Source organism: Phyllobacterium sp. K27 (assembly GCF_054796155.1).
The window spans coordinates 1,714,824-1,830,166 of record NZ_CM139240.1 but is presented as its reverse complement, the minus strand read 5'-3'; the positions used below and the strand labels follow the sequence as shown (position 1 = coordinate 1,830,166).

The window sequence follows — 115,343 nt, the reverse complement described above, 5'->3', positions numbered from 1 at the left end:
GCACACCGGGCTCAGTGGTTGATACGGTCATTTCAACGCCAGATTTAGCTCCTCTGGCCCAAGCAACGGCACATAGAGGACGCCGCTGGCTGGCAAGGCAGAAATTGTTGTCATAGATGACCTGCTTGCCGTTTTCTTCCCGCCGTACTGGTCTAAATTCACGAAAATCATGCGTGGTGCCGGCCACAGGCAAAACGCGTCCATCAGGCAGAAGATCGGCATCGGTAGGCAGATAGGCCTGCGCATCTATCCGCACCTGATGATCGAGCGCGTCAGTTGCACCACCGTCATCAAGATTGAAATAGCTGTGATGAGCAAGATTGCAGATGGTCGGCTTATCCGTGACTGCATCCATGCGGATAGCCAAGGTACCCTTCGACTCCAGCATATAGGTGCAGGTAATATTGAGATTACCCGGGAACCCCATCTCTCCATCGGAAAGCTGGATCGTCAGCGTCACATAATCCGGCCCAACGGCCACAACCTGCCAGAGCCGTTTACCAGCACCCAATGTGCCACCATGGAGATTGTGCAGGTCGCGGAAATTCTTCTGCAACTCATAGCTCTTGCCATCAATTGTCAGTTCGCCATTACGGATACGATTGGCGGAACGTCCAATTGTCGCCCCAAGATAGGGCGAATAGGCAGGATAATCCGCGAACTTGTTGTAGCCGAGCACAAGTGGATTCTCATGCCCTTTCAGACGCAGATCCTGAATAACGGCACCCCAGGTCAAGACTTTTGCAGTAAGACCACCACCGGCTATCGTAATGCAATGAACCGGTTCTCCTGATTCTGCATGCCCGAAAACTTCTGTATCCATTTGATTTTAAAACCTTTTACAAGAATCTCTCTTCAAGCCACCTGATGCATCGAGCTGCATCAGGTAAATAGGGTTAGCCAATTATTCTAAAGTCCAAGCCCGCCGATACAGACATATTTGGTATCGAGATAATCTTCGATGCCCTGATGTCCGCCTTCCTTGCCGAGACCTGATTCTTTAACGCCGCCAAAGGGAGCTTCGACCGTCGTGATTAATCCCTCATTGACACCGACCATGCCATATTTCAGACCTTCGGAAACACGAAACACACGCCCGAGATCCTGTGTGTAAAAATAGCTGGCAAGTCCGAACTGGGTGTTGTTGGCAAGGTCGATTGCTTCCTGCTCCGTCTCGAACTTGTAGACGGGCGCAACGGGACCAAAGATTTCCTCGGTGGTAAAAAGCATCTCGGGCTTTGCGTCGCTGATAACCGTCGGCTCAAAGAAACGGCCACCTAGCGAATGCCGTTTACCACCGGTGATGATCTTTCCACCCTTTTGTTTCGCGTCTGCGATGAATTCCTCAACCTTTTCAACAGCCTTTTCATCGATGAGCGGGCCCTGTTCAGTGCCTGCTTCAAGCCCATTGCCGATCTTGAGTTTTGCCGTCTTTGCTGCAAATTTTTCAACGAAACTGTCGTAGATTCCAGCCTGAACAAGAAAACGATTTGTACAAACGCAGGTTTGGCCGGAGTTGCGGAATTTTGCCATAATCGCGCCATCGACGGCGCGGTCGACATCCGCATCATCAAATACGATGAATGGCGCATTTCCGCCGAGTTCCATTGATACTTTCTTGACAGTATCAGCTGCCTGCTTGATCAAAATCTTGCCGATTTCGGTGGAGCCGGTGAAGGTAATTTTGCGCACGATTGGGTTGCTGGTGATTTCGCCGCCAATCTCGCTGGCTGAACCAGTCAGGATATTGACAACGCCTTTCGGAATCCCTGCCTGTTCGCATAAAAGTCCCCATGCAAGACCGGAATAAGGTGTCTGCGTGGCAGGTTTTACAACGGCTGTACAACCCGAAGCCAAGGCGGGGCCAATCTTGCGTGCCAGCATTGACGACGGGAAATTCCACGGGGTGATAGCGCCGATAACGCCGACCGGCTCTTTGGTGATCATGATCCGGCGATCAGCCCAAGGCGACGGAACAGTATCGCCGTAAGTGCGCCGCGCCTCTTCGGCATACCAAAGGATATAAGCGGCAGACATGCCCACCTCGCCTTTGGATTCGGCCAGTGATTTACCCTGCTCAAGTGTCAGTAGTTCAGCAAGCGCATCCTGGTTTTCGAGGATGAGATCATGCAACTTGCGCATCAGCTTGGATCGCTCCAGCGCCGACGTCCTGCGCCATGTTTTGAATGCTTCTGCCGCAGCATCAATGGCACGCTTCGTTTCAGCCTTACCGGAATTGGGCACCGTGCCAATGACGAGGCCCGTCGCGGGATTGATGACATCAATCGTCTTGCCGGAATCTGCCGCGACCCACTCGCCATTGATGAGATTCGCCTGCTTCATGAACTGGCTGGATTTTTGCAACATCATAGTCTCCCTGTATTCGAAAGGGTTGTGCCGTTTTGGTACATTCCGTGAAGGATAATGGGGCCCCTGAGTAAGGCCCGCAATCTTACCCTGCTCCTTTTCGGTCGAAGCTGCAACGGTACAGCTAGCCAAATATATAGGTAACAACTGAAACCCAGAATGCCAGTGTCACCGCAGATAGAGCTGTTGCCATAACCATTGAGTTTGACGCCAATGCCTGCCCTGTTCCAAAGCGTGTGGCAATGAGATAGGAATTCACGCCAGCGGGCAAAGCTGCTGCCACGACGGCAATTTTTGCGGTAAACGGTGCTATGCCCAGCAACCACACGGCTGCCAGAACGACTGTAGGCATCAACATCAGCTTGATGACAGACATGACAAGCGCTGCGGCAATATTGCCAGATACGCCAAATTTCTTCAGGCCCATTCCCATCGCGAAGAGTGCAACAGGCCCGGCAACGCTTGCCAAAGTTTGTATAAGCGCGTCTGCCGTCTGTGGCATTGGCAGACCAACAAGCCGCCAAATCCACCCGGCCAGAATGCCAAGCACAAACGGATTTCGCAGCAAGCTTTTAAAGAATGATGACACAACCGCAATCAGATGCCCCTCGCCGCTGAAAACGCCGTCCCGTCGCATTGCGATCTCATGCAGGCTGATTGACGCCGCCATCATGATCGGCATGTGAATGGCCACAATGAGAGAGAGAATGGCAAAGCCGTTTTGCCCGAATACGCCGAGCACAAGGGGCATTCCAAGAAAGACGAGATTGGAGAACGACCCCGAAACCCCGGCAACGACACCAGCGAGATTGTCTCTGCCAAACATATATTTGATAGCCATATCCGACGCAGCCCAAGCAACAATCACGCCGCTGAAATAGGCAATCCATAACGTCCAGGGTGCTGCACCATGGAAATCCGCAGTCACCATGGTTCTGAACAACAAGAGCGGCGCCGCAATCATGAACACGAAATCGGAGAGACCGTCGCCTACCCGCTCGTCAAGCAATTTGAAATGCGCCGCCGCATAGGCGATAGCGATGACACCGAAAACAACAATGATTGTTTGGATAAGACTCATGATCTTTCGCAATAAGCCTGGAAGTTTCAAGGAGCAAGTCCAGAACATGATCACTTTATTTTTGTAAGCAGAATCCCCATCTGCCTGCTAAGGAGAATGAATGATATATCGATCAAGTCTTTGGCCTTACACGACGTTGGTGCTGATATTTGGCATCGCCCTCTCAACTTTGCCCGCTCAGGCCACAGATGCCGCTTGGGCAAGAGTTCAGCGCGGAGGTTATACACTTCTGATCCAGGGCGGCGATGCTTCGGGCGCGCTTAGCCCATCGTCTGACACTTCCGCAGATTGTGCCGCACGCACATTGTCCGTCCGGGGACACCAACTGGCGCAAAAGCTGGGCGCCCGATTTGCTGCGCGGCGCGTGCGAATCGACAAGGTTTTGACAAGTTCCATTTGCAACGCACGTGAGACAGCCCGGCTTTCCTTTGGTTCATCTCCTATAGAAGTATTCGCTCCACTTGATCCAGCAGCCAGCGACAGTGCTGCACGGGAAACGCAGCTCGAACAAATTCGAACCACGATCCTTTCGTTCAAAGGCTCCGGAAATCTGGTATTGCTGACGGATCGTAACAATATAATTGCGCTAACAGGCGTTACACCGCGGCCAACCGAGGCTGTTGTTGCGGCTCCAGCGCAGGATGGAAAAACCATTCACGTTGCCGGAAGAATCATATTCGACTAATGAGCACATATTCTTGGGTCTTTCCCTCGCTTGCGAAAAAAGCTAGATACCGGCTCATCAGATTGCAGTGTCTTAGACGAGACACCGGAAACAAAAGGAAAATCAATTGTCCGACACATTCGACAAAGTCGCCGATATCATTGCTGAAACCAGCGAAATCGACCGCGACAGTATCACGCCAGAAAGCCATACAATCGACGATCTTGGCATCGATAGTCTGGACTTTCTCGATATCGTTTTCGCTATCGATAAAGCATTCGGCATCAAGATTCCGCTCGAGCAATGGACACAGGAAGTCAATGACGGCAAGGTTCCGACCGAAGAATACTTCGTATTGAAGAACCTCTGCGCCAAAATCGACGAACTCGTCGCTGCTAAAAAGGCCTGATCCGCGACCGTCGCGAGACCAAAACATTTTCATTAACCGGATGCACCGTAAAACGGTGTTGCGAGACAATGCAGAACAACACCGTCGTTATAACAGGCATCGGACTCATTTCCTCCTTGGGCGAAGGGATCGATGCACATTGGCAGGCCTTCAACGATGGAGCGAAGCCACGCGTTGATGGTGAAAAGTTTAAACCGTACACTGTGCACCCGCTTGGTGAGGTTGATTGGAACAACCAGATTCCAAAACGTGGCGATCAGCGGCAGATGGAAACCTGGCAGCGTATCGGCACCTATACCGCCGGCCTTGCGTTACAGGACGCAGGCATCAAGGATGATGAAGCCCTCTGTTCAACGATGGATATGGTCGTTGCAGCAGGTGGCGGTGAACGCGACGTAACTGTCGACACGCAAATTCTAGCCGAAGCGCGTATCCGCAATGACCTTGGAACGATGCTGAACGAAAAACTGTCGACGGAATTGCGTCCAACGCTTTTCCTGGCACAGCTTTCCAATCTGCTCGCAGGCAATATCTCGATTGTGCATAAGGTCACCGGGTCGTCGCGCACATTCATGGGCGAAGAAGGCGCTGGGATTTCTGCAATCGACACAGCGGTTTCACGCATTCGTTCCGGCCAGAGCACCCACGCTCTCGTGGGTGGCTCATATAATGCCGAACATCCCGATATGTTGCTCGGTTTCGAGCTGAACCAGATGTTGAAAACCGATGGATGGTCACCGGTCTGGCAACGAGATGGTTCCGAAGGCGGTGGCATCATCACAGGTTCCGGCGGTGCATTTCTCGTTCTCGAAAGCGCAGATCATGCCAAGAAACGCGGTGTTCGCGCTTATGCCGCTATTGACGGCATCTATAGCTCACAGATCCGCCGCAGCCGCGAAAATCTTGGCGAAACGATTTCCAAGCTTCTCGGCGCCGCAAGCGCAGACAAAGTGGCTGATCTGATCATTTCGGGTGCAACAGGGGCGAAGGCAGCTACTTCCGCAGAAAAAGCAGCGCTGGAAGCCTTCCCCAGCTCTACGGTTCGTGGACTTTCCAGTAAGACGGGACATTTGCGCGAGGCGCAGTTTCCTCTCGCCGTTGCGATCGCAGCATTGAGTGTTTTCAACGCAGCAGCCTTTCCGCCGCTTGATAGTGAAAACGAAGCAACTGGTCCGGCCAATATTTCCAGCGCACTCGCGACTTCCATCGGCGCGACGCGCAGTGAAGGCGTTGCCCGCCTGAGCAAGGTTTAAAGGATATTCCAATGTCCAAATATACTGATCATCTAGGTCGCCCCCTGGTTGCAATTACTGGTCTTGGTGTGGTCTCCTCGCTTGGACAAGGCAAGGAAGAAAACTGGACAGCTCTGACCTCGGGCACTTCCGGCATTCACACTATAACGCGTTTTGCGCTCGACAATCTGCGCACGCAAATAGCCGGGACTGTGGATTTTCTTGAAGAGAGCAGTCAGGGAGCGTCAGCACTTTCGCAGAAACTGGCTTCCCTTGCCGCTGAAGAGGCCATAGCACAAGCCGGTTTTCCAATCGATGATTTCGGCGGACCGCTGTTTCTCGCAGCGCCGCCCGTGGAACTCGAATGGCGCAACCGCTTCGCGCTTGATGCACTGGTAAAGTCCGAAGGCGAACCCGGCTATGATCTATTGCTGGCAGCTTGCCGAAAGGCACCGCAAAGCGCGATGTTCAACACGGCGGAATTTGGCTTTATAGCAGAATGCATCGCCGACAAATTCGGAACGCGCGGACTGCCCATCACGCTGTCGACCGCATGTGCATCAGGTGCAACTGCAATCCAACTTGGTGTCGAGGCTATCCGGCGCGGCGAAAGCGACCGCGTGCTGTCAATCGGAACTGACGGCTCCGTCTCCGCAGAAGCGCTTATCCGCTTCTCGCTGCTATCGGCGCTTTCAACCCATAATGAACCTGCCCACAAGGCCGCCAAGCCCTTCTCAAAGGACCGTGACGGTTTTGTCATGGCCGAAGGTTCCGGCGCGCTTGTTATGGAATCGCTGGAATCTGCTGTTGCCCGCGGAGCCAATATTCTCGGAATCATGCGTGGTTGCGGCGAAAAGGCAGATGATTTCCATCGCACACGCTCAAAGCCCGATGGCTCTCCAGCGATTGGCGCTGTGCGCGCAGCCTTGGACGATGCGGGGATCAAGGAAGACGCCATCGACTACGTCAATGCCCATGGCACTTCGACTCCGGAAAACGACAAGATGGAGTATCTGGCTCTCTCGACTGTTTTCGGTGACCGCATATCCTCATTACCTGTTTCCTCCAACAAATCGATGATCGGCCATACTTTGACGGCGGCAGGTGCGATTGAGGCGGTTTTCTCTGTACTGACCATACAGACTGGCACAATTCCGCCGACCATCAATTATGACAATCCGGACCCGGCAATCGTGCTGGATGTCGTGCCCAATGTGAAGCGCGAGGCAAAGGTCTCGGCGGTGCTTTCAAGCTCCTTCGGATTTGGCGGACAAAATACGTGTCTTGTCATGACGGCAGAACCGAACTAATCCGAAGCCTGAATGAGAGCAGTTCCAGAATACGGAGCCGGTTTTTCCGTCCGGAATTGCGCAACCCACAAATGAGCGGTCACCTGCCTTATTGCGGCGGCACCACTCCAGGAAACGGCAATGCGTGCATTACAGCTGATCGAAGATCGCAAACTCGAAATCGTCGAGGTTGCTCCCCCACCTCCACCGGGCCCCGGCGAGGTAACAGTCAACATCAAAGCGGTTGCACTCAACCATATTGATGTTTGGGGTTGGCGTGGCATGGCCTTTGCCAAGCGTAAAATGCCTTTGACAATTGGTGCGGAAGCATCCGGCGTGGTCGATGCTATAGGCCCGGGCGTCAGCAACCTGCTTCCAGGACAACTGGTTTCGATTTACGGCGCACAAACCTGCGGTCTATGCCGCCCATGCCGCGAAGGTCGCGACAATCTTTGCGAACATGTCTCCGGCGTGCACGGCTTCCATCTTGATGGCTTTGCTCAGGAGAAGGTGAACCTCAAGGCGCGCCTTTTGGTTCCTGCCCCTCCCGGCGTTGACGAAATCGGTGCAGCGGTTGCTCCTGTCACATTTGGAACTGTCGAGCACATGCTGTTCGACAATGCCAAACTCGAACCCGGCGAAACCATTCTGGTGCATGCTGGCGGTTCAGGCATCGGTTCGGCTGCCATCCAGCTTGCCAAGAAGATGGGCTGCACGGTCATTACTACCGTGGGTTCTGACAACAAGATTGAAAAAGCCAAGGCACTTGGTGCCGATCATGTCATCAATTACCGCGAAGACCGCTTTGAAGGCGTCGTGCGTAAACTGACTAAAAAGAAGGGCGTCGACGTTGTTTTCGAGCATGTGGGAGCTGATACCTGGGCTGGTTCCATGCTGTCGCTACGTCGCGGCGGGCGTCTTGTTACCTGCGGCTCAACATCAGGCGTTTCGACAAGCATGAACCTGATGATGCTTTTTCAGCAACAGTTGAAACTGCTTGGTTCTTTCGGGTGCCGCATGGAAAACATGGCCGATGCCATGCAGAAGATGGCACGCGGTCTGGTTCATCCTGTCATTGATACTGAAGTCGGCTTCGACGATATTGATACGGCGCTGAAGCGAATGGAAGGCCGGGACGTTTTTGGCAAGATCATCCTGCGCGTCAACTGATTCCGTATGAAACTTGATAGAAAGCTAGCTCTGTATCGCTGGAGCCAGAAGTTGAAATCGGTCAACTACTGGCTGTCGGCGAATATTATCTTCGGCATACTTTGGCTTTTGCGTCAGTTGCCCGCCAAGGCAGCGATGGATTTCATTGATGCATCCGCCCGCAAAATCGGCCCGTTAATGGGCCGCCATCGGGTCGCAATGACCAATCTGCGCAAAGCCTATCCGGAGAAGTCGGAAGAAGAGTTGCAGCTGATCGCACGCGACATGTGGGGAAACATGGCGCGGTTGACCGCAGAATATGTCTTCCTTGATGCGATCTTCGATTACGATCCGCATAGCGACAAGCCGGGATTGATAGAAGTGCAAGGCCGCGAAATCTTTGAGCGCATTCGCGATGAAAAAGACCGGCCTCATATTTTCTTCACAGGTCATACGGGTAATTTTGAATTGCTCCCGATCTGCGCTGCAACATTCGAACTGAACGTGACCGCTCTGTTTCGCCCGCCCAATAATCCTTATGTTGCGAGGAAAATTCTGGGTGCCCGCCGCACGAATATGGGTCATCTGGTTCCGTCAAAAGCGGGCGCGGCGTGGTCACTTGCCAGTGTTTTGAATGCTGATGGCAATGTCGGCATGTTGGTCGACCAGAAATTCCATCGCGGCATCCCAACGACTTTCTTTGATCGTCCCTGCAAAACCAATCCGCTATTGGCAAAACTTGCGCGTCAATATGAGTGTGATGTTTATCCCGCACGTTGCATCCGTCTGCCTGGTGGGCGCTTCCGTTTGGAGTTGGAAGAGAAGATGGAACTGCCGCGTGATGAGAAAGGTACCATTGACCTTGCCGCTACAGCGCAGGCGCTGAACGACAAGGTAGAAAGCTGGGTTCGTGAATATCCCGGCCAGTGGATGTGGTTCCACAAACGCTGGAACAAATAGCGTTCAATAGTAATTCATCACCGCGTGTTTTGCCTCCGCAAAGAACAGCCAGCGTTCGACAAAAATCCCAAGGATATGGCTGGCGCCAGCAATGCCCAATATAATTTGTGCCAGCAAGCCGGTTCCCAGTGCCATAGCCGATAGTAAGGCCACAATCGGCAACACCACTCCGCTCAACAACGAAATGACCCGCAGCTTAGCTGCGTGTTTGCGAGCAATGCGAAAGCCCATCTCACGTGTTAAGTAATTGTCGAGTGAGTGCGGCCTTTCAAACAGGCGTACTTTACCAATAAAGCCAAGCCCGGTTGCACTTTCCGGTGTCGAAAGCGGTACAAGCGTTGCGCTGCGATTGCGCCAAATCATTTTGGCAACGAGTGCCATGAGCAGTAACAATACCGCCAACAATTCGATGACAAGCACATTAGAGAAGGCACTTGCCAGGAGAAAGCCACCTGCCAGTGAGAACAATATAAAACAGATCGGTGTCAGCCTTGTATGCCAAGCATCCACAGATTTGAGTGATCCATAAATCATCGACGTGCAATAGACCGTCAATACCGAACCGAACACATTGATCAAACCCAAAATCATGTCGTGCCTGTTAGTAAAAATTGCCAGACCAGCGCTGAATGTCAGGGGGACGAATGTGGCGATTGCCATGACGCCTTCACGCGACAACCAGCTGGAGCGCCATTGGCTCAAGGCCCGCCAAGCGCGTTGCGGATTACCCAAGTGAAAAAGCGACGCGATCAAGCCCGTTCCAATGAGAGCGAGCGAGGCCAGATACGCAAGTTTGGTCGACACTAATACGGGATCGAAAAAACCAAGTCCGAGCACGACAGCAAGGCCATAACCTAGCCCCGACAAAGCGGTGAAAATAATCATCGAAAACGCCGGATGCATCAGATTCTATCCAAGGTTTTGTCGAGCCATGCAAAGAAGCCACGTGCGCCCTCGGTATTTTCTGCAAGCGGGATGATCGGTGCAGCGTTGCTTAGGGAAGTGCGAGGACGCGGTGGCAAATACTTGTTGGTCGGTCGCGTATCCTGTTCCGGCATCAGATCAAAACCGCCCCGCTCAGCGACCATGAGCGAAACCTCTGAAAGAGGATCACCGAGATCACCGAAGTGCCGCGCATTGACGGGACAGGTTCTTACACAGGAAGGGATACGATCTTCTTGCTTCAAAGTCTTATTATACACCCGGTCAACGCAGAGCGTGCATTTTTTCATCACACCCGCCGCCAGATCCATTTCCCGGGCACCATAAGCGCATGACCAGGCGCAAAGACCGCAGCCGATGCACTTATCCTCATCGACCAGTACTATGCCGTCTTCTGCCCGTTTGTATGATGCTCCGGTTGGGCACACCGTCACGCAAGGTGCATCTTCGCAGTGCAGGCAGGACTTCGGAAAGTGCACAATACGGGCTTCGCCTGCCTCGCCAATGATCTCACCGCCTTCCGGAACAACTTCAAAACTATGGATTCGATTGAGAAATGTGCCAGATACATCAGCGCCGTAAGCATGCTGGTCAGATAAGGCACTACCGTAGCCACCTGTGTTCCATTCTTTGCAACTGATAACGCATGCATGACAGCCAACACAAACATCGAGATCGATGACCAAACCAAGCTTTTTTGGGGTACGGTTTTGCGGCAGACTAGTCATTTCGCCCACTCCTGCCCATAGCGCACTTCACCCTGCGGCTGCTTTTGGCTGCCAGGACGTTTTATGGCTTTGAAATGCGGCTCACTGACCCCTTCGCCAATTTCGGCTTTTTCTATTCGCACCCTCAGATCATACCAAGCCGCCTGTCCGGTAATTGGATCAGAGTTAGACCAACGCATGCCATCGGATTTTGGGGGCAATAATTCATGAATAAGATGATTCAACAAGAACCCCTTGGTGGCTTCGGGCGAATTTGGCTCAAGCGACCATGCGCCGCCACGTTTGCCAATCGCGTTCCATGTCCACATTGTTTTGTCGTTAACCGCGCCGGTGCGGGCAATTTCACATTTTATCCGGCCATGGTGGGAGATGATCCAAGCCCAATCTCCATCACTCAACCCGACCTCATCACAGATGGCACCCGGCACATAGAGCGGATTCTTGGTGTGTATCTGGCGCAGCCAGGCGTTTTGCGACCCCCATGAATGGTACATCGCCATGGGACGCTGGGTAATGGCATGGTAGGGAAACTCGCTCGTATTCACACCCTGCTCTTCAAAAGGACGATACCAGTCTGGCAAGGGGTCGAAACAGTCCAGCAAGCGCTGCCTGTATTGCGGCGGTGCAAACGGTTTTCGGACACCTTCAGCGGAAAGCCGGAACTTCTGCAAGGTCTCCACATAAAGCTGAATTGTCACCGGCTGCGGTGCATCGAAGAAACCCATATCGATTGCAAATTGCTGATAGGCCGCATTGTGATGTTTGAAATACAGGGCTTCCTGCGGGATATGTTTGGTCCAGAAAGCTCCATTGTCAATGTAGTTCTGAACCTGATCTTTGTTTGGCGCCCCCCTACCCTCGCTGTCGGCCTGTTCGCCGCGCCAACCTGACAATGGACCAATACCTGGCTTGCGCTGGTGATTGACGATGTAATCGGCATAATCTTTGTAGAGCGCCTCACCCTGCTCATCCACAAAACCCGGCAGCTTCAATCGAGCACCAAGATCTATCAATACGGACTGAAAACCGCGCACGTCGCGGTCAGGCTGGATAACAGGCCAACGAATTGCATCGCATACTGCTCCGGGCTCAGAAATCGGCCTGTCCAGAAGTGAGATACAATCATGCCGTTCGAGATAGGTCGTGTCTGGCAAAACGAGATCGGCATAAGCAACCATTTCCGATGAATAGGCATCGGAGTAAATGATTTTTGGGATCTTATATTCACCAGTTGTCTCGTCGCGCTCCTCCAGCATCTTAATCGTGCCACGCGTATTCATTGACGAATTCCATGCCATGTTCGCCATATACAGAAACAGCACATCAATGGGATAAGGATCGCCCGCATGCGCATTGGCGATTACCATGTGCATCATGCCATGGGCCGAAAGTGGTGCTTCCCACGAGAACGCCTTATCAATCCGCTGCGGCCTGCCTTCAGCATCAACAAGCAAATCCTCGGGTCCCAATGGATAGCCGAGATGGGGGCCAGCCAGAGGTTTGCCGGGCGTCACATGTTCAGCACGGCCATGAGGCCGAGGGTGTGCCGTAGCAGGTTTTGGATAGGGCGGCTTATATCTATAGCCGCCTGGACAATCGATTGAACCAATGATCGTCTGCAACACATGTAATGCACGGGCCGACTGAAACCCGTTGGAGTGGGCAGAAATGCCCCGCATAGCGTGAAAGCTGACCGGTCGGCCGATCATGACCTCGTGCTGCTCGCCCTTCATGTCTACCCAAGGCTGTTCGACGATAATTTCTTCCTCAAAAGCGACACGGGCAATTTCGGCTGCAAGTCCGCTGATCGTTACGGCCGAAACTCCGGTTTCGGCGGCAATCGCTTCTGGAGCGTATTTCGGATCAAGATATTTCTCTGCCATTAGTCGCAAAACGCTGCGTACTTTGATCCCGTCCTCTGTTGTGAATTCGGCGTTAAGATCGGCAATGTGACCCGGCTCATCAAAACGAACAACAGCGCCGGTTTTTCGATCTCTTACCAGCGCTTTTCCAAGATCATCGCGCAAAAACAGCCCATGGTCCTCATGACCCGGATTGTCGATTACCAGCCAAGGGGCATTTGTATATCGGCCGAGGTAATCAAGATCGATCCTGCCTGTTCGGAAAAGTTCGTGAATAATGCTGAGGACAAGCAGGCCGTCTGTACCCGGCCTGATGCCAATCCAATTATCGGCAATGGACGAATATCCAGTCCGAACTGGATTGACCGATACAAAGCGCGCACCTCGCTTCTTTAGTTTGGAAATGCCAATTTTGATAGGGTTGGAGTCGTGATCTTCAGCAACGCCGAAAAGGATGAACAGTTTTGTCTTGTCCCAATCGGGCGCACCGAACTCCCAAAATGCGCCTCCAATCGTGTAAATGCCGGGGGCTGCCATGTTGACTGAACAGAACCCGCCATGGGCCGCATAATTGGACGTTCCGAAATTTTGCGCCCAAAAACTCGTCAGCGCCTGGCTTTGATCCCGTCCCGTAAAGAAAGCGAGCTTCCGCGGCGCCGTATCGCGAATGGGTTGCAGCCAATCAACCGCCAGCGAAAGCGCTTCTTCCCAACTGATTTCCTTGAATTCGCCCGACCCACGCGGGCCGGTGCGCAACAAGGGCGCCCGCAATCGCGCAGGCGAATAGTGCTGCATGATTCCGGCTGAACCCTTGGCGCAGAGCACGCCTTTGTTAATCGGGTGATCACGATTGCCCTCTATGTAGCGGACTTTTCCATCCTTCAGATGGACATCAATGCCGCAGCGGCAAGCGCACATATAGCAAGTGGTCTTGGCAATCTCGTCACCAACCGGCTCCGACAAGGCAAGGCGTGGTTCGGAATTCATGTCTTGGTGCCCCGGTCATTGTCAGCTTCTCTTGCTGTTTTATAAGAACAATTCCAATCTACCAAACACTCAAACGACATCTCACCCGGAAAGCGGCATTTTGCCATCATTGCGAAACTTGCCTCTTGCCAAATCGGGATGCCGCCTGATTTGATAGGTGAATGGACGAAAAGCTTTCCCGCGCGATTGATGAACGACGTGACGACCTGATCGCACTCACGCAAGAGTTGATACGCTTTCCGACGATTAATCCACCCGGCGAAGCCTACGCGCCCTGCGCAGAGTACATTGCGCAACGATTGCAGAAGAGCGGTTTTGAAACGCAATTGATTCGCGCTGAAGGAACCCCTGGCGATACGGACCGATACCCCCGGACAAATGTCGTTGCACGCTTCGATGGTCGCACGCGTGGCCAGACTGTGCATTTCAATTCGCATATTGATGTCGTAGACACTGGGGAAGGCTGGACCGTCGATCCATTCGAAGGCGTCATCAAGGACGGCAAAGTCTATGGCCGTGGCGCATGCGATATGAAGGGAGGGCTTGCCGCATCCATCATCGCCGCTGAAGCTTTTCTTGAAGTCTACCCTGATTTTTCTGGTGCCATAGAGATTTCAGGCACTGTGGATGAAGAATCGGGTGGTTTTGGCGGCGTCGCCTATCTTGCCAGCAAGGGCTTTTTTTCCAAACCTCGCGTTGATCACGTGATCATTCCCGAACCGCTCAACAAGGATCGTATCTGCCTTGGCCATCGTGGTGTCTGGTGGGCAGAGATCGAAACCAAGGGCGAGATCGCGCATGGCTCGATGCCATTTCTTGGTGATTGCGCAGTCAGGCATATGGGCGCGGTTTTGGATGCATTTGAAAAAGAGCTTTTCCCCGCCCTCGACCGGAAAGAAACCCGGATGCCGGTCGTGCCCGAGGGTGCGCGGCGATCGACGATGAATATCAACTCGGTTCATGGCGGACAGACGGATGATTTTTCGGGGCTGCCCTCGCCCAATGTTCCAGATTCATGCCGACTAACGATAGATCGGCGCTTCCTGCTCGAAGAAGATATTGCCGAGGTCAAACGCGAGGTCACATCGATCCTCGACCGCCTGAAATGGGAGCGGCCAAAGTTTCACTATAAAATACGCGATATCATGGAAGTCCAGCCGCTCATGACGGAGCGTGATGCGCCTGTTGTGACCGCGGTCGCACAGGGAATTCGCTCTGTTTTCGGCAAAGAACCGGAATATGTCATATCGCCCGGTACATACGATCAGAAGCACATTGCGCGCATTGGACTTTTGCACGATTGCATTGCCTATGGTCCGGGTATTCTCGATCTCGCTCATCGGCCGGATGAGTATGTTGGGATTGACGATATGACCGAGTCAACCAAAGTAATGGCTCTTGGCCTAAAAGTGCTTTTGTCCGGTTCAATTTAACGGGAGACGCCGAATGAATATCTGGAAAACATTTTTGTTCGGCACGGCAATCGCCCTCGCCCCTGCGACTGCTTCATTTGCGGCGAAGACAGATCTCATACTTGGGATTGTATTGGAGCCGCCGCATCTCGACCCGACAGCCGGAGCAGCGGCGGCAATTGATGAAATTGTCTATGCCAATATATTCGAGGGCCTGACCCGCATCGGTTCGAAGGGCGATGTTCTCCCTGCTCTGGCCGAAAGCTGGACCAGTTCAGAAGACGGCAAGATATACACTTTCAAGCTGCATAAGGGCGTCAAATTCCATGACGGCACGTCGTTTGATGCAGAGGATGTAAAATTTTCACTCGACAGAGCGCGAAGCGACACGTCAACCAATGCCCAAAAGGGTCTCTTTGCTGCGATAGATACCGTCGAAAGCGTTGATCCGTTGACTGTCAAAGTGACTTTGAAACAACCGAGCGGTGATTTCCTCTACAATATGGCCTGGGGCGATGCGGTTATTGTTGCACCGGAAAGTGCCGATGCCAATAAGGATAAGCCCACAGGCACCGGCCCATTTAAACTGGAAAACTGGGCAAAAGGATCGCAGATCGTCATTGCCAAGAATCCGGATTATTGGGGAAAGCCTGCAACGCTCGAAAAAGCAACGTTCCGTATTATTCCTGATCCGGCCGCAGCCACAGCGGCTCTTTTGGCAGGTGACGTACAGGCATTTCCGGTTTTTCCCAGCTATGAAACCATTGCTCAGTTTCAGGCAGATCCACGCTTCAAGGTCGTGATCGGCTCGACCGAAGGCGAAACCGTCATGGGCATGAACAACAAGAAGCCGCCCTTCGATAATGTCAAAGTGCGTCAGGCAATTGCGCATGCCATTGACCGCAAGACGGTTATTGATGGAACCATGTTTGGATTTGGAACACCGATTGGTTCATTCTTTCCACCCCATCATCCGGCTTACTTAGATTTGACGGAAGAAACGGCCTATGATCCCGAACTTGCCAAGAAGCTTTTGACTGAAGCTGGTCATCCTGATGGCTTCAAGACAACACTCAAATTGCCACCACCCACCTATGCGCGGCGTGGCGGCGAAATCATCGCCGCTCAACTGCGTGAGATTGGGATAGAAGCCGAGATTATCCCCGTCGAATGGGCACAATGGCTCGACCAGGTGTTCAAGAATAAAGATTATGACATGACGATCGTTTCGCACACAGAGCCAAACGATTTGAACATTTTTGCGCGTGATGACTACTATTTCAATTATGACAGCACCCCGTTCAAAGACTTGATCAAGCAGATTGAAACGACTTCCGATGGACCGAAACGCAGCGAGCTTTATCAGCAGGCGCAGAAACTTCTTGCTACAGATGAGCCTGCTGCATTTCTGTTCCAGTTGCCCAAAACCGGTATATGGGACGCAAAGATCAAAGGCCTTTGGGAGAACGGACCGATACAGGCCAATGATCTCACCGCAGTGAAATGGGCCGACTAAAATGATACGCGTCTTGAGCATGGGAATCACATGCTGAGCTACGCGTCAAAGCGCGTTCTCATTGGCATCATTACGTTGCTCGCGGCATCAATCGTTGTATTCGCCGTCCTTGAAGTTGTTCCGGGCGATCCCGCTCGCCTGATGCTTGGTATGAATGCTACCGAAGATGCTGTTCGAGCCTTGCAAGAGCAGATGGGTTTCAATCAACCGCTAATCTCACGATATTTCAGTTGGATTGGCGGTCTGCTGACCGGAGATTTCGGCAAGTCCTATACCTACTCGGTTCCTGTGCTTGATCTTATCAAAGAGCGAGTTGCGGTGTCCTTGCCTCTTGCGCTGATTTCACTCTTTCTCTCCACCATGATTGCTATTCCGGTCGGACTATTTTCAGCTTCAAGGCGGGGAAGCCTAGCCGATACTGCTACAATGGGCGCAGCACAAATCGGTGTGGCAATTCCAAATTTTTGGTTCGCGCTTCTCCTTGTCTACATATTCGCTGTTGTATTGCGGCTTTTGCCGGCAGGTGGATTTGCGGGTTGGGAAAATGGTTTATGGCCAAGCATCAAATCGCTGATCCTGCCGTCCGTCGCCCTGGCCCTGCCCCAAGCAGCAATACTTGCACGGGTATGTCGCTCTGCTTTGCTGGACGTGCTCGGCGAAGATTACATTCGCACTGCCCGCGCCAAAGGATTATCGCGCCGTAAAGTGCTTTATCATCACGCTTTGCGTAACGCACTGATACCGGTTTTAACTATTATTGGCATGCAATTCTCCTTCCTTCTGGCCGGAACGATTATCGTCGAGAACGTATTCTATCTGCCGGGGCTTGGACGTCTGGTATTTCAAGCAATCACCCAACGCGACCTGATCGTCGTAGAGGGCGTCGTCATAATACTCGTGGCCACCGTTATCGCAGTGAATGTCCTCGTTGATCTTTCCTATGCCATTGTCGACCCGCGTTTGTGGAGCCGCTCGTGAGCCGCCAGACAGAATTCAAAAGCCTATTCGCCAACAGGTCATTTCTGATCGGCGCAATCATTACGATTGTCGTGGCATTGATGGCTGGCCTGTCCTTCATATGGACACCTTACAGCGTCTCCGCACTTGATATAGTAGCGAAATTGAAACCACCATCAATGGCGCACTGGCTGGGCACCGATCATTTTGGCCGCGATATCCTGTCGATGATCATGGTGGGCAGCCGCGCTTCGATTTTTGTCGCATTTGTTTCTGTTGCCATTGGCGCTGGTATCGGTATCCCGCTGGGACTTTGGGCAGCAGCCCGTGGAGGTATCGTCGATGAGATGCTTATGCGCTTCAATGATCTCATTTTCGCCTTCCCTGCACTCCTGTCAGCCGTCATGATTACCGCTATTTTTGGTCCTGGAGCAATTAACGCAATCATTGCCATCGGCATCTTTAACATTCCGGTATTCGCGCGCGTCGCACGAGGCGCCGCTCTAGCGCTTTGGGTTCGGGAGTTTGTCCTTGCTGCTCGTGCTATCGGCAAAAGCGAAGGCCGCATCACTGTCGATCATATTATGCCGAACTTGGCCAATGTCCTGATCATACAAGGCACGATCCAGTTTTCGCTCGGCATTCTTGCCGAAGCGGGACTTTCCTATGTCGGGCTTGGCGCTCAACCGCCGATGCCAAGTTGGGGTCGCATGTTATTCGAGGCACAGACGATGATCGGCTTGGCGCCTCATATGGCGCTGTTTCCGGGACTCGCCATCATGCTCACAGTGCTCGGGCTCAATTTGCTTGGTGATGGCCTCAGAGACCTTCTTGATCCAAAATTGCGCTATCTGCGTTAGAAAAGCAGTCCCACAACGAAGAGAATCAGAACTACTATCGCAAAGATCGCCGTTGTGACTCGGAACACATGCAGCGCATCCTCGATATTCTCCAGCCCCGCATTGCGCCGTCCTGCACCATTCAACATCGGTTCGTTTGCGATAATACCGCCATAAATGCGCGGGCCCGCCAGCGCCACATCAATTGCCCCGGCCATTGCCGCTTCAGGCCAGCCAGCATTTGGCGATCTATGCAAACGGGCATCCCGCATCATAACATCAAAAGACTGTTTGGCAGCGCGGTAACCGTACACGGCCCAAGCTGCACAGGCGATCAATAAGCCTGTTAAGCGTGCCGGTATCCAATTAGCAACATCGTCAAGCTTTGCAGCAAAACGGCCAAAATCGCGATGGCGATCATTCAAGTGCCCGATCATGGAGTCTGCCGTGTTCAGCATTTTATATGCGAACAGGCCCGGAAGACCCAACAAAGCGTACCAGAACGCCGGTGCAATGATTCCATCGGAGGTGTTTTCCGCAAGGCTTTCTATGGCGGCACGGCCGATTGCAGGCTCATCGAGAATGTCGGGGTCACGACCAACGATCATTGAGACAGCGCGCCGCGCGCCTGTAAGCCCTTCTTCGCGCAGCGCTATCGCAACACGCTCAACATGATCGCCGAGACTCTTCTGAGCCAGGAAAACTGCCACTATAATGGCTTCGATAAGCCCGCCAAACGGCGGGATGGTTCGTAGAGCAAGATGGACAAAGAAACCGATAGCTGCCGACAGCAACAGCAGGGCAAGTACAGCCAGAAAACCGTCGCGGCGCCGCTGCTGGTCGGAGTTGTCGGGCCGATTGAAGCGTTTATCTGCATATGAGATGGCGCTTCCAAACATGACAACCGGATGCGGTATTTTTTTCCACAGCCATTCAGGATCGCCAAAATAGCGATCTGCCAGAAGAGCAAGAAACAGGATCAAGAGGTTGATTTCCATTACGGATTCTATCCTGTTGAATCAGAAAATGAGTTTTGGACCGCACCTAGCGCCAGGACAAGACGCTTATGCAACCGGCTCGCGGCAGATTCGTCCAACGGTAGTCCAAATCGCAACCACCGCGATGCATAGGCAAATTTCCGCGTCAGCACATGGCGATCGCACAATGCGGCATGAAGCCGATGCGCATGATCGAATTTCACCAGAGAAAACAGCATTGTTCCACCAATCTCGGTTAGTTGAACCTCTGCTAGAACATCTGCGAGCAATTTGCGGCGAATTTTCAATCTTGAAGTGTACTCCCCCAAGAGCTTTGCATCAGAAAACGCATGCGTTGCGATGGCAAGCGCTGGTCCAGACACGGCCCATGGTCCAAGTCTCAACTTTAATCGCTCCGCGCCAGCGTGGGTGGTCAAAGCAAAGCCGAGGCGCAAACCGCCAAGACCGAAGAATTTGCCAAATGATTTGAGAACCACCAACCCATTCATACCTGCCTGTGAGGCAACACTACACTCTGGATGCGGGTCAGCGAAGGCTTCATCAACAATAAGATGCCCGCCTCTGCTATCCATTTCTTTGGCAAGTTCAATCAGGGTTTTTGCTGGTATGATTCGCCCGTCGGGATTGTTCGGATTGACGATCACTGCAACTTTTGCCGAGCGAGGAACCTCGTCAATCCCGACACAATATGAAACACGCCACCCGGCCTCTTTGAACGCTCGTTCGTGCTCCTGATATGTAGGGCCAAGAATTGCCACCTCACCGATTGGCGTCAACTCCGGCAATATCTGAATCAGAGCCTGAGTACCGGGTGCAGCAACCACGCTTGCCTCACCAGTGGCGCCATAATAGCGCCGCGCTGTGTCAATCGCTGTGGTCAGCAGCATCTGATCCGGCAATCGATTCCAGATTTGCGGTGCGATTTCAGGCAAAGGAAACATTTCCGGATTGATGCCAGTCGAAAGATCGATCCAATCTGACGACGTACCGCCAAACCGCGCTACAGCGCCATCAAGAGCGCCACCATGTTCAATCTGCATCATCCAACCAAATCAATCACATGCATATAGGAGCCACTGACAGATCCCACGCGTAAACCAGCATCTGCCAAATCATTGCCCAAAGCATCATTGACGCGAAACAAGCGATCAGCATTTCCTTCACGCACGATGCTCGCGTAGTGAAACTCGTGTCCTGTCAAAGATGTGTGGAAAGGCGCGCCCTTGAGGGGTGTCAGTCGACGATAGCCAAGATGCATTTTTCGCTTGGCAAAGCTCGTTTCGACGGGCAGAAGCCCGAGCATCCTGTGGGAAACCCCTACAGCATCGTCGATGCTCTCGCCCAGCACCATATAGCCTCCGCACTCACCATAGATTGAAACGTTTTTTGCCGCTGCCTGCTTCATTCCCTCAGTGAAACGAGCGGCTGCTGCCAGCTTTTCTGCATAAAGCTCAGGATAACCACCAGGCAAATAGATCGCATCACAATTTGCAACAGGGACTTCATCGGCAAGCGGTGAGAAGAAGCTGATCTCGGCGCCGCGTCTGCGCCAGCCATCCAGCAGATGCACATAGGAAAACGCAAAAGCATTGTCCCGTGCCACTGCTATTCTCTGCCCCAATGGGGGAACACGCTTGATATTGGCCATCGCCTCCAATGAGCCATATCGCCCCGCAATGTCGAGAATACCTCGAACATCAACCCTTTCAGTGATCACTAAACCAGCATTTTCAACGAAACTGTCGAGATCGCGATGCTCGCCCGCCTGGATGAGGCCCAGATGCCTTTCCGGAAGTTGCAATTGTTCGCTTTTTGGGAGTGATCCCAGTATCGGAATTCCGACCGGCTGCAATGCCGAGCGCAGCATCATTTCATGACGCGCGCTGCCTACTCGATTAAGAATAAGCCCGGCAATCATGACATTTCGCCGGAAATCACGAAACCCGCAGACAAGTGCGGCAATTGAGTGCGATTGGCGGGCACAATCGACAACCAGAATGATCGGCAAAGACAAATGACTGGCCAGATCAGCAGCAGAGCCCCTGCCGTCCGCAGCGCCGTCAAATAGTCCCATCATGCCTTCAACGATCAATGTCTTGCCGCCTTCTGTATGCCGGGAGGCTAACGCACTGATGAGATCTGGCCGCATAGCCCAAGGGTCAAGATTGACACAAGGAGCGCCACCAGCAACCGCATGGTATGCAGGATCAATATAGTCCGGCCCTGCTTTTGCAGGAGCAATAGCAACACCTAAATTGCGCAATGCGCGCAGAAGGCCAAGCGTAACCGTTGTCTTACCGCTACCCGATGATGGCGCGGCGATCAGCACCCCTGTCATCCGGCGTCCTTTTCCTGCCGCGTACCGAGCGGATCATTTGTCAGAACGCGACCTTCGAGTGCGCCCAGCCAATCCAAAGCGCCGCGCAGTCGAACGACCTGCCCGACGACCACTATGGCTGGTGGCTTGAGATTGGCCGCCTCCACATCAGATTCTGCTTTCTCCAGTGTTGTTTCCAGAACCTGCTGATGAGCGGTACTGGCGTTGCAGACGAAGGCGACAGGTTCGTCAGATGGGCGCCCCGCCTCCATCAAGCGGGAAGCTATAAGACCAATATGTTTCATCGCCATGTACATGACGATAACAGCAGAGCCTTGCGCAATGCTTTTCCAGTCCATCGAATCCGGAACAAGTCCAGTCGCATCGTGTCCTGTCAAAAAGGTTACGCTCTGATTGGTCTCGCGATGGGTAACCGGGATACCGGCATAGGCCAACCCGCCAATACCAGCCGTGATGCCGGGAACAATCCGAAATGGCACATCATGTTCGACAAGAGTTAGTGCTTCTTCGCCGCCCCTGCCGAATACAAATGGATCACCGCCCTTGAGACGCAGTACCCGATTGCCCGCACGTGCAAGTTCAACAAGCCGAAGAGAGATATCACGTTGCTGCGGTGAAGGTTTGCCACCACGCTTGCCGGCATATTCCAAAACAGCGGACGGGTGAGCGAATGAGAGGCACTCTTCGTTGACGAGCGCGTCATAGACAATGATATCAGCCTGTTCCAGCGCATTGACGGCATGCAACGTCAAAAGTCCTGGGTCTCCAGGTCCGGCTCCAACAAGCCAGACATGGCCAACCTCAAATTTCGGCATCTCTTTTCGCTTTGCGCGCATCGCTAAACCTCGCTCATCTGCGCATAGCACAATTTTTCCATCTGCAAGATGCACCTGTCGGAAAAATCATGCAACGATTGCGCAAGCTGGTCTATAAGGTTGAAATGAACAACGAGCCTGAGACAACTTTGCGCAAACCACAAGCAACCAGCGGACCGCCTTTGCGCCGAGGCTGGACAACCGGCGCATGCGCAACTGCGGCAACGAAAGCAGCATTGCTCGCTCTGATCACAGGCGAATTTCCTGATCCGGTGGCTATCATCTTGCCGAAAGGCGAAGTGCCGCACTTCCTGCTCGCCATAGAATCGATTGGTGAAGGTTATGCGATGGCTGGCATTGTTAAAGATGCCGGAGACGACCCTGATGTAACACATGGAGCAACTATAATCTCTACGGTCTTCCCGGCGCCGCCGGGAAGCGGCATACAGTTTGCCGCTGGCGAAGGGGTTGGCACCGTTACGCTACCCGGTCTCCCCATTCCTCCCGGGCAAGCCGCTATAAATCCGGTTCCCCGCGAGATGATGACAAAGATATGCGAAGAAATATGCGCAGAATATGATTTGCCAACCGACTTGCTGATCGTAATCTCGGTTCCAGAGGGCGAAGAACTGGCCAAGCAGACATGGAATCCTCGCCTCGGCATTGTCGGCGGCATTTCCATTTTGGGGACAACGGGAATTGTGCACCCGTTTTCTTGTGCTGCGTGGATACATTCCATCCATCGAGGCATTGATGTTTCTCGCGCCGCAGGGCTAAAACACGTCCTTGCGGCAACGGGCTCTACGTCCGAGGATGCTGCGCAGGCCATATACGATTTACCGGAGATTGCTCTGCTTGATATGGGCGATTTCGCTGGTGGGCTACTGAAGTATCTCCGGGTTCACCCAATTGATAAGCTCACCATCGCTGGCGGGTTTGCGAAATTGACCAAGCTTGCGCAAGGTGCTCTGGATCTTCATTCGGGTCGCAGTCAAGTCAATATGACCTTTCTGGCGGATGAAGCAGAAAAACTCGGGCTCGATCCTGCCGATAAAAACCGGATTCTCAATGCTAACACGGCCATGGAAGTGCTTGAAATATCTCAAACACTTGGGGTCGACATCGCACGCGCAGTTGCCATGAAAGCGAAAAAGACCGCGATAGATACTCTGAAGGGCGCTCCCGTGGAAGTAGAGGTGATCGTGACCGATCGCAAAGGGGCGGTACTCGCCCGTGTCTGAAACAACAGTCCTCATTCTGGGAGGAACGGCAGAGGCAGTTAAACTCGCTTCGCGTTTGCAAGCTCCTCATCTTCGCGTCATTTCATCGCTGGCTGGCCGGACCCTTGCTCCTGCAAAAATCGAGGGGGAAGTCCGCGTTGGTGGCTTTGGCGGGCCACAGGGGTTGGCCGATTATCTCAAGTCTGAAAACGTGAAACTGTTGATTGATGCAACCCACCCTTTTGCCACGCAAATATCGGATAACGCTATTCTCGCGGTCTCTGCCGGAAGCCCGACCGCTTTTGTAAGACTTGAGCGCCCTGCATGGTCTAAAAAACCTGGCGATAAATGGACTTCCGTCGATACGCTGGCGCAGGCGGCAGAGGCCATTCCATCAAAAGCACGGGTACTGCTGGCTCTTGGCAAACAACATATCGCAGCATTCTCCAAGCGGAACAACGTACACTTCGTGGTTCGCATGATCGATCCGCCGGAAACACCGCCTGATCTTGTTGACTTTGAGCTAGAGTTGTCCAAACCCAGGACCGTTGAAGACGAGAGCAGCTTCCTGATTGCCAAGCGAATCAGTCACATCGTCTGCCGCAATTCGGGCGGAAAGGCTTCCTACGCCAAGATCACGGCAGCGCGTGATCTGGGTATTCCTGTCATTATGATTGAGCGGCCACGACGCCCTGATGTCCATACATTGCCCGATGTTGAAAGCGTCGTCGGTTTTGTAGGAGAAACGTTGAAGTCACTTTGAACCAGAGCGCAAGGTGTGACTGTGGTTCTTATGATAAAGCGCTGAATCTCTAAAACCGTCCGCCGATAACCCCCGTCCAACGAAGATCATCGCGGAACGCATCAATCCAGAATCAGCAACCTTTTGTGCGATATCCGCAATCGTTCCATGAAGAAACTGTTCGTCCGGCCACCCCACACGATAGGCGATAATAACTGGACAATCAGCGCCATAAAGCGGCGAAAGCTCCTCCTCAATACGTTTCAAATTACGGATCGACAAATGGATGACCATGGTGGCACCGGATTTGCCTAAGGTCGCAAGCTCCTCGCCTTCCGGCATGGCAGACGATTTCATTGAAGTACGCGTTAGAATGATGGTCTGACACACTTCCGGAACCGTAAGTTCCTTTTTAAGCGCAGCAGCGGCGGCAGCAAAGGCAGGCACGCCGGGCGTTACATCATACTCAATGCCAAGCGCATCCAGGCGTCGCATTTGTTCAGCAACCGCTCCATAAATCGACGGGTCGCCTGAATGCACGCGCGCCACGTCCTTGCCCTGTGCATGGGCCAGCTCAAACTCTGCAATAATTTCATCGAGATTAAGCGAAGACGTATCCACCACGCGCGCGTCTTTTGGCACCTCCTCAACCATTTCCGGCGGAACGAGCGAGCCAGCGTAAAGGCAAACCGGGCAGGATTGAATCAGCTTCAATCCCCGCACTGTGATAAGGTCAGGGGCACCGGGGCCCGCACCGATAAAATGAACAATCATGGTAATTCGCTATGGCTTTTGGTTGTAGACTGCAAGCGCTGCAGTGGCGTGAGCTGATTTTGTCTTGCCAACAATGAGTTGTGCTTTGGCCCCAGCACCGGCAAGAGCAGCAGATTCCGCGACACCATGACAACCGACAAGCGCGAAAACCTGCGCTGACGGATTGAGCAAGCGCGGTGTCTCCACCTCTAACCTGGCAGCATCAAACGCGTACAAAGGAACTCCAAGGCGAGTCGCCACATCGACAATCGCCGGCTCATTTATACGCTGATCGATAGTGAACACGCCAACCAGTTGCGAAATGTCTTTGAGGACCGCGCTTATCACCTGCTCTGCTAAAGCAAGCAACTCCGCTGGATCACAACCACGCTCGCAGCCAAGGCCAAGGGCATAGGATTCCATCAATGAGGCTTATGCAACTCTTCCGGAGTCACGCCCAACGTTTCCGCTGTCTTGCGGATAAGATTGGCTTCCTTGGGATCAAGCTCATTATCCGCATTTGCGATTGTCAAAAGATGGCGCAGCAGTTGCACCTTACGTTCAAAAGGAACATCGGCAAAGGCAAGCGCCGCTTGGCTGCTTGTCGTCTCATAGCCAAAATCTTTGAGATATTCAGCAACTTCTCCGAACTCATCAGGGGAAATACCAAAATCGGTCGATGCTATACGCATGATCGCAGCATACTCGGCCTTTTCAGTTTTTCCATCCGCCAACGCGATATGCAAAAGCAGCAGAAGCTCGGCTGTGAGCACTGGATCATCCGCCACCTTCTGCACCGCGCTTTTCGTACCCAGGAACGCCGTAATCCGGTCAAATATGCTTTCGCTCATTATACCCCCAAATGATTTGACGTAATTGATTGCAGCGCAACCCAGCTATTTCAAGTGCGTAAACAACACAGCGGCGGCTTAATCGCATCAAGCCGCATAAAACCGCGCGCAAAACTGCTCGCCAAAAAGGAAAATCCAACTATTGTCCGCGGCGTTCCAACGAGTCTCCCGCCATGTCCGCATTTTTCGATAATGTTCATCTGATTTTGATCGCTGCTGCCTTCGCAGCTGGCTTCATCGACTCGATTGCGGGAGGCGGTGGATTGGTAACCGTACCCGCTCTCTTGCTGGCGGGTATGTCACCGTTGGAATCTCTTGGTACCAACAAGTTACAATCACTCTTTGGCTCTGCCTCTGCAACCATTGCCTATGCACAAAAAGGCCATGTTAATTTGAAGAAGCAGTTGCCATCAGCCTTGATGGCGGTTTTCGGTGCAGTTGGAGGTGCCCTGCTAGCAGGTTTTTTACCCGGGAACCTACTGCGCGCCTTTTTACCATTATTGCTGATAGCCATCGCGTTGTATTTTGCGGTGAAACCCAACATGGGCGACGTAGATCGTGCGCAACGTCTGACACCCTTTTTCTTTGGCATCTGTATCGTGCCTTTAATCGGCTTCTATGATGGGCTCTTTGGCCCGGGTGCCGGTTCGTTCTTTATGCTTTCTTTCGTTTCCCTTGCGGGTTTTGGCCTCTTGAAAGCAACGGCTCACACAAAACTGCTGAACTTCTCCTCAAATCTTGGCGGGTTCATTACATTTGCCTTGCTCGGCGCAGTAAACTGGAAGATCGGTCTGCTGATGGGTGTGGCCCAGTTCATTGGTGCACGTGTTGGCGCTGGCATGGCAATGAAAAACGGCGCGAAGATTATCAAGCCGCTTCTCATCATCGTGTGTTTAGCATTGGCAACGAAACTGCTGATGGAGGCCGACAACCCAGTCCGTGTCTGGTTTTCCGAACTTTCCTAAAGCCAACAAGGCCCGAGTTAGCTTCTCGTTGTCAGAACTCAATACCCTTCTGCGCTTTTATGCCCGCACGGAAAGGATGTTTGATCATTTCCATTTCCGTCACAAGGTCGGCGAACTCGATAAGTTCGTCTTTAGCGTTCCGGCCTGTAATGATAACGTGTTTCATGTGTGGCTTCTGCTTCAGAACCTCGATGATTTCATCAATGGGCAGATAATCGTATCGAAGCGCGATATTCAATTCATCGCAAAGCACCAATTCAGTTTCATCATCCAAAATCATTACTTTGGCCTGCTCCCATGCATCGCGCGCCATCGCAATGTCACGTGCACGATCCTGCGTTTCCCAGGTAAACCCCTCACCCATGGCAGAGATCGTTACTTGTTCCGGAAATTTTTCGAGGACCCAACGCTCGCCCGTGTCCCACGAGCCTTTGACGAATTGGATGACGCCGATTTTCATGCCGTGCCCCAAAGCACGGAAAACAACACCGAAGCCGGCAGTGGACTTGCCTTTGCCCTTGCCGGTATTGACGATGACCAAGCCCTTCTCATCCGTCTTTGTGGCTTGTATTTTATCGCGGACAGCCTTTTTCTTGCGCATCTTGTCAGCGTGGCGTTCGTTGATTTCCGCCTCGGTCAGATTCTGCAATTTTTGTGATTTTTCAGCCATTTGGCGTGTCCTCCCGAATCATAATTTCAAGCAGCAAGCTTGCTCAGTTCAAATCGCGCCGAATTGGAACGCGGCGACCAAAAACCGCGATCTACAGCTGCTTCCAGCTTCTCGGCAATATCGCGCAAGGCATGGGGGTTTTTCTCAGCCAGAAAAGCCCTCACATCATCGTCCACCAGAAATGCCTGATAGACTGCTTCAAAATGATGATCTCCCACGGCGCCTGTCGTAGCGGCAAAAGCAAATAGATAATCAACCGTGGCGGCCATTTCAAAGGCGCCCTTATAGCCATGGCGCATAACCCCTGCAATCCACTTGGGGTTGGTCACCCGCCCGCGCACAGTTCGCGCAATCTCTTCTTCCAGAGTACGGATGATTGGTTTTTCAGGACGCGAATGGTCATTGTGATAGATCGTCGGGCGCTCACCCGACACAAGCTCCACCGCCGCGGACATCCCGCCTTCAAACTGGTAATAATCATCTGAATCAAGCAGGTCGTGTTCACGATTATCCTGATTTTGAACAACAGCATTTACTGTCCGTAACCGCTCTTCAAGAAGTCCACGCTCGGCCTTGCCTTCTTCGCCTGCACCATAGGCGTATCCGCCCCAGACGAGCCACGCTTCCGCCAAATCATCCCGCTTTGCCCAAGCGTTCTCGTCCATCAGCGCTTGTAGCCCGGCACCATAGGCACCTGGCTTTGAGCCAAAAATACGAAATCCCGCGCGTTGTTTGGCAAGCTTGTCGTCGGCACCTTCCGCGATCAACCGCGCCTGTTCACCGCGCATCCGCGTTGCAATGGGATTATCCTGCTCGTCCTCATTCAAAGCACCAACTGCACGAACTGCTGTATCGAACAATGCGATCTGATCTGGAAAGGCATCGCGGAAGAACCCGGAAATACGCAAGGTCACATCGATGCGCGGGCGGCCAAGCGAAGCAATCGGGATGATTTCATAGCCAGTTACCCGGCGGGATGCCATGTCCCAAACTGGTTTCGTTCCAATCAGCGCCAGCGCTTGCGCAATGTCATCGCCGCCGGTTCGCATATTCGAGGTGCCCCAAGCAGTGAGGCCAAACGAAGTTGGCCACTCGCCATGATCCTGCGTGTAACGCCGGATCATGAGCTCGGCAGATTTTTGCCCCAGTTCCCACGCGGCAGGCGTCGGTACGGCGCGCGTATCCACAGAGAAGAAATTGCGGCCTGTTGGTAAAACGTCTGGTCGACCACGTGTTGGTGCACCAGATGGGCCAGGAGCGACAAAGCGCCCATCAAGTGCGGTCAGAAGCGCATTCATCTCAGCATCGCCACATGCCGAAACAGCTGGATGTAGATTGTCGCAAATGCCTTCGAGCACTGTTGCGGTCGCAATCCAGTTTTTGGGGCAATCAGTTTGACCAGCAACAAGCTTCGCAGCCAAAATCTCAATGCGCTCGACTGTATCGCCAGTAATGCGCCAAAGAGCATCAGAAACGGTTTTAAGACTGTCTGGCCGCAGACCATTCCATGGTTCCGCCATATCACAATCAAGCGGATCAAAGCCGTCGAGCTTGAGATCAATTGCAATGGCACGTTGCAGGCTCTGATCAGCTCCGGTTCCCGCGCCGCGGGGTACGCGAGCCAGAGCCACAACCAAATCAGTTAACAAGGTGCCTTCCGGCGATTGCCCGAAAATGTGCAATCCATCACGAATCTGCATTTCCTTCAGATCGCAAAGGTAGGCATCAAGCTTCTGTAGAGCAAGGTCATCAGGATCATGATCATGAATACCAGCATCGGTGTCGAGGCCAATGTCACGCACGAGATCGAGAATTTGTCCCTTTAAACGCATGAGACGACGTGGATCAACGCCAGAGGCTTCGTAATATTCATCAACAAGCGCCTCGAGATCTTTCAGCGGCCCATAGCTTTCAGCACGTGTGAGTGGCGGTGTCAGATGATCAATAATAACTGCCGACGAACGACGCTTTGCCTGCGTACCCTCACCCGGGTCATTGACGATAAAAGGATATATGTGGGGGACAGGGCCTAGAACCGCCTCCGGGTAACATTCTTCGGACAGCGCAAGGGATTTACCGGGAAGCCACTCCAGATTTCCGTGCTTGCCGACATGAACAATGGCATGGGCACCATAAACATTCCGAAGATAGGCATAGAAGGCTATATAACCGTGCGGCGGCACAAGATCAGGCGAATGGTAGGTCTCTTTCGGATCAATGTTATAACCACGAGCTGGCTGAATGCCCACAAGAGTTTCACCGAACCGCGTCAATGGCAACGCAAAGACGCTATCGTCTGTGACGAAATAAGGGTCGGCTTCTGGTTTCCCCCAACGCTCGACTACACCAGCCTGAATCGATTGAGGAAGAGTCTCGAAGAAGTCACTGTATTGATTGAGCGAAACTGTTTCGCGCACTTCGCGTCCGTCATTCGCCGCATTGGTTGGCCCCGCCATCAAATGATTAATCAGAGCATCGCCATCGGCTGGAATATTGGCGACCGGATAGCCCTGTTCGCGCATTTTATGAAGTATGTGCCATGTGGCGGCTGGCGTGTCCAAACCAACGCCATTGCCAAGACGACCATCGCGATTAGGATAATTCGCCATGATCAAAGCTGTCAAACGCTTGGCAGGTTTTGTGATGCGAAGCCGCGCCCAGTTCGCAGCCAGTGCCGCAACGAACACAACGCGATCGGCCAAGGGCTCATGCGTAACAATATTTGCCTGAACCGCTTCATCAAAATGACGAGCGGACTTGAATGACACCGCGCGGGACAATACTCGGCCATCGATCTCGGGCAGCGCGACATTCATCGCCAGATCGCGCGCTGAAAGACCCTGATCGGAATTACGCCACTGATCAACACTTGAACCTGAGAAGATCACCTGCAAGACAATCGCGCCATCATGTTCAAGCACTGTCGCCTTGCGGGATGCGCCCGGCACTGAAACCGCAAATCCGGTAGCATTGAGCACCACAGCAGGCGCAGCCTCATTAAAAATACCTGTTAACGTCGCCACTGAAACCGGGTCTTTCAAACTGGAAACAAAAACGGGCAAAGGATTAAGACCCTTTGCCTTTAGGGCATCAATCAAAGCCTCGACAGGTTGCATTTGTCCGCTTTGTACAAGCGCCCGATAGAAACAAATGGCAACAATCGGCGCATCTGGCTTCCAACACGTTCGCAATTCAGTGAGTGATGGAGCAGTGCTGCCCGGCCACCATAGGCCGGATTTCAAAAGTGGAGCCGCCTCTTGCGGCTTGTCGCCGCCATTGATCATTGCCGCGCAATAATCGAGGAAGCGTTGTGCATTCTGCGCTCCGCCTTCCAGCAGGTAATGCCAGAGAGCATCGCGGTCCTGACGCGCGACTGTGCAAAACCGGTCCAGCCCCGGGTCCGGCTTGTCATCACCGGGAAGAACCGCCAACTGTACCTTATGATTTACCGCGCAAGCGTGGAGTGCTTCCAGCCCATAGGGCCAATAGCTCTCTCCGCCGATAATTCTGACGATAATTAGCTTGGCGTGTTGCGCTGTCCGCTCGATATAGGCATCGACAGACATAGGATGGGCGAGTGCCATCATATTCGCCAAGCGCAATGACAAGCCGCTTCCAGTTTGCCGTTGAGCCACGCCAAGACTTGCAAGTTCTGTATCGGCAGCAGAAAGAAACAACACATCCCCAGGCATCTGGCCTAGATCAATTGCCTCGGTGCCTTCAGCGATCGTACCTTTTTGGGCAAGCAGGAGATGCATTCAATTTCCGATCAGGCAGCAGCGGCATTAACAGCTGATGCAATGGCTACGGAATCAATGTCGTGCAGACCAATAACAACAAGCTTTGTCTGGCGCTCTTCGCCCGGATGCCAGCTGCGATCGAAATAATGCTCAATGCGTGAGCCGACCGCTTGAACGACCAGACGCATCGGCTTTCCGGGTACATCTACGAAGCCCTTAAGCCGCAGCACATTATGATCAACAATGACATGCTTCAACTTCTCAACAAATGATTTGGGTTCAGCAATCGGGCCCAGACCAACGACAAAACTCTCAAACTCGTCATGATCGTGATCTTCGCCTGCCTCATGGTCCATCTCATGATGCGACTTACGATTGGCAATATCCTCCTCGGTGCCAATGCCAAGACCGAGCAAAAGTTCGTTGCTAAGCTTGCCAAAGCTCGCTGAAACCATATTAAGCGAACGAGATGAGCGGCTTTGCACATCGCTCTTAACACCAGCAAGCTGTGCATCGTCGATAAGATCGGTTTTATTCAAAACAATGAGATCCGCGGCGCGAATCTGATCCTCGAACAGTTCTTCCAGTGGGCTTTCATGGTCAAGCGATTCATCCTGCTCACGCTGAGCATCTACCTTGTCATGATCATCGGCAAAACGGCCCTCCGACACGGCAGCCGCATCAATAACGGTGACAACACCATCAACGGTCACCTGTGTCTTGATCTCCGGCCAGTTGAAAGCAGCAACGAGTGGCTGTGGAAGAGCAAGGCCGGACGTCTCAATGACAATATGATCAAAGCGCTCAGGCCGATCCAGAAGCTTGGTCATGGTAGGGATGAAATCATCCGCCACGGTGCAACAGATGCAACCATTATTGAGCTCGATCATATCTTCATCACGGCACGCTTCGATACCGCAGCCTTTGAGCAAATTCCCGTCAACGCCAAGATCACCAAACTCATTGATGATGAGCGCAATACGCTTGCCATTGGCATTCTCGAGTAAATTACGGATCATCGTGGTCTTGCCCGAACCGAGGAAGCCTGTGATCACCGTTGCTGGAATCTTGTGACCCTGCATATTATTATCCCTTCATTTTGAGCGGCAATCCTGCCGCCACGAAATAAACATTCGACGCGATATTTGCCACGGCTTGATGCAACCGGCCTGCGTGATCGCGAAACTCACGCGCCATGCGGTTTTCCGGCACTATTCCGAGCCCGACCTCGTTGGAAACCAGTATTATGGCTCCCGGGAGTTGGCTTAACGTGTTTGCAAGGCGCTTCACTTCTGTGTCGATGTCGCGGTCAGCCATCATCAGATTGGTCAACCACAATGTAAGACAATCAACCAGAATTGCCTTATCGCCACCGGCTAGGCTTTCCAGCTTATCGGTAAGATCAATCGGCTCTTCAACCGTGGTCCACCGGGACCCGCGCCGCGCTTTATGATGTCCGATCCGTTCAGACATTTCATCATCCCAAGCTCTGCCAGTTGCCAGATAAATGGCATCCAACCCGGATGCCTCGACCAAGCCTTCAGCAAACGAAGATTTGCCGGAACGCGCGCCTCCGAGAATAAAGGTGACTTGGCGTTCCAGCATATGCATCAGGCGGGCTCAAGCTCCGACGAAGCATAGTTCTGGATTGCCCAGCCGAGTGCAGTCCCAAGCACGACCCAGAAAAAGAGATTGGTCGCAAGTGTTGAGACGGCAAATTCAGAAGCGAGCGTCGGAGGCACAGCCGATGTCAGATCCTCTGCTTCAGGTGCGCCATAAATATGGGGAGCGACGATCAATAGAACACCAAGAGTTTTCGCCCATATCTGCTCACGAAGGACAATCAGATAGACACCGCCTGCCGTCAGAACCACGGTTATCAGCCACCAAGCCTGTCGTGTAGCCAAATCGGCTGCAGGCATGGCGGGCAATTCAGGTGCAAGGCTGAATGCCGGTGCGAAATTGAAGATGAAGAATCCTGCGAGACCCCAATAAATTCCGTTCTGTAACGTAATACGGCGGCCAAGGAAAAGTGCGGCTGCACCGGTGATCAGCGCAAAACCTGCTCCGGCCACCAGATTGATCAACAGCGTGTTACCGAAGCGCCCGAACGGCAGCTCAGGTCCGGCCTCTTCCCCATGGTCGTGCGGAGCGACCGCGGCAGGCGCGGCGTCAGTTGTAGCCGCCGGGGCATCATGGGAGTGACCTTCACCACTCGCACTTTCATATTCTTCCGCGTGTAAAATGAGCGGTACATTTTTTACATACATGGCCGGCGTCAAAACAATTCCGGCAAAAAGTCCGGCTAAGATCGTAGCCAGCAGATATTTGACCAACATGGAATTTACTCCCAATTCCAAAAGCGAGGCACCGGGCACCTGAAAAGGTCCCGGACCAAACAAACCATCATTGTTTCAATGCTTAAGAGTCGACGGCTGAATCAGTGTTTCAGCTATCAAAGACTTAATGGCAAGGAAATCCATATGAATGGCGGGAGTCGTGCGCTGTATCATGCAGCGTTTCAGAATGTGAAAGACCGACGCCATAAATAATGAACACACCAAGCAGCAAAGATACAACCGCTGTGGTCAGACGCGATGCGAGCGGGAGAGAAATTGTATTCGAAGTACGAACAGCCGCCATAACAACCTCCGTGCAGGGCCAGAAGGGACAATCCCCCTCGGTTTTGGGCACTATTACCCTATGACTGGCAGGTCTCCTGGCTCGCGGGTCGCAAGATAAATGCCGCCTTCCCGGTTTCCCAGTGACTGCTGTCCGCTTTCGCATTCAGCATGGCATCTAACCTAACCGCTCTACAGTCGCGGGGTCGGCTGCGGTGGGATCGCCCTAATGGGTACGACCGTCGCATTCCCTTTTGATCCCTTGGCCTTTGGCCAATGCGGGAACCAATCATCTTTCGAACGTTATTCACCAAGCTGTCTAAAAGTCAAACGAATCTGCGACACCTTCACCGCTGCTAACGTCATCAGGCGGGTTTAAGAGCAAACAGTGCTTCAATATCCAGAACGGACTCCAATTGTGCAGCAATAGAGTCGAGTGCAGAATCCACCCCAGCATGATAATCTAGAGTGCCAGCGGATATCCCCATAGACTTTAAGAATGCCGCCCGAAATGCATCTGCACTGAAAAGACCATGCATATAGGTGCCGAACACTTTGCCATCCGCGGATATTGCGCCGTCCGCCACGCCATCAATATTCACGGCTGGACGGATGCAATCGGGGCCAGTCGTTCGACCGAGATGAATTTCATAGCCTTTCAAGGGCAAATCAAACTGCAATGAATGGGCCTGGACATTGCGTACGGTCTTTTCCGGCTCCATAACGGTATCGATATCGAGATAACCAAGTCCTTTGATTTCGGTGGTACTTCCTTCAATCCCTTGAGGGTCCGATACCGTTTTACCAAGCATCTGGAAGCCGCCGCAAATGCCAATAATATGACCACCTCTGCGCCTGTGCAGGTCGAGATCCTGGTCCCAACCATTTTCACGGAACTGCTGAAGGTCGCCAATCGTCGATTTGGAACCCGGAATAATGACCAAACCGGCATCTGCGGGTAGCCGCTCACCACTTCGAACCATGACCACCTCAACCTGTGGTTCGGCTATAAGTGGATCAAGATCGTCAAAGTTAGCAATGCGATCAAGCACGGGAACGGCAATCTTTAATGCGCGCTCACCGCCTTTGACGAGGCGTTCCAGTACGACCGAATCTTCGGCTGGCAGACGGGAAGCATCTTTCAACCATGGAACAACCCCGAAGGACGGCCAGCCCGTAAATTGCGTAATGGATTTCAAACCATCATCGAAAAGCGAAATGTCGCCTCGAAACTTGTTGATAAGATAACCGGCGATCATATTGCGATCTTCCGGTGAAAGAATTGCATGCGTTCCCACAATCGATGCGATCACCCCGCCCCGATCAATATCGCCCACAAGCACAACCGGCACGTTGGCTTTGATGGCAAAGCCCATATTGGCGATGTCTCCGGGCCTCAGATTGATTTCCGCGGGTGATCCGGCCCCTTCAATGATCACAATGTCAGCGCCGGCGCGAACAATATCCCATGATTCCATCACCGCATCCAGCAATCTGGCCTTGTACTGCTGATAATCCCTGCCCTTTGCCTGCCCCCAGATTCTACCCTGAACAATGATCTGACTGCCAGTTTCTGACTGAGGTTTCAGTAACACCGGGTTCATGTGAACAGAAGACGGCACGCCACAAGCCAGCGCTTGCAACCACTGTGCCCGCCCGATCTCGCCACCATCATCACTCACTGCGGCATTGTTTGACATATTTTGTGGCTTGAATGGCACAACCTTCAAGCCGCGATTGCGCGCAAGTCGGCACAATCCCGCTACGAGAACGGATTTGCCAACGTCTGAGCCTGTTCCTTGCAACATGATTGCGTGTGTCATGGGCTTTGAGTAGCGGATATGTCTTTCTCTTCCTAGCCCCATGCAAGCCGTTGCACGCTTGCGTGCATTCGATAGAGTGACATGCATGAATACTCGGGAGGAACTATAATGGACGCAGTCGTTGATACGGCGCCCAGCCAATTTGAACTCAATGAAGATCAGCTGGCAATTCAGGACATGGCACGCACTTTTGCGGCTGATCAGGTAGCGCCCAGAGCACTGGCTTGGGACCGCGACAAACACTTTCCGGCTGATGTGATCCGCGAGACGGGTCCTCTTGGCATGGGCGGTATTTATGTGCGCGAAGAGTTCGGCGGATCGGGTTTGAAGCGGCTTGATGCCGTATTGATATTTGAAGCCCTTGCGGCGGCATGCCCGGCATTTTCTGCTTTCATATCAATCCACAATATGTCGACATGGATGATTGATCTATTTGGAACAGATGCTCAACGGCGGGAATTTGTACCGAAGATGACGTCTATGGAGTGGTTAGGCAGTTATTGCCTGACGGAACCGAATTCGGGCTCTGACGCTGCAGCGCTGAAGACAACCGCTGTTCTGGATGGTGATCATTACGTTTTGAACGGTGCGAAGCAGTTCATATCCGGCGCCGGTGACAGCGATATCTACGTTACCATGGTGCGCACTGGTGAGGCCGGGCCGAAAGGCATTTCCGCGTTGATCATAGCCAAGGATGCTCCCGGCCTGTCATTTGGCGCAAATGAATTCAAGATGGGCTGGAATGCACAATCCACCCGCACAGTTATGTTTGATAATTGCCGGGTGCCCGTAGCAAACCGGCTTGGCGCGGAAGGTGATGGATTCAAAATTGCCATGGGAGGGCTCGATGGCGGGCGTCTGAATATCGCAGCATGCTCTCTGGGCGGCGCTCAATCCGCACTGGACAAAGCCATTGCCTACGCGTCAGAACGCAAAGCGTTCGGCAAGGCCATTAACCAGTTTCAGGCATTGCAATTCAAGCTTGCAGATATGGAGACAGACCTTTCCGCAGCACGCATGCTGCTCTACACCGCAGCATCAAAGCTTGATGCAAAGGCGCATGACGCATCCAAATGGTCCGCAATGGCCAAGCGCTTCGTAACCGACAAAGGCTTTGATATCGCCAATGACGCTCTTCAAATCCATGGCGGTTATGGTTATCTGCACGATTATGGCGTGGAAAAAATCGTTCGCGACCTACGTGTCCACCAGATATTGGAAGGTACGAACGAGATTATGCGGGTGATCATCGCGCGGCATATGATTAAACATTAAAGCAGAATATTCAGGGAGGAGTGCTGCGATGACGACAATCGCCTTTATAGGTCTGGGCCATATGGGTAATCCGATGGCCGCCAACCTGGTCAAAGCAGGGCACACTGTTCTGGGCTTTGACCTCTTGCCAGAGAATTTATCCATTGCGACAGCCAATGGTGTAACGGTCGTATCAAGCGCCGGGTCCGCCGTCGCAGAAGCAGATGTCGTCATCACCATGCTGCCGGCGGGGAAACATGTTCTCTCGGTCTACGAATCTGTGGCAAAAGAAGCAAAAAGTAATGCGCTTTTTATTGATTCATCGACAATTGACGTCGATTCTGCACGCAAGGCGCATGAAATCGCCCATAGGAACGGACTGCTTTCCGTTGATGCGCCCGTTTCCGGCGGAATAGGCGGGGCTGCAGCAGGCACTTTGACTTTCATGGTTGGCGGGAGTGCCGATGCCTTTTCTAAAGCCGAGCCAGTGCTGAAACACATGGGCGCAAGAATTGTCCATTGTGGCGACGCCGGTAATGGTCAGGCAGCAAAAATCTGCAACAACATGATCCTTGGTATTTCAATGATTGGCGTTAGCGAGGCTTTTACGCTGGCGGAGAAGCTGGGGCTCTCCCACCAGTCGCTTTTCGACGTCGCATCAACCTCCTCCGGTCAATGCTGGTCGCTAACGACATATTGTCCGGTTCCTGGACCCGTTGCCACCTCCCCCGCGAATAATGACTATCAGCCAGGATTCGCGGCTGCTTTGATGCTAAAGGATTTGAAGCTCGCTCAGGACGCTGCGAAGAGCGTTGGCGCTGCAACGCCACTCGGCTCACATGCTGAAGCCATCTATGCACAGTTCAGTGCCGCCGGAAATGAAGGCTCAGACTTCTCAGCCATCATCAATCAACTGCGCACAACCGAGCGCAAAGACTAATGCCAAATAAAAACATATGCGAAAATCCGCAAATTTAGGTTTGGTTAAGCTCTCGATAACCTCGCGGTAACGATGTCCGGTTAAAACTTTACGGGTGAGTAGTTCAAGACCCTGCTCACCGCTCCGGATCGGGTACTGCGTACCGGAGTTGTATCTCCTGCCGAATTTATCACTCGGCAGATACCATATATTTTGGCAAAAAACCGCGCTGCGTCATAATTGGCAGGGCGGTTTTTTTGTTGTCGTGAGAGTCTATCTCGTAATAACAAAAAGCCGCCACCCTGTGAGGCAACGGCTTCGTGTAGGCAACTTAAACTGGCAATTAGCCTGCAGAGCGTGTCCAGATGAACGACATGGCCGACGCAACGCCGCTCTTGGCATTGGTGCGCGGCGTATCGCGCTTTTCAGTTGCATTCCATGCTATGTGAACGCCGTTATTTCGATTGAAAATGTAAAGCATTTCTGCACCTCGAAGAGAAACTGTTGTTGCACTCCAAATGCGCTTATTGCTTAAAGTTTGATCACGGTAATTCGTCATGCCTTGTCGCATTTGCGTTAGTAGCTCTGGCGAAAACGCATAGCAGCCATGAAAATTAGCGGCATCTAGGCTTCTCTGCGACGTTCTCAACAGAAAAACCTTTGAAATGGGCATGACGCTAACAGGAAAGACGAGAGCTGCCCACAGTGCCTGCATTGAGCGCAACATGTCGTTGCTGCTAAAAATCGTAATGGGATGATATCGACACGTGTCGACATCAACTTTCGAAAGAAAATCACTGAAAGCGTTGATCTTTCATCTATTGGTTTGTTACGATGCTTTCATGAGCATTGTTATTCTGACACCTCATTCATTTTCGCCGCGTCGTTTTATCGATAAGCCTTGTCGCGATACACCGCATTTATTCCATCAAAGCATTGCATTCTATCGGAATAAAGAATGCCAAATGGCACATAAGCGAATGACTGTAATGGCAGTACAGGTAAATTCGCATTCGGGTGAACTGTCAAAAAAGAGTGGGAGACTACGAACATGAAGAAGCTACTTGCTTCAACTATCTTGGCAGCTGGACTATTCGGTTATGCCGGATCGGCTTCAGCAGCAGAGGAATGCGGTACAGTTACGATCGCAAACATGAACTGGCAGTCAGCCGAAGCATTGGCCAACCTCGACAAGATAATCTTGACTGAAGGCTATGGCTGCAATGCCGAACTCGTTGCAGGCGATACTGTACCGACCTTCACGTCCATGATTGAAAAAGGTCAGCCTGATATCGCACCGGAAGGCTGGCTGAATGCCGTTCGCGAGCCTCTTGAAAAGGCTGTGAAAGAGAACAAGCTGGTCTATGCGGCGCCAGCGATCACAGAAGGCGGCACCGAAAGCTGGTGGGTTCCTAAATATTTCGCGGATGCACATCCAGAGATCAAAACCATCGCCGATGCGATGAAGCATCCGGAATTGTTTCCTTCGCCCGAAGATCCCAAAAAGGGCGCTGTCTATAATTGCCCATCAGGCTGGGCATGTCAGATCACAACCACGAACTTTTACAAGGCTTATGAGGGCGACAAGAACGGCTTTACTCTTGTCGACACAGGCTCTGCAGCCGGTCTCGACGGCTCTATAGCCAAAGCTTACGAACGCAAGGAACCTTGGTTGGGCTATTATTGGGGTCCGACAGCCATTCTTGGCAAGTATCCGATGGTAAAGCTGGATAATGGCGTTCCGTGGGATGAAAAGGAATGGAATCGTTGCAATTCAATCGCTGATTGTCCGGATCCAAAGCCGAATGGCTGGCCGATTGCAGATATCTATACAATCGTTACCAAGGAATTCGCTGACCGTGCAGGGCCTGCATTTGAATACCTGAAGAAGCGCCAGATTTCGACCGAAGAGACCAACAAGCTTCTCGCATGGATGGTCGATAATCAGGCTACTGGCGAAGACGGCGCCAAATATTATCTGAAGAATAATGAGGCTACTTGGTCGAAGTGGGTTTCCCCTGAAGCCGCAGAGAAAATCAAGGCAGCTGTCCAATAGTCAAATTGCAGCGGAGCTTGCTCCGCTGCATGCAATCTCGAACAGGTCGAGCGCCCTAGCGCTCGGCCAGCAAGGTCGTACGAAAAAGCACAGCTTTTTCTGACTTTAGAAGGGGTACCAACGTATGGATTGGTTCTACTCATTCCCAAATATGAATGATGAGACTCTGCGTAATCTGAAGAAAACGATGGATGAAGGCTTTAAAGCTTTTACGCGAGAATATGGCGATATTATTGAGTCATTCTTTCAGCCCCTGCAGTATTTTCTGATACAGGCGGAACGTTTCATGACAGGGACGCCTTGGCCTATCATAGTCCTGCTGATTGCGGGTATAGCTTGGGTTGCCAGCCGCAACTGGAAGATTGTGGGCGGGACAATCCTTACGCTGCTTCTCATCGGTTACTTCGATATGTGGAATGATGCGATGAAGACGATCGCGATGATTTTCGTTGGGACAGTGGTATCTATCGTGGTTGGGATTCCCATCGGCATCGTCATGGCCAGATCCGATGGCTTCCAGCGAATTGTCAATCCAATACTTGACGTGATGCAGACAATGCCGAGTTTCGTGTACCTGATTCCGGTGGTTATGCTTCTCGGTATCGGCAAGGTTCCTGGACTTATCGCTGTGGTCATCTATGCTATCCCACCGATGATCCGCCTTACCAATCTGGGTATCCGGCTTGTGGATAAGGACGTGCTGGAAGCTGCGGATGCGTTCGGCTCATCAAGCTGGCAGCGCCTCAAAAACGTACAGATTCCCCTCGCCCTTCCAACCATCATGGCTGGCATCAACCAGACGATCATGATGGCGCTTGCCATGGTGGTTATCGCCTCCATGATCGGCGTGCAGGGGCTTGGTCAGCCTGTGTTGCGTTCTGTCAATGGACAGTTCTTCTCCCTTGGTCTCTTTAACGGCCTTGCCATTGTCGGCATTGCCATCATCTTCGACCGCGTTAGTCAGGCCTATGGCAAACGTCTTCAAAAGCATCAGGAGGTCGTCCATGGCTGATCAAAACGTTCAGGGCGCGGGCATAAAGATCAAGAATCTGTATAAGATTTTTGGCCCGCGCGGATCTGCATATGTCGAGGCCGTAAAGAACGGTATGACCAAGACAGAACTCAACGAAAAGCACCAGCACGTGCTTGGTCTTTGCGATATCAATATCGATATGCCTGCTGGTGGAATTCAGGTCGTTATGGGCCTGTCCGGATCTGGCAAATCCACCCTCATCCGGCATATCAACCGCTTGATTGATCCAACGGCTGGCGAAGTCATCATTGACGGCACCGATGTTTGCCAGATGAACGAGAGTGATTTACGTCAATTTCGCCGACACAAGACAGCAATGGTTTTCCAGAAGTTTGCATTGCTGCCTCATCGCACCGTGCTGGACAATACTGTCTATGGTTTGGAAATCCAAGGGCTCTCTCGTGAGAAGCAGGAAGAACAGGCGCGCCGCTGGATTGAACGTGTTGGTCTTAAAGGCTTTGAGGACAACTACCCGAATCAACTTTCGGGCGGCATGCAACAGCGTGTCGGGCTTGCACGTGCATTAACAAACGATGCGCCAATCCTGCTTATGGACGAAGCATTCTCAGCGCTTGATCCATTGATCCGCATGGACATGCAGACAGTGCTGCTTGATCTTCAAAAGGAAATCAAGAAGACCGTCGTTTTCATTACGCATGATCTTGATGAAGCGCTTCGCCTCGGGGACCATATTGCCATCTTAAGAGATGGTGAGGTTGTCCAGCAAGGAACCGGGCAGGACATCGTTCTGCAACCGGCAGACGAATATATTTCCAGCTTCGTCAAGGAAGTGAACCGCGGACGTGTCATCATGGTAGACACTATAGCGACAGAATCCGGGGCACCGGCAGATGCAGGCAATGTGACAGTCGCCAGCGGGACTACGCTCGAAGAAGCCGCCAAGACAATGACCGACGCTAATCAACAATATGCTACAGTCATTGACGAGAATGGCAAATCACTGGGCGTGCTGAGCATGAATAATCTCATTCAAGCCATGGTTACCCCAATCAGTCATTTGACTGCTGCAGCCGCTGAATAGGCTGTAAGGCAAATCAGAGTGATCCCGTGAGATCGGGGCGCTCCTTATAAGCACGACATGTCGTTTACTTTGCCCAAGGAGTCGCTAACGCCACGCATCCTTTTGTCACCTCTGGCGATAGTGACCCTACCCACCCTTCAAGGGTGTCACAGAGGGCATGCATTATGAGCGAACCTGCGATTGAAATCGAAAACACTGGTTCATCGCGAGATCATGGCAGACGTGGGGGCCGATCCCGTCCACGTAGCGTTGAAAGTGGTGCGTTCGACCAGCCACCAACTCGCCAGCTCAAAATTCCGCTGACGCCCACAAAAATTGTTTCCGATGACGAGTTGGAATCGATACACAACGCTTCGCTGAGAGTCTTGCAAGAGATCGGTGTCGACGTTCTGCATGATGGTGCCCGGGAAATCATGAGGCAGGCCGGCGCTGACGTGCGGCCCGGCACGGCACGCGTGCATTTCGACAAAGACATGATTCTTGAATATGTAGGACATGCGCCATCTGAATTCACACTGCATGCACGCAATCCCGCGCACAATGTACGTTTTGGCGGCAATAATCTTATTTTTGCGCAGATGGGTTCAGCACCAAATTGTTCTGACACAGACAATGGTAGACGCGCAGGTAATCAAGGGGATTTTCGTAATTTCCTGAAACTGGCACAAATGCATAACATCATCAATGCGACGGGCGGTTACCCGGTCGAACCCATTGATATTCATCCTTCGGTGCGACATCTGGAATGCATTCGCGACCTTGCAACTCTCACGGATAAACCATTTCATATTTATTCGCTTGGTAAGGAACGCAATGAAGACGGAATAGAGATTGCTCGGATCGCTCGTGGCATCAGCCGTGAGCAATTACAGCAAGAAGCCTCCTGCTATACGATCATCAATACCAATTCGCCGCTCAAACTGGATATTCCGATGATGGAAGGCATTATCCAGATGTCCGGCAATGGCCAGATTGTCATCGTGACGCCATTCACACTTGCCGGGGCAATGGCCCCAGTTACCATTGCGGGCGCATTGGTGCAGCAGAATGCCGAAGCATTGGCAGGAATTTCGTTCACCCAAATGGTCAAAAAGGGTGCCCCGGTCGGCTACGGAGGGTTTACCTCAAACGTTGATATGAAATCAGGTGCACCGGCCTTCGGCACACCTGAATATATGAAAGCGCAGATGGTCGGTGGGCAATTGGCCCGCCGCTACGGCATCCCTTATCGCACCTCCAATGTTTGCGCAGCCAATACTGTCGATGCGCAGGCAGCCTACGAATCAGTCTTTTCCCTCTGGGGTGCTATTCAGGGCGGTGCCAATTTCATGCTGCATTCGGCGGGATGGCTTGAGGGTGGGCTGTGCTGTTCCTACGAAAAAATGATGCTCGACTTTGATCTCTTGCAGATGGTGGCCGAATTCCTGACCCCGCTCGATCTGTCCGATGATGCGCTCGGTGTAGACGCTATGCGCGATGTCGGCCCAGGTGGACATTTCTTTGGCACAGCACACACGCAATCACGTTATAAAACAGCCTTCTATGCGCCAATCATTTCGGATTGGCGCAACTATGAAAGTTGGCAGGAAGCTGGCTCTCCCACTGCTATCGAGCGCGCAAACCGCGTGTGGAAAGAACGGCTGGCAACTTACATCAAACCCGCGATCGACCCCGCCATTGAAGAACAAATTGATGCCTTCGTCGCCAAAAGAAAGTCTGAAGGCGGCGCGCCAACTGACTTCTGAAACGGGCTGAATCATCTTCTTAATTCCTTGAATCATATTGGTACCCAAGAGGCTTAATTGCATGAAATCGCACGTTAAAGCAGTTGTCATCGGTGGCGGCGTTGTTGGATGTTCCGTTCTTTACCATCTTGCTCGTGCTGGCTGGACAGACGTTTTGTTGATCGAGCGCTCCGAGTTGACATCAGGTTCTTCGTGGCATGCAGCGGGCGGATTTCACACATTGAACGGCGATCCAAATGTCGCCAAGCTACAGGCTTATACGGTCAGCCTTTACAAGGAAATCGAAGAGCTTTCCGGCCAATCATGCGGGTTGCATCTGACTGGTGGTGTCATGATGGCCGACAGCCCGGAGCGCATGGACTTCCTGCGTCTCGCCCATGCACGGGGCCGCTATCTTGGCATGGATACCGAACTGATCACGCCATCCGAAGCCAAAGCCATGTTCCCGTTAATGGACGAAAGTAACTTTGTCGGCGCCATGTGGGATCCGGTTGAGGGGCACCTGGACCCATCGGGAACAACACATGCCTACGCCAAGGCCGCACGTAAACTCGGAGCAGAAATATCGCTCCGCAATCGCGTCGTTGAACTAACGCAGGAAGTCGATGGCACATGGAATGTCATCACCGAGCAAGGAACGGTGAAAGCCGAACATGTCGTCAATTGTGGCGGTCTATGGGCCCGTGAAGTCGGGCGTATGGTCGGACTTGAATTGCCTGTCCTCGCCATGGAACACATGTATCTCCTGACTGAAGATGTTCCAGAGGTCACGGAATTCAACCAAAGTACTGGCCGCGAACTCATTGGCGTCATGGATTTCAAAGGTGAAATCTATACGCGACAAGAACGCAATGGCATTCTGCTTGGCACCTATGAAAAGGCAGCCAAGCCTTGGTCGCCGGTAAACACGCCTTGGGATTTCGGGCACGAACTTCTTGCTCCCGATATTGATCGTATCGCCCCCTCTCTGGAAGTCGGATTCAAACATTTTCCGGGCATTGAAAAGGCGGGCATCAAACAGATTATCAATGGGCCATTTACATTTGCACCGGATGGCAATCCTCTGGTCGGTCCCGTACCCGGCCTGACCAATTACTGGACGGCTTGTGCTGTCATGGCCGGGTTCAGTCAGGGCGGCGGGGTTGGTCTCGCTCTATCCAACTGGATGGTGCATGGCGAACCCGGGTTCGATGTTTGGGGTATGGATGTCGCACGCTTTGGTGAATGGGCGACCTTGCGCTATACCAATGCCAAGGTTCGCGAAAATTATTCACGCCGTTTTTCAATCCGATTCCCCAATGAAGAGCTTCCAGCCGCCCGGCCTCAACAAACAACGCCGCTTTACGAGACGATGCTTTCGCAAAATGCTGTCATGGGCGATTCCTGGGGGCTCGAAACGCCTCTCTGGTTCGCGCCCAAAGGCACGGAGGCAAAGGATATTGTTTCATACCATCGCTCCAATGATTTTGAACATATTGGCAATGAGGTGCGGGCAACGCGTGAGCGTGTAGGTGTTACCGAAATTGCCAATTTCGCGAAATATGAGGTGACGGGAACCGGCGCGGAAGCTTTCCTTTCCCGGTTGATGACCAACACAATGCCGAAAAAGGGCCGCCTCATCCTGACACCCATGCTTAATCATGAAGGCAAGCTTATCGGTGATTTTACGATTGCCAAGGCAGATGAGGAGCGCTTCGTCATATGGGGATCCTCGGCGGCTCAGCGCTATCATATGCGCTGGTTTGAGAAGCAACAGCCAAAAGACGGTTCAGTTCACATCCATCGCTTTGACCAGACATTGGTCGGCCTGTCTATTGCCGGACCAAAAGCGCGCGATGTTCTGACCAAACTTGTTGATGAAGATGTCACCAACGCTGTATTTCGCTTTATGGATTATCGGGAAATGGCTGTTGGGGGGGCGCCGTGCAAGGTAAACCGTATCTCCTATACCGGCGATCTCGGCTATGAAATATGGATGGAGCCAGCCTATCAGCGCCTCGTCTATAAGGCGATCAAAGAAGCCGGTGCCGAGTATGATATTGTCGATTTTGGTATGCGCGCCTTGCTCTCCATGCGACTTGAGAAGAACTTTCCGACATGGTATCGCGAACTGCGACCAATCTACGGCCCCTATGAAGGTTCGATGGACCGTTTCATAAAGCTCTCGAAGAATGATTTCATTGGCCGGGAAATGGCAATGCAAGAGAAAGCAGACTTTGACGCTGGTAACAGCACGAAGTTGCGCCGCGTCTCGCTTATCATCGATGTACCATCAAGTGACGATGCAGCCGATGTAATGGGAGATGAACCAATTTGGGCCAAAGTCTCCAAGGATTATGATGTAGTTCAGGCCAACCATGGCGTTGGCGCTCCACGGTTTAACCACAAAGGCGAAGTCGTTGCTAATGCTGGCGATATTGGCGCCGTGCAAGGTGAATGGCGTGTTGTTGGATGGGTTACATCCGGTGGCTACGCTCACTACGTAGGGCTTTCCATGGCACAGGGATATGTGCCTGCAGAACTTGCTGTAAACGAGAGCCAAGGTCTGTTCGAAGTGGAGATTCTTGGACGCCGAAGAGCAGCCCGGATCAATATCGAACCGCCCTTCGACCCGTCAGGTGAAAAGATGCGTGGGTAATGCCAGCGATGATATAAAGGGCAGACCTTTGCGCCTGCCTGTCCAACCAACCACGATCAAGGCACCCGCTGCCTCATCATAGCGTTGGGCTAAATCCCAAGATTTGCAATCAATGGCCGCAACGTCTGCGCGACCAGTTGCAACAGCGTTAACCGAGTTTCGGTGGCCGCCCGTCTCATGCTGGCTGAGAAACAGATCAAATGTCTCGCCCAAAGCCTCAAGGTCGCGTTTCAGCGAAAGATATCCGGACATTGAATCGTGGCTGTTAAATGCGAGGCGTTTCTGCCTGATTACATCCAAAGGTAAATGGGGCTTTCCATCGGCGGGAGCCGGAATGCCAATGCCTTCACCGCGCCTCATAATAATTGGGCTCGAATAAAACGCTTGTTCGCCTCCTTGCACGCCTGAATAATCATCCTGTCCCACGACCCGGACATGCTGTTGCAGTCCGAGTTCCATCGGACCCCAACAGGCCTGCGCCAGTAAAAGAGCGGGATGGCGCCAAAGCGTGGGGAGATCAAGCTCATCGGGCGGCAAGGTCGCCGGATCCGGGGCGATAATGCGTCCTGTCGCATCCCTTATACCTCCCGGGATCGGTGGCAGGTCGGCATTGCGTCTTGTCAGGCGATCCGGTGCATTAAAGCCTTCTGCGCGAAGAGTATCACGCAGGAGGGACCATTGCGCATCCACTTGCGTGCGTCGTTCCGGCCAATCATACATCGGCAAAGCCGCCACCAGGGTCATATGCTATACTTAGTCTTTCGGTGGCTCTGCGGGAATAGGTAAAGTTGAACCGCCCTGCATGCTGATACCATGACGCCGTGGACGGAAAGCCCGTGCTGTCGCAGGCTCACGTCTTAGCACGGGATGGACAACCTCTTGCTTCTTGCGAAATGCGTAGGCGCGCAGAATTTCAAAATAGTTGCGAAATACGTAACCGCCATTCATCCGCTGCCATTCTTCTCGTTGTTCATCATAGATTTGCGGCAGATCATACCAAGGTGCGGTGGGCCGCTTATGATGAACAAAGTGCAGGTTGTTATTGAGAAACAGCAGCGCCAGCGGGGTTCTTTCGACGATAATTGTTCGTCCATCTGGACGCTCTGACCATTGATGTTCGCAATAGGTGCGGATGGCGACAATTGACAATCCCCAATAGGCCGCCGTCAGAGTATAAATCCAGATCGGGATATCGAACACAATCCAGACCACAGCGAGCATGGGAGCGAGACCAAGAACGTGTAAAATCCATGCATTACGCGTCTTGCGTTCACCGCCAGCGACGAGCTTGAACTCGCTTATGAGGAATCCAACAACCATCAATGCGGGACCAAAAATGACTCGCCCGATGAGCGTATTGTTCCAATTCAGCAAGACCTTCAAAGGCTTCGGCAGTTTCTCCCAATCGCCGAGCGCACGGAAGTGGCTTTCCGGATCATCGTAAGGATCGGTCAAGCGCTCATCAGCGTGGTGTTTGAGGTGCAAGTGCTTATAGCGCCTGAATGGATAAAACATGCCAAGCGGAAGGGAAACGAGCAACTCGTTCATTGTTCCGTTGCGTGTTGGGTGCCCGTGCAATGCTTCATGTTGTAAGGATGAGTGCAACGCGACAGCTACGGCCATTAGCAAAAGCGCCAGAACCGGCATGACAGTATAAAGATAAAATCCGGCAAAAATCCAAAGCCCGTAACACAATGCCAATAAGGCAATCGTTGGCCATTCAATGGTACGGTGCTGCCTCTGATTTGCAGCCAGTGATGATGTAGTTGGGGTATGTCGTTCTGATTCCATGTTTTTCATGGTCTCACTGTCAGGAATTGACAGCAACGATATAATTGTGCCTGAGTGTTGATTTTGCGCACCAAATAATGCATTTGTTGTACATTATAAACAAACAGCGATGATCACATGGATAAGCGAGATCTTTCGCGTCTGTTTCAGACACGAATAAAAAGCCTTCTGAATCGTAGCGGCGACAATCAGTCGGCATTTGCTCAATCGGTTGGCATAGATAGGTCTGCGCTGTCGCAACTTTTATCAGGGCAATCGACACGATTACCCAGGGTTGAAACCCTGCTTAATATTGCAGAGCGGCATTCGGTTTCGCTGGATTGGTTGTTGGGTCTTAGCCAAGACGAAGGGATCACCGGTGAACTCCGTCCGAGCATGGAGATTGAAGAAGGGCCGGATAATTTTGAGCGCACTCTGCTGGTTCGCTGGCATGCTGAGGCTACAGGTAGCAAAATACGCTATGTGCCCGCACGCATTCCGGATTTGCTGCGTACTCCTGCGGTCATTGCCTACGAAACATCCATGGTCCACCGCGACCCAGCTACACAGATGAGCGAAACGGCCTTTCGCCTGGACTATAACCGTCAACCGGGTACAGACATGGAAGTCTGCATGCCCTTCCAGACATTAAATGACTTTGCATCGGGTTACGGCATCTGGGGCGAACTGACGAAAGAAGTTCGTGCAGAGCAACTTGAACATATGTCTGCTTTGCTGGAGGAACTCTATCCGTCCTTCCGGCTCTATCTGTTTGACGGGCGCGAAAGGTATTCTGTGCCTTATACGGTCTTTGGGCCTTATAGGGTCGCACTGTTCGTCGGAGGTATGTACTTGGTACTCAACACAACAGAAGCTGTGTTAACAATGCAGCGGCATTTTGACGATCTGATACGTTTCGCCAGGATCAATGCCCATGAAGTTGCCAACTATGTTTCGTCCTTAACGATCAGATAACGACAGCGCCAAGCCTTGTCGCATATGGGAATTGACCACATATAAAGATTTCTTTATATCGGCATACCATCGAACCAAAGGACAATCCCTATGACCAATACGAACCCACTTGCCGAACTGATTGCTGAAAAGGGCGTACTGTTGGCCGATGGCGCTACAGGTACAAATCTGTTTGCGGCCGGCCTTGAGGCAGGGGAAGCTCCGGAGCTTTGGAACGAGGCACAACCTGAGAAAATCATCGCGTTGCATCAAGGCTTTGTGAATGCGGGTGCAGATATCATCTTGACGAATTCGTTCGGTGGCACTCGGCACCGCCTTAAATTGCATCATGCTCAAGATCGCGTTTTTGAACTCAACAAAGCAGCAGCAGAATTGGCCCGCCACGTTGCCGACAAGGCCGAACGGAAAGTTATTGTTGCAGGTTCAGTAGGCCCCACAGGTGAATTGCTGGTTCCGCTCGGCACCCTTACTGAACAAGATGCAATTGCCGCATTTACAGAACAATTGGAAGGCTTGAAAGCTGGTGGCGTCGACGTTGCCTGGATCGAGACGATGTCCGCGCCCGGTGAAATCCGCGCAGCAGCTGAGGCAGCCGTCAAAGTTGGCCTTCCCTATGTTTATACAGGCTCTTTTGATACAGCTGGCAAGACCATGATGGGGCTGCCGCCGAAGGAAATTCATAACGTAGTGGACGGTTTGGCAGAGCGTCCAGTTGCCGTTGGCGCGAATTGCGGCGTCGGTGCCTCGGATATATTGGCATCTTTGCTTGATATGAGTGAGGCTGATCCATCAGCCACCATTGTCATCAAGGGAAATTGTGGCATTCCGGAGTTTCGCGGTGCTGAGATTTACTATTCTGGCACGCCTGAACTCATGTCCGACTATGCCCATCTGGCAATAAACGGAGGCGCGAAGATTATTGGAGGGTGCTGCGGCACATCGTTCGAACATCTTGCTGCGATGCGTAAAGCACTCGATAGCCATAGGCATGGGCCGCGGCCAACAGTGGAAGAAATTGTCGAAGTCATAGGGCCGATGCGCAACAAGCTCGCCGCCCATGCGGACAATACGCCGAAACGCGAGCGGCGTGGACGGCGCGGTTAATCGCTACGCGAAGGCAGACATGTGAAAGCGCTGCTGATCTGATACATAAGCATGCTCTTGCCCGACAGGGCATGCCAACCTCGCTTTACATCCATTGCTCATACATTCGTATCCATTGTTCGAAAGGCAACCTCGACAACGATCTACCGCGAAACCAGCCCCCTCAAAAGCATCGACGGGACACGCTGACAGGCAAGGCTTGCCTAGACAGGTTTCGCAAGGATGAACGGCTGGAGCTTGTTGCGAAAGCTCAACTTCGTAATCGAATAGCAATGCACCCCTAAATGCGTGCCAAAGCCCATATCGGGAATGGATTAGGAGCCCAAGGGGAGAAGCAGACAGGCCTTCAGCGTGCTTGGCCCACTGCTGGAACGGTTGATAAGGCTGATCGGAAGGGAAAACTGCAACAGCTCCGACTTGCTTGGCGATATTATTCAGCACTTCTTTGGACCAAGTATCCAGCGGATCAGTTACGTTCGGTCTGGACCGTAGCCATTGACTAAAATGCGGCCACATGGTCGAACCAAAATGCCCGACCATTATTACGCTTTTGAAATTGTCATTGCCAACAAGATCCGGCGCGGAAATGCTCGTGTCAAACATAAAGCTACCGCGCGGAACGAGACCATAAGGCCTCAATCCTGCAGCAACACGATCCAACATTGAGTTAGCACTCATGGTCGGACACTTACCCCTTCACCCGGTGGTCCACACATCCTTATGGATCAGATCGGCCACTTTAGCCCGGCCGTCTTCGGGCTTCTTTCAGGTGAATGCGTCGGGCATTGATGCCTTCTTCTTGGCAATAAACTCTTTCAGCGATTCATCGATTGCCGGATCAAGATGAGGTGCCTCATATGTTTCCAGCCAACGGCGGGCAAGCTCATTGGCGCGCTGATCAGCACGCTTCTCGCCTTCTGCAAGCCATTGCTCATAGGAATTGTTGTCGGCAATGTTCGAACGATAGAAAGCGGTCTGGAAGTTGGCCTGTGTATGATCACAGCCTAAATAATGACTGCCAGGTCCCACCTGCCGGATAGCATCCATGGCTTGGCCATTCTCTGAAAGATCAACCCCCTCCGCGATCTTCTGAGCCATGCCGAGCTGATCAATATCCATCATGAATTTCTCGTAAGAGGATACTAATCCACCTTCGAGCCACCCAGCGGAATGCAGCACAAAATTTGTACCAGCCAGAAGCGTTGAGTTCAGCGTGTTTGCACTTTCGTAGGCCGCTTGGGCGTCGGAAACCTTTGACGCGCAAAGCGAACCACCCGTACGGAATGGCAATCCAAGTCGGCGTGCGAGTTGTGCAGCGCCATATGACACCAGCGATGGTTCTGGCGTCCCGAAAGTTGGAGCACCTGATTGCATGGATATTGATGACGCAAAGGTGCCAAAAATAACCGGCGCACCAGGGCGGATCAGCTGTGTGAACGATGCGCCAGCCAAAACCTCCGCCAGAACCTGAGTCAATGTACCAGCCACAGTAACCGGGCTCATCGCGCCAGCAAGAATGAATGGTGTGACGATGCAGGCCTGATTGTTGCGTGCATAGACTTTCAATGCGCCCAACATGGTCTCATCAAAAACCATCGGTGAATTGGCGTTGATAAGACTGGTTAGCACTGTATTCTGGTCAAGATAGTCTTCGCCGAACACAAGTTTGCACATGGAAATTGTATCTTCAGCCCGCTCAGGTGCAGTGACAGATCCCATAAATGGTTTGTCTGAATATTTGATATGAGCATAGATCATATCAAGATGACGCTTGTTTACAGGCACGTCCACTGGCTCACAGACCGTACCGCCCGAATGATGGATCGAGGGGGCCATATAAGCGAGTTTCACGAAGTTCTGGAAGTCCGCGATCGTCGCATAACGGCGATTGCCATCAAGATCACGGACGAAGGGCGGGCCATATACTGGTGCGAAAACCGTCGCTTTTCCGCCAATCTGGACCGACCGCTCCGGGTTGCGCGCATTTTGCGTATAAACTGAAGGCGCTGTTTTTAAAAGTGAGCGCGGCAGCCCTTTCGGAAAATGGACCCGCTCTCCTTTTACATCAGCACCAGCCTCTTTCCATAGAGCCAAAGCCTCTGCATCATCGCGAAACTCAATACCGATCTCTTCGAGCACCGTGTCAGCATTGGCTTCAATGATTGCCAAGCCTTCCTCGTCCAAGACCTCATAGGTATTTATCTTGCGGGTAATATAAGTCAGCGATTTGCCAGGTCCACCGCCAGACCGCGCCGCACGCCGTGCAGCAGCTCCAGCCCCGGCGCCACGACCGCGGCGACCACCACTGCCTGCTTCCGCCTCGGCGGAAACATCAACTGACGTATCCTCACTCATTTTCTTATCTCCTCGGCGCTTCGCGAGCGCAGGCTTTTTCTTCAACAGACCAAATCCTAACGGCACAACTCGCAAGAGCGTTCCCGTGTGCGGCACCCGGTGGCGCATCGGAGACAACCAACAGTCGTTTTCGTCATTTACGAGGTCGCATTTAAGCAATGTGTTTTCAGCAACTTGCCCGATATGATAGAGAAACGCCAGAACCCTTATTGACATCTGCATGAGGCGCGAAAGGAAGCATAGAAATGGCCGACGATGAAATCATTCTTTCGGAGCTTTCAGACGAAGAACTCGTCGAGCAAATGCACGATGATCTGTATGACGGCCTCAAGGAAGAGATCGAGGAAGGCACCAATATTCTGCTGGAACGCGGCTGGGTACCTTACAGGGTTCTGACCGAGGCGCTGGTGGAAGGAATGCGCATCGTTGGCGAAGATTTCCGCGATGGTATTCTTTTTGTTCCGGAAGTGCTGCTGTCAGCCAATGCAATGAAAGCGGGAATGTTCATCCTGCGCCCTCTCCTTGCTGCAACCGGCGCTCCCAAGCAGGGCAAGTTGGTAATCGGCACTGTTAAGGGTGACATTCATGACATCGGTAAGAATCTCGTTGGCATGATGATGGAAGGTGCAGGATTTGATGTAATCGATCTGGGCATCAATAATCCGGTTGAGAATTACCTGGCAGCCATTGAAGAGCACAAACCTGATATCCTTGGCATGTCGGCACTTTTGACCACGACAATGCCCTATATGAAGGTCGTTATCGACACGATGAAGGAAAAAGGTATTCGGGACGATTATGTGGTACTCGTTGGCGGCGCTCCGCTTAATGAAGAGTTCGGCAAGGCTGTCGGCGCGGATGCTTATTGCCGTGATGCGGCTGTGGCTGTTGAAACTGCAAAGTCGTTCATGAAGCGCAAACACAACCAAATATCTGGCGCCTGAACGGGAAAACGGCCGCATAAGGATGCAGCCGCTCGTTATTAAGCAATTGGGAGAGAGCGCCACATTGGCGCTTCAATTATTGAGCAGAATTTGCAACTCGGTGGCCTGCGCTTTGGGTTGCATTCACAGTATTTGCGGCATCGGCACCCACACCACGAATGGTATTTGCGCACCCCGCCAATGTTATAACAGCAAGAATAGCTGCAATCGGAGCAAGGTGTGATAGTTTCATGGAAATGTCTCCCGTTCTGATAAATTAAATTCAACGTTCCCATAACGCGATGGAGCAACATCGGTTCCATGAATGTTAGTCGAAACCACAAGATTCAACCTGAGCCTGTAAGGGTCATCGCTTGCGGCATGATTGCACGCGAAATTCTGGCTGTTTGCGAACAGTTTGGCTTGGACCATTTGCAGCTGACATGCCTGCCAGCGGAGTTTCATCACTACCCAGACAAGATTGCGCCGTCTGTTGATCAAGCCATTCAAAAAGCCAAAGCTGAAGGCATAACAAACATCTTCATTGGTTATGCTGACTGCGGAACTGGCGGGGCGCTGGACCGTGTGTGTGAAAAGCACGGTGTAGAACGAATTGCAGGTCCTCACTGCTTTTCGTTCTATGCCGGTAACGATCTCTTTGCTGCACAATGGGATGATGACATGACATCATTTTTCATGACAGATTTTCTTGCCCGCCATTTTGAAGCCTTCATGGTCAAACCTTTGGGATTGGACCGCCATCCGGAATTGCGCGATATTTATTTCGGCAATTACAAAAAGATGATCTATATGGCACAGACAGACAATCCGGAACTGAGTAAGAAGGCTGAAAAAGCTGCAGCGTTTTTAGGTTTGGCTTATGAGCGTCGGCTGACCGGCTATGGCGACCTTGTGCCTGCGCTGAGAGCAGCGGCTAATCACTGAACGGCTTCTCTTTGCCATAATGTGGCCAATTCAAATCGTCTCTATCTTGTAATCCCAACAGGAAATTTCACATGCGATTTCCCATTCTGACGGCCTTCTTGATCTGCGTCGCAAGTTCTGCTTTTGCCGACGGGACAATCAACAAAATCATCACCGTTCCAGACAAGGCTCGTCTCGAATCTTATGAAACAACCAAAGCGCAGGCACTCGACGAAGCAAGAAAAGGCGGAGAGCCAACGGATATAGCCAAACTCAATGATATTTTCGCTGCATCGCCCCTCAGATTCAGCGAAGATTTCGACATGACCGGCAATTGGCAGTGCCGCACAACAAAGCTCGGAAAGACGACGCCGCTCGTGATCTACAGCTGGTTTAAATGCCGTGTCACCGATGACGGTTCTGGTTGGACACTGGAAAAGACGAGTGGTTCGCAGCGCACGAAAGGTCGCTTCTTCACGGATAGTGATACACGCCTGATCTATTTGGGAAGTGGCTATATTGCTGGCGAAAAGCCGAAAAAATATGGTTCTGGTGCTGATACTGACGAGGTAGGTTACGCATACCGAATGTCCAAGGACTCCTTTCGAATTGAGTTCCCAGCGCCGGCGCGCGAATCGCTTTTGGATGTTCTGGAATTGAAACGTTAAGGTCCTTTCGTCATTGCAATGTCACTAAGCTCACGCCATATGCGTCGAAAGCACAAGCAAGACGAGAACATGACCGCTACTCAAGCAAACCATAAACCAGACCCTGAAGACACGATCGAAGGTCTTCAAGAGGACAACTATCCGCGGTCCCTCTCGCAGGTCTTCAAGGATTTATCTCTTTCCGTTACCACTCCTGTTTCATTCACCGAACTTGAGGATGCATTTACGGATCGCAGTTTCGCTGCGCTCTTAACATTCTTTGCAATCTTGAACCTGCTGCCACTCCCCCCGGGGACCGGGATGGTGACCGGCATTCCACTTGTGCTTGTGTCGATTCAGATGGTTATGGGGCGAGATTCAGTCTGGCTGCCGTCCTTTTTGCGCTCAAAGTCAATTTCGCCCGAACGTTTCAGGCAGGTTTCCGATAAAATCGTCCCCAAGCTGCAATGGCTGGAACGCTTCATAAAACCACGCAACTGGCCGTTTGGTCGGAAACAAGGCGATCGCTTGCTCGGTGCCTTTACTACCATTCTTGGCATGTCAGTCGTGTTGCCGATGCCGCTTTCAAATTGGCTCCCGGCTCTTGCAACTGCCATTATTGGCATTGCTTTGTGTGAGCGCGACGGTCGTTTATTATTTGCAGGTCTTACAATAGGTGTTGTCTCTATCGGTATCGTTGCCGGTTTCGCCTTTGTTGCCGCCAGCGTTATTACCTATGCTGCCAGTTTTTGGCCCATTTGAAGGGTCTGTCGCAAAAGCACTACGACGCCACGTCGCATTTGAGTGCCCGAGCGTCGTCAGATAGCTAGCTCAACCTATTATTTTCCGGCAAAACGGTCCTCGTCGGAGGACCTATCGCATGGCTGATCTCATTGTCGTTTATTGGCGGGATATTCCTGCCCAGGTAACCGTCAAAAAGGGGCGTCAGGCAGCAAAGCGTGAGCTTCCCATTCGTTTTACTGAAGCCATTGATATGTGCGCCATGCGTATAGGTGCAAAAGATTCTGACGCCTATCTGGCAGAATGGCGTCGCGGCACACCAGTGCCTGTTAGTGATGATCTTGAAACTGAGGCTGATGTAGCCCTCGCCCGCATTGATAATGAGTATGACCGGAAACGCCTTGTGGCGCTTGTAAAGGCAGGTGGACATGACAATTCATGAGTTGAGAGCGAAGCCAATGACGAAAATCGCAGCATCAATCGAAGTCGCAGCGCGCCAGGCTATAGAATCCCAAGATCTTCCAGGTCTTTTCCCAGCTGGAACGCGTGTCTATATCACCGATATGGGCAGCGATAGCGTTGATACGCTCACAGCGGCTGCAAAGCGCATCCATGACCTCGGATATAAGCCCGTTCCGCATTTCGCCTCGCGCCGCCTATCAACAAAGGCTGCTTTGGAAACCCGTATTCAACGGGCCACGCAGGAAGCAGGCGTTACGGATGTCCTGGTCATCGGTGGCGGCCTTGAACGACAGGCAGGTGAATTCTCTTCGACAATGCAGGTGCTTGAAACCGGTTTCTTCGATAAATATGGCATTACAGAAATGGGTGTTGCCGGTCATCCGGAAGGAAGCCCTGAGTTTTCCGAAGCTGTTGCTTTAGAGGCGCTGCGCCTGAAGAAGAATTTTGGCGAACGCACTGGGGCTCGCATCCGGGTGGTCACCCAGTTCGGTTTTGATGCTGATCGCTTTATCCGTTATTCGGAATCGCTGCGGGAGCATGGTGTAGATTTGCCAGTGCATTTGGGTGTTGCAGGCCCTGCAAAAATCACGACACTGATCAAATATGCTGCGATGTGCGGCGTTGGTAATTCAATCAGCTTCTTGAAGAAGAATGCGCTTTCGCTAACTGCACTCGCAACAAGCCATTCTCCCGAAGGTGTTGTTGGGCCGATCGAGCAGCACGCGATCGCTAATCCGGCATCGGCGATCAAGCAGATACATATCTTCCCGTTTGGTGGCCTGAAGAAGTCCTCCGAATGGCTGGTTGATCGTGGTTCATGGAACTTGAGCAGCACCCCATACCTAGCAGTCAACTCAGCCGCCAATTAAGGATTTCTGCATGACCCGTACGATCGTTGCCTCGGCGACCAGAGAAATCATCATCGGTTTCGACCAGCCCTTCTGCGTGATCGGTGAACGGATCAACCCCACCGGGCGCAAGAAACTTGCCGCTGAAATGGTAGCCGGGAATTTCGACACTGTTATCAAGGATGCACTGGAACAGGTGGCCGCTGGCGCAACCATGTTGGACGTGAATGCCGGAGTAACCGCGGTCGATCCAAACGCCACAGAGCCTGATCTTCTGGTCAAGACACTTGAGATCGTGCAGGGGCTGGTTGATGTGCCACTTTCCATCGACAGTTCGGTTACTGCAGCTATCGAAGCTGCACTGCGCGTTGCCAAGGGTCGTCCGCTGGTGAATTCAGTAACCGGTGAAGAGGAAAAGCTTGAAGCAATTCTTCCGCTTATCAAAAAGTACAATGTTCCGGTCGTCGCCATTTCGAATGATGAGACTGGCATTTCCATGGATCCGGACGTGCGGTTTGCAGTTGCCAAGAAGATCGTTCAACGTGCCGCCGATTTCGGCATTCCGGCTCACGACATCGTTGTTGATCCGCTGGTCATGCCGATCGGAGCACTTGGCGATGCAGGACGTCAGGTATTCGCCCTGCTTCGCCGCCTGCGTGAGGAATTAAAGGTCAACACGACTTGCGGTCTGTCAAATATTTCATTCGGCCTGCCGCATCGCCACGGAATCAACGCCGGTTTCATTCCAATGGTTATTGGCGCTGGCATGACGTCGGCCATTATGAATCCATGCCGTCCGCAAGAAATGGAAGCGGTCCACGCTGCCAATGTTCTCAATGGCACCGATGCAAATTGCACCTATTGGATCAAAAAATACCGAGACCACCAGCCAGCGGCACCCGGCGCAACAGCTTCGGTATCTGTCCCTGCCGATTCAGCCGGTGGCGGTCGCCGCCGTGGTGGACGAGATGCGCGACGCGGCGTCGCAAGTTAGGCATTTGCATCAGACGCTGGGTTCGGCATAGATCGGTAGAGGCGACACTTCGTCTCTACCCCTATAAGTTTTGGAGTACCGATCTTGAACGCACCCGTTAAAACACCTGAAAGCTCGGCCAAGGAAGCGCTTGTGCTTTTCATGCCTTCAGGAAAGCGTGGTCGTTTTGCAATCGGCACTCCGATTCTTGATGCCGCCCGCAGTCTCGGCGTTTATGTGGAAAGCGTTTGCGGCGGTCGCGGCATCTGCGGCCGCTGCCAGGTTGAGGTGCAGGAAGGTCACTTTGCCAAACATGGCATTACCTCCTCCAACGATCATATTTCGGAGTTTGGGACCAAAGAACAAAGATACGCGGAAAAGCGTGATCTGAAACAAGGTCGCCGACTTTCATGTTCTGCCACGATCCTTGGCGACCTAGTCGTTGATGTTCCACAAGACGTACAGGTCAATGCGCAGGTTGTGCGCAAAGACGTCGATACGCGTGTTATCGAGCGCAATCCCGCTATCCGCATGTGCTATGTCGAGGTTGAACAGCCTGACATGCATAAACCGCTCGGTGATCTGGATCGGTTAAAAATAGCTCTCGAAAAAGAATGGGGCTTTCACGATATTGATGTCGACACCTATCTTCTAGGCGATGTGCAGAAGATACTGCGTAAAGGGAAATGGGGCGTTACAGCCGCCATACACCACGATGAGGAGACATCACGTCCGACCATGATTGGCCTTTGGCCCGGGCTCAAGAATGAAGCTTATGGCATCGCATGCGATATCGGCTCGACGACGATAGCCATGCATCTTTCGTCGCTTTTGTCGGTCCGCACAATAGCGTCCGCCGGGACATCCAACCCGCAAATTCGCTTCGGCGAGGACCTGATGAGCCGGGTCTCTTATGTCATGATGAATCCCGATGGGCGTGAAGGCATGACAACGGCGGTTCGGACAGCAATTAACGAATTGATCGACAGAGTATGCGCTGAAGGTGACGTTGCGCGCGAAGATATTCTCGACGCTGTTTTCGTTGGCAATCCTATCATGCATCATCTTTTCCTGGGCATTGATCCGACCGAACTTGGTGGAGCACCTTTTGCGCTTGCCGTTTCAGGCGCAGTGCACCTCAAATCATCTGATATTGGGCTCCCGATGAATCCCGGCACGCGCGTTTATATGCTGCCATGCATCGCCGGGCATGTTGGAGCCGACGCTGCAGCGGCAACGCTGGCGGAAGGCCCTCATCGTCAGGATGAGATGATGTTGCTCGTGGATGTGGGGACCAATGCCGAAATCGTTCTGGGCAATCGTCATCGTACGGTGGCTGCCTCCTCACCCACAGGTCCGGCATTTGAAGGCGCAGAAATTTCAGGTGGCCAGCGAGCGGCACCCGGCGCCATTGAACGCGTTCGCATAGACCCCATAACTTTAGAACCACGTTTCCGCGTGATTGGCACAGAGCAGTGGTCGGACGAACCGGGGTTTGATGAGGCTGTGAAGGCCAGTGGTATTACCGGTATTTGCGGCTCTGCTATCATTGAAGTCGTCGCGGAAATGTATCTTTCCGGAATAATCTCTGAAGATGGCGTGATTGACGGTAGCCTTGTTACCAAGTCGCCACGTGTTAAGGCGACTGGCCGGACATTTTCCTATCTTCTGCGTGAAGGCGCGCCGACGATCACCATCACCCAGACAGATGTCAGGGCCATTCAGCTGGCAAAAGCGGCGCTTTACGCTGGAGTTAAGTTGCTTATGGACAAGCTGGGCATCGATCACGTTGATCAGATCAGGTTTGCCGGCGCCTTCGGTTCTTTTATCGATCCAAAATACGCTATGGTTCTCGGCCTTATCCCCGATTGCGAATTGGATAAGGTTCAGGCGGTCGGCAACGCTGCAGGTACTGGTGCACGGATGGCCTTACTCAACCGCAATTATCGCCGCGAAATTGAAGACACCGTTACCCGCATCGAGAAAATTGAAACTGCTCTCGAACCAAAATTTCAAGAACATTTCGTCTATGCAATGGCGATGCCTAATAAGGTAGACCCATTTCCGAAACTGTCTAAGACTATTACCTTGCCCCCACGCAAAAACGTCAGCGAGGATGGCGTTGCGGGCGACGCCACACCGCGCCGTCGTTCACGCGAGGATCGCGCTGCCCGTCGTTCACGCGATTAGAGCAAATTTTGCTACTTTAACAATTTCCGCTATCAAACAACCAAGATGATTGATTCTGGAAATTGCCCCCATGATAGCCTGTTTTGATATCGGTGGATCAGCTATCAAGGGCGCGATAGCTTATTCGCCTGAGGATGTTCGACCGCTACCCAAGGTTCCAACTCCACTGCACGATTTCAATCTGTTTGCTTCGACAATAGAACGAATTGCAGCGGATGGTGGTGCCGACCCCTCCCAACTGATTGCTATATCAATTGCGGGTGTTGTCGATTCGGATACTGGCGTAATCACCTGCGCCAACATTCCGTGCATACATGGTCGTTGCTTGGTTGCCGACCTTAGCGAGAAACTGCAACGGCCTGTTCTCGTGGCTAACGACGCCGACTGTTTCGCTCTATCTGAAGCTGTCGTCGGCGCTGGCTGCGGCCATCGCATCGTCTTTGGTGTCATTTTGGGAACGGGTGTCGGCGGTGGATTGGTCATAAATGGCAAAATTCATGAGGGAGCTGGTGGTTTTGCCGGGGAATGGGGTCATGGTCCTGTTTCGGCTACACTTGCAGGAAATCCACCTGTTTCTGTCCCTCGCTATGCGTGCGGTTGTGGTCAGGTCGGTTGTGTTGATACAGTGGGAGCAGCTCGCGGCATGGAGCGGCTCCATGCACATATTCACGGTACATCACTGGCAAGTACAGAGATTATCGCGGCCTGGAATGCTGGAGATGAGCCAGCAGCGCGAACGATTGATGTTTACATAGATGTCGTCAGCGGGCCATTGGCAATGACTATCAATATAGTCGGAGCTTCAATTGTGCCCGTCGGCGGAGGACTTGCTAATTCTCACGCCCTGATCAGCCGACTGGACCAAGCAGTACGTGCGCGTATCTTGAGGCGCAGTGACAAGCCGCTGGTGATACCGGCAGAACTTAAGATTGAACCTGGCTTGATCGGCGCTGGAGTTCTGGGATTAATGGAACTTCCTACATGACTGTTTTGCTTGAAGTTTGCGTGGACGCCCCTGAAGGATTGGCAGCTGCAATTGAAGGTGGCGCTGATCGTGTAGAGCTTTGTTCAGCACTTGATCTTGGTGGCTTGACGCCAACACCGGGTCTGATCGGACAAGCCACCGCCTCACCAATACCTGTCTATGCGATGATCCGGCCTCGGTCGGGCAATTTTGTATTCAATGAAGCTGACATTGATGCGATGCTTCGCGAAATCGACACTGCTCGGGCGAACGGCCTTGCTGGCGTGGTTTTTGGTGCAAATCTGACCAGCGGGGAGTTGGATCACAGGACGCTTGAACGGTTGATCCAGCAATGCAGTGGACTGGGCGTTACATTGCATCGTGCATTCGATCTCGTACCTGACCTTGCAGACGCTATCGACATGGCCGTCGAACTTGGATTCGAGAGGATACTCACCTCCGGACGCGCGCTTACCTCGCCCGATGGCCTTAATGATTTGCAACAGACGTTTGAACTTGCCAATGGGCGGATAAGTATCATGCCCGGATCAGGTGTTAATATCGGCAATGTCGGGATGCTGCTTGATCGCATTCCGTTCTCGGAGATTCATTCCTCCTGCTCGGTTTCCTCGCCAGTTATCAATGAATCAGCAAGGCGGCTTGGATTTGAAAACGCCTCGCAAAAACAGACTTGCCCGGATCTTGTCAAGGCATTGAAAGACTACTGCCTTAACAGGTAAGCTTGCCCGTACGCTCGTAACCTTCGAAGTAGACGCGAAGATGCTGAGCAACAGCTTTGATATGGGCGCCAGCATTCTTGGCAACGAGCATACCGAGCTTTGACTCCCCAAGCTCCGGCAATCCGTGCTCCGGTCCGAGTTGGACCATATTATCGTCCAGTAAGAACTTGGAGAACGGTGCGACCGCAAGATCGGCAACAATGGCTGCGCGCTGCCCCATCGTATGGGCACTCATATAGGCGACGCGGTAGTCACGCCCCATACTCTCCAATGCCTCAATGGCATTGGCACGCCAGATACAGCCCTCCTCCCACATCGACAATGGTAGCGGATTGCGCTCATGAGCATTACCGCATTTGGCACCAGCCCAGATAATCTTTTCGGTCATCAAGACTTCGATTTCATCAAGCTTCGCCAATGTTTCATTGACATTCACCAGAGTCACGTCGAGACGCTGCTCGTCGAGACGTTTCCGCAAACTATTGCTCTGGTCGATTACCACATCAACTGTCACATCCGGGTGCGACTCGGCAAACCGCTTGAGAACAAATGGAAGCACCCTTTCACCCACATCATCAGGTGCCCCAAGCCGTACAACGCCGGAAACTGTAGGAGCGATGAATTTGGCAACTGTCTCTCGGTTAAGTGAGAGCATACGCTTGGCATAACCCAATAATATCTCGCCGCTGGGCGTTAGTTTCACTGAACGCGCATCGCGCTCCAAAAGCACATGACCGAGAACCTCTTCCAACTTCTTGATCTGCATAGAAACTGCAGATGGCGTTCGAAAGACTGCATTAGCCGCGCTGGAAAAACTGCCAGTTTCGGCAATCATTGCAAATGTGCGCAATACGTCCAGATCCAGGATTGGGATTGGGTGATGCATCGGTGCTGACATGTCGCTACCTCTCAGATCAATTTTTCTTAATTACACCATTAGCTAATTTCGTTTGATTGAACATCAAATAACAGCAATAGTCAAGACATCGAAAGGGAAGCATGAAAGCACCTTTCTTTTTCATAAGGAGAAAGAACATGAGTATTTGCGACGACAGCTATGGCAAAAGAGAGATCGGTTTCTCGGAGCGTATTACGGCTTCCTTCAGCGAGCGAGCACATGGTTTGGCTCGAGCGGTTTTGAACCTACGGGATTCAATTGTTCGCAACCGCAGGTTTCACGCTACGGAAAGTGCACTCGATTCACTACCTGAAGGTATTCGGGAAGATATTGGCTGGCCCGACCTTTATGAGCGCCAAGTGCAGGAATGCAATGAAATGAAACGCCGGTCAAATTAAATGCCTAGTCGACCTGAAAAAGGGAGCAGATAACAAACTATCTGCTCCCTTAAATATTAGTGACATCTGCGCTTTTGCGACACAGGGAGAACCGCTTCCATTTAGAATAATTCTATGGTTGTATCTTAAAAAAGCTCTAGAGACCACGCCCGCCGTCTGAACAAGCTGCTTCAGCTGCGACATGGCCTTAAAGCCAGATACGGGAACATAGGTCAACATGGATCAAGTCGGTCTTACCAAGCGCTCTTTCGTATTTTTTCTTGTCCCGAGTTTCTCGATGATCGCATTTGCGACTGCTATTGAGCCCTTGCGTATTGCCAATCGTATGTTGGGTTATGAAGCGTACCGTTGGCGTCTTGCATCGGTGGATGCAAAGCCAGTAATAGCATCCAATGGTGTTGAATGCGCCGCCAATTCCTCGCTTGAGGACGAGAGGCGTTATTTGACTGGCGAAGATCGCCCATCAATGGTGTTCGTTTGTTCCGGCGTCCATGTTGAAAAATTCCAGAACAAGTCTGTCTTTGCCTGGCTTCGAGAAGAATTCAACCGCGGTGTAGCGGTCGGCGGACTTTGTACAGGTGCGCATATACTGGCTGCTGCCGGCCTGCTCTCAGGCAAGCGCTGCGCCATTCACTGGGAGAATCTGCCCGGCTTTGCAGAAGCCTTTCCTAAAGCTGATGTCTATGCCGATCTCTTTGAGGTCGACGGTAACATCTACACCTGTGCCGGGGGTACTGCCGCACTCGATATGATGCTCAAACTTATCGGCGATGATTTTGGCGATAACATCGTTAACCGCGTTTGCGAGCAGGCACTAACTGATCGTGTCCGCAGCCCGCATGACCGCCAACGTCTACCCCTGCGTGCACGTCTTGGTGTACAAAATTCAAAAGTACTTACCATTATCGAGTTGATGGAAGCTCGACTTTCCGAGCCCCTTTCATTGATTGAAATTGCCGACCATGTCGGTCTGTCACGCCGCCAGATCGAGCGGCTGTTTCGTCAGGAAATGGGACGATCGCCTGCCCGCTACTATCTTGAGATTCGGCTTGATCGTGCGCGGCATCTGCTGATCCAATCGTCGCTGCCTATCGTTGAGGTCGCTGTAGCTTGCGGATTTGTTTCTGCCTCGCATTTCTCGAAATGCTATCGCGAACTATACGGGCGCTCGCCGCAACAGGAGCGCGCGGATCGCAAGCAGCTTATGGCAGCATGAGCCCTCGGCTCAGCGGGCTTCCCAATCCTGCATGCGTCTCTGCCATATTCTCTCTCCGGACTGGCAGTCGTAGTCCTGTTTGTTTTGCGTAAGCCAAACGGGTGGCGTACCTGATGTATGATAATTCACTTCATGTGCGTCGGATGCATTCCCCGCCAGTTCAAGAACAAGCTTGCGCCTAACTGCTTCAGGGAATTGATCCCATGAATTGACTGGAATCATGAAAGCTCCCGGCCCGCCAATGACACAATTGGTGTAATAAACGTCCAGATCTTGCACCGCCCAGTCAGAGTAGAAGTCGCCACGCGTCATAAGTGGGAGTCCATTTATCGTTACGCCCTTTGCAGTGGCCTGATCCCTGGCGTCACGTACTGGACGTCCGTTGTTGTTTGCACCATCTCCTGAAACATCAATGACACGGCGCAAGCCTTTAAATCCGTTGCCATCAAAAAGGGCGACACCAAAGTCGATGGCGCCTGAAATGGACGTTCTGCTCAGCGTCGTTGGAATAGGTCCCGCCAGCAAGGATGTAAATTTTTCCGCTGTTTCTGCACTGTCCACGACCATCCAGGGTACAATGACCCGCTGCGCCGTCGAACCAGCCCATTCGACGTATGTTATGGCAACCTTACCGTGAACACCCTCTTCAATGGCTCGGATCACGTCATTTTGCCGAAGAGCCGCAACATAACCATCTCTCTGAATCTTTTGCTCAAAGCCCTGCATGGAGCGCGATGCGTCAACAGCAAGGACAAGCTCTACATCCACATCAATTTCGTTGGATTGTGAGCGCGCCAAGGAACTGGCCGAGAGCGCCGCCAGTATCAGAAAACCGCCGAGAGTTTTCTTTTGCGATGACATATGGAAAGTGTACCGCAAAATAGAATAACGCAAAGCGGGTTTGCATCTGTTCACGCGCAGTTGAATGAACACAAAAGAAAATGGCGCCCAATGGGCGCCATTTTAGATCTCTCAGCGAGGCATTAGGCTTTCAACCGTTCATTCTCTGTATCGAACGGTGATTCCGGTATCACTGTGGCCTTGTGAGTCTTGCCAAGAATCTTGATCTCAAGTTCTGTACCCAAAGCTGAATATTCCGGCTTAACCATACCAAGGGCGAGGCTCTTGCCCAAGCGCCAACCGTAAGTACCGTGAGTCGCACGTCCAACAAGCTCGCCTTTGGAATAAATTGGCTCACTGCCCTTTGCATCTACATCAGATACACCAGGAACATGCACTTCAAGTGTAACGAAGTTCCATTTCAAGCCGTCTTCACGTGCCTTCACGACAGCATCACGACCAATGAAATCACCCTTGTTTGGATGAACAAACCGATCAAGGCCACTTTCAAAAGCATTGTATTCAATGGATAATTCGCGTGGAATGAGACGATAGGACTTTTCTACGGCCATTGCAGTCATTGCGCGGATGCCAAACGGCTTGATGCCGAACTCTGCACCAGCTTCAAGCAGCATTTCGTAGATAGCACTTTGTTGTTCAATCGGGTGATGCAACTCCCAACCGAGTTCCCCAACGAAATTAACGCGCAAGGCATGGGCCGTAGCAGTGCCGACACTTATTTCTTTACCCGACAGCCAAGGGAATGCCTCATTGGAAAGATCGGCACGTGTCAGCTTTTGCAGAACCTTGCGGCTGTTTGGTCCAGCGAGAACTAAAACCCCATAGGCGGATGTGAGAGGACGCAGTGATACAGAGCCGTCGGCCGGCAACAGCTTGTAGAGATAATCATGATCGTGATTCTCATAAGCGCCAGCAGAGACCAAATAGAATTTGCCGGGTATCCACTCATAGACAGTGAACTCGGAGCGGACACCGCCCTGTTTTGTTAGAAGATGGCAAAGTGCAATGCGCCCCTGTTTCTTGGGAATGCGATTGGCCAGAATTGAATCAAGCCATTGGCGTGCATTTGGGCCAGACACCTCAATCTTGGCGAACGCTGACATATCAAGCAGGCCAACATTGTTGGTCACATTTTTAATCTCGTGGCCGACATGTTCGAAATAATTGGAACGGCGGAATGACCACAATTCCTTTACTTTGCCATCTACGGGCTTGGGATGATTATGATTCATCAGGACATCGGGCTTGTCCAGCTTTGCGACATCAAGCTCGTAGTCTTTTGGTGCAAACCAGTTGGCGCGTTCCCAGCCATAGACGGTACCGAACACTGCCCCCAACTCCTTCTGGCGTTCATAAGTGGGCGAGCGCTTCAAGGGGCGCGCTGCACCGCGTTCTTCATCTGGATAATGAACCGAAAAGACTTCTGCATAGGCCTCTTCGTTCTTTTCTTTAAGGTAGCCCTCAGTCGCATAAGGACCAAAGCGTCTTGGATCGACACCCATCATGTCGATCGACGGTTCACCTTCGACAATCCACTCTGCCAATTGCCAACCAGCACCACCAGCCGCAGTCACGCCGAAAGAATGGCCCTCATTGAGCCAGAAATTCTTCAGGCGTGGTGCAGGTCCAATAATGGGCGAGCCATCCGGCGTATAAGCAATAGCGCCATTATAGACCTTCTTGATACCCACTTCGCCAAAAGCAGGGACGCGTGCAATCGCTGTTTCGATGTAGGGTTCGAGTCTGTCCAGATCTTCCTGAAATAATTCGTACTCGCTACCATCGGAGGGCCCATCAACATAACATACCGGAGCGCCGCGCTCATATGGCCCCAGCAGCAGACCGCCATTTTCTTCGCGCATGTACCAGGAGCTGTCACTTTCACGTAGAACGCCCATCTCCGGCAAACCTTGTGCCTTGCGCTCAACAATAGCGGGATGGGGTTCTGTGACAATGTATTGGTGTTCAACCGGAATTACTGGCACGTCGAGCCCAACCATTTTACCGGTCTTGCGCGCAAAATTGCCGGTCGCAGAAACAACATGATCCGCGGTGATGTCGCCCTTATCTGTCTTCACCAGCCATTTATCCGACGGCAACTGCTCAATGCCGAGCACAGTCGTATAACGGTAGATCGTTGCGCCACGGTCGCGTGCACCTTTGGCAAGTGCTTGCGTCAGATCCGCTGGCTGAATGTATCCATCTTCCGGGTGCTGAATCGCGCCGAGAATTCCGTCCATTTCCGCAAGAGGCCAAATCTCCTTGATCTGCTCAGGAGTAAGCAGTTTCACCGGCACACCGATCGTCTCAGCAACACCGGCATAATACATATACTCGTCCCAACGATCCTTGGTGCGGGCAAGGCGAATATTGCTACAATTGGTAAAACCGACATTCATGCCGGTTTCTTTCTCTAATTCCTGATAAAATTTCACTGAGTATTTGTGAATCTGGCCAACCGAATAGCTCATATTGAACAATGGCAACAAGCCAGCAGCATGCCAAGTGGAACCAGAAGTCAGCTCTTTCCGTTCGATCAGAACAACGTCGCTCCAACCCTTTTTGGCCAGGTGATAAAGTGTTGAGACACCCACCACACCACCGCCGATAACGACAACACGCGCCTCAGTTTTCATTGTATACTATCCTTTGGTATCGATCGATGGCTCGAACGGCATCTGGTATATTTCGGCACTATGCCGTTCTGTTGCCTGATTGCTAAGGCCTGTTTGCGACATGCCCAAAACATGCCGCGACGCACGGTAAAACGCCAGCGGCTAATCTTAAAGACATGAGCATCACACGCTCAATTTAACGTAATATGGAGAACTGGCAGCTAATCATAACCCGATGAGTGAACGAGCTGAAGCGTAAGTACATGGCAGATCTAACAATTGGCAGTGAGAAACGATCTTCATGGCTTCTTTCGCCACTAAGCTTGTTGGTGGTAGTTCTAATTGTTCTTTGTGTCCTTTTGAGCTTACCGCTCATTATTCCAATCGGCCCCATGTATTGGGACACTTATATATATCTCGATGCGGCACAACGGCTAAAGCTCGGTCAAATTCCCGCCGTCGATTTTCAAACCCCCGTCGGTGCCTTGGAGTATTATCAATTTTATTGGTTACAGACGCTCTTTCCCGGCGGTCAGCCGACATTGCTGGCACAGTGGTCCGTTCTCATATCTGCCGCACCTCTGATGGCGGCTGTCACCACCATTATAAATAAGGACAATCGCAAGACAGCGATGGTAATTCTTATCCCATTCCTGATCTTTGCGCTCTGCCCCATGAACACTCAAACCTTCCATTCATACCCGGGCGTGAGTGGATTTGGCATTTACAACCGCCACACGTCGCTCCTGCTTTATATCCTGACAAGCGCTCTGATATTTTTGCCAAGAGGCCGCGCCTTAGCCATTATTGCAGCACTGACAATGCTCGCGCTTTTCTTCACCAAGATTACCGGATTTCTTGCGGGCGGGTTGATTGGCCTTTTCGCCGTGCTCGCAGGTCGATTCCTGTTGCGCCATCTGCTTATGGCACTCGCAGTTTTCATGATTGCATTGGCTGGACTTGAACTAAACGACGGTATGGTATCGGCCTATATCGCCAATATTATTGCACTCGTCAGTTTGAATGAAGGACTGTTGATTTCGCGTTTTCTAACAGTCTTCTCGATCAAACTTGATGTCATACTGGCTGCAACCAGCCTCATCCTCTGTTTGTTTTGGCTCGAACGCCGTGACTATTCCATGAGCACCGCATTTCAGGGACGCACATTCTTTCTTGATCGGGATTGGCTATGGGTCGGCGTCATCATGGTTGCCGGAACATTTCTTGAGACCCAAAACACCGGCAGCCAAGAGTTCATTTTCCTTTGGCCGATCTTGCTGACAATACTTTATAAGGCAACAGCACTAACCGAGAGACATCGCCTGATCGTCTACTGCCTTGTCGCTCTGACAGCAATTCCCACGACGACAAAGGTTCTCCACGGCACTTTGCGTTTTATCGCTGTTGCCCCCAATTATATCCCTGCCCCGGTATCTGAGTTAAGGACCATGGGGCTGGTTTCGACGCGTACGGATATAATGGAACGAGCTCTTCTGCTGGAAAACCATTATACGCAGAACGTTACGTCGTATCAGCAGCTGGCTGATGCAGGGCAATTGCCTAGCTGGCGGTTCTATGCCGAACTTGATTATCAGATGTACTGGCTATTATCGGTCGACCATGCGGTCAAAGCCATCAAGCAATTTGAAACGACATACAATATCCGACTCAATAGCTTGATGAATCTTGATTTCACCGATCCATTTCCCTGGATATTGAATCGGGATGCCACGCGATATATTCAAATTGGCGCAGATCCGTTCCGCACAGTGGGAACGCTTACGCCCTTGGTGGAAGCTTCTGTTCGCGCCACTGATGGTGTGCTACGACCAGCTTGTCCGACAACTACAGCGCGGCGTTACCTACAAGACATCTATGGAAAAGCGCTGGACGATCGAACAATCATCAAACTCAATGATTGTTGGGATCTTTTACTTCGGCCAGGCATCAAAACATTGAGTCAATGAAAAGCCGAACTGAGCCGGCTTTTCTCGTATGAACGTTCTATTTTACCTGGGCTTTCACGAAGTCCCTCACGATGCGCACAATACCACGTGAAAGAACCTCGTCGAGCGCCTTGACGAACTCATCCACGTGCTCACGGCCACAGATCAGCGGAGGCTCCAGTCGGACAACGTTGCGGTTGTACTCCGTGAAGGCAACCAGCACGCCGTGGTCTCGCAAGAGATGACTTCCAATAAAGCCGGGAAGCGAACCTTTAAGCTTGTCGTCAAGCACCGCCAATACCGGGCGCAACATGACGGGAACGGTTTTAGAAAAGTCATGGAACTCCAGCCCGACCATAAGGCCCTTGCCGCGGACGTCCTTGATCATAGCCGGATATTTGGCTTTCAGCCGCTCCAGCTTGCCCAGAAGATAGTCACCCATTGCAGCTGAGTTTTCGATCAGATGCTCATCATAGAGAATATTTATCGCTTCAATCGACGTTACACATGCTTCGCCGATACCTCCGAAAGTGGCCATCGCATGAATCATAGCGGTCTTCGGCGTGCCATAGGCTTTCATATAGACTTCGCGCCGGGCGATCATTGCCCCGACTGCCGCTTTGCCCCCACCGAGCGACTTGGCCAATGCAGTAACATCCGGAACGACGCCTGCATGTTCAAAAGCATAGAATTTGCCGGATCGGCCAAACCCGCATTGAACTTCGTCGGCAATCCAAAGCACGCCATATTGATCGCAAAGCGCCCGTAGTTTTTGCCAATATTCAGTCGGAGCCTGAATGATACCGCCACCACCCTGAATCGTTTCCAGAACAATGGCACCAATCTCGGAATCCGATTTAAATGCATTCTCGACGGCATTGATGTCGCCGAACGGCACGCGGATCGCGTTATCAACCAACTTGAATTCGCCCCGGTAAAGCGAACCGTCAGTAATTGACAGGACTCCCTTGGTCTTGCCGTGGAATGAGTTCTCGGCATAGACGATTTTAGGCTTCTTTGGGCCCGCAGCCCGCTCGGCAACTTTGATTGCCGCTTCCATCGCTTCGGAACCTGACGAGCCAAGAAAAACCATATCCAGATCACCTGGCGAACATGCTGCCAGATTATGAGCGAGGGCACTGGCATATTGCGACATGAAAGCGATCGCAATTTCCTGCCGTTTCTCATCTTGAAATTTCTTGCGTACTTCTACGATCCTCGGATGGTTATGGCCGAATGCAAGCGATCCAAATCCTCCAAAGAAGTCGAGGATCGCCCGACCGCTTTGGTCGTAATAGTACATGCCTTCCGCACGCTCGATTTTAATCTTGTGAAAACCTAACAGCTTCATGAAGTGCAGCTGTCCCGGGTTGAGATGCTTTGTAAAGATTTCTGTCATGCGCGGCAAAGTCATCGCCTTGGCATCATCGACCGATAACAGGTTTGGCCTGGTCACCGCCGTACTGGTGCTTGTCATTTCTTGTGCCTTGCTCATCGCCATCCCCGTTAATGCGCCGCCATTGGCGCAGCTTTGCCTTCTTTCACAAGCCTATATTCTTTATAGGCCGCAATCAGCATGTCCTCGTCGCGATGCTTTGGAATCCAGCCCAATTGCCTTTCGGCCTTCGAAACATCGAGCACACACATCTCATCAGCGATCAGATATTGCTCGGGATCCATGATGGGCATATTGATCATGTCAAAGAAATCAAGTGTGCGTTTCACCGCCCAAGCCGGCGTTGGTACAAGCAACGATTTGGAACCAGCGAACTTTACAAGATCACCCAGTAGCTTACGCACTGGCGGAGGATTGAGGGAGCCGAGATTGTAAGCCTCGTTCGGAACACCTGCTTTCCAACCGGCATAGGCTGCATCTGCACAATCAAACACGGAAATGAACTGATAAGGGTTCTTTCCAGAACCGATCATGGGGACCGGCAAATTGTAATCAACCAGCTTAAAAAGCTTTTCAAGAATACCAAGTCGACCGGGGCCAATAATCAGGCGGGGTCGAAACAGTGAGATATTCATTCCCCGCGTGCGCCACTCGGCCGCCAGTTCCTCCGTCTTCCATTTCGACAAACCATATTCGCCAAGTGGTGCAGCCGGATGTTCCTCGGTTTGCGGCCAGACATATGTATGACCGTAGATCATATCCGTGGTGTAATGCACCAGCTTACTGGCACCAGCACTGTCCAGTGCCTGAATGATATTTTCTGTGCCGTAATAGTTCACGGGAAAGAAGAAATCATGACGCTTGGCTCTGACCTGTAACGGCGACAGCATTTTCGCTGACAGGTTGTACACCATGTCATCGGCTTTAATGCCGACCTTCGCGATTGCACTTGTGTCCGTAACATCACATTGCACGAACTGGACATCGCCATAGTGTGGCAAGCTACTCTTGACGATATCGGCAACAATGACTTCCTCGCCTTCTGCAGCAAGCTTCGGTGCCAGGTGCCGCCCAACAAATCCGTCTCCACCAAAAATTATGTGTCTCATAGGGTCGGGTCCACTTACGATGGTGTGTTTAAGGTTGAAGGTTTTTCGATTTGCGGGACTGAAGTATCTCCATGCCCACCTTGTGCGATAAGGATCGTTCCAACCATGATGAATGCGATCCCTGCGATCTTGTATGTCCCAAGCTCCTCCTTGAACAACACCCATGCGATGACCGCTACAATTACATAGGCAAGGCTCAGAAATGGATAAGCGAAGGAAAGATCAACCTTGGAAAGCACAAAGAGGTGAGACGCCATAGAAATGACGAACATGAAAAGCCCGGCAAATACCCAAGGATTGAACACAATCTGAAACACACGTTGTATAATCGTGTCGGCACTGAAGCTTATTGGCCCCAAGCTGAGCATTCCATATTTTAGCAAGACCTGCGCAGCTGCGTTTGTCACCACCGTAAACAAAATAAACGGGATATATTTAATCATTGAATTGCCCCTTATTCTCTGATGAATAACAACCCGGTCTTGAGAACACACCAAGCACTTTGTTAAAGTTTGATGCTTTCATCACATTGCTTCGGCCAATGCAGTCCGCCGCCAGAAATTCGAATTGATTTCTGGATCACGTTCCTGTTCAAGCGCCTTCCAGCGCGCAAAGCCCGCTTTGAAAACCGCGGGACTCATGCGCTGATCCTTATAAGGATTAACCCTTCCCCCATTCGAAACCGTCATTCGGTCCAACTCAGCCAGCAAGGCAAGCGTGCGGGATCCACGATTGGGAAAATCTACTGTGAGAGTATAGCCCGCTTGCGGAAAAGACAGGATACCGGGAGATTTGATGTCGCTGAATCTTTTCAATACGGTGAGAAAAGAACTCTGTCCGGCATCACGCGTCGCTTTCAACATCATTGGGATTATTGATTGTGCTGCTTCGTCTGGAAGAACACTTTGATGTTGAAACAAACCAGCCCTGCCATAAAGCCTGTTCCAATGTAACACCTGATCGAGCGGATAAAAGAAGCTTTGATTGCTGTTCAGATGCGGCTTCTGCTGACGCCCCTTGAGATTATAGTAAGCGGCATTGAACAGCTTAAGACTGGGATAATTCAAGACTGACACAGGAAGGTCAAACGGTACACTCAGCCGACCGGCTTTTGCATTCGTCGTGAAATTGCCATTGTCAGCATGATTACCGCTTATGAGAACGCCTCTTCCGGCATTTGCACCAGAGCTGAGTTGATCAACCCAAGCAACGGCATATTCGTTGTCCGTATCAGCTTGTATGGCAAGTCCGAAATACTCATCCAGATTTTTGAAGGGTCGTATACGTTCTACGACATCCAGGGACCCCACCTTCATAAGCCGGACGGTCGCACTAAGGATAATTCCGGTCAGGCCCAAACCACCGATCGTTGCCTCAAACAGCCGCGAGTTCACTTTGGTTGAGCATTCGATCGTCGAGCCATCTGATCTGAGAAGTTCAAAGCGCTCGACGTGACAACCAAATGTTCCGCGTCGATGATGGTTTTTGCCGTGTACGTCGTTCGCAATCGCTCCGCCTAGAGTAACAAAGCGTGTACCTGGCGTAACCGGCAGAAAATAGCCGTGCTCTGCTCCGATGACTATAATGGTAGAAAGCATCATTCCAGCTTGCGCGGTCAGAAGGCCACTCTTGGCGTCAAACTCAATAAGCTGGTCGCCTGCGCGCATATCGACCAGCATTCCTTCATCATTGTGACAAGAATCGCCGTAGGACTTCCCATTGCCAAACGCAAGAAAACCGCCCGGCCCGTAACATTGTCTGGCAAAAAGCTTCCGTGCTTCCTCAATTGGAATGGCCTCACGTTGACGCCTGTCGATCAATCCGAAGCTGTTATAAATTCTGGTCACGAGCGCATGCCGCCATAAAGAAGAAGAGCGGCTCCAATAGCTATAACGATCTGACTTCGCCAATCCGATATAATGAAAACAACCGGATCATCATGCATTTCACCTCGATGGGCCAATATCCAGATACGGATGTTGAGGTAGAGCACGATGGGACACAGCGGCCAGATCATCCACGGATAGGCGTAAAGGCGCACGACTGCGTCGCTATCTACATATAGTGCCAGAACGAGAGCAGCGGCAAACGCCGAAGCGACGCCGCATTGTGCGATAAGATCACGATCGGCGCGGCGATATCCCCTACCCGCAATGCGGTTGTTTTCTTCAACCACCGAGTTTTGTAATTCCACGTATCTCTTGACCAGCGCCAGCGATAAAAAGAAGAACGACGAAAACGCCAATAGCCAGAATGAGCCTTCGGTTTGATTTGCTGCTGCACCAGCAAGGATACGCAAGGTATAGAGCCCTGCGAGGGTAAAAACATCAATCAGCAACATTCGCTTTATCGAGATAGAATATGCGGTGGTCGCGACCAGGTAACCGACAAGAACGGCACCAAATGTCCAGTGCAATTGCGATGCGAACGAGCCTGCTATCAATATAAGTGACGCAGCAACAATGAGGCCAAAACGAATCGAAAACGCCCCACTGGCGAAGACGCGATTTTTCTTGCGAACATGCTGGCGATCAAGCGGAAGGTCAAACAAATCATTGACGATGTAAATTGCTGAGGCTGCAGCAGAAAATGCAAAGAACGCAAAGATGGAATTTACAATTACCTGCCCTTCCATCAACACATGGTCCAACGCGGCGGGGACAAAAATCAACGTGTTCTTCAGCCATTGATGCGCTCGAAGCATCTTCAGGAATGTTTTGAAGTCTGTTTTGGGTGCTTCAAACAGCCGTGCAGAATGCGTTTGCTGCCATTTGCGTGCGGCTCGATCCGGCGCCACCACAATGACCTCACTCGCTGCATCGAAAACGGGCAGATCAGCACGACTGTTTCCAGCATAAGCAAACTTCACATTACCATAGGTCTCTAATAGAAATGCTGTTTTGTGTGCCGTCAGATTGTGAATGGCATCTGTCGCATATACCGCGTCGAATATCCCGAGGTGATCAGCGATATCATCAGCAAAACTACGAGCTGACCCGGTGGCGAGAACCAATCTGCGGCCTTGGTCGCGCTGTTGTCTCAGATAAGCAATAAACTCAGGCCGATAGGGTAGCGTTGCGGGATCGACAGTAACGCGCAGTGATATCTGATGTTTGAGATTTGCTTTTCCCTTAAGTAGCCAAACGGGAAAAAGAAAAAAGTAAAGTATATTCTTCTTAAGTAATTGAAATACACTTTCCCAAAGAAGATCGGTCGCTATCAGCGTGCCATCGAGGTCTACCACCAAGTCCAAAACATTGTTACTGGAACGAGAATCTACCACCATAATTTCCTAAAGTCCTGTCCCAGACGGGCCAGTCACATTATGCATTGATGCAGTGCTTACTGGAAAAGATGAAAGGAAGAATGAACTTATTTGGTAACGACTACCTCTATTTAGAAAGTAATAATGACAGTAAATCAACCATTATAGACCGGTTGAGGAACTCAGCCGGTCTATAGAATGGCTATTAAAATTACAGTATCTACTTGATTGTGGCCTTACCGTCTTTGATCTCGACGGTTTCGCCACCGGTCAATGCTTCACGGTCACCATTGGAAAATGTGACGAAGCAGCCGTTGCTGCAAAATTCGACAGTCTCTCCCGCCCCCACTTGGAGTTCGGTTTTGCTGGAACCCTCGGTAACAACAATCGTCTGAGCAGATGAATCACCATTTGTGACACTGGCGGCAAAAGCCGCCCCCGCCGAGATGGCACTCATAAGAATAGCAATAACAAACTTGTTCATATCCGCTCCGGTGTCGCCACCGCCCCTGTTATCAAGAGCCAAATTCTGCCCTTTTCACAAACAGTTATAGCGGCAACAAACTGAACGGCAACTGAACACTCCGTTATTTTGCCTTTGTTCAACTAAAGTCTAAATAGACTAGGCGTCCGTCTTCTTCATCTCTGCTTTGATACGACCAACCATAAGATCAATGAATGCATCCGTTTTCTCTACGTTAATATTCAGATCGCGAACGGGAAACGGTATCTCAATTCCCTCTTCAGCAAAACGAGCAACAATAGCAAACCGAATATCATTCTGAACTGAGCCAGTATTGGACAGATCTGCGAGATGGATACGCATTTCGAAATCCATGGACGAATCCGAAAATGCTTTGAATGCTATGAAGGGTTCGGGATTCTTTAGAACCAAAGGATGCGCGCGTGCAATTTCCATCAGCAGGTCATGAACACGTCTGGGATCGGATTTGTAGGCAACCCCAATCAGAATGTCCACCCGGCCCAATTTATTGCGGTGCGTCCAATTTCCCACATTTCCGTTTATGAATGACGAATTCGGAATGATGATTGACTGGCGTTGAAATGTCTCGACCTCTGTCGCGCGAACACTGATCTTCTTGACAATTCCGGCGACTCCAGCCGTTTCGATCCAATCCCCTACCTTGAAGGGACGCTCCGCCAGAAGAATAAGACCGGAAACGAAATTGGACACGATTGCCTGCATGCCAAAACCGATACCCAGCGAAAGGCCGCCCGCGACCAAAGCGAGGCTTGAAAGATTAATCCCCGCAGCTGAAATACCGATGACACCGGCTATACCAAGTCCAAGATAACCAACTGCGGTACGGATCGAATTGCGTACGCCCGAGTCAAGTTTACCGCGTGCCATGACCTTTGTATCAAGCCACCCCTGAAACCAGCGCGTAAAGACATAGAACAATGCAAACAGCAAAACGCCCATGGCAATCGCCACAAGCGAGATATTGACGGAGCCGATCTGAAAGCCAGTGGCGATATTGATGAACCATGCTGTCATTTCGCTCCACTGGAAGCCCCATAACAGCAATATAACCGGTATGCCCAACAGAAGAACGAACACATAGATAACGATACTGGCAGCAAGGCCGAGCTGGTCCAACGTCGTTTCATCCATACCAAAACGAGTTTGAATCGCTCTACCGAACACTGTGCTTGATAAAGCGTTCTCATCTGAAACGGCACGAGCGGTCAGAAAGCCCAGATACATTGTAACAACGACTGCGCCATTGATTACGACTTGCTGCGAAACGAAACGCGCAAGCCCGATATAGCCAAATAGCGCAGCAACAACTGGTAACAATGCAATAATGTAGAGCGAGTAGCTTATCGTCTTGGGCCATGGCTTGACCTTGCCGGTTTCCTCATCTTCCAGCGGTTTTAGCAAGGCGATGGAAAAGATCAGAAGGCCAACCAAGATAGTGGCAAAGAGGCTTTTGGCGACAGTCAAAGACAGAGGCGAGGTTGCAATCTGATTGATCGTACCTGCCAGATAATCCAGGCCCGTAATGGTTGCGGTCGCCGTTATCAGCACCATTAGTACGCGACCTGGGCGAGGAGCAACTCGCACAAGGCGCCAATTGGGCGCGCCTGGACAGATAACGGCCTGCGCTAACACATGAACAAAATAGACGATCCCGATAACGCTGAACAAAGTGTAAAACAGAGAAGCAATGTCTTCTCTGAGCACATTAAAGTAATCGAGAAAGAAATAGGTGGTGGCAAGGAAAACCACGACCGTCAGAGAGCGCATAAGAGTGGACCAAAACGCCACCGCCAATCGGCTAAGATAAGAGGGTGTCTCGACCGTTGCATCGCGCAAATAAAGATGCCCCAACGCTCGCTGTCCGCCAATTAACAACACCAAGGCTGTTACAGCAGCCATTGCTGCGGCCGCTAGCATAGATTGCCATTTGAATGCGATAACAAAGCGCCACCATGATGATATGCGCTGGTTCATCGTTTGCAGCTCGCGGCCGTAAGCTTCTGCCACTTCGCTTCCAAGCGAATAATTTATGTCTACGCGTTGAGACAACGTACTCGCAAAAAGCTCACGCCGGGCATCGCTGATGGCATCAACCATTTTGTTGACTGCGATCAATTGATCTTCAGTTTCTCCAAGAACAGCATTGATTTCAGCTTTTTCGGTTGCCAGCCTTGTTCGCTCGTCCGTGACAATCTGCGCTTCGGCTGGCTGCCCTTGCACTGGAGGCTGTCCCAATTGTTCTAGTCGCGAATTGATCTCGATCAGACGGGGACGAAATGAAACACCAATTTCAAGAAGCTTCCTGGCTGTCCCCTCCAACTCAAGGCGAAGATCTGCCAGTGCCGCATCTGCGTCAGCCTTGTCCTTGAATTTCTGCTGATAAGTCGAGATCTGCTTCTTTAGATTATCGATGAGGGGGCGTTTCTCAGCAGCGATACCAGAGCTAGCGGCAGCCGGTTGCTCAAGAGTCTGGGCCCATGCCGGATGCACTTGCGTCGCGACGACGAAAAACATTGCGAAGGCGAGAATAATTTGCCGAAATGAAGAAATCACAGGTTCAAATCCATGCAGGGAGAGTTTCATGGTCGACTTGCCCCCTCATCTCGGCACAATCAAGGCGTGATCAAGAAAACGGGGTCGGTTCAATGACAGTCATCGCCGCTATACTGATGATTGTACCCGACTGACAATAGCATATTGTTAAAACCGCAGTTCGTGTCTTTGCAAAAGCCTATATATCTTGTCTTCTGTTTATACGCGATTCACGCCACCATCATAACAATAATTCCAGCGATTCGCTTATCGGACAATGAAACCATGATTATCAAATGCCCCTATTGTGGTCCGCGCGACGTTATTGAGTTTACCTATCAAGGTGACGCTGCCCGTACGAGGCCCGATCCGGCATCGACAGATCAAAATCTATGGAACGCTTATATTTATGATCGTTCCAATCCTGCAAGATCACATCGCGAATTCTGGCTGCATACAGGCGGTTGCCGTCAGCATCTCGTGGTTACCCGGGATATGTCAACCCACATGATTCTCTCCGTTGACTTTGCACGGGACAGCAAGCCTGTGGAGGCCACTGATGACAAGTAGCCGGCTTCCGAATGGTGGGCGCATAGAGCGCGCTAAATCGATCGGGTTCACATTCGACGGCAATACCTATAGTGGCCATCCAGGCGACACGCTTGCCTCCGCGCTGCTTGCCAACGGAATCACGCTCTTTGGACGCTCTTTCAAATATCACCGCCCGCGAGGTCTGCTCGCAGCAGGCAGCGATGAACCCAACGCGCTCGTCACGGTTATTTCAGGCGATGTCCGCGAGCCAAATGTTCGCGCCACCGAGCTTGAGATTTATGATGGACTAGTCGTCCAAAGCCAGAACCGTTTTCCATCGCTCGAACATGACCTGATGGCAGTCAACCAATTGGCCGGCCCACTTCTCTCTGCAGGATTCTATTATAAAACCTTCATGGGGCCAGCGATTGGTCCGTTGAAAAGCACTCGCTTTTGGATGTTTTGCGAGCAGTTCATCAGGCGCGCAGCAGGACTAGGCAAGGCAGGCACTGCAGCTGACCCAGACCGCTATGAACGTATGAATGCATTCTGCGATGTCCTTGTGGTTGGAAGCGGACCTGCTGGCCTTATTGCAGCTGAAGCCGCAGCAGCAACTGGTGCGCGTGTTATCATCGCAGAAGAGCGGCCCGTCCCTGGCGGCTCTCTGTTGGCTTCCGGCGAAATAATTGACGGACGTAATCCTGCAGTTTGGGCCCGTGAAAAGGCCGAAGCCCTTGCCAGCCTGCCAAATGTTCGCTTTCTGACCCGCACCTCTGTCTGGGGATATTATGACGGAAACGTTTTGACTGCTGTTCAGCACGTTGCTGACTCCGAGCCAAATCGAACCATCGGCCAGCCACGCCAGCGTCATTGGGTAATCCGCACAGGTAAAACCATTCTCGCAACAGGTGCGTTCGAACGTCCCATCGTCTTTCCGGGCAATGATTGTCCGGGCGTAATGCTTGCCGATGCTGTACGGCGCTTTGCGCTAGAGTACGGCGTTGGTGCCGGAAAAAACGTTACACTATTCACCAACAATGATAGCATTTATGATGTGGCCCGAACATTGTCATTGGCTGGCATTGCCGTAACCACCATCATCGATGTCCGTCCCGACATATCTGGAGCCTGCAGGGATATTATCAATCACCTCGGTGCTGAATTGCTACTTGGCGCGGCTGTTACCGGCACCCATGCTGGCAAATCCTTGAGTTCTATAACTGTCCAACATTTCAATGCAGAAACAGGGCGGATATCTGGTGCTCCGCGCGAAATCAAAACCGACTGCCTGGGCGTGTCCGGTGGCTGGTCGCCGGCCATTCACCTCGCTAGCCAAGCCGGTGGAAAACCCGAGTGGGACGAGGATTTACAGGCTTTCCTTGCGCCCGAACCCAACCAGAACTGGGTAGTCACCGGATCGGCGGCCGGTTATATGGATACAATCAGCGTTCTTTCTGACGCGGCTACAAAAGGCTCAGCCAAAAGCAGACTTATTTTGCCGACCATAGAGGCACCCCTGCTGGATAGCTCTCCAGCACCAATCTTCGAAATCGAGCCTGCCGGAAAATCCCAGAAAGCATTTGTTGATTTTCAACATGACGTAACCGCAAGTGATATTCGCCTCGCCTATCGCGAGGGTTTTCACTCCGTCGAGCATCTCAAACGTTATACAACGCTTGGCATGGCAACCGATCAAGGCAAGACCTCAAATATTCCAGGTCTCGCTATCATGGCCGAAATTCGCGGTATTTCTATTCCCGAAGCTGGCACCACCCGGTTTCGCGCACCCTTTACACCTGTATCAATGGGCGTCATTGCCGGAGAACGTTATGGTGATCTGCGCCCTCACCGACTAACTCCCATGCACGATTGGCATATCAGTAATGGTGCCAGAACATATGAAGCCGGGCTTTGGCACCGCCCTATGATCTATGGCAGTCCCGGTGAAACCGTTGAACAGGCATATACGCGCGAAGCGCGCGCTGTGCGCGAAAGCGTTGGTATTGTCGATGTGTCTACATTGGGCAAGATTGATATTCAGGGGCCTGATGCGGGAGAATTTCTCGATCGCATTTATACCAATATGTTTTCGACACTGCCTGTTGGCAAAGCACGCTATGGCCTCATGCTCCGCGAGGATGGTATTGTTTTTGACGACGGCACCACCTGGCGACTTGGCGAAACCCAATTTTTGATGACAACCACAACGGCTAATGCCGGGCCGGTCATGCAGCATCTGGAGTATTATCTCGACTGCGTTTGGCCGGACTTGCGTGTCCATCTCACATCGGTAACCGACGTATGGGCTGGCGCCGCTATTTCTGGCCCGAAATCACGTGCCCTACTTGAAACATGCGTGACCGGAGCCAAGGTAGACAATACTGCCTTGCCTTTCATGGGCATCGTCTATGGATGCATTGGCGATATTCCAGTGATGATCTGCCGTCTGTCATTCTCGGGTGAACTTGCTTATGAAGTCTATTCTGGTGCTGGACATGGAACGCAGGTTTGGGAAGCGCTGATCTCAGCGGGTCAACAATTCGATATTGTTCCTTATGGACTGGAAGCGCTCGGAACATTGCGCATCGAGAAGGGCCATGTGACGGGTGCGGAGATTGATGGGCGAACCACAGCGCACGATCTTCATCTCGACTGGATGCTGTCAAAGAAAAAAGCCTATATTGGTTCGGCGATGATCGACCGGCCGGGCTTGAAAGACGAGAACCGTTTGTCACTTGTCGGCCTCATTTCGCTGGATAACCAATCGATCAACGGCGGCAGCCATATTGTGTCAGACAAGACACCCCGTGAACCTGCCGACAGCTTCGGTCATGTGACAGCTGCATGTTACTCACCTGCGCTCGGGAAGTATATCGCGTTGGCGTTGGTCAAACATGGAACATCAATGATCGGCAAACGCGCCTTCGCGACTGATCTTTTGCGTGACAAGCATGGCGCGGTGGAGATTGTGAGCCATCACATGTTCGACAAGGATGGGAGCCGGATGCATGGCTGATCTGCAATCGCCACTTGGCATAACCTTCATCCCGGGAGATCACGGCAATGCTGTTGACGGCGTTGGCGTCACTTTACATGAACGAACGAACATCTCTCTCATTCAGGTGACTGCCTGGAACGACACCATTCCAACTGTTTTGACAGCAATCGGCAGTGCGACGGGCGTCATTATCCAAAACAAACCGGGTCATGGCCGAGTTGCAGGCGAAAAGGCCGTTTTTGGCTTTGCGCCAGGACGTTTCATGGTCGCTGGTGCGACCCCTGATCTTGAGCAGCGTTTGCGCGCTGCCATCTCACCTGATCTTGGTACAATCGTTGCGCTAACGCATGGGCGTACGGTTTTCCGTATAAGCGGACCGCGTGTGGAGTGGGTACTGGCGAAGCTGTTTGCAATCGACTTTTCCGAACATGCCTTTCCCGTAGGAGCTGGTCGCGCAACATTGCATCACGACATTCACGCCTTGATCCAGCGTGTAGATGACAATGGTTTTGATCTTTACGTTTTCCGCTCCTTCGCGCGCTCCTTCTGGTTAACGCTGGGCCACGCGGCTGAAGAGGTTGGTTATCGCGTGGAATAATCTATTTGAATGCAAAGTATCTGAGGCACCAGTTCCGGTAGTGAGGCTTCAAAAACCAGCATGCAGTCCTTCGTTCCCTAATGCGCTTTTGGAAGCTTTGCCCGCAACGTAAACTTCAGCAACGCTCCTGTCGTCACCCATCGTCTGCAACAACATGAGCTCTTCGACCAATGTCTCGATCGTTTCCATCCGCACCCGCATGGCTGGCGTGGCGCGTGCATCAAGAACAACACAATCCGCCTCTGCCCCAGGTTTGAATGATCCGATAACATTATCCAGCGACAACGCACGGGCGTTACCAAGCGTTGCCTGATAGAAAGATCGTAGCGGATGGTATCGCTGCCCTTGGATGTTCAGTATCTTATAGCCCTCATCCATGGTGCGCAGCATGGAGTAGGATGTACCTCCTCCAACATCCGTAGCAATCGCATGCCGGACGTTTGATTTTCGCAACCGGCCAAGATCGAAAAGCCCGCTGCCAATAAAAAGATTTGATGTGGGGCAGAAGACGGCAATTGATTCGCTATCAGCAATGGCGTCAATCTCAGCATCGGTCAGGTGAATGCAGTGGCCAAGCAATGTCTTGGGGCCAAGCAGTCCATAATGTTCATAAACATTGGTATAATCGCGGCTCCAAGGGAAGAGCTCTGCAACGAAAGCGATCTCGGCCATATTCTCGCACAGATGCGTCTGAATGTGCAGTTGCGGAAATTCACGCACCAGCGCGCCACTCATTTCCAATTGTTCGGGTGTTGAAGTCGGTGCAAACCGTGGCGTTATCGCGTAAAGCTGGCGACCTTTATCATGCCACTCATTGATCAGCGTCTTGGTGTCGTCATAACCCGACTGCGGCGTATCCAGCAGTCCGGGCGGCGCATTACGATCCATCATCACCTTACCAGCAACCATGCGCATATTGCGTTTATTTGCTTCGGTGAAAAAAGCCTGAACCGAAGCTTTATGGACAGAACAATAGGCCGCAGCAGTCGTCGTTCCATGCCGAACAAGCTCATCAAAAAACGCAGATGCAATCCGCTCCGGATGTCCTTGATTGGCAAACTTTTGCTCTTCGACAAAGGTATATTTATCAAGCCACTCCAACAATGCCCCAGCGTAGGACCCTATCACCTGCATCTGGGGATAATGAATGTGACAATCAATAAAACCTGGCATGATGAGGTGTGGACGATGATCAATGACATCGACATTTTTCCCCTCGCCTGCTCGCAGAGTAGAATAATCGTCCGCCACAACTATCTTGCCATTGCGTATCAGCAAGCCACCATCTTCAATATATGTGTACGTACCCTTGCTTGCCTCCCCCTCCAGAGGTTCATCGTGAAAAGTCAAGACTCGCCCGCGTAACAGTATCTCAGTCATTTGCCGATTTTCTCAATGTTCCGTCGCGGTACCATGCAACGATTTGCGCACGCTCATCATCGGTGATCCGGGTGAGATTACCAGGGGGCATGGCGTGGCTGACTCCGGCCTGAATGTAAACCTCGTTAGCATGAGCGGCGATCCGCTCGTCTGTGTCGAGGCGAATTCCCTTAGGAGGCATCAATATTCCTTCCCAAGAAGGCTCCGCAGCGTGGCACATGGAACAACGCCCCATAACAGTATCCCGAACGTTCTCAAAATTACGTGCTGCGAGAAATGGTTGAGCAGCACGAGAAACCTTTTCTTCGCCAGTCAGCACCTTGGGAACGGTCGACAGCCAGATGATAATTATGAAAAGAATGGTTGTTGCGAGCCATGTCCAGTGTGGATCTCCCTTTCCCGCATGCTTGGAATTGAAATAGTGCCGAATGAGAACGCCCATAATGAAGATCAGCGCGGCAATAACCCAGTTGAACTGGGTGGAGTGTGCAAGGGGATAGTGGTTTGACAGCATCAGAAAAATAACTGGAAGCGTCAGGTAATTATTGTGCGTTGATCGCTGTTTTGCCTGTTTTCCAAGCTTGGGATCAGGCGTCTTTCCGGCGATCAGATCAGCGACAACGATTTTCTGATTTGGAATAATCAGCAGAAAAACATTACCGGACATGATCGTAGCAGTAAAAGCACCAAGATGGAGAAAAGCTGCCCGACCAGTAAAAAGATGGGTATAGCCCCAAGCCATAAAAACGATCACCCCATAAAGGACGATCATCAGTGCAGTATCGTTGGAGGCGAGCGGAGAACGGCAGAGCAAATCATAAATCAACCAACCGATGGAAAGCGAAACAAGGGATATTATAATCGCGACTGGGGTCGACACGTCCAAGACATTGGGATCAATCAAATAGAGATCGGCGCCCGCGTAATAAACGATGCAAAGCAGCGCAAATCCGGAGAGCCAGGTCGCATAGGATTCCCATTTGAACCAGATCAAATGCTCAGGCATGTTTGGAGGTGCGACCATATACTTTTGAATGTGATAGAAGCCACCGCCATGGACTTGCCATTCTTCACCATTCACCCCTTGAGGCAGGCTGGCATGACGACGCAGACCAAGATCAAGAGCAATAAAATAGAATGACGACCCTATCCATGCAATGGCTGTAATCACATGCAACCAGCGAGCAGCAAAACTGAACCATTCCCAAAAAATCAGATAATCCATCGACACCCCACACGTCATATACTGCGCTACAATGCGGTCGTTCGCGAGCCGATGCAACTAGTCCCGCTACCTGGAATCGTGGAAAATAAGCCCTAGCGTGTTCCGCTGCCCCCAACGTAATCGGCTCACGCCATGGCGCATATTCACGCGGTAATATCCTCGCGAACCTCTCACAGGCCGCTGGCTGACAGGAAAGATCACTGCATCGCCTTGTCTAAGTGGTACGACTTCGGCACGCGATTGCATACGTGGACGCTGTTCTGTCAGAACGAACTCGCCTCCGCTGAAGTCGTCCCGTGGCTGTGACAACAGGATCGCAACCTGTAGCGGGAAAACATGCTCGCCATAAATATCCTGGTGCAAGCAATTATAATCACTCTCACCATATTGCAGAAGAAGCGGCGTGGGACGCTCCTGCCCCGCTGCATGGCACCTTTCAACAAACGCCTTGTGTTGATCGGGATAACGAACATTGATACCCATCAATTCGTTCCAGCGGTTAGCAACGGTTGCGAGCGGGGGATAAAGTGCAACGCGCAGATTCTCAATTATGCTTGGTAGCGGGTAGCTGTAGTATTTATATTCACCACGCCCAAAGCCATGCCGCGCCATAACAATACGCTTCCGGAACTGGCTATCTTCGTTATAGGTGGCGGCAATCCGTCGAGATTCTGCTTGCGACAGCAGTCCAGGCAGTACCGCGCAGCCGAAATCATCAAGCTCTGTAACTATCGAAGTCCAATCGATTTTCTGGATGTTGGATTCATCTGCCATGCCACATCTCCTCAGTTCATGTTTCAGAACAGCGTGTCGCATTCCCAATATTCTTCCACCCGTTTCCTGCTCGACGCCATATTTTACAGGCATTTACGCATTACACGACGATTTTAAGTGACTCAGAGGGACAGACTTCATAAATAGAGTCGCACCGAGGTTGCTTTGCACCGCGATAATTTCACATGGGAATAAATAATGGGTTTGTTGGGAAACAGGAAAACAGGAAGACGCGGCACAGCTCCGCTCCTGATTTCTGTGTTCTGGCTTATTTCCACTCTCAGCGCGACATTGGCTGCTGGTTACTTAGTCGATCGCGATGCGAATATTGCGTCAACAGGCGTTGGCAGCCCGCTAAAGAACGAAACGCGATTTGCGCGCGAAGCTGACAGTTCATCTGTACCGACGCAACGACCGTTGCGGGTCGTTGCTCTTGAAACGCTGCATCTTAAAATCAAAAGCGGATTGCGCGCTGATGCTGGCCCACAAGATGGATTTCTGCCTGGCGAACCGCGACTCGTTATGGGTCAAAAATTTGCGGCAGCGCCAGAACAGTGTGGGTCCGGCCGCGTAGCGGATTGCAATTCATTTTTCAGCGCTCGAGCCCCACCGTTCACGGCTTGATATCTCCGTTTCCAGCCAGGAAACGACGATCTAAATTCCGGCAGCGGCTATTTCTACAAGGCTGTAGCCCTCTTTAATAATGGAACACAGATATGCGCACTTCCAGATGGGTTCTCTGGACCTATATTTTTATAATTCTTGCGGGCATCGTTCTTGCCTTCCCCAATATGTTCACCAAGGCTCAGCTCGATGCAATGCCGAACTGGCTTCCTAAAAAACAGGTTGCGCTCGGTCTGGATCTGCGTGGCGGCTCCTATCTTGTTCTCGAAGTTGATGCGGCCGCTCTAAAAAAGGATCGCATTCGTTCTATCCTGGATGATGCTCGCGGTCGTTTGCGTACAGCAAGAATTCAACCGCAGTCCATTCGCATCGCTGGCGATAGCGTTGTCGTCACAATCCCCGATTCTGCGCAGCGTGATGCCGCCGCAACGGCTCTTCGCGAATTGACGACACAGGTTGCGCAAATTGGATTTGCGGCTCCGGTCAGCGACATCGATATCGCAACCAATGACAATCAAATCCGCCTCACGCTTACTGATGCGGGCATGAAGGACAAGCTCGACAATGCACTGACCCAGAGTCTGGAGATTGTTCGTAGACGCGTTGACCAAATCGGCGTTGCCGAACCATCCATCCAACGCGTTGGTTCTGACCGTATTGTTGTGCAGCTGCCGGGACTACAAGACCCAAGCCAGTTGCGAGCACTGCTCGGCAGCACCGCTAAAATGACATTCCACATGGTTGCCGACCGCAATGCTGGTGACGCGCCTACTCCGGGCATCTCCATTTTGCCGGATGCTAAAGAACCCGGCATCACTTATCCTGTAGAGGATCGCGTAGCACTTAGCGGTGAACGCCTTACGGACGCACGCGCGGCTTTCGATCAGCAAACCAATCAGCCAATCATTTCCTTCAGGTTCGATAATATTGGCGCACGTCAGTTTGCCGAGATAACCAGCCAAAATGTCGGCCGTCCCTTCGCTATCGTTCTCGATGGAAAGGTGCTGACAGCGCCTGTTATTCAGGTGCCGATCACCGGTGGCTCCGGTCAAATAACGGGTAACTTTACGGTTCAGGATACTGTTACAACCGCCGCTCTGCTCCGCGCCGGGGCGCTGCCTGCACCGCTAACTGTCATTGAAGAGCGCACCGTTGGTCCAGACCTTGGCGGCGACGTCATCAAAATGGGCCTTTTGACCGGCTTGATCGGCTTTGCGCTCGTCATTTGTTTCATCTTCATTCTCTACAGCGGGTGGGGTCTGATTGCCAATTTTGCACTCGCGCTGAATATTATTCTGACTTTCGGCATTCTGAGCTTGATCGGTGCAACTCTCACCCTCCCCGGCATAGCCGCTATCATCCTCGGCATCGGCTTTGCTGTGGATGCCAATATCCTTATCAACGAGCGTATCCGTGAGGAGGCGCGCAAAGGCATTGGCGCAATGGCTGCAGTGGATCGCGGCTTCAGACTTGCCTATTCAACCATTATCGATGCAAATGCTACGCATCTTATCGCAACCTTCCTTCTATTCCTCTTCGGTACGGGCCCCGTTCGCGGCTTTGCCATCACAATGATCATTGGCGCGCTCGTGTCCATGTTCACGGCAGTAACAGTTGTTCGTATCATCACGATGGCCATCGTTCGCCGCCGGAAGATGAAAACAATTCACATTGAGCATCTGTTCAAGCTTGTGCCGGAAAACACCAATATCTCTTTCATGAATGCTCGATTCTTCGGTATCGGCGTTTCGCTTTTCCTGTCCATTGCATCAATCGTTCTGTTCATCCATCCCGGCCTCAATTATGGCATCGATTTCAAGGGTGGTATCCAGGTTGAAGTTACGACATCCAAACCAGCTGAGCTCGCTCCCATGCGTGAAAAGCTGGAAGGATTGGGACTTGGCGAAGTCGCGCTGCAACAGGCCGGTGGCGATAGCCAGGTGCTGATCCGCGTACAGCGTCAGGAAGGTGGCGAAGAGGCACAGACCATTGCCGTAACCAAAGTCAAAGCAGCCGTGGAAGAACATGATCCGGGCGTAAAAATTGAACGCTCCGAGGTTGTTGGTCCAAAGGTCAGTGGGGAATTGGCCCGGTCTGGTATTATCGCGGTTGTTCTCGCCAGCCTTGCCATGCTGCTCTACATCTGGTGGCGTTTCGAATGGCACTTTGCGTTGGGTGCCATTGCAACCCTGATCCTCGATACAACAAAGACAGTTGGCTTCTTTGCGCTGCTGGGGCTTGACTTCAACCTTACAGCTATCGCCGCGTTATTGACGATTATTGGCTATTCGGTAAACGACAAAGTGGTGGTTTATGATCGAATGCGCGAGAATTTGCGCATCCACAAGAAGATGCCTTTGCGCGAGATCATTGATCTGTCGATCAACCAGACGTTGGCACGCTGTATCTACACTTCCTTGACCGTCTTTCTTGCTATGCTTCCAATGGCGATCTGGGGCGGCAAGGCTGTAGAAAACTTCGCGCTGCCTATGTTATTCGGCGTCATAATCGCGACCAGTTCTTCGCTGTTCATCGCGGCTCCGATCTTGCTTCTTCTTGGAACGTGGTGGGAAAAGAACCATGCCCATCGTATCGGTTCTACCGAAAATACAGCCACCCAAAGTTGAAAACATCCAATTTAATGTTTGACGCTAAATATTTGCGGCGTATGGAAAAATTCATCTTTCTTGCGCCGCAAATCAATGAAAACGGTTTGCAAGCCCCACCGGGTAGGCAATACTGTTATAGAAAATGACTGATTAAAAAATCTGGGTATAACCAATTCCAAACCTCAAGGGGGAGAAGCCGACATATGCCTCATGAAACGCCGCTGATTGCGACCATCGTCGTAGGCCTTGTGTTAGCCTTTATCTTCGGTGCGATTGCCAATCGTCTGCGTATTCCTCCCCTTGTCGGTTATCTCGTTGCCGGTGTTCTCGCCGGTTCCCACACTCCCGGTTTTGTTGCGGATCAAGACTTGGCAGCTGAGCTCGCCGAAATCGGCGTTATTCTTTTGATGTTCGGTGTCGGGCTGCACTTTTCCCTGAAAGATCTTCTTTCCGTTCGGGCAATTGCCATTCCCGGTGCCATTGTTCAGATTTTGGCCGCAACGCTTCTCGGGCTAGGACTAGCCTGGATTCTCGGATGGGGTCTGCAAGCCGGATTTGTTTTTGGTTTGGCTCTGTCTGTTGCCAGTACGGTTGTTCTCCTGCGTGCAATGCAGGAGCGCCGGCTTATTGAGACAGAACGCGGCCGCATTGCAGTCGGCTGGCTTATCGTTGAAGATCTTGCAATGGTGTTGGCACTAGTGCTTCTGCCAGCAATCGCTGGTGCGCTCAATGGCGGCGATACGCCTAGCGGGCCAATTCATGCAAACAACGACCCAATCGCAACCTATTTCAGTCTGGGCATTGGTGGCGTAATAGCCCTGACACTCGGAAAAGTAGCGGCTTTCGTTGCCGTTATGCTGATCGTCGGACGCCGCGTCATTCCTTGGACCCTTCATGCCATTGCCCATACCGGCTCACGCGAACTCTTCCGACTTGCAGTTTTAGCAATTGCGCTTGGGGTGGCTTTCGGTGCCGCAAAACTGTTTGGTGTATCGTTTGCACTCGGCGCGTTTTTCGCCGGCATGATTATGAGTGAATCTGAACTGAGCCATCGAGCTGCTGAAGAATCGCTGCCTCTACGCGATGCGTTTGCGGTTCTATTCTTTGTCTCAGTCGGAATGTTGTTCGATCCGATGACTATTATCAACGACCCACTCCCACTGCTCGCGACACTGGCGATCATTGTGGTAGGTAAGTCGCTGGCAGCTTTCTTCATAGTACTTGCATTCGGCTATCCAACTGGAACTGCGCTTATCATCTCTGCCAGTCTTGCGCAGATTGGCGAATTTTCGTTTATTCTCGCAGAACTTGGTGTCGGATTGGGTATGCTCCCCGAAGAAGGGCGGGATCTCATTCTCGGCGGCGCGATTCTTTCAATCCTTTTGAACCCTCTGGTTTTCGCCGGAGTAACTTATCTAAAGCCTTGGTTGGAAAAGCGCGTGCCCGCAGTTGTAGAGCCAACTGCTGAGGCCGATGTTCCCAAAACAGATGAAATGGATATCGAGGAAATTCGCCCCACCTTACTCACCGATCATGCTGTACTGGTCGGCTACGGGCGAGTAGGCAGTCTGATTGGTGATGCGTTAAAAGAGATCGGAAAGCCATTCCTCGTCATAGAAGACGCCGATAAGACCGTTGCCAAGTTGCGGGATGACAACATAGAAACAATCGTTGGCAATGCCGCAAGCGGCGATATTCTGGCCGCTGCCAATCTACCCGGTGCAAGGCAACTCATCCTTGCCATACCAAATGCGTTCGAGGCAGGACAAATCGTGGTCAAGGCCCGCGCGGCCAATCCAATTATCAGCATTCTCGCCCGTGCTCATTCCGATGCGGAAGTACAGCATTTGCAAGATCTGGGTGCTGATGCTGTGATCATGGGAGAACGCGAGATAGCGCGGGGAATTGTTTCGCATATACTCAACTTGGACGAGCCAAAGCCAGAGGGACCACTGACCGAAACCTGAAACTTAAAGAATGATGATTACAAAGGCCGGGCAGGAAAGAATATGAAACTTAAAGATTACATTTGGCCGGTCGTGGGATTGGCGGCGGTCGCCATATCCGCATGGCTCCTATACAAGGAATTACGCAGTATTTCCCTGGATGATGTGGTCTACAGTCTTCAGGCCATTTCGATGCATCGCTGGGTACTGGCGGCTTTGGCCTCGCTGGTAGCCTATGCAGCTCTCGCCGGTTATGATCGCATCGCGCTTTTGCATCTTCGCCGCAAAATCTCATGGGTGTTTATTGCCCTGTGCTCCTTCACGACCTATGCGCTGTCGCACAATATAGGAGCTTCCGTGCTTTCAGGTGCAGTCGTACGTTATCGGGCTTATTCCTCGCAAGGGATGAACGGTCCTGAAATAGCACTCCTGATTGCCTTTTGCTCATTCACTTTTCTTATCGGTGTCATGAGTTTGAGCGCCATTGTTCTTCTGATTGAACCTGAAATTCTGCAGCGTTTCAATTCCGAGTTACCGCTTTCGCTAAGCTATATTATCGGTTTTGGTTTGCTGACACTTATCCTGCTTTACACTTTCGGCAGCTGGTTGCACTTCAAGCCTTTACGCATTCGCCAGTTTACCCTTGAATATCCTCGGCTAACGGTTGTCGCACAACAATTGATCGTAGGACCGCTGGAACTTATCGGCGCAGCTGCAATTATCTATTTCACACTACCAGAAGCCGGGAATCCTGGATTTATGATTATCCTCGGTATATTTCTCGTGTCCTTTTCCGCGGCGCTTATATCGCATGCTCCAGGCGGATTGGGTGTTCTCGAACTCGTCTTTCTGACTGGCCTGCCAGACATGAATCAAGCCGATGTGCTTGCTGCCCTCATCATATTCCGCCTGTTCTATTTGCTGATTCCATTTGCTCTTTCGCTGGTGGTTGTGCTCGTCTTCGAACGTTCGCAATTGCTCCTCCGTTGGTACAAGAAAGAAGAATGAACATCAGGCTATTTTCAGGATAGGTGCTTTCACGCAGGAAATTTTTTCCGGACTAGCCGCAAATTGGTGCGAAGTTTCTTCAAGAGTACGACCCGCCACTCTATTTTGAGGCAAACTCAACATGGAGTGGCGCAATGACAACATTGATTATTCCGGGATACCGAGGATCCGAAAATGGCCATTGGCAACGCCAGTGGTTGCTTGAGGATGCGACATCGCAGCTCCTTGAGCAAGATGACTGGAATAACCCCGATCTATCGCAATGGCTTCATGTGCTGGAGGCTGCTCTTGCCGAGACGCCCGGCGCCATTCTAGTGGCACATAGTCTCGGATCTATTCTAGTTGCTCACCTTGCAGGCAGACCTTCTGCCGCGCATGTAGCAGGTGCAGTGCTCGTGGCACCTGCGGATGCCGAGCGCATGGCCGTTTGGGACAAAAAGTTTAAAAGTTTCGCGCCCTTACCGCGCTACAAATTGAGCTTTCCTTCAGTGGTCGTGGCAAGCCGTGACGATCCTTATATGTCCTTCAATAAAGCACAGGCACTAGCGAATATATGGGGTTCCGGCTTTGTTGATATGGGCAATTCAGGGCACATTAACATCGAAAGCGGTTTCGGCTCATGGCCAGATGGGCATGTTCTCGCCGATTCAATGCGCAGATCCCAGCCGTCTTTCCGGACGCAACATGCTGCCTAATGCAAATTTTGCTCTAACTTAACTGCTTGCGTTCAAGCAGATACTTGAGAACAAGCGTCACGACAGCGATCAAAGCCAATGTGGATGATGCCGCAAATGCACCAGTGACATTATAGTCATTGAACAGCAGTTCAATCTGCAAAGGCAAGGTATTGGTTTGTCCGCGGATGGCCCCGGAAACAACCGAAACGGCACCAAATTCACCCATTACACGAGCATTGCAAAGCACCGCGCCATAAAGAAGAGCCCAACGGATATTCGGCAATGTAACGTAAAAGAATGTTTGCAAACCATTGGCACCAAGTGTGATTGCCGCTTCCTCATCCTCGCTACCTTGAGCTTGCATAAGTGGGATAAGCTCGCGCGCAACGAATGGGCTGGTTACAAAAAGGCTGACCAGAAAGATCGCAGGAACCGTAAACATGATCTTGATGTCATACACTTCCAGCAGCGGTCCAAGCAGCCCCTGACTGCCATACAGGAACAGATAGGTCACACCTGCAACGATTGGTGAGACCGAGAATGGTATTTCAATAAATGTAATCAGCAGGCGGCGACCGGGAAACCTAAACCGCGCAACCAACCACGCCACGCAAACCCCGAAGACCATGTTGATCGGCACGACAACGATAGCAGTCAGAACAGTTAGCCAAATCGCATGCAAAGTTGCGGGTTGACTTATCTGAGTCAAATAAACCGTCATACCCTCCCGAAATGCATATGTAAAAATGACGAGCAGCGGCACGCCAATCAGCACAATAGATAGGAAAATAGCGGAAATAATCAAAAGCCACTGTGAAAGCCGAGCGGGCTTTTTGCCATGTCGCATTGACGGCTTCAGCGCCCCAATGGGCGCAGCAGGATTAGTTACGTTCTGCATATTTGAGCTGCCAAGCCTGTATAGAATTTGTAATAAAAAGCATGACGAATGCTATAGCCAACATAACTGTCGCTATGGCTGCAGCTGCGGGATAGTCATACTCATCAAGCCGGATAAAGACCAGAAGGGACATTACCTCTGTCTCAAACGGTAGATTACCCGAAATAAAGACGATAGCACCAAACTCTCCCAAGCTTCGTGCAAAGGACAGGCTGCAACCAGCAACAAATGCTGGCAAAATGGCTGGCCAGATGATGTTTGCGAATATCTGCCAGTTTGTAGCGCCTAGGGAGCGAGCGGCCTCCTCGACATCCGTTGCCACATCTTCCAGAACAGGCTGGACTGTTCGGATAACGAAGGGAATGCCGGTGAACATCATGGCGAGCGCAATTCCCAATGGCGCATAGGCAATCTTGACACCCAGCGGCTCCAAGTACTGACCAAACCAGCCATTGGCGGAAAATATGGTTACCAGCGCCAGCCCTGCAACGGCTGTGGGCAAGGCAAAGGGCAAGTCGACCACAGCATCAAGAATACGTTTTCCGGGAAATTCGTAGCGAACCAACACCCACGCTAGCAGTACGCCAAAAAGCGCATTCAGCAATGTGGCAAATAAAGCAGCGCTGATTGTGATGCGATAGGTTGCGACGGCCCGTTCGGAAGAGACGATGCCCCAAAAATCAGTCCAACCCAAATTGAAAGTTTTGTAGAGCATGGCCAACAGTGGCAGTGCCACAATTATCGTAAAGTACAGCAGTGTCACTCCGAGAGTGAGACTGAAACCCGGCAAAATGCCACGCTGACTGGATTTTGAAAAAAATGACATGCGGCGTTCTTAATTCATCTAGAGCAAGTGATCTGTCGCAAGGCAAATGACGCGATGCAGGGCGTCGCTTGTCGGGGTCTCGCTATTCCGGATCAACGCCTCGTAAACACCTTGTCAAGAATACCGCCTTCAGCCAAATGATCCTTGGTCGCTTTCTTCCATCCTCCGAACACATCTTCAATAGTTAGAAGACGTGTTTCTGGAAATTGAGACGCATATTTGGCCTTGATCGTCTCGTCATGCACGCGATTATAATTCTGCGCAAGGATGTCCTGCCCTTCCGACGTATAAAGGAATTTCAAGTAGCTTTCAGCAATTGCTCGCGATCCGCGCTTGTCGGCAACCTTATCAACTACAGAAACAGGAAACTCGGCCAAAAGACTAACCGGAGGAACAACCGCTTCGTATTTGTCTTCGCCCAGCTGTTTGCGAGTACCCAACACTTCTGCCTCGAAGGTGATCAGAACATCTCCGATACCACGTTCAGCGAAAGTCGTGGTCGCAGCACGCCCACCAGTGTCAAATACTGGAACATTGGCAAGCAGCTTTTTGGCAAACTCCTGCGCCTTTGCTTCGTCGTTATTGTTTGTTTCTAGTGCATAAGCGTAAGCAGCGAGATAAGTGTAACGACCATTACCGGATGTTTTCGGATTGGGAAAAACAACTTTCACGTCTTCGCGTATCAAGTCATCCCAATTCTTGATATTCTTGGGATTACCGGCGCGCACAAGAAAAGCAGGTAGCGAATAATATGGCGATGCATTGTTGGGAAGGCGTGACTGCCAGTCGGCTGGGATCAAATTGCCCTTGTCGTGCAGAACCTGCACGTCAGTTACCTGATTGAACGTCACGACATCAGCTTCAAGACCCTCCAGGATAGATCGGGCCTGTTTAGAGGAGCCTGCATGTGACTGTTTTACGGTAATATCCTTACCGGCCTGTATTTTATAGGCTGCGCTAAAGGCCTTATTGATCTGATCATAAAGCTCGCGGGAGATATCATACGAAACATTGAGAATTTCCGTCGGTTCTTCAGCGGCATGTACCGGACTTAAAACCAGTCCCAGCGTCAGTGCGGCGTAAGCAACTAAATTCTTCATGAAAATCTCCCAGACGAAGGCGTTTTCGCCCAAATTTCAAACCAGAATCGCTTCGCATGCCTTTTTGGACTCACGAACAATTTTTGCGAGAGTGGCGATAAAAATGGGTAAGAGGAAGATTATATTTGCTAATAAATGCGGCAATCTGGAAATGAAATACTACTCATGACCAAAATGATGAAAACAGAGCGATACGATCATTGTTGTATCTCAAGAGGGAAAGTAGGCGACGATCACCCGAAGCCTCCATGCCCGAATGAATGATGCGTCTCAAACCCTTATATGCTCTGGTTCAAGATATCGCATCGTCGCAAGGAAACTCGATTTTTTAACGTTTTTATACTAGGAAATGTCTCTCGAAGGGCTATGACTGCATCCAAACGGTTGTAGGCAGAGAACAATGATATCGCAAAAAGCCAAATATGCTCTGCGGGCGCTTGTCGTCCTTGCGCGCGCCGACTCTGAGAAAGCACTATTCATTTCGGATATTGCAGAAGAGCAGAATATTCCAAAGAAATTTCTCGAACAGATTTTGTTGGACCTGAAACGTGAAGGCATTGTCATGAGCCGGCGAGGCAAGATGGGCGGCTATCTTCTTCTTAAGGGTGCCGAGGACATTACCTTCGGTGAAGTTTTGCGTCTGATTGATGGCCCCATAGCCTCCCTTCCATGTCTTAGTAAAGTTGCTTATCGGCGCTGCGAAGATTGCAGTAATGAGGAGACATGTGAAATTCGCCATGTCTTTAACGAAGTTGCTAATGTCACTCGCGGTATTCTCGACAAAACGACGATTGCCGATTGCCTGATCCATGGCGAAAAGGGCAAAACGCCAGCCATTCTTGATATTTAGAGGAGGATATCATCATCGGTGAAGATCAAGACACTCTGCGATTTTACGCAGAAAAAGCAGAGGCTTATGCCAATCGCAACGATCACAGATCATATGAACGGCTGGATTCCTTTCTGGCTTGTCTTGCCCCCGGCTGCTCTATTCTAGAACTCGGTTGCGGCGGTGGTGACGACAGCGCGCGCATGCTCGCTCAGGGTTTCGATGTTACACCGACTGACGGCAGCGCGGAGCTTGCCTACCAAGCTCAGAAACGGCTCGGCGTTCCAGCGCAAGTGTTAAAATTCGATCAGATCACCTATCAAAACAAATTTGATGGAGTATGGGCGAACGCTTGTCTTTTGCACGTCCCCAGATCACACCTGAAACCTATTCTTCAATGTATCGAACGGGCTTTGAAAGCCAATGGCCGGTTTTATGCGAGCTATAAGGCGGGACAACAAGAGGGGCGCGACAAGTTTGGCCGTTACTACAACTACCCGTCCGCCGAGTGGCTTAGACAGGCATATGGGCAAACCTGGGCGTCAGTTGATATAAAAAGCAGCATGGGCAGTGGCTACGACAATGAGCCAACCGAGTGGCTCCACGTTATTGCAACGAAGGCAGTATAACCTTGCTTTTATGTAAAGACGGCCTTGCCTATTACAGGGGTTGAGGGAACAGCAAGATCGCGTGGCTCCAATAGAACTGCATGGTGAGCTTGATATCCCGCTTCAACAGCTTTGGCAAAGGCCTGCGCCATTGCAGCCGGATCCCCTGCCTTTGCCACAGCGGTGTTGAGAAGGACTGCATCAAATCCTAGTTCCATCACAGCTGCCGCATGCGATGGGCGGCCTAAACCGGCATCGACAATCATTGGAACTTCCGGAAAATGCCCGCGTATCGAGCGTAATGCATGTAAATTCTGTGGCCCCATCGCGGAACCAATGGGCGCGCACCAAGGCATAAGAACATCACACCCCGCCTCTAGCAATCGTTCTGCAACTATCAGATCATCGGTCGTGTAGGGAAACACCTTAAAACCGTCTTCACTTAAAACACGAGCAGCCTCCACCAGTGCAAAGATATCCGGTTGCAAAGTGTCATGATTGCCTATGACTTCCAGCTTTATCCAGTCAGTTGAAAAGACATCCCGTGCCATGTGGGCGGTCAGCACAGCTTCTTTCACCGTGTGGCATCCTGCCGTGTTGGGTAACACGCGCAACCCGAGAGAGCGAAGCAACGTCCAGAATCCGTCCCCGGACTTTGCTCCAGCCATTTCCCGCCGCAATGACACGGTGATGATTTCTGTTCGTGAAGCTTTAATCGCATCTATGAGAATAGCAGGAGACGGATATTGCGCCGTGCCGAGCAAAATGCGGGATGATATTTCCTCGCCGTAAAGTTTCAACATGTCACCCACCCTGCTTCGGCGTCAAAATCTCGACGCGATCATCATTGTTCAAAGCGTGATTGTGCCGCTCGTTTGCGCGCACAAGCTCGCTGTTAACTGCAGTAGCTAGCCATTCATCTTCAAACCCCAACTCAACCAGAAGTGTTTCGAGAGTTTGCGCTGCGACTTCATGCGCTTGCCCGTTCACGATGAGTTTCATGGCATACACTCCTTTCTTTCAGGATCATGTCAGCGGCTTGCCGTGCCATTGCTGGCGCAAGCAGGAAACCGTGTCGGTAAAGTCCGTTAATGCTGATCCGATTGCCAGTTTTAATCACTCGCGGCAAATTATCTGGATAGGCTGGACGAACGCCTACCCCGGTTTCAATGATTTCGGCTTCGCCGAATGCGGGGTGAACGCTATAGGCAGCGTTCAACAATTCCATCACGGAGCGTGCCGTTACAGGCCCGCTTGCATCGCTCTCGATCATCGTCGCGCCAACCATGAACATGTGGTCTGGTCGCGGCACAACATAAAGCGGGAAACGCGGATGAATAAGCCGTATGGGCCGCGACAATGATATATCTTTGCTGCGCAGCAAGAGCATCTCGCCGCGCACTCCCCGCAATCCATTTTCCGGCGCTGCAGTTCCCGTACAATCGACAACCCATTCAAAACCGGAAATCCCGGCAACGCTCATGTCTGTCTCGAAGCGGGTGTTGAGCGCTGCGAGCTTTGACCTTAACTCTGTTAGAACCCTACGCGGTTCTAAATGCGCTTCGCTTTCGAAAAACAAACCTTTGCGGAAAACCCTTCCAAGATCAGGCTCCAAAAGCAAAATTGCTTCTTCACCGATTCGCGCAAAACCCGACGTAAGTGCGCCAAACCGCTCCAGTTCTTTTACATCGCGTGGTGGAGCAACAACCAGTGTTCCCTTGCGTGTCACTGATCCGGGAAGCGTTGCTTCCCACCAATTGGCCGCGTTCATTCCAAGGTCGAGGATGACCTGCTCGGCACTTTCACGCTCACACCATGGCGCAAGCATACCACCGGCATACCAGGAGGCCGCAGAACGCTCGCCCCCGAACGGATCCAGAATTGTGACCTCTGCCCCCCGCATTCGAAGCTCGTACGCCATGGTGAGGCCGGCAACACCGGCCCCTTTGACCAAGATGGTCACCTTGTCATTCTCCGGCATTAAGGGGCATGTAAAGGTCACCACCGACACGGAATTTCTCCGCCATTGCGGCCATGCCTTCTTTTTGAGCTTCGGCCCGAATGTCGTGTGAAATACGCATCGAGCAGAATTTCGGCCCGCACATTGAGCAGAAATGCGCCACTTTATGCGCTTCTTTCGGCAAGGTTTCGTCGTGATAGAGTCTTGCCGTCTCGGGATCAAGAGACAGATTGAACTGATCTTCCCAGCGGAACTCGAAACGGGCCCGGGACAGAGCATCATCACGCAATTTTGCTGCAGGGTGGCCCTTGGCCAAATCTGCCGCGTGAGCAGCAATCTTGTAGGTGATAACACCAACTTTTACGTCATCGCGATTGGGCAGCCCGAGATGCTCTTTGGGCGTAACGTAGCAAAGCATCGCCGTACCAAACCAGCCAATCATTGCAGCGCCAATGCCGGAGGTAATGTGATCGTAGCCGGGAGCAATATCTGTCGTGAGCGGTCCTAGCGTGTAGAATGGTGCCTCTCCACAGACAGCAAGCTGCTTGTCCATATTTTCCTTGATCTTGTGCATCGGTACATGACCGGGGCCTTCGATCATGACTTGGCAGTCCTTGGCCCATGCGATTTGCGTCAACTCGCCCAGAGTTTCAAGCTCAGCAAACTGCGCAGCATCGTTTGCATCAGCTATTGAACCCGGGCGCAACCCATCGCCGAGTGAAAAGCTGACATCATAGGCGCGGCAGATATCGCAGATTTCCTCGAAATGCTCATAAAGAAAGCTTTCGCGATGATGATGCAGGCACCACTTTGCCATGATAGAGCCGCCGCGCGAGACAATGCCCGTAACACGATCTACAGTCAGCGGAATATAATGCAGCCGCACGCCAGCATGGATGGTAAAGTAATCGACCCCCTGCTCTGCCTGTTCGATCAGAGTATCTCGATAGACTTCCCACGTCAGGTCTTCGGCGATGCCACCGACCTTTTCCAACGCCTGATATAGCGGAACAGTTCCAATGGGCACTGGTGAGTTGCGGATAATCCACTCGCGGATGTTATGGATGTTTCGGCCAGTTGACAGATCCATCACCGTGTCGCCACCCCAGCGAATGGCCCAGACCATCTTCTCGACCTCTTCTTCCATGGATGAGGTTACAGCCGAATTGCCGATATTCGCATTGATCTTCACGAGAAAGTTCCGACCAATGATCATAGGCTCAAGCTCGGGATGATTTACGTTGGCAGGTATGATCGCCCGCCCCCGAGCGATCTCATCCCGTACAAATTCAGGTGTCACATGATCCGGCAATGATGCACCGAAGGACTCACCATCACGCACCTGATTTCGCGCAGCTTCCCGACCAAGGTTCTCCCGTATGGCAACATACTCCATTTCAGGCGTGATAATTCCTGCGCGGGCATAGGCAAGCTGTGTTATCGCTTTGCCATTATGTGCGCGGCGCGGCTGATGCCGAACAGGAAACTCTCGCGTGAGCCGCTCGCCTGTTGCAAAGCCATTGTCAGCTGACTGGATCAGCCGCCCCTCATAAGCATAACTATCGGCTTGTTGACCCGCTTTCCATGCCTCACGAATGCGTGGGATGCCTTTGTTAATATCGATGCTTGCCGCTGCATCGGTATAGGGACCCGATGAATCATAGACAGCGAGGTTTGGTTCACCAGCGGTGGGATGAACCGCAATTTCGCGCAAGGGAACACGAATATCGGCATGGATCAGTCCCGGTTTGTAAATCTTGGTGGAAGCAGGAAGCGGCCCGGTCGAAACTTTTGGGGCCTCGGTAATTTTTGTTACAGCAGTCATCGTCAGGTTCCTTTGCGTTGTTGCAGGAAACCCAGTTCTGTGCCGGAAGGATGAAAAGAAGCCTCGCAAATCCAATAATGGATTCAGTGCCAATGCACCATGCGCGATAACCTTTGCACCGTCCCTACGCCAGTGTGAACTGGATCAGGTTCAACGGGTCACTGCGCTTGGTCAAACCTGAAGCAGTATCTCAGCCCCTTGTCGGGACTCCCCTGGTGAATAGCTTAAAATGACCCGCTGGACGTATTAATGTCAAGCGGAGCCTCTAAATCATGACGCGCGAAGTGGCTTTAGCGCACCAGCCCATTTTGCCAATTCAGTCAAAACCGTGCTGGCACTGGTCGTGATCAACTCATTTGGCGTAAACACACCATCATCATTGATAAACTGCTGGTAGGAAGGAATGGGAACGCTCTCCGCAAGCGAAACCATACGGAGTGCCGACATCAATCCCTTGACCGATTCGGTAGCACGTAAACCACCGGAAACGCCGCCATAGCTGACGAAACTTGCCGGCTTGTAATTCCACTCATTCCACAGATAGACCAGCGCATTGATCAATGAGGGTGGCGCATTGTAATCATATTCCGGCATAACGAAAATATAGGCATCACCAGGCTCAATGGCTTGGCTCCATTTCTTGGTATGAGCATGCTCATATTTTTTCATGCGAGGATGATTCGACTCGTCATAGATCGGCAAATTGAAATCAGCCAGGTCGATTAGTACGGGTTCGAAATTACCGTCTTTCTTGGCAAGTTCATTGAACCACTTTGCTACAGCGGGGCCACCCCGCCCGGGTCGGGTGCTTGCGATGATAATATTCAGCTTGAGTGCCATTCGGTTCATATCTCCAATAAATGCGATAACCGACAAGTAAATGCATTACTGCATCACGCAAGAAGGCACTTTTTTGAAACCGGCCGGAGTTCCGATACGACCACTAAAAACGAAACCCGCTATAGCAATGAAGCCATGCGGGTTTGTCGTCACAGTGAAGGGCGGTTAAGCCCGTCAATATTAGCGGTTATTGTTGTAATCATTGCCTGCCGGAGCTCCGGGTCGTGCAACGCGTTCTTTTTTCTTTGGACCAGGCAATAGACCTTCGCGTTGAGCCTGTTTGCGCGCGGCCTTACGAGCGCGGCTAACAGCTTCTGCTTTCTCACGAACACGGCGTTCGGAAGGTTTCTCGAAAGCCTGACGGGCCTTCATTTCGCGAAATAGACCTTCGCGCTGCATCTTTTTCTTCAAAACCCTTAGGGCTTGTTCAACATTGTTATCACGGACGAGAACTTGCAATCGTTTTCCTTACCCATGCTTGCCTCGTCTTGCGGTACGAAAACCGGCCACAATCAGACAAGCGTTTAAAGAATTGCCACAACGGCAATCCGGAGAAGCGCGGACTCTATTCATTCCCGCGCCAAAAATCCAGTGCACCCAAGCAATTAAACTTGGATACTCAATCCTTAGATTGCAGCTGTGATGATGATTTCAACCTTATATTCAGGTGTTGCCAGCTTGGCCTCACCTGTCGCACGTGCCGGTGCATTGGCCGGATCGACCCATGCATCCCAGACTGCATTCATTTCGCCAAAATCTTTCATATCGTCGAGCCAGATAATGGCCTGCAACAGTTTGGACTTGTCTGTACCAGCCTCTTTCAACAAACGATCGACCGACGCCAGAACGTCTTTTGTCTGCTCTGTTACGCTCTTGCCCGGACCACCGACCTGACCGGCCAGATAGACTGTATTGCCATGGATTACGGCCTGGCTCATGCGAGGACCTGCTTCAATACGACGAACGCTCATGAAAATCTCCTATGGAAGGTTTCGGACAAGCCAATGCTTGTTGTGGTACAAGAAAAAAGGGCCATACGGCCCTCGTTTCAGAAGAAATGGTGGGCACAGTAGGGATCGAACCTACGACCCGCTGATTAAGAGTCAGCTGCTCTACCAACTGAGCTATGTGCCCGTCAGCCGCTTCCGCGACGACAGTGAGCGCTCTATAACGGGGCAAATCTTGCCTGTCCAGCCCTTCGCCAAACTTTATCGCATTGATCGGCAAGAAGATGAATTTTTCGCTCTCAGACAAACAATTTGCCCTCTGCCACCTTGACCGCAGCACCGCCAATCCGTGCGCCGGTTAACCTTCTATCCTGAATGTCGAGTTCGAGTTCGAGCTTGGATGGCCTGCCCATCTCACATCCTTGTTCAATGGAAAATCGCTGTACGCCATCAAGCGGTTCATCGAACAAATGAATGGCACCAGCAAACGCGGCAGTCGCTGAGCCAGTTGCGGGATCTTCATAAGTTCCTTCATCGCTGACGAACATACGCGAATGAAAATCATTTTCATGCCCAATAGTCTCGCGGCAGTAAGCATAAACCGGTAATTGTCTATGGCCAATTCGAGGGGCGACCCGCTGCATTGCTGCCTGATCGATCCGCATCCGGGCAGCTGATGCCAGACCATGAATCGGCACAAGCAGGAATGGAACGCCCGCATCCCAGATGCTGGGGACATGATTTTCAAAGCCAATCTCGTTTGGCTCAAGTCGCAGTGCTCGTGCGATGGCCAGTTTGTCGTAATTATAGTCTATCCGCTGTGGTAGCTTAGGAAGATCAAATTCAGCAAAAGCCCCCTGTTTCCCCAGTCTTACGCCGCAACGAACGGGCCCTACTTGCTCTTCCAGAATGATCAGCGCATCCTGATCGCTTTCCACTTCACCAAACCGGTCTTGTGCAAGTGACACAGCCGTTCCAACAGTGGGATGTCCGGCGAACGGCATCTCATAATCCGGCGTGAAAATGCGTATCCAAGCCGTATGCGCAGCGTTCTTCGCTGGCAGCACAAAAACCGTTTCTGATAAGTTGAACTCGCGGGCGATACGCTGCATCGCCTCATCATCAAGGCCTGCCGTATCGTGAACGATTGCCAACGGATTCCCTTTCAGAACCTCCGAGGTAAAAACGTCATAGATTTCGTAGCGGCGACCGGTCATGAGCGTTGCACCTTTTCAATTCCGGTAAAAAATAGACCAAGCCGAGGGGCGCGCAAGTCAAACCTTGTGACGGTTACATTTGGCCGAAATGCCACTCGCCAAATGTGCGGAATGTAGCAGGAGTGGTATCACACATATCGGCTGATGACGTCACGGCAACTACATCGTCGAGTTCCGAAATGAGCTCTGCGGCAATATGGCGGCGTATACGGATCAACAACTCTTGTGAACTCACGTCAAAGTAGTAACGGCGAAACAAAGCAATACTGCGATCCGCAGTGACGAGATAGATACTGCTATCAAAGCGTTGAGCATCGGCCAGATCAATAGCCGTCTCCTCCAAAACCTCACGTTTCATATTCCCATCGATATCGATAACCTCGTCGCGCACATCTCCTTCATCAAAAGATCCAGCAGGAAAATAAACTCGTCCCGCCGCCGCTGTCGAATTGGCCATTCGACCAGCGATTAACGCATTGTCGTTCGAAACGATTACACCTACCGCAAAAATGTGCCAAGGCTTCAGCAAGGTGCGATTCTTCTTCCAATGCATCATGGTTTTGAAACGCGTGCGTTTATAAGTTGCTTCAAACGCGCCACGGTTGATGTCAGCCTTGTCGGCCATAAAAAAATCGCCATTGAAAAGTGCCGGATTAGCCTTGAAATCCGCTTCCCAGTTCAACTCGATTTCAGACTCATTGTCGAGGTCATAAGCCAGCGTGCCGTCTTCTATCCGTATCGACGCATTTCTAAGCTCAATCACAGTCTTCTCGGGAAAATCTCTCATTGCTCAAACCACGTCAAACGTAACGACAACAGGACAATGATCGCTGGCCTTGGGGCGATCCCAGCCAATACGCGGAAAACGCTCGATAATTTGATCCGGTGGAAAGAGCGTGCGGAATGGCTGCCCCTGCCTGATGATATCCGGGATAGCCTGCGCATTGTTCCGCGCCAGTGCTGGTGAGGCCAAAATATAATCGAGCTGGCATAAATGCCGCTCGTCAGGCCCCCGCGTGTGATAAAGTGTCCAACGATCCATTTCAGGACGCCTTTCCACCAGATTCTCACAAAACCCAGTCTCGAGCAGGACGTTAATGCTGCTTTCCAGCTCTTTAATCGGCTCGAACAGGTACCCGGCTAGCCTATCACCCTTGATGAGAACACGTTCACGATAGTCATTGAAATCACCGCAGATGACCCAGTTTTTGTTTGCCGAGCCCCCACTGCTGGCAAACTTTTCTTCGATGATACGGCGCACGGCCTTTGCCTCAGCTACCCGGACAGGCATGGAAGCAGTGCGGCCATCCAAACCGTTGCGAGGTGTGCCCATGGATTTAAAATGGCTTACAAAAAGCGTGAGCGGATTACCGCCAATAAGCACGTCGATTTCGAGACAGTCACGCTTGAATATCCGTTCGTGCGGCTCAATGCCCAGCAATGCCAGCTCCGCATTGTAAATGCCAAAATCGCCATATGTGATGTGTGCATGACTCGTCATCGCAACAAATTCGATCGATAAACCGTCCCGCGTCTGATCGCGCATCAAAACAGCCACGTCGATTCCACGGCTGTCATTTCCTTCGACCATGTATTTGTGGCGATAGCCTTCACCTACCATCTTGAACAAGTAGCCGAATTCGAAAGCATTCAGCGCATTGATATTATCCACCTCCTGGAGGCAAAGAATATCCGCATGAGTTTCTGCAATCGCCAACGCAGTCAATTGGCGAGTATCATCCGCATGCGCAATGGCTCGAGCCTGTTCCAGTTGCCGGTATTGTGCCTCATCCTGTATCTGAAAAAGCTGCAGGGCTCTGTCTTTGTTGAGGTTATTCTTGAACCCGGAAAAGTCGAACCGGTTCATCAGGTTTTCGACGTTGAAGGTAGCAATGCGAACTGACATGCAAATACTCTGAATTAAGGCCGATGGTGCTTATGCCTAACGACCCTACCCGCATTACCCCACTGCTACCAGTAGCGATTGGCACCGCTAGCGCCTATATCAAATCTATGAACAACTGGAAGCTCACAATTATGAAATCTCTTAAGATGATGCTGGCTGTTCTTACTTTCGTGATTGTCGACCAGGTGTCGATTGCTTCCGCACGCGAAATCCAGACATATCGCCCAGCTCCCCGAGGACTTGATGTCGTCCCGCGAACACCCACGATCCTACGCAACAACAGCCCTTATCGGGATAGTCTGCGGGATTGTTCAACTGGAAACTGCTATAATGGGCGAACTAACCGGCCGACGGGAAATAACGGTCCCACACAGGCCGAAAAATGCCGCGCTACCTATCAGTCCTACCGTGCTTTTGACAATACATACAAGCCTTTCAATCGCCCACGGCAAAAATGTGACCTATAGTACATAATTTAATCAATTGTCCTGACGGTAGGGAAAAGGCCACTGGATCTCTCCAGTGGCCCTCAAACTGTAATCTGAAGCTTCTTAGTTCTTTGCCTTGTCGACCAGCTTGTTGCTACCGATCCAAGGCATCATGCCGCGCAGCTTCTCGCCAACTTCTTCGATCTGGTGCTTGTCATTATTGCGGCGAATGGCCTTGAAGCGCGATGCGCCTGCCTTGTATTCCTGCATCCAGTCGGAGGTGAACTTGCCCGTCTGGATGTCAGTCAGAACGCGCTTCATCTCTGCCTTTGTCTCGGCTGTGATGATCCGCGGACCGGATACATATTCACCCCACTCCGCAGTGTTCGATATCGAATAATTCATGTTGGCGATACCGCCTTCATAGATCAAATCGACGATGAGCTTAACTTCATGCAAACACTCGAAATAAGCCATCTCTGGCGCATAACCGCCTTCAACCAATGTTTCGAAGCCTGCACGGATCAGCTCTACCAGCCCGCCGCATAGAACAACCTGTTCGCCGAACAGATCGGTTTCACATTCCTCACGGAAATTGGTTTCGATAACGCCAGAACGACCACCACCAACACCACAGGCGTAGGATAGAGCAAGATCATGCGCATTGCCGGATGCATCCTGATGAATAGCGATGAGGCAAGGCACACCGCCGCCCTTCTGATACTCGCCACGAACTGTGTGACCGGGACCCTTCGGTGCGATCATGACAACGTCAACAGTCTTCTTCGGCTCAATAAGGCCGAAATGCACGTTGAGCCCATGGGCAAAGGCAATCGCAGCACCATCGCGGATATTATCGGCGATATGATCCTTGTAAATATCAGCCTGCAGTTCATCTGGCGTCGCCATCATCATAAGATCAGCCCACTTTGCTGCCTCGGCAACGCTGACCACTTGAAAACCATCGGCTTCAGCTTTTGCAGCAGTTGCTGAACCCGGACGCAGAGCAATGCGCACGTCCTTTGCACCGGAATCCTTCAGATTAAGCGCATGGGCACGCCCCTGAGAACCGTAGCCGATGATGGCAACTTTCTTCGACTTGATCAGGTTAATGTCCGCATCACGGTCATAATATACGCGCATTGGTTTTCCTTCCTATGTTTCAATCACTATTGTCTGCCAGCCATTCAAGGACCGGTTTTTCTCAAGGTTTATAGAGAACAAGAAATTGTTCAGTGGCTCGTTTCGCATCGCGCTCGATAGCTCTTTCGCTCAACTCGAAATGATCTCCTAGCAACAGGCGAATCTGCACGTCACGAACGACCAGTCCAAAAAAAGTACGAAATGCCTCATCCGTCTGTTCAAACTGTAGCAGCCCGGCTTCACGGCCAAGCAATAGAACCGGCTCCAGCCTGCGGGCCATCGCGAATGGACCATTCTCCAGAACGATACCGCCAAGATCACGACCAAGCCCGTGCTTGTCCGTTCCGGCATGTGTCACCGCAACACGGTTCAATGCGACTGAGATTTTACCCGACAGAACGCGCAGCCAATCAGCTGCGAAGCGTTCCAAACCTGCTATCAGCGCATTGCGATCAAATGCATCACGACTGACAGGGACTCCCCGAACCTTGGAGGCTTGCCACTGGACCGTAGCTGTCAGCAAACCATCGCGGTCGCCGAACCATTTGTACAAGCTTTCCTTCGAGCAACTTGCGCGACGCGCGACGCTCGTCATTGTCAGCTTGTCACCAGCCTCAACCAGAAGCGCGAGTGCAGCATCCAGAACGTCTTTCTGACGTTCCGTTAATGCGGTTTCGCTAATCTCCAGTTCTGACTTCAACACGCCCTCCAGCCGTACCGTACCGTACGTTACGGCTAGCTTTTAGTATACATATTGAGGTTTGACAAGCGTTAGCGCGAAAAATTAGGCCCAGATACACTGCCACAAGACGATCGAGCGAAACGGATCATAAACGTCCACGGCTGCCGCGCATAAGTAGGAATTGGAACGAAAGGTGGCGTGCAAATGAAGGTAGTATTTTGCACGTTTAAGCTAAGCACAGCCATGCTTCGCCCGATGGATAAACATCGGTCTCGCCCTCGACCTTGTCCACAAATTCCCTCCGGCAGAACGATTCTATTTAAGCAAGAAAGGCTCTAGATATTAACCTGCGTTCCAATCTCGACAACCCGCCCGGTCGGTATTTGAAAATACTCCGTTGCATCGCTGGCGCTTTTTGCCAATGCGATGAAAAGACGGTCTTGCCAAAGGGGCATTTCAGAGCGCGCCGAAGCCTTTAAAGAACGCCTGGAGAGGAAGAACGAAGTCGTCATGATATCGAACTTCCAGCCCTGCTTACGACAGATCGCAAGTGTCCGCGGAATATTTGGCCGCTCCATATAGCCGAATGTCAGGGTCACTCGCATGAACAGGTCGTTGATGGGTTCTATCCGGACCCTCTCACTTTTCTTCACCAGCGGCGATGGCGCGGTGATCACCGTGAGGATCACATTGTTCTGATGCAAGACCTTGTAATGTTTAAGACTGTGCATGAGGGCCGTTGGTGTACTTTTCGGATCACCAGTTAGGAAAACTGCAGTGCCAGGCACCAAGGTAGGCGGATTCTCAGCCATTTTCTTTGAGATCAAAGCTAGCGGAACTTCGCCCTTGCGGGTTTTCTCGAAGAGCTTTCGGCTGCCGCGAACCCAGGTAAACATGACAAGAACGACCAAGAAAGCAACCACCAATGAAGCCCAGCCACCATCGACAACCTTAATCAGGTTTGCACTTACAAAAATAAGGTCAATGATGATGAAGCATGCGGTTAAACTGGCAGCCACCCACAAGCTCCATTTCCAGATGCGGGTCATGACAATGAAAAGCAGGATCGTCGTTACAAGCATATTTCCGGTGACGGCAATACCGTAAGCAGAAGCCAGATTTGAAGAGCGCTCGAAGCCTAAGACTAGCAATATCACAACAATACCGAGAAGCGTGTTGACCTTTGGCAAATAGACTTGGCCGGACTGCTTTTCTGAGGTGTGCTCAATATTCAGCCGTGGCAGAAGGTTTAACTGGACCGCCTGACGCGACAGGGAATAAGCGCCGGAAATGACGGCTTGACTGGCAATAACAGTGGCCATGGTCGCCAGCACAACCATCGGCAGGAGTGCCCAATGCGGGAACATTTCAAAAAATGGATTCTTTGCCTCATCCGGATAAGCGAGAATGAAAGCGCCTTGCCCGAAATAATTGAGCAGCAAGCACGGGAAAACAACCCACATCCATGCTGTAGCAATGGGTTTGCGGCCAAAATGGCCAAGATCGGCATAAAGCGCTTCTGCACCCGTTACAGCCAAGAACACAGTACCAATCGTCGGGAATGCGGTCTGAGGATTGTTGATAATGTATTGAAACGCATAGTAAGGATTAACCGCGGCAAAAATGCTGAGGTCATCGGCGATATGCAGTAGCCCGAAAAAACCGATCGCGAGGAACCAGATCAATGTGATCGGTCCAAATATTTTAGCGACACTTGCTGTCCCAAACCTCTGGATAGAGAACAAGGTCAGGAGAATGACAATCGTTATCGGCACGATGAATGGTTTAAAAGTCGGCGTTACTATCTCGAGCCCCTCGACAGCCGAGAGAACAGAGATTGCAGGCGTGATCACGGCATCGCCATAGAAGAGCGAAGCGCCAATGATCCCAAGCCCCAAGATGAGTTGCGGCCGTGACTTGAAGCTCGACCGGGCCAACGCCATCAAGGACAGAATGCCGCCTTCCCCGTCATTATCGGCACGCAATACGAAGATAACGTATTTGATGGTAACGATAAGCGCCAATGCCCAGAAAATCATGGACACGACGCCGAGCACATCCGTGCGGCTCAGGCTGCCATCAAGGGAAGCAGCATGCAGCGCTTCTCGGAAAGCGTAGATTGGGCTGGTTCCGATGTCGCCATAGACAACACCCAAAGCGCCCAGAACGAGAACTGGAAAAGCTTCTTTGTGATGCGGTTCCGGTTCGTAGCTTACCGAACCGTTATCGCAATCGTCACCGACCGCTTGGTGGTCATTCATAAAAGTTTTCCCTCGCTCCTACAGCGTGGGCGGACGAGTTAGTCGTGTTGCACCGCAATATCAACCGACATTTTAACATATCTCATCCTTGCGTTATGCAAAAATGCATGGCAGCAGATTTATATGCCAAATCAAAGCATTATCCTTTGAGTGCATTGAGAAATCGTTCCACAGAGCCTGCCATCCCGTGTATTAATGCATCAGCGGTGAGGCCATGACCAATTGAAACTTCCGCAAGATTTGGCATTTTCTTGACCAGTGCAGGTAGGTTGGAAACAGTCAGATCGTGTCCGGCATTCACTGCGACACCTGTTGTCGCGGCGGCAGATGCCGTAGCGGCCAGCCTTTCAAGCTCAATTAATGCGCCCTTTGGATCATCGTACATTGCGCCATATGGGCCAGTGTAGAGTTCGATTCGGTCAGCACCCAGATCCTTTGCTGCTTGCGGCGCATCAGGGTCAGGATCAACAAATAGGGAAACACGGATGCCCTGCCTTTTCAGATCCCTGATGATAGGCAACAGAAAATCTGCATAGCGCTTCAAATCCCAACCGTGGTCCGAAGTCGATTGAGTTGGATCATCCGGTACTAAAGTTACCTGTTCTGGCTCATTCTTGGCAACCAGTTCAAGAAATTCACTGGTTGGATATCCCTCTATATTGAACTCTGCTTCAGGAAACTCGTCATCAATGAGTGCACGGATTTGAGGAAGATCTGCAAAACGAATATGCCGTTCATCAGGCCGAGGGTGCACGGTCAATCCAGAAGCACCAGCGGCCAGTGCTATGCGGCCAAGATCGATAACATTGGGCCAAGGCAGATCGCGACGATTTCGCAACATCGCAATTGCGTTGAGGTTAACAGACAGAGATGCGGTCATGAATGATATCCAGAGCAATATGCGTAGGGCTTTTGTTGTACATTAGTTCAGTCGAGCAACACACGGTTATTTTCCTGTACTCGTTGCTCCACCTCACGTCGACGCATCAAAAGATGTGAGCTTGATTTGATAAAACCGAGTTTCTCATAGAAGGGAGCAATCTGGTCAGGACAATAAAGCTCGAAGCTTTGAACATTAATTAAAGTCGGGTGGCTGATTATCCGATTGATAATTTTCTGCCCTACTCCAACCCCACGAAAGCGCTCATGGGCAATGACGTCGAAGATAAATGCCTTGAATGTGTAGTCCGTAAGCACACGAGCAAACCCGATCAATTTGCCATCATCGGTACAACATCCAAGCGTCAAATCAGAATGCTTGAGCATCCGCACCATGTCATCGAGAGATCGGCCCTTGGTCCACCACTCTTTGCTGTACAATGCATGAAGTTCTAGTGCACGTGTATCTTCGAAAGCTTCGATCCAACGAAAATTCATCTCATACTCGCACGATACGGTTGAAGTTACCTTACAACAGTCAAGCGTTCAGCGGCACGTGTAATTGCCGTGTACAGCCAGCGTTCCCGTGTGTCGCGGAATGCATAGCTCTCATCAAACAGCACAACTTCGTTCCACTGCGAACCCTGCGCCTTATGCGTGGTTAATGCATAGCCGTAGTCGAAATCATCGAAACGCTTTTTCGTTTGCCAGGGAATCTCAACATCGGGGTCGTCAAACTGCGCTTTCAAAAGCTTTATTTTTGCAACACCGCGACCCGGCTCTTCGTCTTCCGGCGCAATCAACAAATTGATACCAGGTTTCACCGTTTCACGTGAGGAGGTCATCACCTTCCAAAGAGAACCGTTGAGAAGGCCCTTGGCTGGATCGTTGCGTAAACAGACCAGCTTGTCGCCTGCCTGCGGAAATGCAGCTGAAAATCCTTTGAGTTCTCTTAGACGCTGATTATATCGCTTACGAGTCCGATTGGTTCCGACCAAAACCTGATCCGCACCCAACACCAACTCTTGAGTTACCTCGGATTTGGAGATCACTTTGGCAGCACCATAGTCGCCAAACTCAAATTCGCGACCTTCGCGAACGTCGAGCGCCAATCGCAAGATGGGATTGTCGCGGGCTTGTCGGTGAATCTCGCTCAACAGGAAATCTGGCTCGTGCTCGGTAAAGAAGCCCCCGCCAGATATAGGCGGCAACTGTCCCGGATCGCCCAACACAAGAATTGGCGTCCCGAAACTCATAAGATCCCGTCCCAATTGCTCATCAACCATTGAGCATTCGTCGACAACGATCAATTTTGCCTTTGCTACCGGGCTTTGGCGATTAAGGGAAAAGGTTGGCGCAATGCTGGTCTTGCCAGTCGTTTCATTTTCAACAGCCTCTTCACCGCGCGGCCTATAGATGAGTGAGTGAAGTGTGCGCGCATTCCTGGCCCCCTTTGAGCGTAGTACCTGCGCAGCCTTGCCGGTAAACGCGGCAAATTGAACATCGCCTTCAATATGTTCAGCAAAATAACGCGCAAGTGTTGTTTTACCAGTGCCGGCATAGCCGAATAGCCTGAAAATCGGACTCCGCCCGCCCTTCAGCCATTTTGAAACGGCCTGTAAGGCCTCATCCTGTTGTGGTGACAGTTGCATCGTTCTGAGAGACAGGATTCGTAGTCAAAGGGCAAGGAAAATGCTGACGAGGAACGCTAGTCTATAGATTATCAGGATTTCCGGAGCGGATCGTCCCTTCGCCTGCAAGCCCGAATTGCTGGTCCAGCATGCGAAAGCGGTCTCCCTTGATCTGCAACTTCCAGCAGATTTTCTTTTCTTCGCCTTCATAGGTAAAACAAAGGCTACCTTGATCCAGCGCCCACTCTCCCGAATATGACATGCCTTTTGATATCAGTTCGTCCGGCTTGCAGCATTCGATCATCTTGCCGCGAGACGTGCCATCGGCGCCAAGATATTCGCTGAAGTTGAACGGTGGTTGCGCTTTCACCTCACCGGTCAGGGTCGACCCCGTAATGATCTTGCGCAACTCTTCCTCGTTGGGTGCGGGCCAAATATCCGCCTGTGCAACTGCTTGCATTGGCGCAAGGCCCCAAAAGAGCGGTGCAAGAACCGAGATACGTCGCATTATTGCCAGCATAGCTATACCCGATCAGGATCATTCTCCAGCCTGATAGGCTGTCCGTGTGGTGTCGCCAAGGCAGCGCGTTGCCACGCATGCGTCAGCAAATCTATATCTGCCCTTGGCGCAACCTTCTTTTTCGTTATGAGCGATTCCAAGGCTGCAAGCCAGCATTGATAATAGTCGCTTGCATCTTCCAGCCTGCCCGACTGTTCAAGCTCCGACGATAGAGCCTTTGCCCACTCGGTCCAGGTGAATAATCCGCGCTCATGCAGCGCGACCACCATTGCAAATGCCTCTGCCTGCCAGGGTTCAGCAAAAACGGGTACTTCGCATCCAAGGTCCGCGGACATACCGATGAGACTACGCAGGCTCAAGGTAACTCTCCCAAGCGTCAATACTGATGGCCAACTGAGGGTCTGCGGCATCGCCCCAAATTTCCGTCGCTTGAAAAACGACGGTATAAACATATTGAGGGTTTTCGCCTTTGCCATGCGCATTCGTATCGGGAAAAACGAAACCATCGCGAACGACTTCAACTACACCGATCTTGTCGCGCGCATATCGAGGTAGTCGCGTATGCGTTTCGGGATGTAAATTGCGGGTTCTAACGCGGTCTCCCACTTGAAAATGAGGTTCCGCAGTCATCTCCCTGTCGCATGGACCACCTTTAGCGAGCACGGAAGGCACATTTCCTGCCAATAGCACACGCCTTGGAACCGTTCCTTTGACCAAAGCCCGACCTGCTTTCAGCTCGCTGTCAGAGACAAACCCGTGCCGTTCCAGAAGAACTTCCAGAGCTTTGATCCAAATTTCATAATAGGACGACGAATAATAATCGGCCGGATGCAAGCATTCTCGAGCATGACGGCTTTCATCAATATTCCAATGCCCCATGCCGCCCGCAGCAAGTATCAAACCTAAGGCTCTCTTTTCCCACCCCGCATGAAACAAAGGCTCGTCAACTTCCGGTGCGACAGGGCCAAATCCCATTTGCCCGCCAAGATCTTGCGGCCCGTTCATGTATGCCCCGGTGTCAAAGCCAGTCCAGTTCCGATCATTGAATTGCGTGTAACCAGACCGGCCAACTGCTCCTCATTCAGTTCATGAGAACCTTCGGGACGCAACGGCACCACCAGATACCGCAGCTCAGCGGTTGAATCCCATACCCGAATTTTGGTGGTTTGAGGAAGGACCAGCTCAAATTCAGCCAGAACACCGCGAGGATCGATCACGGCTTTTGAGCGATAAGGTGGCGACTTGTACCAGACCGGCGGTAATCCAAGCACTGACCACGGATAGCAGGAGCAAAGTGTGCACACGATAAGATTATGCGTATCAGCCGTATTGAACACAGCCTGCATGTGCTCGCCTTGTCGACCAGTGAAGCCGAGCGATGCAATGGCGGCAGTAGCATCACGCTGGAGCCATTCCGAAAATTCAGGATCGCTCCACGCCTTTGCTATGACCCTGGCACCATTTCGCGGTCCGACCTTCGTTTCATAGGTCTCCACGAT

107 protein-coding genes, 1 tRNA gene and 2 riboswitches (2 of these 110 cut by a window edge) are annotated in these 115,343 nt (G+C 51.7%); of the genes, 45 read left to right on the top strand and 63 right to left on the bottom strand.

Annotated features, from left to right (window positions below):
- The 3 genes from ACYJL1_RS08845 to ACYJL1_RS08835 all read right to left on the bottom strand — a co-directional run.
- On the bottom strand, positions 1–823 hold the 5' portion of the coding sequence (locus tag ACYJL1_RS08845) for an aldose epimerase family protein (protein WP_460895068.1). 197 nt of this gene lie to the left of the window's left edge; the window shows 823 of its 1,020 coding nt (coding positions 1–823); its start codon is at positions 821–823; its stop codon lies beyond the left edge, outside the window.
- A gap of 86 nt (positions 824–909) precedes the next feature.
- A complete protein-coding gene (locus tag ACYJL1_RS08840) occupies positions 910–2,367 on the bottom strand; it encodes an NAD-dependent succinate-semialdehyde dehydrogenase (protein ID WP_460897982.1) in 1,458 nt (485 codons plus the stop codon).
- Positions 2,368–2,491: 124 nt separating this feature from the next.
- Positions 2,492–3,451 carry an AEC family transporter gene (locus ACYJL1_RS08835; RefSeq protein WP_460897981.1) on the bottom strand — a complete coding sequence of 320 codons (960 nt, stop codon included), beginning with the start codon at positions 3,449–3,451 and terminating at the stop codon, positions 2,492–2,494.
- A 97-nt stretch (positions 3,452–3,548) separates the two neighbouring features.
- Here ACYJL1_RS08835 and ACYJL1_RS08830 point away from each other — a divergent pair, with 97 nt between their 5' ends.
- From ACYJL1_RS08830 to ACYJL1_RS08805, 6 genes are all read left to right on the top strand, one after another.
- On the top strand, positions 3,549–4,133 hold the full coding sequence (locus ACYJL1_RS08830) for a histidine phosphatase family protein (protein ID WP_460895067.1): 585 nt from the start codon (positions 3,549–3,551) through the stop codon (positions 4,131–4,133).
- A gap of 106 nt (positions 4,134–4,239) precedes the next feature.
- Positions 4,240–4,521 (top strand): acyl carrier protein, encoded by a 282-nt coding sequence (locus ACYJL1_RS08825; protein ID WP_008123430.1) that lies wholly within the window; start codon positions 4,240–4,242, stop codon positions 4,519–4,521.
- Between the two features lie 68 nt (positions 4,522–4,589).
- Positions 4,590–5,774 (top strand): beta-ketoacyl-ACP synthase, encoded by a 1,185-nt coding sequence (locus ACYJL1_RS08820; RefSeq protein ID WP_460895066.1) that lies wholly within the window; start codon positions 4,590–4,592, stop codon positions 5,772–5,774.
- Positions 5,775–5,785: 11 nt separating this feature from the next.
- Positions 5,786–7,063, top strand: a complete 1,278-nt coding sequence (locus ACYJL1_RS08815) for a beta-ketoacyl-ACP synthase (protein ID WP_460895065.1) — start codon at positions 5,786–5,788, stop codon at positions 7,061–7,063.
- A gap of 120 nt (positions 7,064–7,183) precedes the next feature.
- Entirely contained in the window at positions 7,184–8,212 is a 1,029-nt protein-coding gene (locus tag ACYJL1_RS08810; RefSeq protein ID WP_460895064.1) for a zinc-binding dehydrogenase, read from the top strand.
- Positions 8,213–8,218: 6 nt separating this feature from the next.
- A complete protein-coding gene (locus ACYJL1_RS08805; protein WP_460895063.1) occupies positions 8,219–9,151 on the top strand; it encodes a lipid A biosynthesis lauroyl acyltransferase in 933 nt (310 codons plus the stop codon).
- Between the two features lie 3 nt (positions 9,152–9,154).
- Here ACYJL1_RS08805 and ACYJL1_RS08800 read toward each other — a convergent pair whose 3' ends face one another.
- Genes ACYJL1_RS08800 through ACYJL1_RS08790 form a run of 3 tightly spaced genes read right to left on the bottom strand, consistent with a single transcriptional unit; the run spans position 9,155 to position 13,670 of the window.
- Positions 9,155–10,036, bottom strand: coding sequence for a dimethyl sulfoxide reductase anchor subunit family protein (locus ACYJL1_RS08800; protein WP_460895062.1), 882 nt, complete (start codon positions 10,034–10,036; stop codon positions 9,155–9,157).
- A gap of 17 nt (positions 10,037–10,053) precedes the next feature.
- Positions 10,054–10,821, bottom strand: a complete 768-nt coding sequence (locus ACYJL1_RS08795) for a 4Fe-4S dicluster domain-containing protein (RefSeq protein ID WP_460895061.1) — start codon at positions 10,819–10,821, stop codon at positions 10,054–10,056.
- A complete protein-coding gene (locus ACYJL1_RS08790; protein WP_460895060.1) occupies positions 10,818–13,670 on the bottom strand; it encodes a molybdopterin oxidoreductase family protein in 2,853 nt (950 codons plus the stop codon). Before ACYJL1_RS08790 ends, ACYJL1_RS08795 begins: the two co-directional genes overlap by 4 nt.
- A gap of 161 nt (positions 13,671–13,831) precedes the next feature.
- On the opposite strand from ACYJL1_RS08790, the gene ACYJL1_RS08785 reads away from it, so the two are divergent.
- The 4 genes from ACYJL1_RS08785 to ACYJL1_RS08770 are packed head-to-tail and all read left to right on the top strand — an operon-like array spanning position 13,832 to position 18,415.
- Entirely contained in the window at positions 13,832–15,103 is a 1,272-nt protein-coding gene (locus ACYJL1_RS08785) for an acetylornithine deacetylase/succinyl-diaminopimelate desuccinylase family protein (protein WP_460895059.1), read from the top strand.
- A gap of 13 nt (positions 15,104–15,116) precedes the next feature.
- Positions 15,117–16,598, top strand: coding sequence for an ABC transporter substrate-binding protein (locus ACYJL1_RS08780; RefSeq protein WP_460895058.1), 1,482 nt, complete (start codon positions 15,117–15,119; stop codon positions 16,596–16,598).
- A gap of 30 nt (positions 16,599–16,628) precedes the next feature.
- Complete coding sequence (locus ACYJL1_RS08775; protein WP_460895057.1) at positions 16,629–17,576, top strand: ABC transporter permease; 948 nt, start codon at positions 16,629–16,631, stop codon at positions 17,574–17,576.
- On the top strand, positions 17,573–18,415 hold the full coding sequence (locus ACYJL1_RS08770) for an ABC transporter permease (protein ID WP_460895056.1): 843 nt from the start codon (positions 17,573–17,575) through the stop codon (positions 18,413–18,415). The genes ACYJL1_RS08775 and ACYJL1_RS08770 overlap by 4 nt, the downstream gene beginning before the upstream one ends.
- On the opposite strand, the gene cbiB is transcribed toward ACYJL1_RS08770, so the two are convergent.
- The 4 genes from cbiB to cobA are packed head-to-tail and all read right to left on the bottom strand — an operon-like array spanning position 18,412 to position 22,566.
- A complete protein-coding gene (gene cbiB, locus ACYJL1_RS08765; RefSeq protein ID WP_460895055.1) occupies positions 18,412–19,392 on the bottom strand; it encodes an adenosylcobinamide-phosphate synthase CbiB in 981 nt (326 codons plus the stop codon). The genes ACYJL1_RS08770 and cbiB overlap by 4 nt on opposite strands.
- 8 nt (positions 19,393–19,400) lie before the next feature.
- Entirely contained in the window at positions 19,401–20,432 is a 1,032-nt protein-coding gene (cobD, locus tag ACYJL1_RS08760) for a threonine-phosphate decarboxylase CobD (RefSeq protein ID WP_460897980.1), read from the bottom strand.
- Complete coding sequence (locus tag ACYJL1_RS08755) at positions 20,432–21,730, bottom strand: cobyrinate a,c-diamide synthase (RefSeq protein ID WP_460895054.1); 1,299 nt, start codon at positions 21,728–21,730, stop codon at positions 20,432–20,434. Before ACYJL1_RS08755 ends, cobD begins: the two co-directional genes overlap by 1 nt.
- Positions 21,727–22,566, bottom strand: coding sequence for a uroporphyrinogen-III C-methyltransferase (cobA, locus tag ACYJL1_RS08750; RefSeq protein ID WP_460895053.1), 840 nt, complete (start codon positions 22,564–22,566; stop codon positions 21,727–21,729). The genes ACYJL1_RS08755 and cobA overlap by 4 nt, the downstream gene beginning before the upstream one ends.
- 104 nt (positions 22,567–22,670) lie before the next feature.
- Between cobA and ACYJL1_RS08745 the strand changes: the two genes are divergently transcribed.
- Positions 22,671–23,786, top strand: coding sequence for a cobalt-precorrin-5B (C(1))-methyltransferase (locus tag ACYJL1_RS08745; protein WP_460897979.1), 1,116 nt, complete (start codon positions 22,671–22,673; stop codon positions 23,784–23,786).
- A complete protein-coding gene (locus ACYJL1_RS08740; protein ID WP_460895052.1) occupies positions 23,779–24,528 on the top strand; it encodes a cobalt-precorrin-6A reductase in 750 nt (249 codons plus the stop codon). Before ACYJL1_RS08745 ends, ACYJL1_RS08740 begins: the two co-directional genes overlap by 8 nt.
- Here the strand turns inward: ACYJL1_RS08740 and cobM are convergent.
- From cobM to ACYJL1_RS08725, 3 genes are read right to left on the bottom strand one after another with little or no spacing between them, the layout of a single operon-like run.
- On the bottom strand, positions 24,520–25,281 hold the full coding sequence (cobM, locus tag ACYJL1_RS08735; protein WP_460895051.1) for a precorrin-4 C(11)-methyltransferase: 762 nt from the start codon (positions 25,279–25,281) through the stop codon (positions 24,520–24,522). The two genes, ACYJL1_RS08740 and cobM, sit on opposite strands and share 9 nt — an antisense overlap.
- A gap of 9 nt (positions 25,282–25,290) precedes the next feature.
- A complete protein-coding gene (locus tag ACYJL1_RS08730; RefSeq protein WP_460895050.1) occupies positions 25,291–25,683 on the bottom strand; it encodes a cobalamin biosynthesis protein in 393 nt (130 codons plus the stop codon).
- Positions 25,683–26,111, bottom strand: coding sequence for a tellurite resistance TerB family protein (locus ACYJL1_RS08725; RefSeq protein WP_460895049.1), 429 nt, complete (start codon positions 26,109–26,111; stop codon positions 25,683–25,685). The genes ACYJL1_RS08730 and ACYJL1_RS08725 overlap by 1 nt, the downstream gene beginning before the upstream one ends.
- Before the next feature lie 173 nt (positions 26,112–26,284).
- On the opposite strand from ACYJL1_RS08725, the gene ACYJL1_RS08720 reads away from it, so the two are divergent.
- Positions 26,285–27,076 (top strand): TSUP family transporter, encoded by a 792-nt coding sequence (locus ACYJL1_RS08720; protein ID WP_460895048.1) that lies wholly within the window; start codon positions 26,285–26,287, stop codon positions 27,074–27,076.
- Between the two features lie 31 nt (positions 27,077–27,107).
- Here ACYJL1_RS08720 and cobO read toward each other — a convergent pair whose 3' ends face one another.
- From cobO to ACYJL1_RS08685, 7 genes are all read right to left on the bottom strand, one after another.
- On the bottom strand, positions 27,108–27,746 hold the full coding sequence (cobO, locus tag ACYJL1_RS08715; protein WP_460895047.1) for a cob(I)yrinic acid a,c-diamide adenosyltransferase: 639 nt from the start codon (positions 27,744–27,746) through the stop codon (positions 27,108–27,110).
- A 26-nt stretch (positions 27,747–27,772) separates the two neighbouring features.
- Positions 27,773–31,504 (bottom strand): cobaltochelatase subunit CobN, encoded by a 3,732-nt coding sequence (gene cobN / locus ACYJL1_RS08710; RefSeq protein ID WP_460895046.1) that lies wholly within the window; start codon positions 31,502–31,504, stop codon positions 27,773–27,775.
- Between the two features lie 11 nt (positions 31,505–31,515).
- Positions 31,516–32,568 (bottom strand): cobalamin biosynthesis protein CobW, encoded by a 1,053-nt coding sequence (gene cobW, locus ACYJL1_RS08705; RefSeq protein ID WP_460895045.1) that lies wholly within the window; start codon positions 32,566–32,568, stop codon positions 31,516–31,518.
- A 4-nt stretch (positions 32,569–32,572) separates the two neighbouring features.
- On the bottom strand, positions 32,573–33,091 hold the full coding sequence (gene cobU / locus ACYJL1_RS08700) for a bifunctional adenosylcobinamide kinase/adenosylcobinamide-phosphate guanylyltransferase (RefSeq protein WP_460897978.1): 519 nt from the start codon (positions 33,089–33,091) through the stop codon (positions 32,573–32,575).
- Positions 33,092–33,096: 5 nt separating this feature from the next.
- Positions 33,097–33,825 (bottom strand): CbtA family protein, encoded by a 729-nt coding sequence (locus tag ACYJL1_RS08695; RefSeq protein WP_460895044.1) that lies wholly within the window; start codon positions 33,823–33,825, stop codon positions 33,097–33,099.
- A 124-nt stretch (positions 33,826–33,949) separates the two neighbouring features.
- Positions 33,950–34,129, bottom strand: coding sequence for a CbtB domain-containing protein (locus tag ACYJL1_RS08690; protein WP_460895043.1), 180 nt, complete (start codon positions 34,127–34,129; stop codon positions 33,950–33,952).
- Positions 34,130–34,178: 49 nt separating this feature from the next.
- Positions 34,179–34,412: riboswitch (cobalamin riboswitch) on the bottom strand.
- A gap of 60 nt (positions 34,413–34,472) precedes the next feature.
- A complete protein-coding gene (locus ACYJL1_RS08685) occupies positions 34,473–35,930 on the bottom strand; it encodes a cobyric acid synthase (protein WP_460895042.1) in 1,458 nt (485 codons plus the stop codon).
- Positions 35,931–36,038: 108 nt separating this feature from the next.
- Between ACYJL1_RS08685 and ACYJL1_RS08680 the strand changes: the two genes are divergently transcribed.
- Complete coding sequence (locus tag ACYJL1_RS08680; RefSeq protein WP_460895041.1) at positions 36,039–37,205, top strand: isobutyryl-CoA dehydrogenase; 1,167 nt, start codon at positions 36,039–36,041, stop codon at positions 37,203–37,205.
- 28 nt (positions 37,206–37,233) lie between these two features.
- Entirely contained in the window at positions 37,234–38,124 is an 891-nt protein-coding gene (gene mmsB / locus ACYJL1_RS08675) for a 3-hydroxyisobutyrate dehydrogenase (RefSeq protein WP_460895040.1), read from the top strand.
- 322 nt (positions 38,125–38,446) lie between these two features.
- Here mmsB and ACYJL1_RS08670 read toward each other — a convergent pair whose 3' ends face one another.
- On the bottom strand, positions 38,447–38,584 hold the full coding sequence (locus ACYJL1_RS08670) for a hypothetical protein (RefSeq protein WP_460895039.1): 138 nt from the start codon (positions 38,582–38,584) through the stop codon (positions 38,447–38,449).
- A 570-nt stretch (positions 38,585–39,154) separates the two neighbouring features.
- On the opposite strand from ACYJL1_RS08670, the gene ACYJL1_RS08665 reads away from it, so the two are divergent.
- The 5 genes from ACYJL1_RS08665 (at position 39,155) to ACYJL1_RS08645 (ending at position 46,617) form a co-directional block, all read left to right on the top strand.
- A complete protein-coding gene (locus ACYJL1_RS08665) occupies positions 39,155–40,159 on the top strand; it encodes an ABC transporter substrate-binding protein (protein ID WP_460895038.1) in 1,005 nt (334 codons plus the stop codon).
- Positions 40,160–40,283: 124 nt separating this feature from the next.
- Positions 40,284–41,171 carry an ABC transporter permease gene (locus tag ACYJL1_RS08660; RefSeq protein ID WP_460895037.1) on the top strand — a complete coding sequence of 296 codons (888 nt, stop codon included), beginning with the start codon at positions 40,284–40,286 and terminating at the stop codon, positions 41,169–41,171.
- Positions 41,164–42,234 (top strand): quaternary amine ABC transporter ATP-binding protein, encoded by a 1,071-nt coding sequence (locus ACYJL1_RS08655; RefSeq protein WP_460895036.1) that lies wholly within the window; start codon positions 41,164–41,166, stop codon positions 42,232–42,234. The genes ACYJL1_RS08660 and ACYJL1_RS08655 overlap by 8 nt, the downstream gene beginning before the upstream one ends.
- A 164-nt stretch (positions 42,235–42,398) precedes the next feature.
- Positions 42,399–43,979: a trimethylamine methyltransferase family protein gene (locus ACYJL1_RS08650; RefSeq protein ID WP_460895035.1), complete on the top strand. Its 1,581-nt coding sequence runs from the start codon at positions 42,399–42,401 to the stop codon at positions 43,977–43,979.
- A gap of 61 nt (positions 43,980–44,040) precedes the next feature.
- Positions 44,041–46,617 carry a GcvT family protein gene (locus tag ACYJL1_RS08645; protein WP_460895034.1) on the top strand — a complete coding sequence of 859 codons (2,577 nt, stop codon included), beginning with the start codon at positions 44,041–44,043 and terminating at the stop codon, positions 46,615–46,617.
- On the opposite strand, the gene ACYJL1_RS08640 is transcribed toward ACYJL1_RS08645, so the two are convergent.
- On the bottom strand, positions 46,594–47,361 hold the full coding sequence (locus tag ACYJL1_RS08640; protein ID WP_460895033.1) for a phosphate/phosphite/phosphonate ABC transporter substrate-binding protein: 768 nt from the start codon (positions 47,359–47,361) through the stop codon (positions 46,594–46,596). The two genes, ACYJL1_RS08645 and ACYJL1_RS08640, sit on opposite strands and share 24 nt — an antisense overlap.
- A gap of 9 nt (positions 47,362–47,370) precedes the next feature.
- Positions 47,371–48,408 carry a fatty acid desaturase gene (locus tag ACYJL1_RS08635; protein ID WP_460895032.1) on the bottom strand — a complete coding sequence of 346 codons (1,038 nt, stop codon included), beginning with the start codon at positions 48,406–48,408 and terminating at the stop codon, positions 47,371–47,373.
- Between the two features lie 117 nt (positions 48,409–48,525).
- On the opposite strand from ACYJL1_RS08635, the gene ACYJL1_RS08630 reads away from it, so the two are divergent.
- Positions 48,526–49,362, top strand: a complete 837-nt coding sequence (locus tag ACYJL1_RS08630; RefSeq protein ID WP_460895031.1) for a helix-turn-helix domain-containing protein — start codon at positions 48,526–48,528, stop codon at positions 49,360–49,362.
- 90 nt (positions 49,363–49,452) lie between these two features.
- Positions 49,453–50,466 (top strand): betaine--homocysteine S-methyltransferase, encoded by a 1,014-nt coding sequence (gene bmt, locus ACYJL1_RS08625; RefSeq protein ID WP_460895030.1) that lies wholly within the window; start codon positions 49,453–49,455, stop codon positions 50,464–50,466.
- Positions 50,467–50,469: 3 nt separating this feature from the next.
- Here bmt and ACYJL1_RS08620 read toward each other — a convergent pair whose 3' ends face one another.
- Positions 50,470–51,129 carry a hypothetical protein gene (locus ACYJL1_RS08620; RefSeq protein WP_460895029.1) on the bottom strand — a complete coding sequence of 220 codons (660 nt, stop codon included), beginning with the start codon at positions 51,127–51,129 and terminating at the stop codon, positions 50,470–50,472.
- Between the two features lie 102 nt (positions 51,130–51,231).
- Entirely contained in the window at positions 51,232–52,821 is a 1,590-nt protein-coding gene (locus tag ACYJL1_RS08615; protein WP_460895028.1) for a trimethylamine methyltransferase family protein, read from the bottom strand.
- A 245-nt stretch (positions 52,822–53,066) separates the two neighbouring features.
- On the opposite strand from ACYJL1_RS08615, the gene ACYJL1_RS08610 reads away from it, so the two are divergent.
- Positions 53,067–53,765 (top strand): corrinoid protein, encoded by a 699-nt coding sequence (locus ACYJL1_RS08610; protein ID WP_460895027.1) that lies wholly within the window; start codon positions 53,067–53,069, stop codon positions 53,763–53,765.
- Between the two features lie 76 nt (positions 53,766–53,841).
- On the opposite strand, the gene ACYJL1_RS08605 is transcribed toward ACYJL1_RS08610, so the two are convergent.
- Entirely contained in the window at positions 53,842–53,997 is a 156-nt protein-coding gene (locus tag ACYJL1_RS08605) for an entericidin domain-containing protein (protein WP_460895026.1), read from the bottom strand.
- Between the two features lie 68 nt (positions 53,998–54,065).
- Between ACYJL1_RS08605 and ACYJL1_RS08600 the strand changes: the two genes are divergently transcribed.
- The 9 genes from ACYJL1_RS08600 (at position 54,066) to ACYJL1_RS08560 (ending at position 62,233) form a co-directional block, all read left to right on the top strand.
- Positions 54,066–54,689: a DUF1638 domain-containing protein gene (locus ACYJL1_RS08600; protein ID WP_460895025.1), complete on the top strand. Its 624-nt coding sequence runs from the start codon at positions 54,066–54,068 to the stop codon at positions 54,687–54,689.
- Between the two features lie 71 nt (positions 54,690–54,760).
- Complete coding sequence (locus ACYJL1_RS08595) at positions 54,761–55,336, top strand: DUF4893 domain-containing protein (protein ID WP_460895024.1); 576 nt, start codon at positions 54,761–54,763, stop codon at positions 55,334–55,336.
- 69 nt (positions 55,337–55,405) lie between these two features.
- Complete coding sequence (locus ACYJL1_RS08590; protein ID WP_460895023.1) at positions 55,406–56,077, top strand: exopolysaccharide biosynthesis protein; 672 nt, start codon at positions 55,406–55,408, stop codon at positions 56,075–56,077.
- A gap of 118 nt (positions 56,078–56,195) precedes the next feature.
- Positions 56,196–56,498 (top strand): virulence factor, encoded by a 303-nt coding sequence (locus ACYJL1_RS08585; protein ID WP_460895022.1) that lies wholly within the window; start codon positions 56,196–56,198, stop codon positions 56,496–56,498.
- 16 nt (positions 56,499–56,514) lie between these two features.
- On the top strand, positions 56,515–57,387 hold the full coding sequence (locus tag ACYJL1_RS08580) for a methylenetetrahydrofolate reductase (protein ID WP_460895021.1): 873 nt from the start codon (positions 56,515–56,517) through the stop codon (positions 57,385–57,387).
- Positions 57,388–57,397: 10 nt separating this feature from the next.
- Entirely contained in the window at positions 57,398–58,360 is a 963-nt protein-coding gene (locus ACYJL1_RS08575) for a methyltetrahydrofolate cobalamin methyltransferase (RefSeq protein ID WP_460895020.1), read from the top strand.
- Between the two features lie 141 nt (positions 58,361–58,501).
- Positions 58,502–60,529, top strand: coding sequence for an ASKHA domain-containing protein (locus ACYJL1_RS08570; RefSeq protein WP_460897977.1), 2,028 nt, complete (start codon positions 58,502–58,504; stop codon positions 60,527–60,529).
- 70 nt (positions 60,530–60,599) lie between these two features.
- Entirely contained in the window at positions 60,600–61,514 is a 915-nt protein-coding gene (locus ACYJL1_RS08565; protein WP_460895019.1) for an ROK family protein, read from the top strand.
- Positions 61,511–62,233: a copper homeostasis protein CutC gene (locus tag ACYJL1_RS08560; protein WP_460895018.1), complete on the top strand. Its 723-nt coding sequence runs from the start codon at positions 61,511–61,513 to the stop codon at positions 62,231–62,233. The genes ACYJL1_RS08565 and ACYJL1_RS08560 overlap by 4 nt, the downstream gene beginning before the upstream one ends.
- Here ACYJL1_RS08560 and ACYJL1_RS08555 read toward each other — a convergent pair.
- Positions 62,223–63,131 (bottom strand): LysR family transcriptional regulator, encoded by a 909-nt coding sequence (locus tag ACYJL1_RS08555; protein ID WP_460895017.1) that lies wholly within the window; start codon positions 63,129–63,131, stop codon positions 62,223–62,225. The two genes, ACYJL1_RS08560 and ACYJL1_RS08555, sit on opposite strands and share 11 nt — an antisense overlap.
- A 101-nt stretch (positions 63,132–63,232) precedes the next feature.
- Here ACYJL1_RS08555 and ACYJL1_RS08550 point away from each other — a divergent pair, with 101 nt between their 5' ends.
- Positions 63,233–63,529, top strand: a complete 297-nt coding sequence (locus ACYJL1_RS08550; RefSeq protein WP_460895016.1) for a hypothetical protein — start codon at positions 63,233–63,235, stop codon at positions 63,527–63,529.
- A 217-nt stretch (positions 63,530–63,746) separates the two neighbouring features.
- Positions 63,747–64,745, top strand: coding sequence for a GlxA family transcriptional regulator (locus ACYJL1_RS08545; RefSeq protein ID WP_460895015.1), 999 nt, complete (start codon positions 63,747–63,749; stop codon positions 64,743–64,745).
- 9 nt (positions 64,746–64,754) lie between these two features.
- On the opposite strand, the gene ACYJL1_RS08540 is transcribed toward ACYJL1_RS08545, so the two are convergent.
- Both ACYJL1_RS08540 and ACYJL1_RS08535 read right to left on the bottom strand, forming a co-directional pair.
- Positions 64,755–65,606, bottom strand: a complete 852-nt coding sequence (locus ACYJL1_RS08540; protein WP_460895014.1) for a DUF1194 domain-containing protein — start codon at positions 65,604–65,606, stop codon at positions 64,755–64,757.
- 122 nt (positions 65,607–65,728) lie between these two features.
- Positions 65,729–68,242 (bottom strand): GcvT family protein, encoded by a 2,514-nt coding sequence (locus ACYJL1_RS08535; RefSeq protein ID WP_460895013.1) that lies wholly within the window; start codon positions 68,240–68,242, stop codon positions 65,729–65,731.
- A gap of 242 nt (positions 68,243–68,484) precedes the next feature.
- On the opposite strand from ACYJL1_RS08535, the gene ACYJL1_RS08530 reads away from it, so the two are divergent.
- The gene (locus ACYJL1_RS08530) at positions 68,485–70,188 is read left to right on the top strand and encodes a hypothetical protein (protein WP_460895012.1); all 1,704 of its coding nucleotides are present in this window, start codon (positions 68,485–68,487) and stop codon (positions 70,186–70,188) included.
- Positions 70,189–70,225: 37 nt separating this feature from the next.
- Here the strand turns inward: ACYJL1_RS08530 and ACYJL1_RS08525 are convergent, their stop codons facing one another.
- From ACYJL1_RS08525 to ACYJL1_RS08495, 7 genes are all read right to left on the bottom strand, one after another.
- Complete coding sequence (locus tag ACYJL1_RS08525; RefSeq protein WP_460895011.1) at positions 70,226–71,662, bottom strand: aspartate aminotransferase family protein; 1,437 nt, start codon at positions 71,660–71,662, stop codon at positions 70,226–70,228.
- Positions 71,663–71,673: 11 nt separating this feature from the next.
- The gene (locus tag ACYJL1_RS08520; protein ID WP_460895010.1) at positions 71,674–72,672 is read right to left on the bottom strand and encodes an NAD-dependent epimerase/dehydratase family protein; all 999 of its coding nucleotides are present in this window, start codon (positions 72,670–72,672) and stop codon (positions 71,674–71,676) included.
- Between the two features lie 14 nt (positions 72,673–72,686).
- Entirely contained in the window at positions 72,687–73,112 is a 426-nt protein-coding gene (locus tag ACYJL1_RS08515) for an EamA family transporter (protein WP_460897976.1), read from the bottom strand.
- A gap of 84 nt (positions 73,113–73,196) precedes the next feature.
- The gene (locus ACYJL1_RS08510) at positions 73,197–74,519 is read right to left on the bottom strand and encodes an FAD-binding oxidoreductase (RefSeq protein ID WP_460895009.1); all 1,323 of its coding nucleotides are present in this window, start codon (positions 74,517–74,519) and stop codon (positions 73,197–73,199) included.
- Entirely contained in the window at positions 74,516–75,958 is a 1,443-nt protein-coding gene (locus ACYJL1_RS08505) for a UbiA family prenyltransferase (protein WP_460895008.1), read from the bottom strand. The genes ACYJL1_RS08510 and ACYJL1_RS08505 overlap by 4 nt, the downstream gene beginning before the upstream one ends.
- A gap of 199 nt (positions 75,959–76,157) precedes the next feature.
- Entirely contained in the window at positions 76,158–76,421 is a 264-nt protein-coding gene (locus ACYJL1_RS08500) for a hypothetical protein (protein WP_460895007.1), read from the bottom strand.
- 138 nt (positions 76,422–76,559) lie between these two features.
- Positions 76,560–79,025, bottom strand: coding sequence for a mechanosensitive ion channel family protein (locus tag ACYJL1_RS08495; RefSeq protein WP_460895006.1), 2,466 nt, complete (start codon positions 79,023–79,025; stop codon positions 76,560–76,562).
- Between the two features lie 234 nt (positions 79,026–79,259).
- Between ACYJL1_RS08495 and ACYJL1_RS08490 the strand changes: the two genes are divergently transcribed.
- The 3 genes from ACYJL1_RS08490 to ACYJL1_RS08480 are packed head-to-tail and all read left to right on the top strand — an operon-like array spanning position 79,260 to position 83,101.
- Positions 79,260–79,544, top strand: a complete 285-nt coding sequence (locus tag ACYJL1_RS08490) for a sarcosine oxidase subunit delta (protein WP_460895005.1) — start codon at positions 79,260–79,262, stop codon at positions 79,542–79,544.
- The gene (locus ACYJL1_RS08485; RefSeq protein WP_460895004.1) at positions 79,534–82,521 is read left to right on the top strand and encodes a sarcosine oxidase subunit alpha family protein; all 2,988 of its coding nucleotides are present in this window, start codon (positions 79,534–79,536) and stop codon (positions 82,519–82,521) included. Before ACYJL1_RS08490 ends, ACYJL1_RS08485 begins: the two co-directional genes overlap by 11 nt.
- Positions 82,514–83,101 (top strand): sarcosine oxidase subunit gamma, encoded by a 588-nt coding sequence (locus ACYJL1_RS08480; protein WP_460895003.1) that lies wholly within the window; start codon positions 82,514–82,516, stop codon positions 83,099–83,101. The genes ACYJL1_RS08485 and ACYJL1_RS08480 overlap by 8 nt, the downstream gene beginning before the upstream one ends.
- 48 nt (positions 83,102–83,149) lie before the next feature.
- Here the strand turns inward: ACYJL1_RS08480 and guaD are convergent, their stop codons facing one another.
- The 3 genes from guaD to ACYJL1_RS08465 form a co-directional block, all read right to left on the bottom strand.
- Positions 83,150–84,481, bottom strand: a complete 1,332-nt coding sequence (gene guaD / locus ACYJL1_RS08475) for a guanine deaminase (RefSeq protein WP_460895002.1) — start codon at positions 84,479–84,481, stop codon at positions 83,150–83,152.
- Positions 84,474–85,706 (bottom strand): urate hydroxylase PuuD, encoded by a 1,233-nt coding sequence (locus ACYJL1_RS08470; RefSeq protein WP_460895001.1) that lies wholly within the window; start codon positions 85,704–85,706, stop codon positions 84,474–84,476. Before ACYJL1_RS08470 ends, guaD begins: the two co-directional genes overlap by 8 nt.
- A 66-nt stretch (positions 85,707–85,772) precedes the next feature.
- Entirely contained in the window at positions 85,773–86,480 is a 708-nt protein-coding gene (locus ACYJL1_RS08465) for a 2OG-Fe(II) oxygenase (protein ID WP_460895000.1), read from the bottom strand.
- A 198-nt stretch (positions 86,481–86,678) separates the two neighbouring features.
- On the opposite strand from ACYJL1_RS08465, the gene ACYJL1_RS08460 reads away from it, so the two are divergent.
- The 5 genes from ACYJL1_RS08460 (at position 86,679) to ACYJL1_RS08440 (ending at position 93,362) form a co-directional block, all read left to right on the top strand.
- Positions 86,679–87,104: a hypothetical protein gene (locus tag ACYJL1_RS08460; RefSeq protein ID WP_460894999.1), complete on the top strand. Its 426-nt coding sequence runs from the start codon at positions 86,679–86,681 to the stop codon at positions 87,102–87,104.
- Positions 87,105–87,196: 92 nt separating this feature from the next.
- Positions 87,197–89,731, top strand: coding sequence for a protein translocase subunit SecD (gene secD, locus ACYJL1_RS08455; RefSeq protein WP_460894998.1), 2,535 nt, complete (start codon positions 87,197–87,199; stop codon positions 89,729–89,731).
- A gap of 185 nt (positions 89,732–89,916) precedes the next feature.
- Complete coding sequence (gene ybaL, locus ACYJL1_RS08450; protein ID WP_460894997.1) at positions 89,917–91,680, top strand: YbaL family putative K(+) efflux transporter; 1,764 nt, start codon at positions 89,917–89,919, stop codon at positions 91,678–91,680.
- Positions 91,681–91,722: 42 nt separating this feature from the next.
- Positions 91,723–92,667: a lysylphosphatidylglycerol synthase domain-containing protein gene (locus ACYJL1_RS08445; RefSeq protein WP_460894996.1), complete on the top strand. Its 945-nt coding sequence runs from the start codon at positions 91,723–91,725 to the stop codon at positions 92,665–92,667.
- Between the two features lie 134 nt (positions 92,668–92,801).
- On the top strand, positions 92,802–93,362 hold the full coding sequence (locus ACYJL1_RS08440; protein WP_460894995.1) for an RBBP9/YdeN family alpha/beta hydrolase: 561 nt from the start codon (positions 92,802–92,804) through the stop codon (positions 93,360–93,362).
- Positions 93,363–93,375: 13 nt separating this feature from the next.
- On the opposite strand, the gene cysW is transcribed toward ACYJL1_RS08440, so the two are convergent.
- The 3 genes from cysW to ACYJL1_RS08425 all read right to left on the bottom strand — a co-directional run bounded on the left by cysW (position 93,376) and on the right by ACYJL1_RS08425 (position 96,168).
- Entirely contained in the window at positions 93,376–94,191 is an 816-nt protein-coding gene (gene cysW / locus ACYJL1_RS08435; protein WP_460897975.1) for a sulfate ABC transporter permease subunit CysW, read from the bottom strand.
- A 34-nt stretch (positions 94,192–94,225) separates the two neighbouring features.
- A complete protein-coding gene (cysT, locus tag ACYJL1_RS08430) occupies positions 94,226–95,068 on the bottom strand; it encodes a sulfate ABC transporter permease subunit CysT (RefSeq protein ID WP_460894994.1) in 843 nt (280 codons plus the stop codon).
- 92 nt (positions 95,069–95,160) lie between these two features.
- A complete protein-coding gene (locus ACYJL1_RS08425) occupies positions 95,161–96,168 on the bottom strand; it encodes a sulfate ABC transporter substrate-binding protein (protein ID WP_460894993.1) in 1,008 nt (335 codons plus the stop codon).
- A gap of 400 nt (positions 96,169–96,568) precedes the next feature.
- Here ACYJL1_RS08425 and ACYJL1_RS08420 point away from each other — a divergent pair, with 400 nt between their 5' ends.
- Together ACYJL1_RS08420 and ACYJL1_RS08415 are read left to right on the top strand one after the other, a co-directional pair.
- Entirely contained in the window at positions 96,569–97,018 is a 450-nt protein-coding gene (locus ACYJL1_RS08420) for an RrF2 family transcriptional regulator (RefSeq protein ID WP_460894992.1), read from the top strand.
- An 8-nt stretch (positions 97,019–97,026) separates the two neighbouring features.
- Entirely contained in the window at positions 97,027–97,626 is a 600-nt protein-coding gene (locus tag ACYJL1_RS08415; RefSeq protein ID WP_460897974.1) for a class I SAM-dependent methyltransferase, read from the top strand.
- Between the two features lie 8 nt (positions 97,627–97,634).
- On the opposite strand, the gene ACYJL1_RS08410 is transcribed toward ACYJL1_RS08415, so the two are convergent.
- From ACYJL1_RS08410 to nthA, 21 genes are all read right to left on the bottom strand, one after another.
- Positions 97,635–98,408, bottom strand: a complete 774-nt coding sequence (locus ACYJL1_RS08410; protein ID WP_460894991.1) for a thiazole synthase — start codon at positions 98,406–98,408, stop codon at positions 97,635–97,637.
- Between the two features lies 1 nt (position 98,409).
- A complete protein-coding gene (gene thiS / locus ACYJL1_RS08405) occupies positions 98,410–98,607 on the bottom strand; it encodes a sulfur carrier protein ThiS (protein ID WP_460894990.1) in 198 nt (65 codons plus the stop codon).
- Positions 98,576–99,568: a glycine oxidase ThiO gene (thiO, locus tag ACYJL1_RS08400; RefSeq protein WP_460894989.1), complete on the bottom strand. Its 993-nt coding sequence runs from the start codon at positions 99,566–99,568 to the stop codon at positions 98,576–98,578. Before thiO ends, thiS begins: the two co-directional genes overlap by 32 nt.
- Positions 99,569–99,572: 4 nt before the next feature.
- On the bottom strand, positions 99,573–101,390 hold the full coding sequence (gene thiC, locus ACYJL1_RS08395; RefSeq protein ID WP_460894988.1) for a phosphomethylpyrimidine synthase ThiC: 1,818 nt from the start codon (positions 101,388–101,390) through the stop codon (positions 99,573–99,575).
- Positions 101,391–101,493: 103 nt separating this feature from the next.
- A riboswitch (TPP riboswitch) is annotated at positions 101,494–101,614 on the bottom strand.
- A gap of 46 nt (positions 101,615–101,660) precedes the next feature.
- Entirely contained in the window at positions 101,661–102,230 is a 570-nt protein-coding gene (locus tag ACYJL1_RS08390) for an NADPH-dependent FMN reductase (protein WP_460894987.1), read from the bottom strand.
- Between the two features lie 180 nt (positions 102,231–102,410).
- On the bottom strand, positions 102,411–102,689 hold the full coding sequence (gene rpsU / locus ACYJL1_RS08385; RefSeq protein WP_115052617.1) for a 30S ribosomal protein S21: 279 nt from the start codon (positions 102,687–102,689) through the stop codon (positions 102,411–102,413).
- Between the two features lie 167 nt (positions 102,690–102,856).
- The gene (locus ACYJL1_RS08380) at positions 102,857–103,201 is read right to left on the bottom strand and encodes a RidA family protein (RefSeq protein ID WP_008123603.1); all 345 of its coding nucleotides are present in this window, start codon (positions 103,199–103,201) and stop codon (positions 102,857–102,859) included.
- 87 nt (positions 103,202–103,288) lie between these two features.
- Positions 103,289–103,364, bottom strand: a tRNA-Lys gene (locus ACYJL1_RS08375).
- A 112-nt stretch (positions 103,365–103,476) separates the two neighbouring features.
- Complete coding sequence (locus ACYJL1_RS08370) at positions 103,477–104,394, bottom strand: PhzF family phenazine biosynthesis protein (protein ID WP_460894986.1); 918 nt, start codon at positions 104,392–104,394, stop codon at positions 103,477–103,479.
- Positions 104,395–104,467: 73 nt separating this feature from the next.
- Positions 104,468–105,181, bottom strand: coding sequence for an NUDIX hydrolase (locus ACYJL1_RS08365; protein ID WP_460894985.1), 714 nt, complete (start codon positions 105,179–105,181; stop codon positions 104,468–104,470).
- Positions 105,182–105,184: 3 nt separating this feature from the next.
- Positions 105,185–106,300: an endonuclease/exonuclease/phosphatase family protein gene (locus tag ACYJL1_RS08360; protein ID WP_460894984.1), complete on the bottom strand. Its 1,116-nt coding sequence runs from the start codon at positions 106,298–106,300 to the stop codon at positions 105,185–105,187.
- 551 nt (positions 106,301–106,851) lie between these two features.
- On the bottom strand, positions 106,852–107,871 hold the full coding sequence (gene ilvC, locus ACYJL1_RS08355) for a ketol-acid reductoisomerase (protein ID WP_460894983.1): 1,020 nt from the start codon (positions 107,869–107,871) through the stop codon (positions 106,852–106,854).
- A 61-nt stretch (positions 107,872–107,932) separates the two neighbouring features.
- Positions 107,933–108,571 carry a TetR/AcrR family transcriptional regulator gene (locus ACYJL1_RS08350; protein ID WP_460894982.1) on the bottom strand — a complete coding sequence of 213 codons (639 nt, stop codon included), beginning with the start codon at positions 108,569–108,571 and terminating at the stop codon, positions 107,933–107,935.
- Positions 108,572–108,888: 317 nt separating this feature from the next.
- A complete protein-coding gene (locus tag ACYJL1_RS08345) occupies positions 108,889–110,814 on the bottom strand; it encodes a potassium transporter Kup (RefSeq protein WP_460894981.1) in 1,926 nt (641 codons plus the stop codon).
- Between the two features lie 139 nt (positions 110,815–110,953).
- Complete coding sequence (locus ACYJL1_RS08340) at positions 110,954–111,694, bottom strand: pyridoxine 5'-phosphate synthase (protein ID WP_460894980.1); 741 nt, start codon at positions 111,692–111,694, stop codon at positions 110,954–110,956.
- Between the two features lie 47 nt (positions 111,695–111,741).
- Complete coding sequence (locus ACYJL1_RS08335; RefSeq protein ID WP_460894979.1) at positions 111,742–112,191, bottom strand: GNAT family N-acetyltransferase; 450 nt, start codon at positions 112,189–112,191, stop codon at positions 111,742–111,744.
- 26 nt (positions 112,192–112,217) lie between these two features.
- A complete protein-coding gene (locus ACYJL1_RS08330; RefSeq protein WP_460894978.1) occupies positions 112,218–113,345 on the bottom strand; it encodes an ATP-dependent DNA helicase in 1,128 nt (375 codons plus the stop codon).
- A gap of 61 nt (positions 113,346–113,406) precedes the next feature.
- The gene (locus tag ACYJL1_RS08325) at positions 113,407–113,844 is read right to left on the bottom strand and encodes a hypothetical protein (RefSeq protein WP_460894977.1); all 438 of its coding nucleotides are present in this window, start codon (positions 113,842–113,844) and stop codon (positions 113,407–113,409) included.
- A 2-nt stretch (positions 113,845–113,846) separates the two neighbouring features.
- Positions 113,847–114,179, bottom strand: a complete 333-nt coding sequence (locus ACYJL1_RS08320) for a nitrile hydratase accessory protein (protein ID WP_460897973.1) — start codon at positions 114,177–114,179, stop codon at positions 113,847–113,849.
- Positions 114,180–114,189: 10 nt separating this feature from the next.
- Positions 114,190–114,849 (bottom strand): nitrile hydratase subunit beta, encoded by a 660-nt coding sequence (gene nthB, locus ACYJL1_RS08315; protein ID WP_460894976.1) that lies wholly within the window; start codon positions 114,847–114,849, stop codon positions 114,190–114,192.
- Positions 114,846–115,343, bottom strand: partial view of a nitrile hydratase subunit alpha gene (gene nthA / locus ACYJL1_RS08310; RefSeq protein ID WP_460894975.1) — the 3' portion only. The gene runs 123 nt beyond the window's last position; only the last 498 of its 621 coding nucleotides appear in the window; the start codon falls outside the window, past its right edge; it ends in the stop codon at positions 114,846–114,848. The genes nthB and nthA overlap by 4 nt, the downstream gene beginning before the upstream one ends.

What these genes read in the sequence shown, in the direction of transcription:
- ACYJL1_RS08840 (WP_460897982.1), bottom strand. Translation starts at nt 2,367, where the DNA reads ATGTTGCAAAAATCCAGCCAGTTCATGAAGCAGGCGAATCTCATCAAT.
- ACYJL1_RS08830 (WP_460895067.1), top strand. Translation starts at nt 3,549, where the DNA reads ATGATATATCGATCAAGTCTTTGGCCTTACACGACGTTGGTGCTGATA.
- ACYJL1_RS08820 (WP_460895066.1), top strand. Translation starts at nt 4,590, where the DNA reads ATGCAGAACAACACCGTCGTTATAACAGGCATCGGACTCATTTCCTCC.
- ACYJL1_RS08815 (WP_460895065.1), top strand. Translation starts at nt 5,786, where the DNA reads ATGTCCAAATATACTGATCATCTAGGTCGCCCCCTGGTTGCAATTACT.
- ACYJL1_RS08810 (WP_460895064.1), top strand. Translation starts at nt 7,184, where the DNA reads ATGCGTGCATTACAGCTGATCGAAGATCGCAAACTCGAAATCGTCGAG.
- ACYJL1_RS08805 (WP_460895063.1), top strand. Translation starts at nt 8,219, where the DNA reads ATGAAACTTGATAGAAAGCTAGCTCTGTATCGCTGGAGCCAGAAGTTG.
- ACYJL1_RS08800 (WP_460895062.1), bottom strand. Translation starts at nt 10,036, where the DNA reads ATGATTATTTTCACCGCTTTGTCGGGGCTAGGTTATGGCCTTGCTGTC.
- ACYJL1_RS08795 (WP_460895061.1), bottom strand. Translation starts at nt 10,821, where the DNA reads ATGACTAGTCTGCCGCAAAACCGTACCCCAAAAAAGCTTGGTTTGGTC.
- ACYJL1_RS08790 (WP_460895060.1), bottom strand. Translation starts at nt 13,670, where the DNA reads ATGAATTCCGAACCACGCCTTGCCTTGTCGGAGCCGGTTGGTGACGAG.
- ACYJL1_RS08785 (WP_460895059.1), top strand. Translation starts at nt 13,832, where the DNA reads ATGGACGAAAAGCTTTCCCGCGCGATTGATGAACGACGTGACGACCTG.
- ACYJL1_RS08780 (WP_460895058.1), top strand. Translation starts at nt 15,117, where the DNA reads ATGAATATCTGGAAAACATTTTTGTTCGGCACGGCAATCGCCCTCGCC.
- ACYJL1_RS08775 (WP_460895057.1), top strand. Translation starts at nt 16,629, where the DNA reads ATGCTGAGCTACGCGTCAAAGCGCGTTCTCATTGGCATCATTACGTTG.
- cbiB (WP_460895055.1), bottom strand. Translation starts at nt 19,392, where the DNA reads ATGGAAATCAACCTCTTGATCCTGTTTCTTGCTCTTCTGGCAGATCGC.
- cobD (WP_460897980.1), bottom strand. Translation starts at nt 20,432, where the DNA reads ATGCAGATTGAACATGGTGGCGCTCTTGATGGCGCTGTAGCGCGGTTT.
- ACYJL1_RS08755 (WP_460895054.1), bottom strand. Translation starts at nt 21,730, where the DNA reads ATGACAGGGGTGCTGATCGCCGCGCCATCATCGGGTAGCGGTAAGACA.
- cobA (WP_460895053.1), bottom strand. Translation starts at nt 22,566, where the DNA reads ATGCGCGCAAAGCGAAAAGAGATGCCGAAATTTGAGGTTGGCCATGTC.
- ACYJL1_RS08745 (WP_460897979.1), top strand. Translation starts at nt 22,671, where the DNA reads ATGAACAACGAGCCTGAGACAACTTTGCGCAAACCACAAGCAACCAGC.
- cobM (WP_460895051.1), bottom strand. Translation starts at nt 25,281, where the DNA reads ATGATTGTTCATTTTATCGGTGCGGGCCCCGGTGCCCCTGACCTTATC.
- ACYJL1_RS08730 (WP_460895050.1), bottom strand. Translation starts at nt 25,683, where the DNA reads ATGGAATCCTATGCCCTTGGCCTTGGCTGCGAGCGTGGTTGTGATCCA.
- ACYJL1_RS08725 (WP_460895049.1), bottom strand. Translation starts at nt 26,111, where the DNA reads ATGAGCGAAAGCATATTTGACCGGATTACGGCGTTCCTGGGTACGAAA.
- ACYJL1_RS08720 (WP_460895048.1), top strand. Translation starts at nt 26,285, where the DNA reads ATGTCCGCATTTTTCGATAATGTTCATCTGATTTTGATCGCTGCTGCC.
- cobO (WP_460895047.1), bottom strand. Translation starts at nt 27,746, where the DNA reads ATGGCTGAAAAATCACAAAAATTGCAGAATCTGACCGAGGCGGAAATC.
- cobN (WP_460895046.1), bottom strand. Translation starts at nt 31,504, where the DNA reads ATGCATCTCCTGCTTGCCCAAAAAGGTACGATCGCTGAAGGCACCGAG.
- cobW (WP_460895045.1), bottom strand. Translation starts at nt 32,568, where the DNA reads ATGCAGGGTCACAAGATTCCAGCAACGGTGATCACAGGCTTCCTCGGT.
- cobU (WP_460897978.1), bottom strand. Translation starts at nt 33,091, where the DNA reads ATGCTGGAACGCCAAGTCACCTTTATTCTCGGAGGCGCGCGTTCCGGC.
- ACYJL1_RS08695 (WP_460895044.1), bottom strand. Translation starts at nt 33,825, where the DNA reads ATGTTGGTCAAATATCTGCTGGCTACGATCTTAGCCGGACTTTTTGCC.
- ACYJL1_RS08690 (WP_460895043.1), bottom strand. Translation starts at nt 34,129, where the DNA reads ATGGCGGCTGTTCGTACTTCGAATACAATTTCTCTCCCGCTCGCATCG.
- ACYJL1_RS08685 (WP_460895042.1), bottom strand. Translation starts at nt 35,930, where the DNA reads ATGACACACGCAATCATGTTGCAAGGAACAGGCTCAGACGTTGGCAAA.
- ACYJL1_RS08680 (WP_460895041.1), top strand. Translation starts at nt 36,039, where the DNA reads ATGGACGCAGTCGTTGATACGGCGCCCAGCCAATTTGAACTCAATGAA.
- mmsB (WP_460895040.1), top strand. Translation starts at nt 37,234, where the DNA reads ATGACGACAATCGCCTTTATAGGTCTGGGCCATATGGGTAATCCGATG.
- ACYJL1_RS08670 (WP_460895039.1), bottom strand. Translation starts at nt 38,584, where the DNA reads ATGCTTTACATTTTCAATCGAAATAACGGCGTTCACATAGCATGGAAT.
- ACYJL1_RS08665 (WP_460895038.1), top strand. Translation starts at nt 39,155, where the DNA reads ATGAAGAAGCTACTTGCTTCAACTATCTTGGCAGCTGGACTATTCGGT.
- ACYJL1_RS08660 (WP_460895037.1), top strand. Translation starts at nt 40,284, where the DNA reads ATGGATTGGTTCTACTCATTCCCAAATATGAATGATGAGACTCTGCGT.
- ACYJL1_RS08655 (WP_460895036.1), top strand. Translation starts at nt 41,164, where the DNA reads ATGGCTGATCAAAACGTTCAGGGCGCGGGCATAAAGATCAAGAATCTG.
- ACYJL1_RS08650 (WP_460895035.1), top strand. Translation starts at nt 42,399, where the DNA reads ATGAGCGAACCTGCGATTGAAATCGAAAACACTGGTTCATCGCGAGAT.
- ACYJL1_RS08645 (WP_460895034.1), top strand. Translation starts at nt 44,041, where the DNA reads ATGAAATCGCACGTTAAAGCAGTTGTCATCGGTGGCGGCGTTGTTGGA.
- ACYJL1_RS08640 (WP_460895033.1), bottom strand. Translation starts at nt 47,361, where the DNA reads ATGACCCTGGTGGCGGCTTTGCCGATGTATGATTGGCCGGAACGACGC.
- ACYJL1_RS08635 (WP_460895032.1), bottom strand. Translation starts at nt 48,408, where the DNA reads ATGGAATCAGAACGACATACCCCAACTACATCATCACTGGCTGCAAAT.
- ACYJL1_RS08630 (WP_460895031.1), top strand. Translation starts at nt 48,526, where the DNA reads ATGGATAAGCGAGATCTTTCGCGTCTGTTTCAGACACGAATAAAAAGC.
- bmt (WP_460895030.1), top strand. Translation starts at nt 49,453, where the DNA reads ATGACCAATACGAACCCACTTGCCGAACTGATTGCTGAAAAGGGCGTA.
- ACYJL1_RS08620 (WP_460895029.1), bottom strand. Translation starts at nt 51,129, where the DNA reads ATGTTGGATCGTGTTGCTGCAGGATTGAGGCCTTATGGTCTCGTTCCG.
- ACYJL1_RS08615 (WP_460895028.1), bottom strand. Translation starts at nt 52,821, where the DNA reads ATGAGTGAGGATACGTCAGTTGATGTTTCCGCCGAGGCGGAAGCAGGC.
- ACYJL1_RS08610 (WP_460895027.1), top strand. Translation starts at nt 53,067, where the DNA reads ATGGCCGACGATGAAATCATTCTTTCGGAGCTTTCAGACGAAGAACTC.
- ACYJL1_RS08605 (WP_460895026.1), bottom strand. Translation starts at nt 53,997, where the DNA reads ATGAAACTATCACACCTTGCTCCGATTGCAGCTATTCTTGCTGTTATA.
- ACYJL1_RS08600 (WP_460895025.1), top strand. Translation starts at nt 54,066, where the DNA reads ATGAATGTTAGTCGAAACCACAAGATTCAACCTGAGCCTGTAAGGGTC.
- ACYJL1_RS08595 (WP_460895024.1), top strand. Translation starts at nt 54,761, where the DNA reads ATGCGATTTCCCATTCTGACGGCCTTCTTGATCTGCGTCGCAAGTTCT.
- ACYJL1_RS08590 (WP_460895023.1), top strand. Translation starts at nt 55,406, where the DNA reads ATGACCGCTACTCAAGCAAACCATAAACCAGACCCTGAAGACACGATC.
- ACYJL1_RS08585 (WP_460895022.1), top strand. Translation starts at nt 56,196, where the DNA reads ATGGCTGATCTCATTGTCGTTTATTGGCGGGATATTCCTGCCCAGGTA.
- ACYJL1_RS08580 (WP_460895021.1), top strand. Translation starts at nt 56,515, where the DNA reads ATGACGAAAATCGCAGCATCAATCGAAGTCGCAGCGCGCCAGGCTATA.
- ACYJL1_RS08575 (WP_460895020.1), top strand. Translation starts at nt 57,398, where the DNA reads ATGACCCGTACGATCGTTGCCTCGGCGACCAGAGAAATCATCATCGGT.
- ACYJL1_RS08570 (WP_460897977.1), top strand. Translation starts at nt 58,502, where the DNA reads ATGCCTTCAGGAAAGCGTGGTCGTTTTGCAATCGGCACTCCGATTCTT.
- ACYJL1_RS08565 (WP_460895019.1), top strand. Translation starts at nt 60,600, where the DNA reads ATGATAGCCTGTTTTGATATCGGTGGATCAGCTATCAAGGGCGCGATA.
- ACYJL1_RS08560 (WP_460895018.1), top strand. Translation starts at nt 61,511, where the DNA reads ATGACTGTTTTGCTTGAAGTTTGCGTGGACGCCCCTGAAGGATTGGCA.
- ACYJL1_RS08555 (WP_460895017.1), bottom strand. Translation starts at nt 63,131, where the DNA reads ATGTCAGCACCGATGCATCACCCAATCCCAATCCTGGATCTGGACGTA.
- ACYJL1_RS08550 (WP_460895016.1), top strand. Translation starts at nt 63,233, where the DNA reads ATGAAAGCACCTTTCTTTTTCATAAGGAGAAAGAACATGAGTATTTGC.
- ACYJL1_RS08545 (WP_460895015.1), top strand. Translation starts at nt 63,747, where the DNA reads ATGGATCAAGTCGGTCTTACCAAGCGCTCTTTCGTATTTTTTCTTGTC.
- ACYJL1_RS08540 (WP_460895014.1), bottom strand. Translation starts at nt 65,606, where the DNA reads ATGTCATCGCAAAAGAAAACTCTCGGCGGTTTTCTGATACTGGCGGCG.
- ACYJL1_RS08535 (WP_460895013.1), bottom strand. Translation starts at nt 68,242, where the DNA reads ATGAAAACTGAGGCGCGTGTTGTCGTTATCGGCGGTGGTGTGGTGGGT.
- ACYJL1_RS08530 (WP_460895012.1), top strand. Translation starts at nt 68,485, where the DNA reads ATGGCAGATCTAACAATTGGCAGTGAGAAACGATCTTCATGGCTTCTT.
- ACYJL1_RS08525 (WP_460895011.1), bottom strand. Translation starts at nt 71,662, where the DNA reads ATGAGCAAGGCACAAGAAATGACAAGCACCAGTACGGCGGTGACCAGG.
- ACYJL1_RS08520 (WP_460895010.1), bottom strand. Translation starts at nt 72,672, where the DNA reads ATGAGACACATAATTTTTGGTGGAGACGGATTTGTTGGGCGGCACCTG.
- ACYJL1_RS08505 (WP_460895008.1), bottom strand. Translation starts at nt 75,958, where the DNA reads ATGGTGGTAGATTCTCGTTCCAGTAACAATGTTTTGGACTTGGTGGTA.
- ACYJL1_RS08500 (WP_460895007.1), bottom strand. Translation starts at nt 76,421, where the DNA reads ATGAACAAGTTTGTTATTGCTATTCTTATGAGTGCCATCTCGGCGGGG.
- ACYJL1_RS08495 (WP_460895006.1), bottom strand. Translation starts at nt 79,025, where the DNA reads ATGAAACTCTCCCTGCATGGATTTGAACCTGTGATTTCTTCATTTCGG.
- ACYJL1_RS08490 (WP_460895005.1), top strand. Translation starts at nt 79,260, where the DNA reads ATGATTATCAAATGCCCCTATTGTGGTCCGCGCGACGTTATTGAGTTT.
- ACYJL1_RS08485 (WP_460895004.1), top strand. Translation starts at nt 79,534, where the DNA reads ATGACAAGTAGCCGGCTTCCGAATGGTGGGCGCATAGAGCGCGCTAAA.
- ACYJL1_RS08480 (WP_460895003.1), top strand. Translation starts at nt 82,514, where the DNA reads ATGGCTGATCTGCAATCGCCACTTGGCATAACCTTCATCCCGGGAGAT.
- guaD (WP_460895002.1), bottom strand. Translation starts at nt 84,481, where the DNA reads ATGACTGAGATACTGTTACGCGGGCGAGTCTTGACTTTTCACGATGAA.
- ACYJL1_RS08470 (WP_460895001.1), bottom strand. Translation starts at nt 85,706, where the DNA reads ATGGATTATCTGATTTTTTGGGAATGGTTCAGTTTTGCTGCTCGCTGG.
- ACYJL1_RS08465 (WP_460895000.1), bottom strand. Translation starts at nt 86,480, where the DNA reads ATGGCAGATGAATCCAACATCCAGAAAATCGATTGGACTTCGATAGTT.
- ACYJL1_RS08460 (WP_460894999.1), top strand. Translation starts at nt 86,679, where the DNA reads ATGGGTTTGTTGGGAAACAGGAAAACAGGAAGACGCGGCACAGCTCCG.
- secD (WP_460894998.1), top strand. Translation starts at nt 87,197, where the DNA reads ATGCGCACTTCCAGATGGGTTCTCTGGACCTATATTTTTATAATTCTT.
- ybaL (WP_460894997.1), top strand. Translation starts at nt 89,917, where the DNA reads ATGCCTCATGAAACGCCGCTGATTGCGACCATCGTCGTAGGCCTTGTG.
- ACYJL1_RS08445 (WP_460894996.1), top strand. Translation starts at nt 91,723, where the DNA reads ATGAAACTTAAAGATTACATTTGGCCGGTCGTGGGATTGGCGGCGGTC.
- ACYJL1_RS08440 (WP_460894995.1), top strand. Translation starts at nt 92,802, where the DNA reads ATGACAACATTGATTATTCCGGGATACCGAGGATCCGAAAATGGCCAT.
- cysW (WP_460897975.1), bottom strand. Translation starts at nt 94,191, where the DNA reads ATGCGACATGGCAAAAAGCCCGCTCGGCTTTCACAGTGGCTTTTGATT.
- cysT (WP_460894994.1), bottom strand. Translation starts at nt 95,068, where the DNA reads ATGTCATTTTTTTCAAAATCCAGTCAGCGTGGCATTTTGCCGGGTTTC.
- ACYJL1_RS08425 (WP_460894993.1), bottom strand. Translation starts at nt 96,168, where the DNA reads ATGAAGAATTTAGTTGCTTACGCCGCACTGACGCTGGGACTGGTTTTA.
- ACYJL1_RS08420 (WP_460894992.1), top strand. Translation starts at nt 96,569, where the DNA reads ATGATATCGCAAAAAGCCAAATATGCTCTGCGGGCGCTTGTCGTCCTT.
- ACYJL1_RS08410 (WP_460894991.1), bottom strand. Translation starts at nt 98,408, where the DNA reads ATGTTGAAACTTTACGGCGAGGAAATATCATCCCGCATTTTGCTCGGC.
- thiS (WP_460894990.1), bottom strand. Translation starts at nt 98,607, where the DNA reads ATGAAACTCATCGTGAACGGGCAAGCGCATGAAGTCGCAGCGCAAACT.
- thiC (WP_460894988.1), bottom strand. Translation starts at nt 101,390, where the DNA reads ATGACTGCTGTAACAAAAATTACCGAGGCCCCAAAAGTTTCGACCGGG.
- ACYJL1_RS08390 (WP_460894987.1), bottom strand. Translation starts at nt 102,230, where the DNA reads ATGGCACTCAAGCTGAATATTATCATCGCAAGCACCCGACCCGGGCGG.
- ACYJL1_RS08380 (WP_008123603.1), bottom strand. Translation starts at nt 103,201, where the DNA reads ATGAGCGTTCGTCGTATTGAAGCAGGTCCTCGCATGAGCCAGGCCGTA.
- ACYJL1_RS08370 (WP_460894986.1), bottom strand. Translation starts at nt 104,394, where the DNA reads ATGACCGGTCGCCGCTACGAAATCTATGACGTTTTTACCTCGGAGGTT.
- ACYJL1_RS08365 (WP_460894985.1), bottom strand. Translation starts at nt 105,181, where the DNA reads ATGAGAGATTTTCCCGAGAAGACTGTGATTGAGCTTAGAAATGCGTCG.
- ACYJL1_RS08360 (WP_460894984.1), bottom strand. Translation starts at nt 106,300, where the DNA reads ATGTCAGTTCGCATTGCTACCTTCAACGTCGAAAACCTGATGAACCGG.
- ilvC (WP_460894983.1), bottom strand. Translation starts at nt 107,871, where the DNA reads ATGCGCGTATATTATGACCGTGATGCGGACATTAACCTGATCAAGTCG.
- ACYJL1_RS08345 (WP_460894981.1), bottom strand. Translation starts at nt 110,814, where the DNA reads ATGAATGACCACCAAGCGGTCGGTGACGATTGCGATAACGGTTCGGTA.
- ACYJL1_RS08340 (WP_460894980.1), bottom strand. Translation starts at nt 111,694, where the DNA reads ATGACCGCATCTCTGTCTGTTAACCTCAACGCAATTGCGATGTTGCGA.
- ACYJL1_RS08335 (WP_460894979.1), bottom strand. Translation starts at nt 112,191, where the DNA reads ATGAATTTTCGTTGGATCGAAGCTTTCGAAGATACACGTGCACTAGAA.
- ACYJL1_RS08330 (WP_460894978.1), bottom strand. Translation starts at nt 113,345, where the DNA reads ATGCAACTGTCACCACAACAGGATGAGGCCTTACAGGCCGTTTCAAAA.
- ACYJL1_RS08325 (WP_460894977.1), bottom strand. Translation starts at nt 113,844, where the DNA reads ATGCTGGCAATAATGCGACGTATCTCGGTTCTTGCACCGCTCTTTTGG.
- ACYJL1_RS08320 (WP_460897973.1), bottom strand. Translation starts at nt 114,179, where the DNA reads ATGTCCGCGGACCTTGGATGCGAAGTACCCGTTTTTGCTGAACCCTGG.
- nthB (WP_460894976.1), bottom strand. Translation starts at nt 114,849, where the DNA reads ATGAACGGGCCGCAAGATCTTGGCGGGCAAATGGGATTTGGCCCTGTC.